At 34.2% G+C, this 115,343-nt stretch carries 106 protein-coding genes and 1 riboswitch (2 of these 107 only partly in view); of the genes, 44 read left to right on the top strand and 62 right to left on the bottom strand.

Annotated features, from left to right (window positions below; all coding sequences use genetic code 11):
* Positions 1–1,335 carry the 3' portion of an oxygen-independent coproporphyrinogen III oxidase gene (hemN, locus tag Q0893_RS12905; RefSeq protein WP_299276230.1) on the top strand. 30 nt of this gene lie to the left of the window's left edge, so 1,335 of the gene's 1,365 nt are visible here — the last part of the coding sequence; its start codon lies beyond the left edge, outside the window; its stop codon occupies positions 1,333–1,335.
* A gap of 72 nt (positions 1,336–1,407) precedes the next feature.
* Positions 1,408–2,229 (top strand): universal stress protein, encoded by an 822-nt coding sequence (locus Q0893_RS12900; protein ID WP_298903288.1) that lies wholly within the window; start codon positions 1,408–1,410, stop codon positions 2,227–2,229.
* 95 nt (positions 2,230–2,324) lie between these two features.
* Here Q0893_RS12900 and Q0893_RS12895 read toward each other — a convergent pair whose 3' ends face one another.
* The 13 genes from Q0893_RS12895 to Q0893_RS12835 form a co-directional block, all read right to left on the bottom strand.
* Positions 2,325–4,277 (bottom strand): alpha/beta fold hydrolase, encoded by a 1,953-nt coding sequence (locus Q0893_RS12895; protein ID WP_298903289.1) that lies wholly within the window; start codon positions 4,275–4,277, stop codon positions 2,325–2,327.
* A gap of 15 nt (positions 4,278–4,292) precedes the next feature.
* Entirely contained in the window at positions 4,293–7,496 is a 3,204-nt protein-coding gene (locus tag Q0893_RS12890) for a hypothetical protein (protein WP_299276225.1), read from the bottom strand.
* A 114-nt stretch (positions 7,497–7,610) separates the two neighbouring features.
* On the bottom strand, positions 7,611–8,312 hold the full coding sequence (deoD, locus tag Q0893_RS12885; protein WP_298903293.1) for a purine-nucleoside phosphorylase: 702 nt from the start codon (positions 8,310–8,312) through the stop codon (positions 7,611–7,613).
* Positions 8,313–8,409: 97 nt separating this feature from the next.
* Positions 8,410–8,829: a CBS domain-containing protein gene (locus Q0893_RS12880; RefSeq protein WP_298903294.1), complete on the bottom strand. Its 420-nt coding sequence runs from the start codon at positions 8,827–8,829 to the stop codon at positions 8,410–8,412.
* Positions 8,830–8,921: 92 nt separating this feature from the next.
* On the bottom strand, positions 8,922–10,364 hold the full coding sequence (locus tag Q0893_RS12875; RefSeq protein WP_299276220.1) for an aspartate aminotransferase family protein: 1,443 nt from the start codon (positions 10,362–10,364) through the stop codon (positions 8,922–8,924).
* Positions 10,365–10,384: 20 nt separating this feature from the next.
* Positions 10,385–11,086 (bottom strand): sulfite exporter TauE/SafE family protein, encoded by a 702-nt coding sequence (locus Q0893_RS12870; protein ID WP_299276217.1) that lies wholly within the window; start codon positions 11,084–11,086, stop codon positions 10,385–10,387.
* 10 nt (positions 11,087–11,096) lie between these two features.
* Positions 11,097–11,543 carry a FixH family protein gene (locus Q0893_RS12865; RefSeq protein ID WP_298903297.1) on the bottom strand — a complete coding sequence of 149 codons (447 nt, stop codon included), beginning with the start codon at positions 11,541–11,543 and terminating at the stop codon, positions 11,097–11,099.
* 11 nt (positions 11,544–11,554) lie between these two features.
* Positions 11,555–12,979: a cytochrome c oxidase accessory protein CcoG gene (ccoG, locus tag Q0893_RS12860; RefSeq protein ID WP_298903298.1), complete on the bottom strand. Its 1,425-nt coding sequence runs from the start codon at positions 12,977–12,979 to the stop codon at positions 11,555–11,557.
* Between the two features lie 2 nt (positions 12,980–12,981).
* On the bottom strand, positions 12,982–13,938 hold the full coding sequence (locus Q0893_RS12855; RefSeq protein WP_299276212.1) for a cbb3-type cytochrome c oxidase N-terminal domain-containing protein: 957 nt from the start codon (positions 13,936–13,938) through the stop codon (positions 12,982–12,984).
* Complete coding sequence (locus Q0893_RS12850) at positions 13,935–14,120, bottom strand: CcoQ/FixQ family Cbb3-type cytochrome c oxidase assembly chaperone (protein ID WP_298903300.1); 186 nt, start codon at positions 14,118–14,120, stop codon at positions 13,935–13,937. Before Q0893_RS12850 ends, Q0893_RS12855 begins: the two co-directional genes overlap by 4 nt.
* 3 nt (positions 14,121–14,123) lie before the next feature.
* Positions 14,124–16,328, bottom strand: a complete 2,205-nt coding sequence (gene ccoN, locus Q0893_RS12845; RefSeq protein ID WP_298903301.1) for a cytochrome-c oxidase, cbb3-type subunit I — start codon at positions 16,326–16,328, stop codon at positions 14,124–14,126.
* A gap of 10 nt (positions 16,329–16,338) precedes the next feature.
* Positions 16,339–16,524, bottom strand: a complete 186-nt coding sequence (gene ccoS, locus Q0893_RS12840) for a cbb3-type cytochrome oxidase assembly protein CcoS (protein ID WP_298903302.1) — start codon at positions 16,522–16,524, stop codon at positions 16,339–16,341.
* An 87-nt stretch (positions 16,525–16,611) separates the two neighbouring features.
* Entirely contained in the window at positions 16,612–19,011 is a 2,400-nt protein-coding gene (locus tag Q0893_RS12835; protein ID WP_299276207.1) for a heavy metal translocating P-type ATPase metal-binding domain-containing protein, read from the bottom strand.
* A gap of 106 nt (positions 19,012–19,117) precedes the next feature.
* Here Q0893_RS12835 and Q0893_RS12830 point away from each other — a divergent pair, with 106 nt between their 5' ends.
* The 3 genes from Q0893_RS12830 to Q0893_RS12820 are packed head-to-tail and all read left to right on the top strand — an operon-like array spanning position 19,118 to position 22,449.
* The gene (locus Q0893_RS12830; protein WP_298903304.1) at positions 19,118–19,795 is read left to right on the top strand and encodes a Crp/Fnr family transcriptional regulator; all 678 of its coding nucleotides are present in this window, start codon (positions 19,118–19,120) and stop codon (positions 19,793–19,795) included.
* Between the two features lie 54 nt (positions 19,796–19,849).
* On the top strand, positions 19,850–20,977 hold the full coding sequence (locus tag Q0893_RS12825) for a VWA domain-containing protein (RefSeq protein WP_298903306.1): 1,128 nt from the start codon (positions 19,850–19,852) through the stop codon (positions 20,975–20,977).
* Between the two features lie 5 nt (positions 20,978–20,982).
* Positions 20,983–22,449, top strand: a complete 1,467-nt coding sequence (locus Q0893_RS12820; RefSeq protein WP_299276202.1) for a sigma 54-interacting transcriptional regulator — start codon at positions 20,983–20,985, stop codon at positions 22,447–22,449.
* Here Q0893_RS12820 and Q0893_RS12815 read toward each other — a convergent pair whose 3' ends face one another.
* Positions 22,450–23,013: a YdeI family protein gene (locus tag Q0893_RS12815; protein ID WP_298903309.1), complete on the bottom strand. Its 564-nt coding sequence runs from the start codon at positions 23,011–23,013 to the stop codon at positions 22,450–22,452.
* Positions 23,014–23,581: 568 nt separating this feature from the next.
* On the opposite strand from Q0893_RS12815, the gene Q0893_RS12810 reads away from it, so the two are divergent.
* Positions 23,582–27,796: a LamG-like jellyroll fold domain-containing protein gene (locus Q0893_RS12810; RefSeq protein WP_299276198.1), complete on the top strand. Its 4,215-nt coding sequence runs from the start codon at positions 23,582–23,584 to the stop codon at positions 27,794–27,796.
* Between the two features lie 502 nt (positions 27,797–28,298).
* Entirely contained in the window at positions 28,299–29,096 is a 798-nt protein-coding gene (locus Q0893_RS12805; protein WP_298903313.1) for a T9SS type A sorting domain-containing protein, read from the top strand.
* A 77-nt stretch (positions 29,097–29,173) separates the two neighbouring features.
* On the opposite strand, the gene Q0893_RS12800 is transcribed toward Q0893_RS12805, so the two are convergent.
* From Q0893_RS12800 to Q0893_RS12790, 3 genes are all read right to left on the bottom strand, one after another.
* On the bottom strand, positions 29,174–30,541 hold the full coding sequence (locus Q0893_RS12800) for a M28 family metallopeptidase (RefSeq protein ID WP_299276194.1): 1,368 nt from the start codon (positions 30,539–30,541) through the stop codon (positions 29,174–29,176).
* Positions 30,542–30,565: 24 nt separating this feature from the next.
* On the bottom strand, positions 30,566–31,060 hold the full coding sequence (locus Q0893_RS12795) for a DUF6265 family protein (protein ID WP_298903316.1): 495 nt from the start codon (positions 31,058–31,060) through the stop codon (positions 30,566–30,568).
* A gap of 90 nt (positions 31,061–31,150) precedes the next feature.
* Positions 31,151–32,434, bottom strand: a complete 1,284-nt coding sequence (locus Q0893_RS12790) for a nuclear transport factor 2 family protein (protein WP_299276190.1) — start codon at positions 32,432–32,434, stop codon at positions 31,151–31,153.
* Positions 32,435–32,537: 103 nt separating this feature from the next.
* Between Q0893_RS12790 and Q0893_RS12785 the strand changes: the two genes are divergently transcribed.
* Positions 32,538–32,921 carry a BlaI/MecI/CopY family transcriptional regulator gene (locus Q0893_RS12785; protein WP_298903318.1) on the top strand — a complete coding sequence of 128 codons (384 nt, stop codon included), beginning with the start codon at positions 32,538–32,540 and terminating at the stop codon, positions 32,919–32,921.
* On the top strand, positions 32,918–34,330 hold the full coding sequence (locus Q0893_RS12780; protein WP_299276187.1) for a M56/M15 family metallopeptidase: 1,413 nt from the start codon (positions 32,918–32,920) through the stop codon (positions 34,328–34,330). Before Q0893_RS12785 ends, Q0893_RS12780 begins: the two co-directional genes overlap by 4 nt.
* A 274-nt stretch (positions 34,331–34,604) precedes the next feature.
* Here the strand turns inward: Q0893_RS12780 and Q0893_RS12775 are convergent, their stop codons facing one another.
* The 13 genes from Q0893_RS12775 to Q0893_RS12715 form a co-directional block, all read right to left on the bottom strand.
* Positions 34,605–36,407, bottom strand: a complete 1,803-nt coding sequence (locus Q0893_RS12775) for an acyl-CoA dehydrogenase family protein (protein WP_299276183.1) — start codon at positions 36,405–36,407, stop codon at positions 34,605–34,607.
* 24 nt (positions 36,408–36,431) lie between these two features.
* Positions 36,432–37,622 carry an acetyl-CoA C-acyltransferase gene (locus Q0893_RS12770; RefSeq protein WP_298903321.1) on the bottom strand — a complete coding sequence of 397 codons (1,191 nt, stop codon included), beginning with the start codon at positions 37,620–37,622 and terminating at the stop codon, positions 36,432–36,434.
* A 4-nt stretch (positions 37,623–37,626) separates the two neighbouring features.
* Entirely contained in the window at positions 37,627–40,035 is a 2,409-nt protein-coding gene (locus Q0893_RS12765; protein WP_299276179.1) for a 3-hydroxyacyl-CoA dehydrogenase/enoyl-CoA hydratase family protein, read from the bottom strand.
* 1 nt (position 40,036) lies between these two features.
* A complete protein-coding gene (locus Q0893_RS12760) occupies positions 40,037–40,492 on the bottom strand; it encodes a MarR family transcriptional regulator (RefSeq protein ID WP_298903323.1) in 456 nt (151 codons plus the stop codon).
* Positions 40,493–40,625: 133 nt separating this feature from the next.
* Positions 40,626–41,018 carry a hypothetical protein gene (locus Q0893_RS12755; RefSeq protein WP_298903324.1) on the bottom strand — a complete coding sequence of 131 codons (393 nt, stop codon included), beginning with the start codon at positions 41,016–41,018 and terminating at the stop codon, positions 40,626–40,628.
* 134 nt (positions 41,019–41,152) lie between these two features.
* Positions 41,153–42,184, bottom strand: a complete 1,032-nt coding sequence (locus tag Q0893_RS12750) for a helix-turn-helix transcriptional regulator (protein ID WP_298903325.1) — start codon at positions 42,182–42,184, stop codon at positions 41,153–41,155.
* Positions 42,185–42,204: 20 nt separating this feature from the next.
* Positions 42,205–42,627, bottom strand: coding sequence for a hypothetical protein (locus Q0893_RS12745; protein ID WP_298903327.1), 423 nt, complete (start codon positions 42,625–42,627; stop codon positions 42,205–42,207).
* A 137-nt stretch (positions 42,628–42,764) separates the two neighbouring features.
* A complete protein-coding gene (locus tag Q0893_RS12740) occupies positions 42,765–44,537 on the bottom strand; it encodes a long-chain fatty acid--CoA ligase (RefSeq protein WP_298903328.1) in 1,773 nt (590 codons plus the stop codon).
* A 250-nt stretch (positions 44,538–44,787) separates the two neighbouring features.
* Positions 44,788–45,591, bottom strand: a complete 804-nt coding sequence (locus Q0893_RS12735; protein ID WP_298903329.1) for an AraC family transcriptional regulator — start codon at positions 45,589–45,591, stop codon at positions 44,788–44,790.
* A 104-nt stretch (positions 45,592–45,695) separates the two neighbouring features.
* Complete coding sequence (locus Q0893_RS12730; protein ID WP_298903330.1) at positions 45,696–46,451, bottom strand: LytTR family DNA-binding domain-containing protein; 756 nt, start codon at positions 46,449–46,451, stop codon at positions 45,696–45,698.
* Positions 46,452–46,456: 5 nt separating this feature from the next.
* A complete protein-coding gene (locus Q0893_RS12725; protein ID WP_299276170.1) occupies positions 46,457–48,301 on the bottom strand; it encodes a sensor histidine kinase in 1,845 nt (614 codons plus the stop codon).
* 4 nt (positions 48,302–48,305) lie between these two features.
* Positions 48,306–49,502, bottom strand: coding sequence for a histidine kinase (locus Q0893_RS12720; RefSeq protein WP_298903332.1), 1,197 nt, complete (start codon positions 49,500–49,502; stop codon positions 48,306–48,308).
* A gap of 127 nt (positions 49,503–49,629) precedes the next feature.
* Positions 49,630–50,661: a hypothetical protein gene (locus Q0893_RS12715; RefSeq protein ID WP_299276166.1), complete on the bottom strand. Its 1,032-nt coding sequence runs from the start codon at positions 50,659–50,661 to the stop codon at positions 49,630–49,632.
* A 250-nt stretch (positions 50,662–50,911) separates the two neighbouring features.
* Between Q0893_RS12715 and Q0893_RS12710 the strand changes: the two genes are divergently transcribed.
* From Q0893_RS12710 to Q0893_RS12700, 3 genes are all read left to right on the top strand, one after another.
* The gene (locus tag Q0893_RS12710) at positions 50,912–51,406 is read left to right on the top strand and encodes a T9SS type A sorting domain-containing protein (RefSeq protein WP_299276163.1); all 495 of its coding nucleotides are present in this window, start codon (positions 50,912–50,914) and stop codon (positions 51,404–51,406) included.
* Positions 51,407–51,410: 4 nt separating this feature from the next.
* The gene (locus Q0893_RS12705; RefSeq protein ID WP_299276160.1) at positions 51,411–53,453 is read left to right on the top strand and encodes a tail fiber domain-containing protein; all 2,043 of its coding nucleotides are present in this window, start codon (positions 51,411–51,413) and stop codon (positions 53,451–53,453) included.
* Between the two features lie 75 nt (positions 53,454–53,528).
* A complete protein-coding gene (locus Q0893_RS12700; protein ID WP_299276157.1) occupies positions 53,529–54,077 on the top strand; it encodes a GNAT family protein in 549 nt (182 codons plus the stop codon).
* A 210-nt stretch (positions 54,078–54,287) separates the two neighbouring features.
* On the opposite strand, the gene purL is transcribed toward Q0893_RS12700, so the two are convergent.
* Positions 54,288–57,950, bottom strand: coding sequence for a phosphoribosylformylglycinamidine synthase (gene purL, locus Q0893_RS12695; protein WP_299276154.1), 3,663 nt, complete (start codon positions 57,948–57,950; stop codon positions 54,288–54,290).
* A gap of 168 nt (positions 57,951–58,118) precedes the next feature.
* On the opposite strand from purL, the gene Q0893_RS12690 reads away from it, so the two are divergent.
* Complete coding sequence (locus Q0893_RS12690; protein ID WP_299276151.1) at positions 58,119–59,222, top strand: bestrophin family protein; 1,104 nt, start codon at positions 58,119–58,121, stop codon at positions 59,220–59,222.
* A gap of 52 nt (positions 59,223–59,274) precedes the next feature.
* Here Q0893_RS12690 and Q0893_RS12685 read toward each other — a convergent pair whose 3' ends face one another.
* Both Q0893_RS12685 and Q0893_RS12680 read right to left on the bottom strand, forming a co-directional pair.
* Entirely contained in the window at positions 59,275–60,366 is a 1,092-nt protein-coding gene (locus Q0893_RS12685; RefSeq protein ID WP_298903340.1) for an endonuclease, read from the bottom strand.
* An 11-nt stretch (positions 60,367–60,377) separates the two neighbouring features.
* Positions 60,378–61,595 carry a methyltransferase domain-containing protein gene (locus tag Q0893_RS12680; RefSeq protein ID WP_298903341.1) on the bottom strand — a complete coding sequence of 406 codons (1,218 nt, stop codon included), beginning with the start codon at positions 61,593–61,595 and terminating at the stop codon, positions 60,378–60,380.
* Positions 61,596–61,745: 150 nt separating this feature from the next.
* Here Q0893_RS12680 and Q0893_RS12675 point away from each other — a divergent pair, with 150 nt between their 5' ends.
* The 4 genes from Q0893_RS12675 (at position 61,746) to Q0893_RS12660 (ending at position 64,413) form a co-directional block, all read left to right on the top strand.
* Positions 61,746–62,324: an RNA polymerase sigma factor gene (locus Q0893_RS12675; protein WP_298903342.1), complete on the top strand. Its 579-nt coding sequence runs from the start codon at positions 61,746–61,748 to the stop codon at positions 62,322–62,324.
* A 39-nt stretch (positions 62,325–62,363) separates the two neighbouring features.
* Positions 62,364–62,684: a hypothetical protein gene (locus tag Q0893_RS12670; RefSeq protein WP_299276145.1), complete on the top strand. Its 321-nt coding sequence runs from the start codon at positions 62,364–62,366 to the stop codon at positions 62,682–62,684.
* Between the two features lie 4 nt (positions 62,685–62,688).
* Entirely contained in the window at positions 62,689–63,144 is a 456-nt protein-coding gene (locus tag Q0893_RS12665) for a hypothetical protein (RefSeq protein ID WP_298903344.1), read from the top strand.
* A 135-nt stretch (positions 63,145–63,279) separates the two neighbouring features.
* Complete coding sequence (locus tag Q0893_RS12660; RefSeq protein WP_299276141.1) at positions 63,280–64,413, top strand: oxidoreductase; 1,134 nt, start codon at positions 63,280–63,282, stop codon at positions 64,411–64,413.
* A gap of 29 nt (positions 64,414–64,442) precedes the next feature.
* Here Q0893_RS12660 and Q0893_RS12655 read toward each other — a convergent pair whose 3' ends face one another.
* From Q0893_RS12655 to Q0893_RS12625, 7 genes are all read right to left on the bottom strand, one after another.
* Positions 64,443–64,892, bottom strand: coding sequence for a hypothetical protein (locus tag Q0893_RS12655; RefSeq protein ID WP_298903347.1), 450 nt, complete (start codon positions 64,890–64,892; stop codon positions 64,443–64,445).
* Positions 64,893–64,897: 5 nt separating this feature from the next.
* Positions 64,898–65,398: a hypothetical protein gene (locus Q0893_RS12650; protein ID WP_299276137.1), complete on the bottom strand. Its 501-nt coding sequence runs from the start codon at positions 65,396–65,398 to the stop codon at positions 64,898–64,900.
* A 30-nt stretch (positions 65,399–65,428) separates the two neighbouring features.
* Positions 65,429–65,971 (bottom strand): RNA polymerase sigma factor, encoded by a 543-nt coding sequence (locus tag Q0893_RS12645; protein ID WP_299276133.1) that lies wholly within the window; start codon positions 65,969–65,971, stop codon positions 65,429–65,431.
* Positions 65,972–66,263: 292 nt separating this feature from the next.
* A complete protein-coding gene (locus Q0893_RS12640) occupies positions 66,264–68,102 on the bottom strand; it encodes an ABC transporter ATP-binding protein (protein ID WP_299276130.1) in 1,839 nt (612 codons plus the stop codon).
* Complete coding sequence (locus Q0893_RS12635; protein WP_299276127.1) at positions 68,102–69,832, bottom strand: phospho-sugar mutase; 1,731 nt, start codon at positions 69,830–69,832, stop codon at positions 68,102–68,104. Before Q0893_RS12635 ends, Q0893_RS12640 begins: the two co-directional genes overlap by 1 nt.
* A gap of 76 nt (positions 69,833–69,908) precedes the next feature.
* On the bottom strand, positions 69,909–70,856 hold the full coding sequence (locus Q0893_RS12630; protein ID WP_298903353.1) for a glycosyltransferase family 2 protein: 948 nt from the start codon (positions 70,854–70,856) through the stop codon (positions 69,909–69,911).
* A gap of 43 nt (positions 70,857–70,899) precedes the next feature.
* Positions 70,900–71,433: a DUF4199 domain-containing protein gene (locus tag Q0893_RS12625; protein ID WP_298903354.1), complete on the bottom strand. Its 534-nt coding sequence runs from the start codon at positions 71,431–71,433 to the stop codon at positions 70,900–70,902.
* Between the two features lie 160 nt (positions 71,434–71,593).
* On the opposite strand from Q0893_RS12625, the gene Q0893_RS12620 reads away from it, so the two are divergent.
* The 4 genes from Q0893_RS12620 to Q0893_RS12605 all read left to right on the top strand — a co-directional run bounded on the left by Q0893_RS12620 (position 71,594) and on the right by Q0893_RS12605 (position 74,412).
* On the top strand, positions 71,594–71,845 hold the full coding sequence (locus Q0893_RS12620) for a type B 50S ribosomal protein L31 (RefSeq protein WP_230936273.1): 252 nt from the start codon (positions 71,594–71,596) through the stop codon (positions 71,843–71,845).
* Positions 71,846–71,943: 98 nt separating this feature from the next.
* Positions 71,944–73,119, top strand: a complete 1,176-nt coding sequence (locus Q0893_RS12615) for a GlmU family protein (RefSeq protein ID WP_299276122.1) — start codon at positions 71,944–71,946, stop codon at positions 73,117–73,119.
* A 17-nt stretch (positions 73,120–73,136) separates the two neighbouring features.
* Positions 73,137–74,036: a hypothetical protein gene (locus Q0893_RS12610; RefSeq protein ID WP_298903357.1), complete on the top strand. Its 900-nt coding sequence runs from the start codon at positions 73,137–73,139 to the stop codon at positions 74,034–74,036.
* 43 nt (positions 74,037–74,079) lie between these two features.
* Positions 74,080–74,412, top strand: a complete 333-nt coding sequence (locus tag Q0893_RS12605; RefSeq protein ID WP_298903358.1) for a hypothetical protein — start codon at positions 74,080–74,082, stop codon at positions 74,410–74,412.
* A 5-nt stretch (positions 74,413–74,417) separates the two neighbouring features.
* Here the strand turns inward: Q0893_RS12605 and Q0893_RS12600 are convergent, their stop codons facing one another.
* On the bottom strand, positions 74,418–76,043 hold the full coding sequence (locus Q0893_RS12600; RefSeq protein ID WP_298903502.1) for an ABC transporter substrate-binding protein: 1,626 nt from the start codon (positions 76,041–76,043) through the stop codon (positions 74,418–74,420).
* A gap of 92 nt (positions 76,044–76,135) precedes the next feature.
* Between Q0893_RS12600 and mtaB the strand changes: the two genes are divergently transcribed.
* Positions 76,136–77,464, top strand: a complete 1,329-nt coding sequence (gene mtaB / locus Q0893_RS12595; protein WP_299276117.1) for a tRNA (N(6)-L-threonylcarbamoyladenosine(37)-C(2))-methylthiotransferase MtaB — start codon at positions 76,136–76,138, stop codon at positions 77,462–77,464.
* Here mtaB and Q0893_RS12590 read toward each other — a convergent pair.
* Both Q0893_RS12590 and Q0893_RS12585 read right to left on the bottom strand, forming a co-directional pair.
* On the bottom strand, positions 77,450–78,175 hold the full coding sequence (locus tag Q0893_RS12590; protein ID WP_299276114.1) for a hypothetical protein: 726 nt from the start codon (positions 78,173–78,175) through the stop codon (positions 77,450–77,452). The genes mtaB and Q0893_RS12590 overlap by 15 nt on opposite strands.
* Positions 78,176–78,377: 202 nt before the next feature.
* Positions 78,378–78,674: an N-acetyltransferase gene (locus Q0893_RS12585; RefSeq protein ID WP_298903364.1), complete on the bottom strand. Its 297-nt coding sequence runs from the start codon at positions 78,672–78,674 to the stop codon at positions 78,378–78,380.
* Positions 78,675–78,790: 116 nt separating this feature from the next.
* On the opposite strand from Q0893_RS12585, the gene Q0893_RS12580 reads away from it, so the two are divergent.
* Both Q0893_RS12580 and Q0893_RS12575 read left to right on the top strand, forming a co-directional pair.
* On the top strand, positions 78,791–79,453 hold the full coding sequence (locus tag Q0893_RS12580; RefSeq protein WP_298903365.1) for an alpha/beta hydrolase: 663 nt from the start codon (positions 78,791–78,793) through the stop codon (positions 79,451–79,453).
* A 74-nt stretch (positions 79,454–79,527) separates the two neighbouring features.
* On the top strand, positions 79,528–80,469 hold the full coding sequence (locus Q0893_RS12575) for a lytic transglycosylase domain-containing protein (protein ID WP_298903366.1): 942 nt from the start codon (positions 79,528–79,530) through the stop codon (positions 80,467–80,469).
* 6 nt (positions 80,470–80,475) lie between these two features.
* Here the strand turns inward: Q0893_RS12575 and Q0893_RS12570 are convergent, their stop codons facing one another.
* From Q0893_RS12570 to Q0893_RS12560, 3 genes are all read right to left on the bottom strand, one after another.
* Entirely contained in the window at positions 80,476–81,093 is a 618-nt protein-coding gene (locus Q0893_RS12570; protein WP_298903367.1) for a hypothetical protein, read from the bottom strand.
* A gap of 214 nt (positions 81,094–81,307) precedes the next feature.
* Entirely contained in the window at positions 81,308–81,868 is a 561-nt protein-coding gene (locus Q0893_RS12565; protein WP_298903368.1) for a DUF2892 domain-containing protein, read from the bottom strand.
* Complete coding sequence (locus Q0893_RS12560) at positions 81,858–82,757, bottom strand: DUF6263 family protein (protein WP_299276107.1); 900 nt, start codon at positions 82,755–82,757, stop codon at positions 81,858–81,860. The genes Q0893_RS12565 and Q0893_RS12560 overlap by 11 nt, the downstream gene beginning before the upstream one ends.
* Before the next feature lie 198 nt (positions 82,758–82,955).
* On the opposite strand from Q0893_RS12560, the gene rpmH reads away from it, so the two are divergent.
* From rpmH to Q0893_RS12530, 6 genes are all read left to right on the top strand, one after another.
* On the top strand, positions 82,956–83,117 hold the full coding sequence (gene rpmH, locus Q0893_RS12555; RefSeq protein WP_298903370.1) for a 50S ribosomal protein L34: 162 nt from the start codon (positions 82,956–82,958) through the stop codon (positions 83,115–83,117).
* Positions 83,118–83,215: 98 nt separating this feature from the next.
* Positions 83,216–86,068 carry a carbamoyl-phosphate synthase large subunit gene (gene carB, locus Q0893_RS12550; protein ID WP_299276103.1) on the top strand — a complete coding sequence of 951 codons (2,853 nt, stop codon included), beginning with the start codon at positions 83,216–83,218 and terminating at the stop codon, positions 86,066–86,068.
* Between the two features lie 111 nt (positions 86,069–86,179).
* Positions 86,180–86,677, top strand: coding sequence for an ankyrin repeat domain-containing protein (locus Q0893_RS12545; protein WP_298903372.1), 498 nt, complete (start codon positions 86,180–86,182; stop codon positions 86,675–86,677).
* A 1-nt stretch (position 86,678) separates the two neighbouring features.
* The gene (locus Q0893_RS12540) at positions 86,679–87,479 is read left to right on the top strand and encodes a T9SS type A sorting domain-containing protein (RefSeq protein ID WP_298903374.1); all 801 of its coding nucleotides are present in this window, start codon (positions 86,679–86,681) and stop codon (positions 87,477–87,479) included.
* A 135-nt stretch (positions 87,480–87,614) separates the two neighbouring features.
* On the top strand, positions 87,615–88,487 hold the full coding sequence (locus Q0893_RS12535) for a T9SS type A sorting domain-containing protein (RefSeq protein ID WP_298903376.1): 873 nt from the start codon (positions 87,615–87,617) through the stop codon (positions 88,485–88,487).
* Between the two features lie 131 nt (positions 88,488–88,618).
* Positions 88,619–89,392: a T9SS type A sorting domain-containing protein gene (locus Q0893_RS12530; RefSeq protein ID WP_298903377.1), complete on the top strand. Its 774-nt coding sequence runs from the start codon at positions 88,619–88,621 to the stop codon at positions 89,390–89,392.
* Between the two features lie 52 nt (positions 89,393–89,444).
* On the opposite strand, the gene Q0893_RS12525 is transcribed toward Q0893_RS12530, so the two are convergent.
* From Q0893_RS12525 to Q0893_RS12500, 6 genes are all read right to left on the bottom strand, one after another.
* The gene (locus tag Q0893_RS12525; protein WP_299276096.1) at positions 89,445–89,981 is read right to left on the bottom strand and encodes a YceI family protein; all 537 of its coding nucleotides are present in this window, start codon (positions 89,979–89,981) and stop codon (positions 89,445–89,447) included.
* Positions 89,982–89,995: 14 nt separating this feature from the next.
* Entirely contained in the window at positions 89,996–90,358 is a 363-nt protein-coding gene (locus Q0893_RS12520) for a hypothetical protein (protein ID WP_298903379.1), read from the bottom strand.
* A 47-nt stretch (positions 90,359–90,405) separates the two neighbouring features.
* Positions 90,406–91,254: a DUF5777 family beta-barrel protein gene (locus tag Q0893_RS12515; protein WP_298903380.1), complete on the bottom strand. Its 849-nt coding sequence runs from the start codon at positions 91,252–91,254 to the stop codon at positions 90,406–90,408.
* Positions 91,255–91,315: 61 nt separating this feature from the next.
* Complete coding sequence (locus Q0893_RS12510; RefSeq protein ID WP_299276092.1) at positions 91,316–92,083, bottom strand: T9SS type A sorting domain-containing protein; 768 nt, start codon at positions 92,081–92,083, stop codon at positions 91,316–91,318.
* A gap of 24 nt (positions 92,084–92,107) precedes the next feature.
* On the bottom strand, positions 92,108–92,488 hold the full coding sequence (locus Q0893_RS12505) for a hypothetical protein (RefSeq protein WP_299276089.1): 381 nt from the start codon (positions 92,486–92,488) through the stop codon (positions 92,108–92,110).
* A 131-nt stretch (positions 92,489–92,619) separates the two neighbouring features.
* Entirely contained in the window at positions 92,620–93,693 is a 1,074-nt protein-coding gene (locus tag Q0893_RS12500) for a hypothetical protein (protein ID WP_299276086.1), read from the bottom strand.
* A gap of 115 nt (positions 93,694–93,808) precedes the next feature.
* Here Q0893_RS12500 and Q0893_RS12495 point away from each other — a divergent pair, with 115 nt between their 5' ends.
* Genes Q0893_RS12495 through Q0893_RS12485 form a run of 3 tightly spaced genes read left to right on the top strand, consistent with a single transcriptional unit; the run spans position 93,809 to position 97,570 of the window.
* Positions 93,809–94,333 carry a sigma-70 family RNA polymerase sigma factor gene (locus Q0893_RS12495; protein ID WP_298903384.1) on the top strand — a complete coding sequence of 175 codons (525 nt, stop codon included), beginning with the start codon at positions 93,809–93,811 and terminating at the stop codon, positions 94,331–94,333.
* A 47-nt stretch (positions 94,334–94,380) separates the two neighbouring features.
* The gene (locus Q0893_RS12490; protein ID WP_299276083.1) at positions 94,381–95,295 is read left to right on the top strand and encodes a FecR family protein; all 915 of its coding nucleotides are present in this window, start codon (positions 94,381–94,383) and stop codon (positions 95,293–95,295) included.
* Entirely contained in the window at positions 95,279–97,570 is a 2,292-nt protein-coding gene (locus Q0893_RS12485; protein ID WP_299276080.1) for a TonB-dependent siderophore receptor, read from the top strand. Before Q0893_RS12490 ends, Q0893_RS12485 begins: the two co-directional genes overlap by 17 nt.
* Here the strand turns inward: Q0893_RS12485 and Q0893_RS12480 are convergent.
* Positions 97,567–98,118 (bottom strand): acyl-CoA thioesterase, encoded by a 552-nt coding sequence (locus tag Q0893_RS12480; RefSeq protein WP_298903387.1) that lies wholly within the window; start codon positions 98,116–98,118, stop codon positions 97,567–97,569. The two genes, Q0893_RS12485 and Q0893_RS12480, sit on opposite strands and share 4 nt — an antisense overlap.
* A 7-nt stretch (positions 98,119–98,125) precedes the next feature.
* Positions 98,126–99,445: a DNA recombination protein RmuC gene (rmuC, locus tag Q0893_RS12475; RefSeq protein WP_298903503.1), complete on the bottom strand. Its 1,320-nt coding sequence runs from the start codon at positions 99,443–99,445 to the stop codon at positions 98,126–98,128.
* 91 nt (positions 99,446–99,536) lie between these two features.
* On the opposite strand from rmuC, the gene Q0893_RS12470 reads away from it, so the two are divergent.
* Both Q0893_RS12470 and Q0893_RS12465 read left to right on the top strand, forming a co-directional pair.
* Positions 99,537–99,896, top strand: coding sequence for a hypothetical protein (locus Q0893_RS12470; protein WP_298903389.1), 360 nt, complete (start codon positions 99,537–99,539; stop codon positions 99,894–99,896).
* A 141-nt stretch (positions 99,897–100,037) separates the two neighbouring features.
* Positions 100,038–100,688, top strand: a complete 651-nt coding sequence (locus Q0893_RS12465) for a hypothetical protein (protein WP_298903391.1) — start codon at positions 100,038–100,040, stop codon at positions 100,686–100,688.
* 29 nt (positions 100,689–100,717) lie between these two features.
* Here Q0893_RS12465 and Q0893_RS12460 read toward each other — a convergent pair whose 3' ends face one another.
* Genes Q0893_RS12460 through Q0893_RS12445 form a run of 4 tightly spaced genes read right to left on the bottom strand, consistent with a single transcriptional unit; the run spans position 100,718 to position 104,084 of the window.
* Positions 100,718–101,512 carry an ABC transporter ATP-binding protein gene (locus Q0893_RS12460; protein WP_298903504.1) on the bottom strand — a complete coding sequence of 265 codons (795 nt, stop codon included), beginning with the start codon at positions 101,510–101,512 and terminating at the stop codon, positions 100,718–100,720.
* A complete protein-coding gene (locus Q0893_RS12455; RefSeq protein ID WP_298903392.1) occupies positions 101,512–101,907 on the bottom strand; it encodes a VOC family protein in 396 nt (131 codons plus the stop codon). The genes Q0893_RS12460 and Q0893_RS12455 overlap by 1 nt, the downstream gene beginning before the upstream one ends.
* 2 nt (positions 101,908–101,909) lie before the next feature.
* On the bottom strand, positions 101,910–102,932 hold the full coding sequence (locus Q0893_RS12450) for an iron ABC transporter permease (RefSeq protein WP_298903393.1): 1,023 nt from the start codon (positions 102,930–102,932) through the stop codon (positions 101,910–101,912).
* On the bottom strand, positions 102,933–104,084 hold the full coding sequence (locus Q0893_RS12445; protein ID WP_299276073.1) for an ABC transporter substrate-binding protein: 1,152 nt from the start codon (positions 104,082–104,084) through the stop codon (positions 102,933–102,935).
* A 69-nt stretch (positions 104,085–104,153) separates the two neighbouring features.
* A riboswitch (cobalamin riboswitch) is annotated at positions 104,154–104,367 on the top strand.
* A 64-nt stretch (positions 104,368–104,431) separates the two neighbouring features.
* Here Q0893_RS12445 and Q0893_RS12440 point away from each other — a divergent pair.
* Together Q0893_RS12440 and Q0893_RS12435 are read left to right on the top strand one after the other, a co-directional pair.
* Positions 104,432–106,363, top strand: coding sequence for a TonB-dependent siderophore receptor (locus Q0893_RS12440; protein WP_299276070.1), 1,932 nt, complete (start codon positions 104,432–104,434; stop codon positions 106,361–106,363).
* A gap of 82 nt (positions 106,364–106,445) precedes the next feature.
* Positions 106,446–107,012 carry a PAS domain-containing protein gene (locus Q0893_RS12435; RefSeq protein WP_298903397.1) on the top strand — a complete coding sequence of 189 codons (567 nt, stop codon included), beginning with the start codon at positions 106,446–106,448 and terminating at the stop codon, positions 107,010–107,012.
* 62 nt (positions 107,013–107,074) lie between these two features.
* Here the strand turns inward: Q0893_RS12435 and Q0893_RS12430 are convergent, their stop codons facing one another.
* A complete protein-coding gene (locus Q0893_RS12430; protein ID WP_299276066.1) occupies positions 107,075–108,514 on the bottom strand; it encodes a S41 family peptidase in 1,440 nt (479 codons plus the stop codon).
* Between the two features lie 171 nt (positions 108,515–108,685).
* On the opposite strand from Q0893_RS12430, the gene Q0893_RS12425 reads away from it, so the two are divergent.
* From Q0893_RS12425 to Q0893_RS12410, 4 genes are read left to right on the top strand one after another with little or no spacing between them, the layout of a single operon-like run.
* A complete protein-coding gene (locus tag Q0893_RS12425) occupies positions 108,686–109,195 on the top strand; it encodes an RNA polymerase sigma factor (protein ID WP_298903399.1) in 510 nt (169 codons plus the stop codon).
* Complete coding sequence (locus Q0893_RS12420) at positions 109,182–109,706, top strand: hypothetical protein (RefSeq protein WP_298903400.1); 525 nt, start codon at positions 109,182–109,184, stop codon at positions 109,704–109,706. Before Q0893_RS12425 ends, Q0893_RS12420 begins: the two co-directional genes overlap by 14 nt.
* Before the next feature lie 5 nt (positions 109,707–109,711).
* Positions 109,712–110,281 carry a DUF4252 domain-containing protein gene (locus Q0893_RS12415; RefSeq protein WP_298903401.1) on the top strand — a complete coding sequence of 190 codons (570 nt, stop codon included), beginning with the start codon at positions 109,712–109,714 and terminating at the stop codon, positions 110,279–110,281.
* Between the two features lie 5 nt (positions 110,282–110,286).
* Positions 110,287–110,835 carry a DUF4252 domain-containing protein gene (locus Q0893_RS12410; RefSeq protein ID WP_298903402.1) on the top strand — a complete coding sequence of 183 codons (549 nt, stop codon included), beginning with the start codon at positions 110,287–110,289 and terminating at the stop codon, positions 110,833–110,835.
* A 44-nt stretch (positions 110,836–110,879) separates the two neighbouring features.
* Here the strand turns inward: Q0893_RS12410 and Q0893_RS12405 are convergent, their stop codons facing one another.
* A complete protein-coding gene (locus Q0893_RS12405) occupies positions 110,880–111,071 on the bottom strand; it encodes a hypothetical protein (RefSeq protein ID WP_298903403.1) in 192 nt (63 codons plus the stop codon).
* Between the two features lie 13 nt (positions 111,072–111,084).
* The gene (gene purB, locus Q0893_RS12400; RefSeq protein WP_299276059.1) at positions 111,085–112,428 is read right to left on the bottom strand and encodes an adenylosuccinate lyase; all 1,344 of its coding nucleotides are present in this window, start codon (positions 112,426–112,428) and stop codon (positions 111,085–111,087) included.
* Between the two features lie 133 nt (positions 112,429–112,561).
* Between purB and Q0893_RS12395 the strand changes: the two genes are divergently transcribed.
* Complete coding sequence (locus Q0893_RS12395) at positions 112,562–113,497, top strand: DUF1028 domain-containing protein (RefSeq protein ID WP_299276056.1); 936 nt, start codon at positions 112,562–112,564, stop codon at positions 113,495–113,497.
* Here the strand turns inward: Q0893_RS12395 and Q0893_RS12390 are convergent.
* Positions 113,494–114,060, bottom strand: coding sequence for an adenylosuccinate lyase (locus tag Q0893_RS12390; protein ID WP_298903406.1), 567 nt, complete (start codon positions 114,058–114,060; stop codon positions 113,494–113,496). The two genes, Q0893_RS12395 and Q0893_RS12390, sit on opposite strands and share 4 nt — an antisense overlap.
* 38 nt (positions 114,061–114,098) lie before the next feature.
* Between Q0893_RS12390 and Q0893_RS12385 the strand changes: the two genes are divergently transcribed.
* Both Q0893_RS12385 and Q0893_RS12380 read left to right on the top strand, forming a co-directional pair.
* Complete coding sequence (locus Q0893_RS12385; RefSeq protein WP_298903407.1) at positions 114,099–114,569, top strand: heme-binding domain-containing protein; 471 nt, start codon at positions 114,099–114,101, stop codon at positions 114,567–114,569.
* A gap of 14 nt (positions 114,570–114,583) precedes the next feature.
* On the top strand, positions 114,584–115,343 hold the 5' portion of the coding sequence (locus Q0893_RS12380; RefSeq protein ID WP_299276051.1) for a glycosyltransferase family 4 protein. 470 nt of this gene lie beyond the right edge of the window; the window shows 760 of its 1,230 coding nt (coding positions 1–760); the start codon lies at positions 114,584–114,586; the stop codon falls past the right edge of the window.

The following is a 115,343-nucleotide window of genomic DNA, read 5'->3' as shown; positions in this document are numbered from 1 at the left end:
GTGGCAGGTCCACGTTATACGAGTTATCCAACAGTTCCGTATTGGGACAATCAATCGTTTTCATTAAAACAATGGAAATCGTCTTTATCTGTATCTTTTGATGAGAGTAACAATTCAGAAGGTATTAGTCTTTATATTCATTTACCTTATTGTGAGAGTATGTGTACGTTTTGTGGCTGTAATAAGCGCATTACAAAGCAGCATGATGTTGAGTTACCTTACATAAAAACGGTTTTGAAAGAATGGAGTCTATATTGCGAGCTTTTAAATGGTCGCCCAAAGATTAAGGAACTTCACCTAGGAGGTGGGACACCTACATTTTTTTCTCCTGAAAATTTAAGTGTATTGATAAAAGGGATCCTACGAAAGGCAGCGCTTGCCGAGCATTTTGAATTTAGTTTCGAAGGTCATCCCAATAATACAACGCATCAGCACCTTCAAACATTATTCGATTTAGGATTTTCCCGTGTGAGTTTCGGTGTTCAGGATTATAACGAGACAGTTCAAAAGGCTATTCATCGCGTGCAACCTTTCGAAAATGTGAAACAAGCAACGCGTTCAGCAAGAGCCATAGGTTATACATCTATTGGTCATGATATTATTTTTGGTCTCCCATTTCAGAATGAAGAGCATGTTGCTAAAACAATTGAACTCACAAAAGAACTGATGCCAGATCGCATAGCGTTTTATAGCTATGCTCACGTACCTTGGCTTAAAGGAAATGGGCAACGAGGTTTTAAGGAAGACGACTTGCCTTCGGGAACCTCTAAGCGTAAACAGTACGAATTAGGCAAAAGGTTGTTGAGTGAAGCGGGTTATCATGAAATTGGAATGGACCATTTTGCGTTAAAAACCGATTCATTATTTAAAGCCATGCAAGAACAGAAATTACATCGAAATTTTATGGGATATACGGCTTCTAAGACACAAGCCATGATAGGTTTAGGTGTGTCTTCTATAAGCGATAGTTGGTATGGTTTTTCTCAAAACGTAAAAGGCATTGAAGCGTACTGTCATTTAGTAGACCAAAATATTATTCCAGTATATAGAGGCCATATTTTAAATGATGAAGACCTTGTTGTACGACAGCATATACTCAATCTCATGTGTAATTTTGAAACAAGTTGGACAGAAAACACAGGGCATTTAGAAATGCTAAAAGACAGTGTATTCAAATTACGGGAAATGGAGGTTGACGGACTTGTAGAACTCCATAATAATAGCATTAAAGTGACACCCAAAGGGAGACCTTATGTTAGAAACATATGCATGGCGTTTGACGTATTACTCCAAAGAAAACAACCCGAAACTAGGTTGTTCTCAATGACTATTTAAATAAAGGTAAACTTATTCAAACGGTTTGAATAGGTTAAAAAAAATATAGATATAAACAAAAAAATGTATCAAATGGATAAGATAATTGTACCCATAGATTTTTCTGAGTATTCTGAGTATGCTTTAGAAACAGCAGCTATTCTTGCAAAGCGAAATAATGCTGAAATTTTAGCATTGCATATGCTTGAAATAGAACGTGGTCGTGTAACCGATTCTAATAATGAACACAATGAAAAAATGGTGTTCTTTTTGAAATTAGCCGAGCAAAAATTCGACGAGTTTTTAGCTAAGGAATTCCTTGATGGTGTAAATGTCACACCTATTGTAAAACACTTTAAAGTATTTAGTGAGGTTGCTGAAGTTGCTGAAGATCACAGTGCAGATATGATTGTAATGGGATCTCATGGAGCCAGCGGTTTGTCTGAAATATTTGTAGGTTCAAACACTGAAAAAGTAGTACGTCACTCTGAAATTCCAGTATTGGTCGTTAAGCAAAAACCGTCAAAATTAAACTTTGATACTGTCACATTTGCCAGTGATTTTTCTACAGAAATGGTAGAGCCTTATGTGAAAGCACGTCAATTGTTTAACAATCTCAAATTGATACATGTTAATGTGCCAGGTGAAGGGTTTAGTAGTTCAATGGAAATGGAGTCTAAGGTGGCCGATTTTCTTCAAAAGGCCGATGGAAATTTAGATAAATTAAATGATGTGCATTACACTTCAGATTATACAGTAGAGAAAGGGATTTTAAATGCTTCAAATCTATTGGGAGCCGATTTAATAGCTGTTCCAACGCATGGAAGAAAAGGTTTGGCTCATTTTTTTACAGGCAGCGTTTCTGAAGATGTTGCCAATCATGCATCACTTCCAGTAATCACTTTTAAAATTTAGTTTTAGTTCGTTTTAGTTAGTTATTAGAGCATTTACTAAAACAAAAAAAGCTTGAGCAATTTGCTCAAGCTTTTGATTTTTTATCTTCAACTACATTAGTTAGCGTCTTCAACTTCAATTTCGGTACTTTCAGTATCACCATCAACTGGCGCTTTATCGTTTTTAAGATGTTTATCTAAAAACTTTAAAATTCTACTGTAAGATTCTATCTGGTTTTCTTTCTTTACAAAACCATGACCTTCATCTTCAAATAAAACATACTCAACAGGTACATTATTCTTTCTCACACCTGCCACAATTTCATCAGATTCTACCTGTAATACTCTTGGGTCTTGTGCACCTTGCAGTACAATTAAAGGTTTTGTTACTTTATCTGTATGAAACAATGGAGAAATACGCTTTAAACGAACAGAATCTGCAGAGAAAGGGTCTCCTAATTCTTTGTATAAAGATTCTCTAAATGATTCCCAATATGGAGGAATACTTTTTAATGTACGTATCCAATTAGTTACGCCAAATAGGTTCACACCAACATCAAATTCTTCTGGTGTATAAGTTAAAGCAGCCATAGTCATATAACCACCATATGAACCTCCAATGATACCAATTTTATCGCCATCAATCTCAGATTGTCTAGCTAGCCAATTTTTACCTTCTACACAATCTTGTAGATCTTTTTCACCATGGTTTAAATCATCCATTTGAAAGAATGTTTTTCCATAACCACTGCTTCCACGATTATTAACAGCTAACACGGCATAGCCATGATTAACCATATATTGAATTAAAGAACTAAAACCTTGACGTGTTTGCCCTCCAGGTCCACCGTGAACCCATACCATAGCTGGTACTTTGTTCTCTGATGATGCCTGATGCGGTAAATAGTAAATTGCAGGAATAACAGTACCATCAAAGGACTTAAATCGAATCACTTTAGCGGTTACTAGATCTTCGGCATTAATTTCATCATTTAATACATTAGTGAGTTTGTGTTGTTCTTTCGTATTAAAGTTGTAGGTGTATAAATCGGATGGTGCGTTAGACCCTCCAACATACATGCGCATCCATTGCTCATCATCACTAAAACTAACGCTTGTAATACTTTTATCACCAAAGTCTGGCAAGTCTATCGGCATGGAGGTTTCTGTATCAATAATTTCTATGGCATTTTTTCCATCTTCATTAACATAAACTACCATATACGATCCATCAGATGTGAAACCACTTCCCATAATATCCCAAGATTTTTCAATGACTTTTTTCTTTTCTTTTGTGTTTAAGTCATAGGACATTAAATAAGAGAATTCTGCACCATCGTCTGTTGTATAGTAAAACACCGAATTGTCTTTTGAGAAATCTTGTGCTGAGTTTCCACTTAGATTATCATTAATTTTAGTCATTTCTTTAGTTGTAGCATCGTAAATAAATAAATCACTATCATTCGTGTTTACCGTTTTCGACAGGGCAAAATAATTTTCATCATCTGACATACCACTAAAATTAAGACCGTCATTATTTTGATAGATCATTTCAGAAGTATAACCATCAATGGACATTTTGTATACATCAAAGAACCTCGGATCTCTTTTATTAGAACCAAAATAGAGATGTTTGTCATCTTTAGACCAACCATAGAAGCTAGATTTGGCTCCTTTTTCGGGAGTAATATCTTTTATGGTACCATCTAATTCTCTCACAAAAAGGTGGTCTATTTCATCCCCATTTCCGTCGGCACGAAGTAACATTCTGTTATCATCAGGAAAGTAGGATTGTGCTACTATTGATGTGCTATCCGATTGTGTGATTGGAGTCATTTCTCCACCTTTAGATGGAATTGTATATACGTTGTAAATTCCTGAGCGATTACTCGAAACAAGTAAATTGCTATTGTCTGTAGAAAAACTTCCGCCACCAACGGCTTCGTTATCCATAAATTGCTCAATGGTGTATTGCGGAATTTCGCGTTCGGCAATGGTCTTGTCTTTGGCATCCTCTTTACATGAAAAGAGAAGTACTATTAGACATAATCCTAAGAGTTTTGTTTGCATAGTGATTGATTTTAGTTAATCTAATTTGAATGTTTTTAAGTCTTTAAAAGGGTTGGTTTTTACTTGTTCCATCTTTTCGCGGTAAGGCGCCCATTTGTCATTAAAGAATGTATTTACCTCTTCTATGACATTTTCTAAGGCAACTTTTGCGTTTTTGATTAATGTGGTCTCGGTTGTTGTTATCCCATTTTGTCTAGAACCTACGTAGCTTCTGGCAAGATTTAAGCGCTGCATAACAGTTACTTCTGGATTTCTTGTAATGCCTTGTCTGCTATCATCTTTACCTAAAAATGTATCAACAATACTATCGATACTTTTCATCACATTTTTAGAGGCTTTTATGTCTTCTTTGTACTTGTCTTTATCTAATTTACTAAGCACAGATTGATACTCTTTTGCAATGTTTTTACTCTCAACTAGTTGTTTTACTGCATCTGCCGCGGTTTGCTGCATTTGCTCTAAACGTTTATAGGTGTCATAAACTTCATTAATATCGGATATTGATGCGTTGATTCTAGGATCTAACTTTACATTAATCATTTCTTCTGATGACTGATCTCCAAAATGCATGACTGCTTTATAAGTGCCTGGTTTTACAGAGACACCTCCAGGTTCATTATTTCGTTTTCTAATGCGCTTTGATGGATAGTCTACTCCGGCTTCATTCATGAACCATGTCCATTTATACAGTCCTGTTGAATCTGGTGCTTTACGTTTTAATGATCTAATTAAACGATCACCATCATAAATTTTGAGATGTATAGAATCCCATTTTACTTTGGTTTTGGTTTCTTCCGAAGCCATGTCCTTAGTTTCTTCTTTTTTATTGCCAGCTTCTTTTTTCATGTCGTCGATTTTTATGAAATAAGATAGTATGGCTCCATAACCTCTATTTTCTCCACTGTATAATGCGTCACCACCAAAACGGCTACCAGTTGGTTGCTGATAGGCGGCTTGATAAGCCGTTGGAGGCGTAAAAAGTTCTAATTTTTGGTTAAGGACTTGCTTGTTTTTTGCTAGTGTTCGCAACGGGCGAATATCATCTAAAATCCAAGCCGCTCGCCCAAAAGTTCCAATAATTAAATCATGCTCACGAGGATGAATAACTAAGTCTTTTACAGAAACTGTTGGAAAACCATTAGTCCACTTAGTCCAAGTATCACCAGCATTAAAAGAGATATATAGTCCATCGTCGGTACCTAAAAACATTAAGTTTTTTTCTATAGGATCTTCAACAATAGATAGTGCATAACTTTCTACATCATTAGCATCGACAATACGTTGCCAAGTTTTTCCGTAGTCTTTAGTTCGGTAAGCGTAAGGTGTATAATTAAAGCGTCTATAATCGTTTGCAATGAGTAAGGCTTCTCCTTTGTTTTTATTAGAGGCTTTTATTTGTGCAATCCAACTTCCAGCAGGTAAGCCTTTGATGTTTTTAGAGACGTCATTCCAAGAATCACCACCATTGGTGGTGTAATGAACTTTTCCGTCGTCTGTTCCTACCCATAGCATGTTACGTTCAACAGGTGATGGCTCAATGACTAAAATGGTGGTATGATTTTCTGCTCCTGTAGCATCCATAGTAAGACCTCCACTTTCAGATTGTTTTTGTTTTTCAGGGTCATTTGTGGTTAAATCTGGAGAAATGACGGTCCATGTATCTCCCTTATCTGTAGATTTATGGACAAACTGACTTCCGAAGTAAAGTGTACTATTATTAAAAGGATCAATACTAATTGCAGCGTTCCAATTAAAACGTAGTCTTACTTCAGGATCTGGATGTGTTGGACGCACAGAATAGTTGTTTCCTGTTTGCCAGTCATAGCGACTTACAAACCCTTGTTGGCTCATAGACCATCCATATCTAGAATCGTCTTTATCTGGAACAACGTCAAAACCGTCTCCAAAGCTAATTTCTTGCCAATAACTATTACGAATACCTTGAGATCTCCATACGTATGCAGGACCTCTCCAAGATCCATTGTCTTGCATACCTCCATAGACGTTATATGGCGTTTCATTATCTACGTTGATGTGGTAAAATTGTGCGACAGGGAGGTTTCCAATAAATCGCCATGATTTTCCACCATCTTTGGTGATATTCATTCCTCCATCGTTACCATCTATCATAAAATTGCCATTTTCGGGATGAATCCACCAGGCGTGATGATCTGGATGAACACCGTTACTAACACCATAGGCAGGCATAAGTTGTGTAAAACTTTTACCGCCATCTTCAGATACATTTACATAGGTATATATTGAATAGACGCGATTTTCATTTTGAGGGTCTACATAGATTTCAGAATAATAAAAAGGTCTGTTACCAATATCATTTTTATTATTAATCATTCTCCAGTTAAATCCACCATCTTCACTTTTATATAGTGCATTTTTCTTGGCTTCAACTAAGGCATAAATCACATTGGGTTTGTTCGGGGCAATGGCTACACCAATACGTCCTAAATTCCCTTTTGGAAACCCTTCTTTGTCAGTAATTTTTTTCCAAGTTTTACCGCCATCATGTGTGATGTGTAAACCAGAACCTTCTCCGCCAGAATTGAAGAACCAAGGCTCGCGTTTGTGTTCCCAAAGTGCTGCAATTAATTTGTTAGGGTTTTTTGGGTCCATGACTAAATCTGCTGCTCCTGTTTTATTATTTGCAAACAAGATTTTAGTCCAAGTTTTACCACCATCTGTCGTTTTAAAAACGCCGCGTTCAGGATGCTCTCCCCAAGGCGAGCCTATTGCCGCAACGTAAACTATATCAGGATTTGTAGGGTCTATGATGACACGATGGATATGACGTGTTTTTTCGAGTCCCATGGGTTTCCAACTTTGACCACCATCTAAAGACTTAAAAATGCCATAACCTCCATTTAAACTGTTTCTTGGGTTACCTTCACCAGTTCCGGCCCAAATAACACTTGGGTTTGATTGTTGGATGGCTATAGCTCCAATAGATGCTGTAACTTGCTTGTCGAATATTGGGGTCCATGTAATTCCTCCAGATTCACTTTTCCAAAGACCACCAGAGGCAGTACCAACATACATGATGTCTGGATTAGAATGCACAGCGTCAATAGCTGTAACGCGTCCAGACATTCCACCAGGACCAATATTTCGTGGTGTCATGTTTTTTAATAGATCGAGAGAAACATCTTGAGCAAAGAGAGAAAGTGATGCTATAAAAAGCATCAGGAACGTTGTTTTTTTCATTTTTATCTTGATTAGTTGCTTTAAAGATACTAAAACATACTATTGATGATAAGTTAAAAAAGTTAAAACAACATCACAAATTGATTGAGGTTTGAGTTTTAAAAGGGAGAAACCTTAATTGAGTGTACTTAAAGCAATTTCTATCATTGTATTAAAAGTAGAGGCTCTTTCGTTGGCAGAAGTGTGTTGGTCGGTTACTAAAGAGTCTGAAATGGTTAATATTGAAAGCGCTTTTACATTATGTTTAGCCGCAATAGTGTATAGCCCAGCTGTTTCCATTTCAACACAGAGTACGCCGAATTCAGCCCACTTTTTAAAAGCATTTATGTCATCTTGATAGAATACATCAGAAGATAAAACATTACCAGCTTTTATATTAATACTATGGTTTTTTGCATATTCAGCGGCCTTCATAAAGAGTTCGAAATTTGCTGTTGGTGCATAATCTGCGTTTATAAATCTGGAATTGTTAATACCAGAATTAGAGGAGGCAGCCATGGCAATAACGATATCTCTAATCTTAATGCCTTCTTGGTACGAACCAGCCGAACCCACACGTATTAAATTCTTTACACCATAATCGTTAATGAGCTCATGACAATAAATTAAACATGAAGGTATTCCCATTCCTGTGCCTTGTACAGACACTCTTTTTCCTTTGTAATGTCCAGTATAGCCTAACATGCCTCTTACGTCATTATAAAGGCTTGGGTCTTCTAAAAAGGTTTCGGCAATCCACTTTGCTCTCATTGGATCTCCTGGAAGTAATACAGTTTCCGCGATATCTCCAAAAGCTGCTTCAATATGTGTACTCATTCGTTTGGTTTATTAGTTTCTATTATGAAATTACAAAATAAATCCTGAAAGATTACTTAATGAACCTTTCAGGATTTAAGGTTTTAATGATGACACATTAAAACTGATCAATCAAGAAATTTATTAAATCTGTAGTAGTAACAATACCAACCAACTTATTATTATCTACTACGGGTAAAGCATGAAATTCTCTTTTAGCCAATATCTCGGCCACTTCTTTTATGGTAGAGTGGGAGTTAACACTAACCAAATTTTTAGCCATTACTTGTTCTAAGGTAAACATGTTATAGACTACGGTGTCTACATCTTGTTCTTCTGCGTCTATTGCATCTGCAAAACTGATTCTTAATAAATCTGTATAACTAAGCATTCCTATAATTTGTTCGCCACTTATTACTGGGATGTGTCGGATATTATTTTTTTTAAACAATGATTCGGCGGTTTCCAGATTATCGCTGAGATTTAAGGCGATAATATCTTTGGTCATAATTGTTGAAATGGGTGTTCTTTTTTTCATAATCTTAGGTTTTTAATTCTATATTAAAGTTACCATAAGATGGACTGAAATTATATGATAAATATCAGTTTGAATGAAATAATTCTTAAGATTTAAACCAAAAGATCCTTTGCAAAAGACTCACATAAGGTTAAGGTTTCTTTGACATCCTTAAGTGTTGTTCTTGGGTTTATTAAACACATTCTCAAAACAATTTGACCTTGTAAAACAGTTGTTACCAAAAGTGCTTCTCTAGAGGCTAATACTTTTTGAGATATTTCCTGATTAATCTGATCTAATTTTTTTTCTGAAAACGACTTTTTAATAGAGTTATATCTAAAATTTATTACAGCTAATGTAGCTGGAGATATCACTTCCCAATTAGGGCTTTTTCTTAAGTGACTCTCAGTGAGTTCGGCTAAATTAATTGAATAAGTTATTGCATTTCTAAAGGCATCAAGACCAAATGTTTTCATTGACATATAGAATTTCAATGCCCTAAATCGTCTTGTTAGTTGAATACCATGGTCATAAAAATTTATTTCGGAAGTATTACCTTCAACATCTCTAAGGTATTCAGGTTTTTCGCTAAACGTATTGCTAAGCCATTTGTGATTACGTATGAGGAGGCAACCCATTTCATAAGGCTGAAACAACCATTTGTGAGGATCAATGGTGAGTGAGTTTGCTTTTTCTATGCCTTTTAATGCTTGCTTTCCTTTTTGAGATAACATAGCCGCACCACCGTAAGCGCCATCAATATGAAACCATAGTTTTTCGGTTTTGCAAATGGCTGCTATAGCGTCTAATGGATCAATACTTCCTGTATTAGTTGTTCCGGCCGAAGCAATAATACAGAAAGGTTGAAATCCTTCTAGTCTGTCTTTTGCAATGGCGTTTTTTAATTTATTAATTGCCATTTTAAATTCTAAATCTGTCGGAATAATTCTAACCTGTTCTTTTTTAAAACCAAGTACTCTTATTGCTTTTATATTAGAAGAATGCGCCTGATCGGACATATAAATAACGGCCTTAGAAAAATCGTCTCCACAATGTTGTCTTCTAGCGGTTACCAGAGCTGTTAAATTAGCCATTGAACCACCACTTGTAAATATACCACCACCCTTTTTAGTTGGAAATTTAAATAATTTTAGTAGCCAATTCATGGTGATTATTTCAATTTCTGCAGCTGCAGGAGAAGCTACCCATCCTCCCGAAAAAATATTGAACCCTGTTGCGAGTGTATCGGCCATTACACTAACGAAGTTACTAGGCCCAGGTACAAAAGAATATGATTTAGGATGAGATACAATATTACTGTTAGGCAAAATTTTTGTGGTCACAATATCTAAGATATCCTGATAATGTGTTTCTTTTTCTGGGATGTCACTATTAAAAAGTAGGTCCATTTCTTTTCTAGATGCATAGGCTACTGGTTTTTTTAAATGTTCTGTATCAAAATGTTCCACGATGGCATCAATAACTTGATAACCATAACGTTTCATATCATCTTTGGATAATTGTAATGTATTGGTTTTAACCTGAGATTTAGACATAGTTTGTTTTTAAAGTAATCTTAATGGCAATCTATGGCACTAGAGGCCATTTCAACAATAGGAGCCGGAGATAGAAAAGGAATTCCTAATCCCATACCGCGAACAATAAACAATAATCCCATAAAGATAACAAAAATTGGAACGGCTTTTTGAATGCGTTGTTTGACTGTCGAGTTAAGGAATTTACCAATATAAATAGCACTTGTCATTAGAGGTATTGTCCCTAATCCAAATAATACCATATAGAAACTACTATGTAAGGCATTCTGAGTTGAAAGAGAAGCTATAACGGCCATGTAGACTAATCCACAAGGTAGAAACCCATTTAAAAACCCAATTGTAAGAAAGGTGTCTGGTGTTTTTTTCTTTAAGGCTTGACCTAGAGACGATTTGACTTTTGAGATTAATAGAAATATAGGTTTGGAAGCATTATATCTATTAAAGGTTCTTGCAGGAATAAGCACGATAACAATCATTAATGCTCCAATTAGTATTGATAATTGTTGTTGTATGCCGAAAAGGTATAAACCTTTTCCAACAAGTCCAAAAGCCAAACCAATAAGACTGTAAGCAAGAAGTCTTCCAAAATGATAGATAAGAATTTGAAGTGCCTTTTTTGCAGAATTGCTTCTGTCTACTGGTAACATAAAGGCAATAGGGCCGCACATACCTATACAGTGGAAACTACCTAAAAGACCAAATATGACTGCAGACCAAAGCATAATTTATATGTTAGTAAACGATCTCTTTTTTGTAGAGATATGATTTTCCTCTATATTGCCAATCTACTTTAATGTTCCAGCGACCATCTAACAAACGTTTGTCAGGTATGAGCAAATTGTGATTAGACAATGAAATTGCAGTTTCAAAGTCTACATGTTCATTAGATGGTCTATATAGGAACACTTTTCCAGTGATTTGATTAATATCCATAGATTTTGGAAAACAAATTTCTAATCCTTGTTCTGTTCGTTTCCAAAAGATGTTTGTTTCTAAATTTTTGGCATTAGTCTCTTTGTCAATATCATTTTGATATTCTAGTTCTGCTTTGTAGTAATCCTCGGTTACTAGTGAGGTATTATACTTTTTAGATGTATTCATATTAATTACAAAATACATGATGAAGCTAATAAAGCCAATGAAGGCTAATACGATTCCTGTTCCCCAATTTAATTTCATAATACTAAGTTTTAGTTATAAGTTCTTGGACCTGAAAAACTAACAGTTGTGGTTTCTATAATTTGATTTTCACTATACACTTCAATCATAATTTTAATCGTTTCATCGGTGAGTTCACGCTTATTAATTTCTATAAATAATGTGCCTTCAGCCAGTCCTTGTGCAGGAATTTCGAACGTTTCAGATGTTGAAACTGGTTTTATTTCGCCTATATGCTTACGCAATTTAAACCTCACATTACGTATTGTGTCTGTTGTTTTATTTATTAATTTATAGGTGTATACATTGCTAACAATTTGATTTTCTTTTAATTGATAGGTTTGTCCTGGGAGCTTCAAAATTTTGGCTTCAACTTCATTTCTCAATAGAAGTAATCCAGAGAGAATTCCAATTAAAATAATAAGGACGGCAGTATAACCTTTAAGGCGAGGCGTGAACTTGAAAGTTTTTTTCTTTTCAATATTATCTTCGCTGGCGTATCTAATTAAACCTTTAGGTAAATTGATACTGTCCATTATATGGTCGCATTCGTCAATACAAGCAGTACAGTTAACACATTCTAGTTGTGTGCCATTTCTGATATCAATTCCTGTTGGACATACATGCACGCATTGTAAACAGTCGATGCAGTCGCCATGACCTAGTTCTTGCCTATTTTCATTCTTCCTAAATTTCTTACGACCACTTTCACCTTCACCGCGTTTATGATCGTAGGCAACAACTATAGATTTATTATCAAGCAGAACACCTTGCAATCTGCCATACGGACAAGCGATAATGCAAACTTGTTCTCTAAACCAAGCGAAGACAAAATAGAATACTCCTGTGAAAATAATTAATGGAAATAAGGTACTCAAGTGTTCAAATGGCCCATCTACTACGTATCTAATAAGTTTATCGCTACCTATAACATAGGCTAGGAATACATTGGCGATTAGGAATGAAATAATCAAAAAAACCAACCATTTGATTAGACGTTTTTTGATTTTTTCGGTATTCCATTTTTGTCTATCCAACTTTCGTTGTTTATTTCTGTCACCTTCAATCCAATATTCTATTCTACGGAAAACCATTTCCATAAAAATGGTCTGCGGGCAAACCCACCCGCAAAAAATTCGCCCAAACCCAACGGTAAATAGTGTTACAAATACAACACCAATAAGCATTGAAATTACAAATAAATAAAAGTCTTGAGGCCAAAACGGAAAACCAAAAATATTAAATCGACGCTCTAAAACGTTAAACAGTAAGAATTGATTACCATTAACTTTTATGAAAGGTGCTGCGAACAAAAAAGCTAAAAGTAGATAGCTAACGATCTTCCGTTTTTCGTAATAGCGTCCGCTTGGTTTTTTTGGATACACCCAAGCACGTTTCCCCTCATCGGTAACAGTACCAATAGAATCTCTAAATGTCTCGTTTTCGGGTGTTTCCATAACTATTGTTCTATTGTACTAATAGAATCTGTTTCTTTTTCAATTATTTTGGTTTCTAGGTTTGATTCTTCTTCGGAAGATGTTTCATTATCCCATATTTCACCATCTGGAGCTTTTGGCTCAGCAGGAGTTGTCCCTTGGAATTGAAGAAGATAACTAGATACTTGAGCAATTTCCGCAGGACTTAAACTTTGGTTCCATGCAATCATACCTTTACCATCACGACCGCCTTCAGAAACAGTTTTAAATACATTGTTGATGCCGCCACCTAGTATCCAATATTTGTCGGTTAGGTTTGGGCCAATTCCACCGCCACCATCTGCTGCGTGACAGGCTACACAGTTGGTTTCAAAAATTTTCTTTCCGTTTGCCAAATCTGACGCTTCTGTCAATACTGTTACAGTATTAAAATCAACCAAGTTTTTTGCGTTCTTTTTGTATTCTTCGAGTTCAATCTTTGCTTGTGCAATATTAGCTTCAAGTTCTTGATATTGATCGGCACCATTAAAGATGTGATACTTTGCCATATATACAAATCCGAAAATAATGGATGCATAAAAGCCATAGAGCCACCAAGGTGGTAAATCGTTATCTAATTCTTTAATACCATCATAGTTGTGATCTAATATGATATCATGTTCTTCTTCAATTGGTTTTTGTCCTAAGGATTTTTTATAGAGTTTTTTAATCCAAGCAATAAATTTCGGTGGAGCAGATCTCTTAGCGTCATATCTTAATTTGGCTTCTGCATCCAAGCTCTGATATAAAACATTGTCTAAAGAACTCACAATACCTTCTATAGCGACTAACACAAGTAAAACCAATACTAAGAAGAGTGATATTAATGGTTCGGCTATAAAGGCCGGTTCATCGCCAGAATCTATGACATATTCTGTAAGTGCAAAAATGGTAAAAAATACAACTGGTATTCTTATCCAAGAAGGGATGTGATGTCTCATAGTTCTGATGGGTTTTGGTTATCTAACGGAATGTTACTCACTCTTGTGATATAGTCTTTTTTTGCAGTAATTACCCACCAAAATAAGATGACAAAAAAACTGAAAAATATGACTAAGGAGATCAAAGGATAGATTTCTATTCCAGTGATGCTTTCCATATGGTTTTTTACAAATTTTAGCATGATCTATTTGTTTTCTGTAGTTTTTGATTCGTCTAAGTCGGAAACCTTTATATCTGTTCCTAATCGTTGCAGATAGGCGATAACAGCAATAATTTCACGGTTTTTCATTTCAATATAAGTTTCACCTTTGGCTAATGCTTCTTTTTTACCTTCAATAAATGATGAGGCTAAATCTGGATCTTCTTTGAGGTTTTCAACAATTCCTTCGGCTTGAGTTTCCATATGCTGTAAGGCATTATTAATCTCTTCATCTGTATATGGCACTCCTAATTTCACCATAGCTTTCATTTTAGATTCCGTTAAAGATTTATCCAATCCGTTTCTTATGAGCCATTGGTATGCTGGCATAATAGAACCTGGAGAAATATCCTGCGGATCATACATGTGTTTAAAGTGCCATGAGTCTGTATACTTTTTACCGATACGATGAAGATCAGGTCCAGTACGTTTACTTCCCCAAAGGAAAGGATGATCATAAACGAACTCTCCTGCTTTCGAGTATTCTCCATAACGAGCAACTTCATTTCTAAATGGTCTTACCATTTGTGAGTGACAACCAACACAACCTTCTCTAATGTAAATGTCTCTACCTTCGAGTTCTAAAGGTGTATATGGTTTTACGCTGGTTATTGTTGGAATGTTGGACTTAACCAATAAGGTTGGAACGATTTGTACGATACCACCAATTAAGATAGCGATTGTAGCAAAAATGGTAAGTTTTATAGGTTTACGTTCTAACCATGTATGCCATCCTTCTCCAGCTACACGCTTTTTAGAAACACGTTTGAGTGCAGCTGCTTCTGCCAATTCATCATTTACTTTACTACCATTTTTTATAGTGATTACAACATTTACAATCATGATGATCATTCCAGTTATAAACAATGTGCCTCCAATAGCTCGCATCCAATACATTGGCATAATTGCCGTAACAGTTTCTAAGAAATTACCATACTCTAATCGGCCGTCTGGACTAAATTGTTTCCACATGGCCCATTGCTGAAAACCAGCTACGTACATAGGTAGAGCGTAGAAAATTATACCTAGAGTGCCTATCCAAAAATGTAAATTAGCTAATGCTAACGAATGAAGTTTTGTTTTAAATAGCTTCGGAACTAAAAAGTAAATCATTCCAAAGGTTAGAAACCCATTCCATGCTAGAGCGCCAACGTGAACGTGTGCAATAATCCAATCCGTAAAGTGTGCCATAGCATTCATACTTTTAAGGGATAGCATTGGACCTTCAAATGTTGCCATACCATAGCCTGTAATAGCAACAACCATAAATTTCAACACAGGATCAGTTCGCACTTTATCCCAAGCACCACGAAGTGTTAGGAGCCCATTAATCATCCCTCCCCACGATGGCATTAATAGCATTACTGAAAATGCTACACCGAGATTTTGAGCCCATCCAGGAAGTGAGGTATATAGTAAGTGGTGAGGTCCAGCCCAAATGTAAATAAAGATAAGTGACCAGAAATGGACTATTGATAATCGATAGGAATATATTGGTCTATTAGCAGCTTTAGGTACAAAATAATACATCAACCCTAAAAATGGAGTTGTTAAGAAAAAAGCAACTGCATTATGACCATACCACCATTGTACTAAAGCATCTTGAACACCAGCGTAAACCGAGTAACTTTTAAGTCCGCTCACTGGTAATTCTAAACTATTAAATATATGAAGTACGGCAACGGTAACAAATGTAGCGAGGTAAAACCAAATGGCTACATATAGATGGCGCTGTCTTCTTTTAAGAATGGTACCAATTAAGTTCCAACCAAAAACGACCCAAATAACAGCAATAGCAATATCAAAAGGCCATTCTAATTCGGCATATTCTTTGGAAGTTGTATAGCCTAAGGGCAATGTGATTGCTGCGCCAACAATGATGAGTTGCCAGCCCCAAAAATTAATTTTACTCAAGGTGTCGTTAAACATTCTTGCTTTTAATAAACGCTGTGTTGAATAATAAACACCAGCAAAAATGGCGTTTCCAACAAAAGCAAAAATCACAGCATTTGTATGTAATGGCCTTAATCTTCCAAAACTTAACCAAGAAATACCGTCGGTCATATTTGGGAATAGAAACATAAATGCTAATAGTAATCCTATTAACATTCCTACAACTCCCCAAAGCATGGTTGCGTAGAGGAAATTTTTAACGATTTTGTTATCGTAATGAAACTGTTGAACTTCCATAATAATTTAATTAGTCTTTTTTTGTTTTAACAGATGGTTTTGGTTGCTCTTTTATAAGTTCGTCTTCAAAAAGCATTCTAACGGAAGGCGTATAGCTGTCATCAAACTGTCCTTTTTTTACTGCAGTTATAAATGCAATAAAAAACACAAGAGCAACAACAATGCTGATACTTAGCAAAATATATATAACACTCATACCTATTAGAAGTTATGGTTCAAAATTACATTCGAATGGAGTCTTAAAACATGACTTATATCATGTTTGAGAAATAATTTTCCGTTTTTATTTATGCTCATTGTTTTTGTTGTTTTTCTTTATTTTTTGCCCCAAGATATTGGTTGCGATTGTTGTAAATATCACGATGCTGATAGAGCTTAATGGCATTAAGATTGCCGCTATCACAGGTGCCAATTGTCCAGTTACGGCAAAATAAAGCCCTATAATATTGTATATAAATGAGAGCGCAAAGCTCCATTTGATAATTGTTATAGCACTTTTTGATGCGTTGATAAATGCATGCAGTTTATTAAATTTCGAGGCATCTAAAATAGCGTCGCATGCAGGAGAGAAAACGTTTACGTTTTCTGATAGCGCAATACCAACGTTACTTTGAGCTAAGGCTCCTGCATCGTTCAGACCGTCGCCAACCATTAGCACTTTTGCACCTTCAGATTGATGGTATTTAATATATTCTAGTTTGTTGTCAGGGTTTTGATTAAAAATTAATTTGGTATTTGATGGTAATAGCTTTTTAAGGTTTTCTAGTTCACCTGCATTATCGCCAGAAAGAATAACTAGGTCATACTGCTTTTTAAGACTGTTAAATAGTTTAGATAGTCCTTTCCTATAGCTGTTGAAAAATGTAAATTTCCCCTTATAATGATTGTTTGTGCTCACATGTACAGTTGTGTTTAAAAGAGGAGTTTCCTTAGTGCCAACAAAACTTGCCGATCCTATTTTTATATGATTTTTATCGTAGGTAGCTTCAATACCTTTACCTAGATGTTCTTCAAAATGATTAAGTGAAATAATACTGTGTTCATCTAAGATGTCGTAGAGGGTTCTACTCAAGGGATGATTAGAGCCGCGAAGTGTATTTTTTAATAATTGTTCTTCGGAAAAAGAAAGTACTTCACCATCATAATTTGCGGTACTTTTTTTATGAGAGGTAATCGTGCCAGTCTTATCAAAAATGATGGTATTTATATGTGCAAGTTGCTCAATAACGGATGCGTTTTTGACGTAAAATTTCAGCTTACCGAAAATGCGTAGCAAATTTCCGAAAGTAAAAGGAGCAGATAGAGCAATAGCACACGGGCAAGCAATAATCAAGACTGCCGTGAATACATTCATGGCTTTAGATGCATCTGTTATAAGCCAAAACAGAGTTGCGATTATGGCAATACTAAGTACAGCTATAGTAAATCGCTTACTTATGGCATTGGTTAGCGTTGTAAAGCCGTCTTCCTTATTTTTGTTAAATACATCATTGCTCCATAATTGGGTAAGGTAGCTTTGCTCAACCGATTTTAAAGCTTCCATTTCAATAACACCAGAGGTTTGTTTACCACCCGCAAAGAGTTTATCGCCAGATAATTTACTAACCGTTTCAGACTCACCTGTAACGAAACTATAATCAATTCTTGCTTTCCCATTAATGAGAATGCCATCAACAGGAATGAGTTCTTCATTTCTTATAAGCAGACGGTCTCCTTTTTTTATGTCATAGACTTGAATAGGGGATTCGTTGCCATTTGAGTGCAATTTGGTAATAGCAATTGGAAAATAAGATTTATAATCACGTTCAAATGATAAGAATGTGTAAGTTTTTTGCTGGAAGAATTTTCCAAGTAGTAAAAAGAACACAAGACCAGTAAGACTATCAAAAAAACCAGACCCCAAATCAAATATAACTTCTGCTGTGCTTCTAATAAACAAAACGGCAATTCCCAAAGCTATTGGGACATCAATATTTAAAAGTTTAGAACGTAAACCTTTATAGGCTGATATAAAATAGTCACTACCAGCATAAAAAACCACAGGTATTGAAAAGACCAACATAAGCCAACGAAATAAATGTTTGTACTGCTCTAACCAGAATTCACCTACTTCAAAGTATTCTGGAAAGGATAAGAACATCACATTTCCGAAGGCAAACCCTGCAATACCTAACTTGTATATGAGACTTCTATTGACATTTTGTTGACCCGTTTTGAAGTCATCAAGAGAAATGTAAGGCTCGTAGCCAATTGTAGCCAGAAGTAAAACAATAGCTTTAAGAGTTACTTTTTTAAGATTATAAGTCACTCTCACCGTTTTCTTCCCAAAATTGACTTGAGAAGACGTAACATTCTCATTTAATTTGTTGAGGTTTTCTAAAATCCAGATACAAGAACTGCAGTGAATATGTGGGATGTAAAGCGTTACAATTTGTATGTTATCATCATTAAACTCTGTAAGTTTTTCTATTATATTTTCTTGAGATAGAAAGTCATATTTACCTTGTATATCTATTGAAGGACTACCAGGAGCGTTTTGCAAATCATAATAACATGTAAGGTCGTTCTCCGAGAAAATCTCGTAAACAGTTTTACATCCATTGCAACAGAAGTTTTTTTTGTTGAAAGAAATAACAGATGAATCACAATCATCACCACAGTGGAAACAAGATAACTTGTCCATAATATTTGCTCATTTATACCTGGTACAAAGGTTGAAAATGAAAGACGTTTAAAATATGATATTTGTCATGTTTTGATTAATTTTACAATCCGATTAAAAATCGATTATGAGTAAGTGTGAACAATGCATCATTAGACAATTTAATTCGCTTAAGGCGTTAACAAGAGAAGAGTTAGTGCGTATATCTGGATGTAAAACTTCTAAAACGATAAAGAAAGGGGAGATTATTTTTGAGGAAGGCGATACCGTTAATGGCGTGTTTTGTGTTAAAGATGGTGTTTGTAAGTTGTCTAAGCTGAGCTCTAACGGAAAGGACCAAATTGTAAAATTGGTCGTTAAGGGAGACTTGTTAGGTCAACGATCTTTAATAGGAGAGGAGTCGGCAAATTTGAGCGCTGTGGCGCTTAATGATATGGAAGTGTGTTTTATTCCGAAGCGTGAAATCATGAACGATCTTTTAAAAAATCCTAAGTTTTCTATGGATATGTTGCAGCAAATGGCTCACGATTTAAAAGATTCTGATAATGTGATTGTTGATATGGCTCAAAAATCTGTTAAGAATAGATTAGCCGATGTCCTAATATATTTAAACGACCATTTTGGAGTTGATGACAATGGCTTTTTAGCGATTAATTTATCGAGAGAGGATTATGCCAACATTGTTGGAACAGCAACAGAATCTGCTATTCGAATTTTATCTCAATTCAAAAAAGAAGGTTTTATTTCTACTCAAGGAAAACAAATTAAAATCGAAAATCTTCAAAAACTAAAACACGTCGAGTAGTTTTATAAAAACTTTATTACAATTACACCGTAATAGTTGTATTTTTATACTGCTATGAAACAGGGAACTCATTTCAAAAAAGGCTTCGTTTTTAAATCTTATGAAGCACCAAACCAGTCTCCATTTGAAAAACTTTTTGAAATTTTCAAAGAGTTAATTACGCACACATCAGGAGATTTTGATGAGGCTATTTCATGGCTTCGCGAATTGGACAAGGAATATGAACTAACAACTGCGGCATATACAATTGACGATTTTATTGAAGACCTAAAGAAGAAAGGTTATATCAAAGAAGATATCGATCCAGATGGTAATGGAGGTATCGCTATTACCGCCAAAACCGAGCGTGCTATTAGGCAGCAGGCCTTAGATCATATTTTTGGAAAAATAAAACGTAGCGGACAAGGAAATCATAAGAGTAAAAGCCCTGGTATTGGAGATGAACATACTGGTGATTTTAGAAGTTATCAATTCGGTGATGCCTTAGATAAAGTGTCAATGACAGAAAGTTTACGAAATGCTCAAATTAATCATGGGATTGGTAATTTCAGTATCACAGAAGATGATCTTATTGTAGAAGAAACACTTCATAAATCTCAAATGAGTACAGTCTTAATGATAGATATTAGTCATAGTATGATTCTATATGGTGAAGATCGCATTACACCTGCAAAGCGCGTAGCTATGGCTCTGGCAGAGCTGATTACTACACGTTATCCCAAGGATACTCTAGATATTTTAGTTTTTGGAAATGATGCATGGCAAATAGAGATAAAAGATTTGCCATATCTTAAAGTTGGACCTTATCATACTAATACAGTTGCAGGCCTTCAACTTGCCATGGATTTGTTGAGACGGAAACGAAATACCAACAAACAAATTTTTATGATTACCGATGGAAAACCAAGTTGTTTGAGGCTTCCAGATGGACAATATTACAAAGATAGTAACGGGCTTAACCCTTATATAACCAATAAATGCTATGCTATGGCGCAACAGGCTAGAAAGTTGCACATTCCAATAACTACTTTTATGATTGCTCAAGACCGTTACTTAATGCAGTTTGTTCAAGAATTCACAAGAGCTAATCAAGGAAAAGCATTTTATACAGGATTGAAAGGCTTGGGAGAGATGATTTTTGAAGACTATGAAACAAATCGAAAGAAAAGAATAAGAGGATAGAATTTATGAAAATTGAAGCGATAAAAACTTTAGGAGAATTAAAAAAAGCAGGTTACAAGGCAAAATCAATAAAGGATGAATTACGAAATAATTTAATTGATAAAATTAAAAGTAATGAGACTGTCTTTGATGGAGTACATGGCTATGAAAACACAGTAGTGCCAGAGTTAGAACGTGCTATTTTATCGAGACACAATATTAATTTGTTAGGTCTTCGTGGGCAAGCAAAAACACGTTTAGCTCGTTTGATGCTCAACCTGTTAGATGAATACATTCCCTATGTAGACGGTTCTGAAATCAATGATGATCCTTTTCATCCTATTTCGCGTTTTGCCATTGAGTTGATTTCTGAAAAAGGAGATAATACACCAATTGCATGGTTGCACAGAAGTGATCGTTTTGCAGAAAAATTAGCAACACCAGATGTAACTGTAGCAGATATTATTGGGGATGTAGACCCTATAAAAGCAGCAAATTTAAAATTGAGCTATGCTGATGATCGGGTTATTCATTATGGTATGATTCCAAGAGCTAACCGTTGCATTTTTGTTATTAATGAATTACCCGATTTACAGGCTAGAATTCAAGTGGCTTTATTTAATATTTTGCAAGAAGGAGATATTCAAATAAGAGGGTTTAAATTAAGATTACCTCTTGATGTTCAATTTGTATTTACTGCTAACCCAGAAGATTATACTAATAGAGGTAGTATTGTAACGCCTTTGAAGGACCGAATTGGGAGTCAGATTCTCACACATTATCCAATGGACATAGAGACTGCACGATTAATTACAGAGCAGGAAGCTAAGTTAGTTGAAAGTCAAAAAAATGCTGTTATGGTTCCAGATTTGGCAAGAGATTTACTTGAGCAGATTGTATTTGAAGCGAGGGAAAGTGAATATATCGATGCTAAAAGTGGTGTGAGTGCGCGTTTGAGTATTACAGCTCTTGAGAATTTACTGAGCACTGCAGAACGTCGTGCTCTTAAAGCTGGAGATCGCACAACAATGTTACGTCTTAGTGATTTTGTTGGTATTATTCCGTCAATAACTGGTAAAGTCGAATTGGTATACGAAGGAGAGCAAGAAGGTGCGGCTATGGTGGCCTATAATCTCATTGGAGAAGCTGTAAAACGTTTATTTTCGGAGTTTTTTCCGAAGATAGAAAAACTAAAAAAAGAAGATGAAGAGACACCTTATGATACCATTGTATCATGGTTTTTTAATCAGCAAGATGGATTTGAAATTTTAGATGATCTTAGAGACAAAGAATATAGAGCCTTGTTGGATGGGATTTCTCCTTTAGATGATTTACTTGGACAGTATCAACCTAAACTAAGAAAAGAAGACAGTTACTTTGTTAAAGAATTTGTGCTTTGGGCTTTAGTAGAGTTTAAATTACTGAGTAAATATCGTTTTACTGAAGGTATCCAATTTAAGGATCCTTATGGGAGCTATATTAGGGGGATATAATTACCATGTATCCCTACTTTTAATATTGGCTTCACATAGTTTTATGATTTCGGCAATTCGCTTTTGTCTGGTGGCTTCACGTTTGGCCTGATTTAGCCAGTATAGATAGCCTTTTTTGTATGAACGTGCAAAGTTTTGATAGTTTTCAAAAGCCTTAGGATGTTTATCGAATGCCAATTGTAATTCCTGAGGAATAATGCCTTGCTCAACAGCATCAAGGGCTGTCCAGCTTCCATTTTTTTTAGCTTTTTCTATAACATTCCATCCGCTTTGATGTATGAGATTATTTGCAGAGAGTTCTATAATGTATTTTTTGTTTAACCCACTCCAAACACTTTTTGGTTTTCTCGGACAAAAATATTGTTTACGTTTACCATTACCAAGACTCTTCACTGTGGAGTCTATCCAACCATAACATAAAGCAACTTTAACAGCCTCTTCCCATCGCATCGATTTTTGTGCGTTTTCAACCTTGTAAAATATCAAATAAATACCATCTTCAATATGATGATTTTTGTGGAGCCAATGTCTCCATTCTATGTCGGTTTTAAAGTAATATTCCATAAAAAGCACTGTTTAACGGTAAAATAATCCGATTAAATGATGTAAAATACTGGTTTTATACGATTTACAACTTTTTTTTTTTTAAATAAAGCCAGTATTTAAGCGGTTTTTTTAACATTTTAGTGTATTTCGTCGAATTTTGCATACACTTAATCGATTTTTTGTTTATGTTTGTATCTTGTAAGTATACATTTACAACGTTATTGAAATTGTAATCATATTGCAACTAAATATTTGGCCCCAAGCCTATGAAACAAAAATACCTATTTACAGCAGTTAATTCTGCAACGTTATGTTCTTTTCTTTCCAAATCTGTTAAACAGATAATTTCAGGATAGTTCAATTCGTAAACGTAATACCTAAATTGGTAATACACTTTCATAATATTTTTTCAATATCAAATTAATCCAAAATACTTTTCATAATAGAAAGTATCCTCCCTCAATGTGTTATTGCTAAACTTTGTTTAGTAGTTAATACGACATATGAACATTTAATTTAATTTACACAAAAGTAAGGGAGATTTTGCTTAACCAAATGATGCGACACATCATTAAAAACTATTATTATGAAAGCTATTAAGAATTTTGGAAGACCTACTATTGCAAAATTATGTATTCTGATTATTGTCTTTTTGTTCAATACTATTGCTGTATTTGGACAAGAAGTAGGACAACAAGTGTATGAGGCTCCAGAAGCATCTACTGTTGTTGCAGCATCTCCGGGAAATGTAAGTACACAATTACAATTATGGATGAAGGCAGATGCCTCAACCAGTACGACAACAAACAATCAACGTGTAGATACTTGGGGTGACAACTCAGGAAACACATTTAGTGTAACCAAAGGTTCTACTTACGGTCCTAGGTATATTACAGATGCTATTAATTTTAATCCTGCACTTAAGTTTACAAGAAGTGGAGGAGAATATATGAAAATTGCCAACGCTTCGGTTTTAGGTTCAGGTTTGGATATTACGCCTTCGCCTGATGCCGGAATTACAAACCCTTCGAGCATGTCAATTTTTGCTGCATTTTTAACAGATCAAAGTGGTGCAGGAACAATTCTATCTAGAGCTACTAGTAGTAGTAGAAGTTATCAACTTTGGTTAGGAGATAGAGATCGTGTAGTACATTATACTTTGGCTAGGACTTCGGGTACTGGGCAAGGTGATCCAAATAGTGGAATTAACTACGGAATTACCCATGCCAGAAACGATCCAAAGATTTCGTCATTAGTTGTTGACATCAATGGAGCTTCGTTAGCAAATGATCCCAATGAAGCAACTGGAAAAATAAAAAGATTTGTAAATGGTTATCAAGATCCATTAACTACTTATACAGATGGAGATGCTGGTTTTGGTACTGGTGAAACGACCAACATGGATGTTCTTATTGGAGCAAGAAGAAATACAAGTAATACTAATGTTGGTAATTTACTACAAGGAAATGTTGCCGAAATTATTGTTTACGATAGGGCATTAACAGCGGCAGAGCGACAAAAAGTTGAAACCTATATGGCTATTAAGTATGGTATTACTTTAGGTTATAATGATGAGTATTACAGATGGGAAAACTCACCTAACCACACGACTACTTTTGGGTATTCTGGAACAAGTAATGATTATGTGCTTTCTAATGGATCGTACGCTTGGACAGGATCTGATAATACAGGATTTGGTTATAATGTTTTCGGTATCGCAAGAGATGATAACTCTGGATTATTACAATTAAAATCTAAAAGTGTTCACGTTGCAGAAATTACTAAGGAAACTTCAGTGTTAACAATGGAAGACGAATCAGGTTCTATTGCTAACGATAGAGATTATTTATTAGTTGGAAATAATGGCGTTGAGGTTAAATTACAATCTTCTGTTGTGCCAGAACGTGTAAGCAGTACAATTGGAAGAACATGGGTTGCAAGAGAAAGTTCTAATGATGTTGGAACTGTAAAATTGGATTTTGATTTAAGTCAGTGGAGTATTTCTGGTAGTTCAGATTTAGAATTAATTATTTCAAAAAGTAGTGATTTAACTAACTATAAAAATATTACAGGGACCTATAACTCTTCAACAAAAACGGTGACGTTTACAGGATTAAATTTAGAGGATGGAGATTATTTTACCTTAGCTAAATTAGTTGAGATGAATGACTCTTACCATTTCAACTTTGATGGATCTTCTAACTATGTTGATTTAGGAGATAATTACGATTTAAATGCTGGAGGCTTTACTGTCTCTGCATGGATTAATAGAACAAGTGGAACCAGCAGATCAATTGTTTCTAAAAGAAATAATAACAACTCTCGCGGATTTGATTTAAGAATTAATGGTAGTAATAGACTGCAATTAACATGGAAAACGGCCGACTACACATCTCAATCTATAACTTCAACGGTAGCAATTCCAACAGGTGAATGGCATCATGTAGCTGTGACTTTCAACGGTTCTAAAGCAACTCTATATTTAGATGGTGTTGCTAATATATCTGCAACAAAAACAGCACCTGGAACATCAACATCACCTTTTTTAATTGGAGCTTCTGGAGATACACCTGGAAGATTTTTTAATGGTGACATTGATGAGGTTAGAATTTGGGATATAGAATTATCGCAAGACCAATTGCGCTATATCATGAATCAAGAGATAGAAGAGACAAGTAATTTGGTAAGTGGTTCATATTTTAAAACGAAAAATATAACACCTACAAAGAACGATATTTCTACATTACCATGGAATAACTTAAAAGGCTATTTTCCGTTTTCGCACTTGAGAGGAAATTGCTTATTTAATAAGTCTAATCAAACTAGTATAAATGGAAGATTGTACAATGTACCTAATAGTTCTATTGATACACAAACGGCACCATTACCTTATAAGTCAACGCAAAATGGAAGTTGGGAGTCAAACTCATCATGGGTTAATGGTTCTGTACAAGCGATACCAGGAGCAAAATCAATTTCTCATGCGTCAATTTCTATAGATTGGAATATTGTAGAGACATCACATAATCTAACTATGAATAATAGTTCTATTACGTCAAAAAACAGATCGTTATTAGGTTTGATTGTTAATTCAAATAAGATTACAGTAGAAGGAAATAATACATCTAAAACGGGATATGGTTTAACCGTAACACACTATTTGAGATTAAATGGTGATATAGATTTAGAAGGAGAATCTCAGTTAATTCAATCAGATGATAGTGATTTAGAAATTTCAAGTTCTGGGTCATTGGAAAAAGATCAACAAGGTACAAGAGATATGTTTACTTATAACTATTGGTCATCACCAGTAGGTGTATCAAGCACATCAGCTAATAATACAAACTATTCATTAAGTAGTGTATTTAGAGATGGAACAAGTTCTTCATCTCCTCAAAATATAAATTTTATTACAAACTCATATGATGGTACTTCTGGTTCGCCAATTGGTATTGCAGATTACTGGGTTTGGAAATTTGCTAATCAGCCAGATGATGATTATTCGGCATGGCAGCATGTAAGAAGCACAGGAACATTAAAAGCTGGAGAAGGCTTTACAATGAAGGGTGTTGCAAATACATCTGGAAATGTATCTCAAGAACAAAACTATGTTGTAAACGGAAAGCCTAATAATGGTGACATTACATTACCTATTACTGCTGGAAATGATTACCTCGTAGGAAACCCATATGCTTCTGCTATAGATTCTCACCAATTTATTCAGGATAATGCGCCTACGATTGAAGGTGCTGGTAATACAACTGGTACCATTTATTACTGGGAACATTGGGGTGGAGGATCTCATGTTCTATCTGAATATCAAGGAGGATATGCAACCTACAATTTGGCCGGAGCTGTTCCAGCTGCAGCCTATGGTGTGGCAGATGAAGATGTAGATCAAAGTGATTTTGTGGGTAACAAACTACCTGGACGATATATTCCGGTTGGTCAAGGATTCTTTGTTATTGGAGAAAATACAGGAACAATTAGATTTAATAATGGTCAAAGAGTATTTATGACCGAAGCTACTAGTGCTTCTACATTTATGCGTAATGCTGGGGCTGCTAATAGTTCCGAAGATGACGACGAAACCGAACTGCCAGAAGTTGAGGCAGATTTAAGAATGAAAATTGGCTTGAAGTTTAATTCGTCAAGCACTTATACGAGAAAAATCTTAGTGACTGCAGATGAAAATGCATCAATGGAATATGACTGGGGGTACGATGCCGAGTTGTATGACAGTCAGGCCGATGATATGTATTGGCTAATTGATGAAGGGAAATATGTAATTCAAGGAATTAATACAATTTCGGTTGAAACAGTACTTCCGCTCGGAATGCATGTTAATGAAACTGGATCTAATGTTATTTCAATTGATAAATTAGAAAATATACCAGATGATATGGATATCTTTTTAAACGATAAAGAACTCGGTATTTATCACAATTTAAAAGAAGGTGAATACAATGTGAGTTTATCTTCGGGTATTCATTTAAGCCGATTTGAAATTGTATTTAGTAATCAAGATTCTCTTGGTGTAGAAAATAGTGATATTGAAGAGTCAATTTTACAAGTCTTATTTGACGGTGAAGCTGAAGCTATTACAATACTAAACCCTAAAAATCTTGCAATTGATAATATAGAAATATTTACTATTCTTGGTCAGTCTGTTTATAATTCAGATGATCTTACAACCGAGAGTGAAATTAAAATAGAAACAAGTACGTTAAGCGCTGGCGCTTATATTGTAAAAGTTGAAACCGAAACAGGAGGGTTCTCAACAAAAATTGTAGTTAATTAGTTAGTTTTTTAATTTTTATGTCAACTTAAAGGCTGCCAAATTTGGTAGCCTTTTTGGTTTGTATTAGTGTTATTCTAAATACAGCAGTAAAATAATAGGTTTTTATGGTTGTTTTCACTGGTAATCAGTGGTTTGTGAAGCTGTTGTAATGAAGTATTTAATCGGTAATTTTTGCAATTTTCATCATTATAACGAGTAAATAATTCATCTAAACGAGAATATAATAACAACTCATTTTGCGCTTTTATATTTGAAGTGTTATTGAAATTGTGTGTATAACATACAATTAAATATTTGGCCCCAAGCCTATGAAATAAAATACCTATTTGACTTTCATAATATTTCTTCAATTACAAATTAATCTAAAATACTTTTCGTAATAGCGAAGTATTCTCCCTCAATGTGCAAATACTAAATGGTATTTAAAGCACAGCATTTAATAAATAAAAAAGAGAATTTAACTAAGCAAATGATGTAAAACATCATTAAAAATTTAACTATTATGAAAACAATTACAAATTTTCAGATTTCAAAAACAGCAAGCGTATCAACTTTACTTTTTTGTATCGCTTTAATGTGTTCAAATTTTGTATTTGCCAATACACCTAATGATCCAGATTTAAGAAAAAAGATTGGATTGAAGTTAAACTCTGCAGGTTCTTATGAAAGAGAGATTTTAGTTGTGGAAGATGAGAATGCTACAGAAGGCTATGACTCAGATTTTGATATGTCAATTGATAATGTACAATCTGATGACATGTATTGGTTAATAGGAAATGGAAAATATATCAATCAAGGAATTGATAGTATTAATGAAGAGACTGTAATGCCTATTGGTATTAACACAAATACGAGTGGAGTTAACATGATTTCCATTCATAAATTAGAAAATATTCCTAACGCTATGAAAATTTTTGTTCATGATGTTGAATTAGGTGTTTTTCATAGTATCAAAGATGGACCATACGAAGTTGAACTTCCAGCTGGTTTATATTTAAATCGTTTCGAAATTGTATTTATGCAACCAGAGACTTTAGGAACGACAGATTTTGAAGCAAATAAAGCATTAGATATATTATTTGACACGAATTCAGATCAAATCAAAATATTAAATAATTCAAATTTAAAAATAGATACTGTTGAAGTATATTCAATTCTAGGTCAGTCTGTACATAGATCAAATGCTTCAAATACTTATAGTGAGTTAAACATTAATACAAATACAATGAGTACAGGTGCTTATGTTGTAATTGTAAAAGCCGAAAACGGTATTAACTCAAAAAAGATTTTAGTTAATTAGTTAGTTTTTTTATTTTATGTCAACAAAAAGACTGTCCAATGGATGGTCTTTTTGCATTATAAAAAACCAATAAGGTATCAGTTTTGTATTCTACCATTTGGAAATACTACGATACTTTCAAAACCATCTTTGCCAACAGCAGATACGCCAAAATAATAATTGTCGATAACAATACCTTTGAGTGTAAATTCGGTAACATTTCCAACATATCTACTGTGATCCCAAGTTGGAGATGTAGTATCTCTCCAATATATTTTATAACCTTTGGCGCCATCAACGGAATTCCATTTTAGTTTTGCAGAAGGCTCTACAATTCCACCTATTTCTACAACTGTTGGTGCCTGGGGAGCCCAAGCCAAGCTGGCCATATTAATAGCATTTACTGCCGTAAGTTTTTTAGCATAACCAAAATTGACATGCTCAAAGGTGTCACCATAAGCAATGCCATTTTCAGTCCGAATATTTTGATGTTGCTGTGTGTAATTTTCGTGAGCCTCCATAATTCTAATTCCAGGAAAACCTAAATCATTAAAAGGTCTATGATGACCACCTCTACCAAACCTATCCAATCGATATACCATTATTGGATTCATTTCTGGCATATAGGTTTTTACACTGTTATGAACATATCTAGCTAATTGACGAGAGGTTCCATCTACTTCACCACCAAAAAAACGACGACCTCTAGCTTGGCGTGCAAGTACTTCGGGATCTTTTTCTGCAGTAGTTATAGGTTCAGAGAAAATTCTGAATGATCTATTATCAATAACACCATCAACACCTTCAATGTTTCCAATCATGTCGTTATTCAAAACTCCTATAATGTCCCAACCTTGTTCTTTAGCATATTTGGCTAGTCCTGCACCACCAAAGAGACCTTGTTCTTCTCCAGATAAGCCAACATAAACAACGCTGCTTTCAAATTTGTATTTAGAGAGTACCCTTGCGGCTTCTATGGCTCCAGCCATGCCAGAAGCGTTATCATTAGCGCCAGGAGCATCTGTAGTGAAATCCATAGTATTACTCGCTCTAGAGTCAATATCACCACTCATAATAATATAACGATTTGGATATTTTGTGCCTTTTTGAACGGCAACTACATTAACTACCCAAGCATCATGGGGAACACGTCGATTACCTTCTTTCGTAACAAAATCCTTTTGATAAAACACATCAAGGCAATTGTTACAATTCTTAGAAATGGTTTCAAATTCCTTTTTAATCCATCTTCTTGCGGCTCCAATACCCCGAGTATTACTAAGCGTATCGCTAAATGTGTTTCTGGTACCAAATTCGGTTAAGGTTTTAACATCTTGTCTTAAGCGATCTTCAGAAACTGCATCTATAATATCGTAAATCTGTTGACTGGTTTGAGCATTGGATAGGCTAACAGTAAATAATAACATTACTGAAAGACATAATTTTAGTGAATACTGTTGTGTCATAGCTATATGTATTGGTAAACTTTATTACTCTTTAGTCGCTTTTTTGTAATTAAATTTCACAATGTCTACTTCGCCCTTTTCATTTTTAATATCAACAAAAACATTCATTTCGTTAGCGCTCACTTTTTCAAAGGACATCCCTTCAAAAATGACTTGGGTTGGGGTAATTTTTATTAGCGGAAAATCAACGGTTTCATTTTTGGTTTCCCAGCCTTTTAGGTCGTTATCAAAATGTTTAAGTTGAAGTACAAGCGAATTTTCAATTTCTCGAATAATTTCAATTTCATAAAAAGACACTCTACCGTCGTTAATAAGTTTGAAGGTGGCCATCATTGAACCACCCGATGGTTCGCTCCAATTTTCTTCGACCTGACCTCCAAAAGCCTCGCCTTTCCAATTCCCCGATATCCATTTGATATTCTCAAGTTTAGGAGCTAAGGAATCTTTTGTTTCTGTGGTTGCAGTCTGAGCTGTAACGCAGAAACTCATGCCAAAAAGAAGTATAAATAAGTATTTCATTATTGTATTTTTATAGGGTTGTTTATGATGATAACGTTTGTAACCTACAACCCATGGACATTTTTTTTGTTAATCTACTTAAAATTAGATCTATTGTATGAATGTTACCTTAGTTATCTTTCCATTTTCAACTTCATAAATAGCTACAGCATTAAAAATTTGACCATTTGCTGTAACCTGCTCTTCATCTATAACTTTATTCCCAATAACAATACGTTTCTTTATAAATGCTCTCAAATCTTTAACACGATCAAACCAGTCTTTATAACTTTTACGCATAGCATCTTTCCCTTCAGTTTGAAGCGTATTAGGGTAAGCGTATAATTTTACATCGTCTGCGTAATCTTTCATAAAGGCGTCAATATCACGTGCATTGTATGCCTCCAGGTTTCTTTGTACAATAGCCTCTACTTTAGATGGCTCTGTTGTGCTTTCAGAGTTAGATTCTTCAGATTCGCTTGTTTCAGTTTTTGTATCGTCTGTTGTAGTTTCAGTACTACCAGATGTTGCGTTAATATCTCCTGCAATTAACAGCTTTGTCCCTTCTGGATTGGTTGCCAACCGCGTTATTTTCGAAATACTGTTAGCTTCTAAATTAGCCACTTTCTTCCAGTTATTATCTTTTCGTAAGGTGAGTTTGTATAATACATTGTCTTTTCCAGAGAGTATTGTTTTGTCGTCTAACCAGCAAATATCTTCTACGCCTTCCATAGTGTTAGCGATGACCTTAGTCGCTCCAGTTTTTGGATTCAGAGATTTTATTTGCCACTGATTTTCATTTTCTTTGGAAATAAAACTTACCAAATTTGAATTAGGAATTTTATGAAATGAGCGTCCAACCTTGCTTTGATACTTTCTACTTGTGCCTTCTTCCAGATTGGTTACAAACAAATTTAGATTGTCACCTTCAATAACGGCAGCCACAGTTGTGTTTTCGTCATACCAAGTATAATAAGCCACAACCAGATCTTGTATAAGCTCATTAGATTCTCCATTGCTCATATTATAGGCATAAAGACGTTGTTTGCCATCTTTGTCTAAACGAACAGCAGACACTTCATTTCTATTAGGGATTTTTAGTGGTGTATATTCGCCACCATCACTAAAATTTAACCACGATTTTGAATCGTAACGCATGTCGTATTTCGAAATATCTGTTTGACCATTTCTGGTAGAAGCAAACAAAATATAGCGATCGTTTAAAAATGAAGGTTGATTATCGTAACCTTCATTATTAGAAATATTTATACCATTTTTTACTTGTATTTGCGAACCGTTAGCTTCCAAATCGAAGAGAAAAACCTCGGTATTGGATTGAGAATTACCAACATAAATTGTTGCGAATACTGCGAGTAGTGTAAACTTCAATTTCATAAGAGATGATTTATGATAAAGATATAAAAGTTTTAATACGCATTTTGTAAAAATTTGCTCAATTAAAATTTATTACTACATTTGTAGTATTAAAACTATAATTGTGGATATAAAACAGCTAAATAAATCTGAATTGCAAATCATGAAATATTTATGGATTCTAAAAAAAGGGTTTATGAAAGATATTGTTGAACAGTTTCCAGAGCCAAGACCTGCTTACACTACAATTTCAACACTTTTGAAACGAATGTGTGATAAAGACTATATAAGTTTTGAACGACTAGGAAGAGATAAACAGTACTATCCTATTTTAAAAAAGAACGACTATTTTTCTAAGCAAGTTAACGGGATGATTAGACATTTTTTTAATGACTCTAAGTCGCAATTTGCGTCGTTTTTTACTAAAAATGCAGATTTGTCGGTAGAAGAATTAGAAGAACTTCAAGAATTGCTTCGACATAAAATTAACCAAAAAAACAGTAAATGATTAATTACATGTTTTATACCTTGGTAAGTTTGGGATGTTCGTTTTTGGTATATTCCTGCTTTCTGAAACGTCAAAAGACATTTCAGTTTAATCGAGTATTTCTTTTAGCAACATTAGTACTTTGTATGGCGTCGCCGCTTATGAAAGTTGAGTTATTTGATGCCGTACCTAGTATCACACAAATATCATTACACACAGACCAAGACATCCCAGTTGTTCATGAAAACTTGGAAGGTGTTACGGTTTTAGAAGTTGAAAAACCCAGTTATTCAATGACTACAGCAGTTTGGTATGCCTACATTTTAATATCCTTATGTTTTTCTTTCAGGTTTGTTAAGAATTTAATTGACATTCTTAAACGTTCTAAACGCCATTATGATAGTTTTGGTCCTTTTAAATTGATTGAGACCGACACAAAAAATGCTTCGAGCTTTTTTAACTATCTATTTGTCAATTCTGAAAGTTTAAATGATGAGCACTATGTAAGATCAATGATACAACATGAGCTTGTGCATTATAAACAGGGGCATACTATTGATGTTTTGCTCATGGAAGCCTTGCTATGCCTATTTTGGTTTAATCCTTTAATCTGGTTATACAGAAGGGCAGTGGTACAAAATCATGAATTTATTGCAGATAATTACACCATAAAATCAGGAATAGACCTTGAAGATTATGCTCATCTCATTATTAATTCGGGTCGCATGGAACACCGCGTTCCATTAACTAGCGGATTCAATTTCATTCAAATCAAAAACAGAATTATTATGTTACATCAATCAAAATCATCAATTTTAAAACGAACATTAACTACCACAACAGCTTTACTTTTATTTTCAGGAATATTTATGCTGAGCTCTTTCAAAGATTCAAAAAAACCACTAGTTGTTATTGTAGATGCCGCCCACGGAGGAGTAGATTCGGGGCATTTAAATGAAAAAGACATTGTATTGAAAATATCAAATGAATTAATGAAATTTAGTGACAACACCGTTAAACTAATTACGCTAAGGTCTGAAGACAAGTTTTTCTCTTTAAATGAAAGAGTGAAATTCATTAATGCTCAAAATCCAGATCTTATGATTAGCTTACATTGTAATTCGGCACCAGATGCTGCCGCAAAGGGATTAGAAGTGTTTTATTATGATAATGAAAAGACCAATAAGGAATCCTTAAAATATGGAATGTCGTTAATTAATCAGCAACTTCCTAAGAATTTTGATAATGCAAAAATGAAAACTGCAGGTTTCAAAATATTAAAGGATATTAAATGTCCAGGAGTTTTACTAGAATTGGGGTTTTTATCTAATCCTGAAGATAAAGCCAAATTGAATAACCATCAATTTCAGCAAGAGATAGCCAAAGCATTATATGAAGGTTTGGCTAAAGCGAGTAAGATAAAATTATGATTTTCCTTATCATATGTTAGTTAAAAAAGCCAATTCAATTTGAATTGGCTTTTTTTTAGAGAAATCACTGTAGTTGGAAGGACTTGAGCTTTAAAAGAATGTTTTTCAGGTCATAATTAGGACAAAGATATTTTATAATACAGTAGAACATGTTACAAATAAAAAAGCCAATCCCACTAGTGGATTGACTTTCCATGTTTAGAAAATTTGAATTAGTCTAAATCTTAAAAACAAACTTTGCCTCATTGAGGCAACTCAACTAAATAAAAAATCTTTAAAAGCAGTACTTGTTTTCTGCTTTAACTTTTTCAGCAATTTCATTGCGAAGATCTACTATATCTGGATAGTTTTGGTACTTCGTAAAACGTTTAAGTCCCATTAACATCATGCGCTGTTCATCACCTTCAGCAAAAGAAATAATACTTTCTTTTCCTTTTCCTTCAACAATACTTACAGCATTGTATAAATATAATTTTGACATGGCGATTTGAACCTTTTGGGCTTCTTCTCCAAAGCGTTTTGCATTTTTCTCAGTTCTTAAAACTGTAGATTCTGCCATGTAAATTTCAATTAAGATGTCGGCAGCTGCAATAAGCAATTGTTGATGCTCTTCTAGGTCTGGTCCAAATTTTTGAACAGCTGCACCAGCTACCATTAAAAAGACTTTCTTAAGTTTCGCAATCATGGCTTTCTCCTCAGAAAATAATTCAGAATAATCAGGTGTGTCGAAAGACGGAATACCCATAAGTTCTTCTTGTACTTTCATTGCAGGACCTAATAAATCAACATGACCACGCATCGCTTTTTTAACTAACATTCCAACCGACAGCATACGGTTAATTTCGTTAGTACCTTCATAAATACGAGCAATACGAGCATCTCTCCAAGCTGCTTCCATAGGTGTTTCTTCAGAGAACCCCATTCCGCCAAAAATTTGAATACCTTCATCTGCACAATTCTGTACGTCTTCTGAAACAGCCACCTTTAAGATAGAACATTCAATAGCATATTCTTCAACACCTTTAAGTTCTGCTTCTTGGTGCGTGTTTCCAGAGGCTTCACGAATAGCGATACGATCTTCTATGTTTTTTGCTGCTCTGTATGTTGCAGATTCTCCAGCATAAGCACTAGTTGCCATTTGAGCTAGTTTTGTTTTGATAGCTCCAAAATCTGAAATAGGTGTTTTAAACTGTTTACGCTCATTAGCGTATTGAACGCCTAAAGACATGATACGTCTTTGTGAATCTAAACACGCAGCAGCAAGTTTAATTCGACCTACATTTAAAGCATTCATTGCAATTTTAAAGCCGTTACCTCTTTCAGATAACATGTTTTCTACAGGAACAACGGTATCGTTAAAGAATACTTGACGTGTAGAACTCGCACGAATACCTAATTTATGCTCTTCTTCACCAAGCGTAATACCATTTGAGGGATCATTTTCAACAATAAATCCAGTAATATTTTTGTCATTTTCAATACGAGCAAAAACGATAAATATTTTGCAGAAGCCTGCATTAGATATCCACATTTTTTGCCCATTAATTTTATAGGTTTTGCCATCGGCAGAAAGCTCCGCTGTAGTTTTACCAGAATTGGCATCAGATCCTGCACCAGGCTCTGTTAAACAGTAAGCGCCAAACCATTCGCCAGTAGCTAATTTTGGTACATATTTTTGTTTTTGCTCTTCGGTTCCGTATAGTGTAATTGGCATTGTTCCAATTCCAGTATGAGCACCAAATGCTGTACTAAAAGAACCTGTACCACTTGATATATAATCACAGGTTAAACATGTAGATACAAAACCCATTCCTAATCCGCCATAGGCTTCAGGAACTGCTACACCCAAGAAACCAAGCTCTCCGGCTTTACGCATACATTCTTCGGTAAGCGCATAATCTTTAGCTTCGAAGCGCGCTTTATGAGGAATGATCTCACGGTCGTTAAATTCCATAACCGCTTCCTTCATCATTTTTTGTTCTTCTGAAAAATCTTCAGGAGTAAATACGTCTTCGCATTTCGTTTCTTTTACTAAGAATTGCCCACCTCTTAAGATATCTTTTTCTGTTGTTTCCATTGCTATATTTTGTTTTGTTCTTTGTTAGTTTAAAAATTCGAATATTCCACAGGCACCTTGACCAGTTCCAACGCACATTGTAACGGCTCCATATTTACCTTTCATATCACGTTTCCGCATTTCGTCAAATAACTGTACAGACAATTTTGCTCCAGTACATCCTAAGGGATGACCTAAGGCAATGGCACCACCATTAACGTTAATAATGTCGGGGTTTAAATCGAGCTCTCTAATCACTGCTAGGGATTGCGATGCAAACGCTTCATTAAGCTCTATTAATTCTAAATCAGATTGTTTTAAGCCTGCTTGCTTTAATGCTTTTGGAATTGCTTTTACAGGACCAATTCCCATAATACGAGGTTCAACACCAGCCGCCGCATAGTTAACCAAACGTGCGATAGGCTCAATGTTTAATTCTTTAACCATATCCTCACTCATTACCATTACGAAAGCTGCACCATCACTCATTTGGGATGAATTTCCAGCGGTAACACTTCCGCCTTGAGCGAATACAGCGCGCAACTTAGCTAAGGCTTCTTTGTTTGTTCCTTTTCTTGGACCTTCATCTTTGGTTACTGTATAAGATCTGGTCGCTTTTTTACCATTATCATCGATATAAGTTTGGTCTACTGTGATAGGAACAATTTGATCCTGAAAACGATTTTCGGCTTGCGCTCTGAGTGCTTTCATATGGGAATTATAGGCAAACTCGTCTTGATCTTCTCTTGATACATTAAACTGGTTGGCAACAGCTTCGGCAGTATTTCCCATACCCCAATAATACTCTTCATGTCCAGCTTTTACTGTATCATAATTTAGTTCTGGTTTAAATCCGGTCATTGGCACAGAACTCATGCTTTCAGAACCACCTGCAATGATGCAATCTGCCATTCCTGCTTGAATTTTTGCGGTAGCAATACCGATGGTTTCAATTCCAGATGAACAAAAGCGATTTACGGTTACTCCAGGAACATCAACACTATTTAATCCTATCAAAGAAATAAATCGAGCCATGTTTAGGCCTTGAGATCCTTCAGGCATTGCATTTCCAACGATAACATCATCAATTCTTGAGACGTCAAGGTTTGGTAATTCTTTCATCATATGCTGAATGGTTTCAGCTCCTAATTCATCGGCTCTTTTAAATCTAAACACCCCTTTTGGTGCTTTGCCAACTGCAGTTCTATATGCTTTAACTATATATGCTTGTTTCATTGTTTTAGTTTCTTAAAGGTTTTCCAGTTTTTAACATGTGCTGAATACGTTCTAAAGTTTTGCGTTCAGTACATAACGATAAGAAGGCTTCACGTTCGAGGTCTAATAAGTATTGTTCACTTACTAAAGTGGGCTCTGATAAATCACCTCCAGCCATTACATAGGCCAATTTATTGGCAATTTTTTGGTCGTGCTCACTAATGTAATGACTCGCTTCCATAGCATCTGTACCTACCAAAAACATACCCAGTGCTTGTTTACCAAGTACTTTTATGTCTTTTCGTTTAACAGGTTGTGTATAGCCAGCATCCGCCAATAGTTTTGCATGTGCTTTTGCAGTAGCGATTTGCCTATCTTTATTGACAACAACGATATCCTTACCTTTTTGAAGAACACCTAAATCGAAGGCTTCATAGGCAGATGTAGCTACTTTTGCCATACCAATAGTTAAGAAATATTCCTGTAACACATTTAGTTCTACATCTCCTTTTCTAAATGTATCTTGAGCCCTTAAAGCCATTTCTTTAGAGCCTCCACCACCTGGAATCACACCAACGCCAAACTCAACCAACCCAATGTAAGTTTCAGCTGCTGCAACTACTTTATCTGCGTGCATAGATAATTCGCATCCGCCACCTAATGTCATACCATGAGGGGCAGAAATTGTTGGAATCGAAGAGTAACGCATACGCATCATTGTGTCTTGGAAATATTTTATGGCCATGTTCAGCTCATCATATTCTTGCTCGGCAGCCATCATAAAAATCATTCCAATATTGGCACCTACAGAGAAGTTAGCGCCTTGGTTTCCAACCACTAATCCTGAAAAATCTTTTTCGGCTAAGTCGATTGCTTTATTTAATCCAGCAAGAACATCGCCACCAATAGTGTTCATTTTAGATTGAAATTCTACATTAAGAATGCCATCTCCTAAATCTTCAACAACAACACCTGAATTTTTAAACACTTCGTTGGATTTTCTGATGTTATCTAGAATGATAAAACTGTCTTGACCAGGAATTTTTTCTTGAGACTTTTTAGGAATATCGTACGCATAGGTTGCGCCATCTTTTACAGTATAAAAAGAAGAACTTCCCGAAGCTATCATGTCATTAACCCACGTATTAGGTTCTAAGCCTTCTGCTTTCATCATTTCAATTCCGTTTTCTACACCAATGGCATCCCAAATTTGAAAAGGTCCGTGTTCCCAACCAAACCCAGCTTTCATGGCATCATCAATCTTGTATAGGTCGTCTGTGATTTCAGGGATACGATTAGATACATAAGCAAATAAGGCTGCAAAACTCTTACGGTAAAATGCACCAGCTTTATCTTTTCCGTTTACTAAAACTTTAAAACGATCCACAACTTTATCAATGGTTTTGGTAAGCTCTAAAGTTGCAAATTTGGCACGTTGTTTTTGTCTATAATCAAGAGTGTTAAGATCTAAGGAAAGAATTTCTTTTTTGCCTTCGTTCGAAACTGTTTTTTTATAAAACCCTTGTCCAGTTTTACTTCCTAGCCATTTGTTTTCCATCATTGTATTGATGAAATCTGGTAATTGAAATAGCGCATGACGCTCATCGTTTGGACAATTTTCTCTAATACCGTTAGCAACATGAACTAAGGTATCTAACCCAACGACATCAACAGTTCTAAAAGTTGCCGACTTTGGACGTCCTATAACAGGTCCAGATAACTTATCTACTTCTTCAATAGTTAAATCTAAATCCTTAACAGCATGAAACAAGCTCATAATACTAAAAATACCTATTCTATTTCCTATAAAGGCAGGTGTGTCTTTAGCAATTACAGAAGTTTTTCCAAGAAATTGTTCGCCATAACCATTTAAAAAGTCTAAAACAGAAGAGTCTGTTTTTGGGCCTGGTATGATTTCAAATAATTTCAGGTATCTAGCAGGATTAAAAAAATGCGTACCACAGAAATGTTTCTGGAAGTCGTCACTTCTTCCTTCACTCATAAATTTTATAGGAATACCAGATGTGTTTGATGTTATCAAAGTACCAGGAGTTCTATGCTGTTCTAGCTTTTCAAAGACTTGTTGTTTAATGTCTAGGCGTTCAACAACAACTTCCATAATCCAATCTACATCTTTTACTTTTGAAATATCATCTTCAAGGTTTCCTGTCGTGATTCGATTTTTAAAAGAAGGATGATAGAGTGGGGCAGGTTTCGATTTTATAGAGGCTGTTAATGCATCATTAACTAGTCTATTTCTAACAGCTTTGTCTTCTAAGGTTAAACCTTTGGCCTTTTCCTTATCATTTAATTCTCTCGGAATGATGTCTAATAATAAAACATCAACACCAATATTAGCAAAGTGACAAGCGATACCGCTTCCCATAATACCTGATCCAATAATGGCAATCTTTTTAATTCTACGTTTACTCATCTTATTTTAAAATGTGTTCTTTTTGGTTGTATATCTGTTTATTTGAAATCATATTATTAATGACTTCAGCTACTTTGTAGAAATTTGCTAACTCTTCTTCAGAAACGTTATCTCTTATCGTTTCGTTGAAGGTGAGTACTTTTTCTCTAGAATACGCTCTTTTTTCTCGTCCAAATTCGGTTAAGTGAATAAGCACACCTCTACCATCTTCAGGATTTGGTTTTCTAGTAATTAATCCCTTTTCTTCCATGGTTTTGAGCGTACGTGATAAACTTGTTGCCTCCATTCCCATTTTTGGGCCAAGAGATGTAGAAGGTGTTCCGTTTTCAGGATCTATACTTAGGAGGGCAAAGCCTGTAGCCATTGTTGTACCAAATTGAGATGCTTCTTCGTTATACATCTTATTGACAGCTAACCAAGTGGTTCTAAGTACATAGTCAATAGTTTTATCCTTCATAATTTGAATTTTGGAATCCAAATATACTAAAAAATACTATGCATGCATAATAAATTATTTAAATTTTATGATTTTAAAATTAAAAAAGCGTCTCATAAGAAACGCTTTAAAAAATATGTGTGTATTTGTAGGGCTAACTTGTTTTTCCGTTGATTAAACCAACGACAGCACCAACTACTGCAGCCATAATTATAGAGATTAACAACTCTAAACCATATCTTTGATAGTCTATTTCAATTTGGTTCGCCATATTGAAGAGTACAGTAATTAGCCCCATAAAAAGGCCAATAATGGCACCAGCTTTGGCACCTGTCATCAATGTTGTAATTTGAGCCCATTTGTTAAAAATGTAGGAGATAAAAAATCCAAACACTAAACAGCCTAGCGTAATAAAGAGCATGGCATTGGTGCCTTCTTGAGGTTGTGGGAATGTGTCGGCAAAAATAATCCCGTAAAATAACCAGCCGAGTAACCAGTCAACCACACCTCCTATGAGACCTGCGAGTACAAAACTTTTTGTTTTCATAAAAAAATAATATTAGTTAGCGCGTCAAAGATATTATAATTTCATTAAACGGATGTTAAAATTACGAATATCGTAAGTTTTATGTTAAAAGATAAAGTATAATACTCTTATTGTTGCGATTTAATAAAGTGAGCTTAAATATTAATATCAAGTATTTCTTTACGTGATTTGACGCCTAGTTTTGAATAAATTTTACTTGCATGTGATTTGACAGTGCTTAATCCAATGCTTAATTCATCTGAAATTTCTTTATTAGACTTTCCATCTTTTAGAAGAGTAAATATTTTACGTTCCTGAACACTTAGAGATTTTAATTGGTTGTTGTTTTTTTTACGGTTTTTATTAAAAAAATAATTGATAATAAAGCCTAGCATAAAGAAGAGAATACCAATCCCTATAAACCAAAATGTTGCTGTGTTTTCTTCTTTCGGAAATTTAACTCTTAATTCTTTAAAATAGGTAGAATTATCGTTCTCCCATTTCCTTAAATAGTTCTTATAAAATGATTGATTTTCTAGAAAAGTAGATTCGAATTTACTGTGATTAAGAGCGTAAAGGGATACGATTGGATGTGAAGATGTATCGGCAATATGTCTTAATTGCTGGTTTAAAGTTTTGTTTACAAATTCCTTTTTTATAGATCCGTATTTGCTATTGTCATGATCTCCTTGATAAATAAGATGTGTTATTATTTTAAGGTCTTTATTCGGGCTATATCCTGTAATGCTATATGGGCTAAATAGACTATCGTTGGCCGTATTGCTTATGCTGATATTCGAATGTTGATTGGCTATAAAAAAAATATGATTCTCTTCTTTGCCACCAATAATTAATGAGGCCGCTGGCGCTTCCTTTTTTGATAAATGAATGCGGTAAAGATTATCTGCACTAGGCAGGGCTTTTGATGAAAAATGAAAATACCCGTTGCTGTCGATTTTTGTTTCTGCAATAATCATTTCGTTAGACATGGTATACATGTCTTTAAATGTGGGTATATGTGATAGGTAAACCACAGGTTCCCAAATGGAATCTAACTGTAGTTTACCTTTTATGGACTGTACGTTTTTTGATGTAGATTGTGAATAGCAATTGAAACTGGCTAATGCAAAAATCAACTGCAAAACAACAAGTCTTTTGAAATATTTAAGTCTATTGTCTTTTTGCATTTGGTTAGATTAGATTAGTGTTACATCATAGATGTACAGATGGACACATCTCCGGCGACATTATTAGGAATGAGTTTAATTACCCAATTTCCTTGTATCGGATCGTCAATATGTTTTTGCATTTGACCACAAACCAATTCTTTTTTCTTATTGCTAGATTTAACCTGACTTTCAATAGAAAAATTACCTTTTTTGTTGCCTTTTGGGTCGTAAACTTCAACGGTTAAGTACCCAGATTTTATGGTACTATTAATACTGACATATAACTTTTTTGCTGAGTCGGCTACTTCTACCTTTATTTCTTCGGTATCAGAACTGCCATCAAATTGTATGCTTCTGTTAAGAGTAATGGCGTCGCAATGTTTTTGATTATTTTGCTGAGCCTGGATAGATAATGATAATAACAAGAATAAACATGTTACTAGTTTAATTGATTTTTTCATGATTGATAAAATTTTAAGATTATGTATCAAAGTTATTTATATCAACATCGAATCAAACATTTTTTAGGTTTGAAAAAAGAACGAAAAAAGGTCTAATAAAGTATTAGAAGCCTTTATATGTCATAAAAACCATCTACTTATCGATAAATCTTATCATAAAGGTCTTGATAAATGCCTTTAATAATATCGCGTTTCATCTTCATTGTGGGTGTTAATTGACCACCATCTATTGACCATACATCAGGAGTGAGTTCAAATCGTTTAATCTGTTCCCACTTTCCGAAGTTCTTGTTGTATTTGTCGATTTCTTTTTGAATTCGTTTAATAACAATTTCTGAAGATGCAATGTCTTCATTTGAAGTTCCTATATTCAGTTCTTTATGATCTATCCAATCTCTTATAAAGTCAAAATTAGGTTGTATTATTGCTGCTGGCATTTTTTCGCTTTCACCAACCACCATAATTTGTTCAATAAAAAGTGATTGTTTCATGTCGTTTTCGAGAAGGGGAGGAATAACATACTTTCCACCTGAGGTCTTAAACATTTCTTTTTTACGTCCTGTGATTTTTAAAAAGCCTTCAGAATCAATTTCACCTTTGTCTCCCGTATGAAAATAATCATCGGTCATTACACTTGCCGTTTTTTCAGGATCCTTAAAGTAACCTTTCATTACATTTGGTCCTTTTATAAGGATTTCTCCATCGTCGGCAATTTTAACCTCTACATTTCTTATGGGTTGACCAACCGTTCCTATTTTAAATAAGTTGTTAGCATACATTTCTACGGAAACTACAGGAGATGTTTCAGTTAATCCATAACCTTGCATAACTTTCATTCCGGCAGCGGAAAATATTCGTGACAATCTCGGTTGAAGAGGAGCGCTCCCCGACACCATAGTTGTAAGCTCACCACCCAAGGCTTCTCGCCATTTACTAAAGATTAAAGCACTAGCAATTTTAAGTTTAAATTCATACCAAGCCCCATTTGCTCTATAAGGTTGCCATTGTTCTCCTAATTTTACGGCCCAAAAGAAAAGTGCTTTTTTAATACCAGAGAGGTCTTCTCCTTTCAGCATGATCTTGTCGAATACTTTTTCAAGTAATCTCGGAACCACACTCATTAAATTAGGTTTTATTTCTTTTGCATTATCCCCAATTTTGTCAATACCTTCTGCAAAATATATGGTGGTTCCAGCAAATTGATAGATGTAAATTAATACGCGTTCAAAAATATGGCAAATAGGAAGGAAGCTCAGTACCCTAGTTTCATTGCCGTCCATTAAAGGTAATCTTTCAGAGGCATCTAAGGCATTACTTGTAATATTATGATGTGTGAGCATTACACCTTTTGGTCTTCCGGTTGTTCCTGAGGTGTATATAATTGTTGCCAAATCTTGAGGGTCAACATTATCTTTTCTAGCTTCTACTTCTGGTTGAGTGCTTGTGTCTTTACCTAGCTCAAAGAGTTCAGAGTAATGTTTGCAACCTTCAATATGATTAAAGGAATACACTTCTTTTACCTTAGTATTTCCTTGGACTTTTCTTACTTTTTCTAAAACTTCAATGTCAGAAACGAAACAATATATAGCTTCACTATGGTTAAGAACATATTCATAATCTTCGGCACAAATTGTTGGATAAATGGGAATGTTCTGAGCGCCTGTTTGCAGAATACCTATATCCATAATATTCCACTCAGTTCTATTAGTGGATGAGATGACCGCAATTTTGTCGTTTTTTTGAACTCCTAGTTTTAACAAAGCACGACTCACGGCATTAGCTTTATCTAAGTAATCTTTGGTTGAGGTTTTTACCCATTCGCCATCATATTTTGTTACTAAAGCTGCATCTAAATTATGAACCTCTAATTGATAATATGGAAAATCAAAAAGTCTTGTTATTTCTGTCATTGCGTCTGATAGGATTGTAGTATTGCAAAATATGAAATTAAAAGTGAATTTCAAATGTGTATTTAAAAAAAGGAGTTGCAATGACACAACTCCTTAATTCTTTGAATTTTAACTAAAATGAAATGGTCAAGTCTTTTACTACAAATAACTAAAAATTAATAAACCCTATATATTAATTTTATAAAATGACAATCATTTCAGATTGTAAATGTAAAACATAAAAACAGTATAACGGTGTAAAAAATCGTAACTATTGGTTTCTGAAAACGGCCTTTAATAAAGGGTAGTCTTTCTTGAAATACGATTTAGGAGTTTCGTTCATGAAGAGCCTAAAATCCTTAGAAAAATGGGATCTGTCGTAATAGCCAAACATGAACATAAGGTCTTTAATTGTGGTTTCTTGACTCTCATATTTTCTCATTAGTTGTAAAAATCTGAAGAGCCTAATGTATTTTCCAGGTGTAAGACCAACAATTTTTTTAAATTGTGTTTCTAATGTTTTTTGAGAGATATTAATTTGTTCAAGAATATCGCTAATGGTTATGAGACCATTGCTATCTTTTATTAAATTTATGGCGATATCAATATGTTTTGTGTTATTGTTTATTGTGAGGTTTAGGTTAGAGAAAAAGTGATCAAATTGCTTTGCTTGATGCTCTCCGCTTCGAAAGTCTTCAAATACAGATTTGATTTTTGCGAATAATTTTGGGTGAAATGATGATAACAGCACGTGTTTGTCTTGAAGCGCAGAAATATCTGTATTTAATATTTTGAACAAGGCGGTTGGATGAAAACTAATACCAAATGACATGGCTTCTGAAGTAGAATAGAATTGATATGACCTAAAAAATTGCCCGCTAACAATGGTATTTGTAATAGGCATTTCTTTATGTTCTACGATAGCTTTTTGATCTCCATAAAAAATATGAGTTAAATGGGTAAGGCCTATTGGTAACACTGTCGATTGAAAAGGAACCTCATCCTCAGTAAAAGTTAATTGATAGTATTCCTCAATGAGATGAGGTACTTTATTATCATAATAATTGAGCGTCATTGATTAGGATTAATTGTAGGTAAATTAATACAAAAAAATGGTATGTCAAATTTTAAAAGGACTAATTATTTTTACATTTTAGTTGCTCGGGCTATAGACCAAATCTATGTGAGTAGTTGCATTAGTTTAATAAAGTCTTCTTTTCGTGATCTTGAAATGCTTACGGTATCATTGTTTTTCATAATTATATATCCGCCATCGGCTTTGACATATTTTTTTACTTCTTTCAAATTAATTAAATAGCTGTTATGGACACGCATAAAATCTTGTTCTAATAACAAGTTTTCATATTCTTTAAGGTGTTTACTTACTAGTAATTTTTCAGAATTATTTAGAATAAATGCGGTATAGGAGCCTTCGGCTTTACAATAAAGAATGTCGTTCACTTCAATAAATTCAATGCCATCAGAAGTTGCTAAACATATCTTATTTAATTGAGGTTTTCGTTGTTTTAAATTTAACATTAACGTCTCTAGTTGTTTTTTATAGATGTCTTGATTTTTTTTGGTCTGTGCTTTACTAACTGCATTTTGAAGCTCTTCTAGGTCTATAGGTTTTAATAAATAATCCAATGAACTGAATTTTACAGCTTTAATAGCGTATTGTTCAAAGGCAGTTGTGAAAATCACCTCAAAATTAAGATGTGGAACTTGTTGTAAAACATCAAAACCTGTTCCTGTTTGCAGTTCTATATCTAAGAAAATAACGTCGGGTTTTGTGGTTTTGATTGTTTCAACGGCGTCATCTACGCTTCCAGCCATACCAACAACCTTGATGTCTATGCAAAACTCTTCTAATAGATTTTTTAAAGTTTCTCTACTATGTTTTTCGTCTTCAACTATAACGGCTTTTAAACTCATAACTTCTATTTTAAAGGGATTTTTACAATAATGGTGGTTCCTAAGGATGCACCATTTTTATCTTTTTTATCTATTATATCGAGTGTGTTGATGTCGGTTTTTAAGGCATCCAAACGTTGTTTTGTAACTTCCAATCCTCTCGATTTTTTATCTCTTTTGTGGATGTGTTGTTTGTTATTTGAGGCTGTTCTGCCAACACCGCTGTCGTCGACTTCGCAAATAAGAAGATTATCTTGCGCTCTAAACGTTATGTCTATATTTTTTGGACCTTGATGTTTTGGTAGGAGTCCATGAATTATAGCATTTTCCACAAATGGTTGTAATATCATAAAAGGAATTTCAATGGCATTCGCATCAATGGTATCGTCGCAAGAAATAGTATATGTAAATGCATTGTCAAATCTTAGAGACTCTAATTCTAAATAATCTTGAAGCATTTTAATTTCGTCACTTAGAAGTGCGTTAGTTTCAATTGAGCTTTCTAAAATGTTGCGGGTGAGACGACTAAATTTTGAAAGGTATTTTAATGTCGAAACTTTATCATTTTTAATGACTAAATGTTGGATAGAGCTTAAAGAGTTAAATATGAAATGTGGATTTATTTGAGCTCTTAGGGCTTTAGTTTTATTAAGAAAAGCCTCTTCTTGAAACTGTAAACGCTCTTTGTTTTCTTGTTGAAGTTTATAAGTGAGACCAGCAGCAAAAATTAAAATCTCTAGGCTTGCCCCAGTTATCATATAGATGCGCTCTTGCAAAAACAACATGCCTAATGCACCTATCATATATAAAAAAGAACCAATTACAATAAAATATGCAAGTTTGCTTTTTGCTTTAATAAGTAAATATATCATTCCACCCAGACCAAATAAAGACATTATAAGTCGTTCAATATCTAGTAAATATATATGCATGCTAAAACTTTTAGTAGCAAAACATAAGGCGTCTAGAATGATAATACCTACGAGCATTGTAGCAATTATTTTGAGTGCAACATGCAACTTTGGATATTCTACTTTTGTGTTTAAATAGTAGATGATATACAAAATGTAACATAAGTTTATAATAACTTGAGAGATTTGAAAAAAGGCATAGCTAAAGAGATTCATGCCTCCAAAAAAAGTGTCATACAATCTAAAAATATCTGGAGTTAGATATAAAAAGAGAAATAATATGTATAGGGCGTAAAACAAAAATTCGGTGCGCTTAGAATAGAAATAGTACATGATGGTTAGTAGAAACATCACTAGACAAATACCAGTAAACAAGTAAATTGGAATTAATCGATTTAAATCGCGATGAGAATAAAAATTTTGAATGAGATCTATTTTCAGTTTATTATAATAATAAAACCTCCAATTTGAAACATTGTCAAAAAATGCAACCCTACGTATCTTTAAATAAATATACTTGTCATTAAAAATGTACGATTCATTAAAAGGAATACCTTGAGAATATAATATAGAGTTACGTTCGGGCTGGTTTTCAAATCGGCCTATTTTTTTTTCTTTAACACTATTATTTTCAGAATAGAATATTGATGTGTAACCATATTGCCTGAAACGCAAATACCATGTGCTGTCTGTGGAAATGGTATTTAGCTCTTTTGTGAGATCTATTTGAATCCAATAAATACTTGAAGGCTTCGTTTTTTCTGTTATCGTGCTTGGTGATTTAAAAGCACTTACATCAACAAGAAGTTGTTCTAGTGTGACATTTTCGTCACTAGTTTTTAATACTTTATAAGGAAGAATTTGACCAACTTTTGATAATATTTTATCATGTTGTCCAAATGCGATAAAGCACTGTAATAGAGCAACGAACCCGAGCGTTTTTTTGAAATTTTTAGCCATATAGTCAAGATAAATTTGGAAGAATTAAAGTAATGTCTCCCCCTTGTTGTGTATCGTTGTTTACAAAAGTTATATGTTTCTCAATATTGTAATCTTTAACTTTATTAAGCAATCTAATTTGATCTTGCCATGAGATAATATTGTCTCTATATTCTGGTTTATAATTACTATCTTTTTTTAAGGTATCATGCCTGTACTTTATGTTCAAAGTTACGTTTGTATCTGTAACTTCAAAATGCACGAAAAGCACTTGGTTTTTATGCTGATTATAAACGGCATGTTCAATAATGTTTTCGAATAAAGTTTGAATGATAAAAGACGGAATTACCGCATAATAGGGGCGCTTTATTTCTTCAATTTTGAATTCAAATTGTTGATCATAGCGCAATTTTTGAAGCTTTAGATACCAATTTAACATGCTCATTTCGTCCTTAAAACTTACAGTGTCATTTTCAAAATTCTTAAGGTAAAACCTTATAAGTTTACTAAAGATTGACAAGTATTCTAGGGCTAATTTTTTATTTCCAGAGCTTACAAAATACTGTATAGCGTTTAATGCATTAAACACAAAATGAGGATTCATTTGAGCACTTAAGGCCTTTAGTTTTAGATCTACTAGTTGTGTCTGAATTTCAATTGAGCGCTCCTGCTGTTGGATGTATTTTTTTTGAGCTCTTACCCCTTTTATTTTAATGGCACAAATAGATGAAATGGTAAGTAACATGTGCAAATGGTGCTCTGAGAAAAAATGTTTGTCGGGATGTTCACAATCTATGATACCAATTACTTTTCCATCAATTATTATTGGAACACAAACTTCTGAAAGTCTAAATTCATCGTCCATTTTATAGCGTTCATCCTTTGAGGTATCATGTAATAGTTCTGCAATTCCAGTCTGGGCCACATAACCAACAATTCCTGTGCCAACTGGGCGTTCTACAGGTTCGTAAATTTCAAAATCTTTAGGGTTTTTAGGACCATAGGCGGCCTTCTGGACCATAACATTTCTTATATCATCAAGGAGGTAAACCACACAGTCTACAAATCCTAATTTGGAAATACAATTTTTTGCTAAGTCCCAAAGAATCTCTTCTTCATCATCAATACCTAAGAGTGATTCTGAAAAATACATTAAAACATCAGAGAACTTTGTATCTGTTGTTTCTGGGTATCGTTCAGAATTTTTTGTAATCTTAACCATGATGTCTTAACGGCTTAAAAGAAGTTGAATTTAGGTATTATTTTTTAAGAATTATAATTCGGTTTTTGAATAGCTAAAAATGATCACTGCAATAGTTTGTATTGCAGTGGTCAAAGCGTTAATGTTTTTATTGCGTGATATACATGTCCATGGTCATGTAGACTTCGCTGTTATTTATAACTTCGTAGTATGTTACTTTAAAAAGAGCGATTCTGTTATCGTCGGTCTTCATAGCATATAACTTGTCTTGACCAATGTTTTTCATTTTCTCTTGATGCTCATTAAAAGAAGCATTATTGTAAAGCGACTCGATTTCAAAAGTGTCATAGATATTTAATGTGTTGAAATTTGTAGTCTCATCGTTGATTTCCTTAAATTTTGTATTAGACTTATTTTGTATGTCATCAACAATGTCTGTATTACCAACGGCACTCGCTGATGATATGTAAATGCCATCAACTTCATTTACACTAATTACAGCAGCAATTTTATCGTTTATTTGTTCGTTAATGACTCTATTTAAGTTAACACCACCAACTTCTAGACCATCTACTTGCATAAATTGAGCGATACTCATATTATCTGGTTGAGCTGGTAAGCGCGTTTCCATAAAGATAGTCTCTACATATTGCATAGCGTCTTTTACTTCGGCTTCTGCAAAATCTAATGTTTCTACATTATTGTTTGAATCGATAACTTCTGCAATAAAATAAAGGTCTTTGTCAATATCAATTTCTGTGAAAATATAGCTTAAGTTGTGTGTATAAGTGTTACTGCCATCTACATAATTTGGACTGTTTATGTCAAAGCTAATGTAAGAAGACTGGACACCATCAACCACCTTATAGATATTCAATGCTACAAAACCTTCAGGAGCAGTGGCTTTTACTGTATGTTGTAAACTTCCGAACCCTGGAGCTCCAACCACACCTTTAAATAAATCTTCACTACCACTTACTAAAGTTAATGATGGTAAAATATCTGGATTAACAACAGCCTCTTCTTCTGGCGTAATTGGAGAATCGTCTTTACTGCAACTTGTTAGCGTACTAAATGCAAGTAGCATGTAAATGATTACCGTTGTAGACAATGAATAAAACTTAACTTTTTTTATAGCTGTATTTGCGATACTTCTATTTGTTTTAACTAATGATTTCATAATAAAATGTTTTTAAATGTTTTTTGATGAAGCAAACTTACGGTGATGTCAGGTTTGATTTTTACGTGAATTGATAAATGGTGTTTTAGACTTGATATTTGGTAATTCTGCTTTTTTAGGCACTTTAATACGTTCTTTTTTTTAAGAGTATAGCAATCCATCAATTGAAAAACGCCGTTTATCAATTTCGAAAAGAAATGGGTGATGTTTACCTATAGATTTGTTCCAGAAATTAAAAAACAACAACATTATGCGAACACAATTACTTATGTTTTTTTTATTGCTCATATCGTTAACAACTTCTGCTCAAAGTATTTCTAAGCAAGTTATTGGAAGCACTGGAAGTCTCATAGTAAATGAAACTTATTCAATCAACTTCACAACAGGAGAGTCCGTTGTAGGATTGGTGCAAAATAATGCGACAATCCATCAAGGATTTTGGGCATTTTTAATTAACGACGAAACTTTAAGTGTAGCAACCGCTTCAGCACTAATTAACGAGATAACATATTATCCAAATCCAGTGATAGATCAATTGACTATCAATTTTACTAATGACATATCAGGCCAGTACTATATTGCTTTCTACGATATTTTAGGTAAGAAAATATTAAGTAGAAATTTAGATACAAATGTTAGGCAACATATAATAAATATGAGTTCACTTTCTAAGGGAGTATATCTCATGCGTATTTCATCAATAACGAACAGCTTCAATAAAACAACAAAAATCATAAAAAACTAAAATCATGAACTTTTTAAAGAAAAATAGCAAACGTCATGGTATCTATAATAATACTGTGAATAGAGAACAATTATTTAACATCAAACTTGTAGTATCTCTTCTAGTTTTACTTGTAAGTACAATTGGCTTTGCTCAGCAAGGAGTCAATTATCAAGGTGTTGCCCGTGATGCCGAAGGTCAACTTTTATCTAATACGGAGATTGATTTGAAATTTAATATAAAAATTAATGCGCCTGACGGCGACGCTGTATATAGTGAAACGTTTACTGTTATGACCGATATTAATGGTGTGTTTTCAACTGTTATTGGTGAAGGAACGCCGGTGCTTAATTTAATTGAAAATGTAAATTGGGCTGAAGACAGACATTTCCTGAATGTTTGGCTCAATAATGAAGAAATTGGCACTACCGAGTTTATGGCAACACCATATGCTAATGCCATGGGAAAATGGCAGGCTCATGTAAATGGAGTAACGCCTAAAGGAACTGGAGGTTCAATATACATTGGAGATGATGCTGGAGAAGAAGATGAACTCGTAGATAATCACAATATTGGATTAGGTGAAAATGCATTAAATGAAAATACTGAAGGTAAGAATAATGTTGCTTTAGGATTTGAGGCATTAAAAATAAATAGAGGCGGAAATCATAATGTTGCCATAGGAAAACAATCCCTTGACAATAATATTACTGGTAATAGCAATATTGCATTAGGAGGGCAATCAATGGGAGCTAATACCGTTGGAAGCCATAACATTGCATTTGGATGGCAATCATTACTAGTTAACACTGAAGGGAATAATAATATCGCTTTTGGCGAGCATGCAATGGTATCTAATACTATTGGTAATAATAATTTTGCAGGAGGATATAGGTCATTATTTAGTAATACTGAAGGTGTTGATAATATAGCATTAGGTTATCGCGCCTTAAGAGATAATACCTTAGGAAGTGATAATATTGCTTTTGGACATGAAACTTTGTTTAGTAATACAGACGGCGTAAGAAATATTGCTTTTGGTCCAGGTGCTTTATATTCTAATCAAACTGGAGGAAACAACTTTGCGTCTGGATATAATACGTTACACGAAAATACTTCCGGAGGTGGAAACATTGGGATTGGACTATTTGCCATGCACGAAAATATTAGTGGGAACCATAACGTTGCTTTAGGAGGATTTTCATTACGAGATCATATTTCAGGAGATAATAATGTGAGTGTTGGATATAGAACGATGTGGAATAATGAAACAGGTGAGGGCAATATTGCTCTTGGAGAGGAAGCACTTATTTTGAATACGATTGGGGATTTTAATACTGTTATTGGAACTGAAGCAGGGCACGATGCCTTGGGAGATAGAAATGTTTTTATAGGCTATCGCGCTGGTTATCATGAAGAAGGTAGTAATAAGTTATATATTGATAACTCTTCTGTGACCACACCTTTAATTTATGGCGATTTTGAAACAAATCAAATTGGTCTATTTTCAAAAGTTGGAATAAATATGCATCATTCTAATGTACCACTAAACATTGTTGGTGGATTCGATGTGACATTAGACAACCCATCTGGTCAATTGGTTTTAGGCTTGGAAACAGGTTCAAATTTAGCTTTGGATAATAATGAAATTCAAGCAAGAAATAATGAGACAGCGTCCGATTTGTACTTACAAAATGAAGGTGGTAATGTTAGAGTAGGAGGGGCCATTGTACATGCTTCCGATAGACGTTTGAAAAGGGATATAGATAATATTTCCTATGGATTAAATGATATTTTAAAATTACGTCCAACTGAGTATTTCTGGAAAGGTAAAAATCAAGAATACAAGTCTTTAGGGTTAATCGCTCAAGAAGTAGAAAGTGTTATTGAAAATGTAGTGACGTATGATAAAGAAGAAGACAAATATGGAGTTAGTTATACAGAATTAATTCCAGTACTAATTAAAGCCTTGCAAGAGCAACAAGATATTATTAATAAACAGAACAAAACTATTGAAAGTTTTGAAAATAGATTATCAGCTTTAGAAAGGGACTTGAGCAATAAATAATAGTTTTTGTTTATTTTTAATGGAGGCTGTTAATGTTATTTCAACCTCCTTTCTTTTCTTATTATATTTAAAGCTATGAGTAATAATAGATTTCATGTTAGAGAGATGACTATTGATGACCTCGAACATTTTATTAATTATTGGTTGGAAGCTACGCCCGAGTTTTTAAGCAAAATGGGAGTAGATGTCGATAAAAGACCGCAAAGAGATGCACTCTTTAAATTGGTTGTAGATCAATTTAAAGTGCCATTAGAACTCAGGAAAAACTACTTTCTTTTTTGGCTCTTAGATGACAAACCAGTAGGTTATTCTAATATTAATCAAATTGAGTTTAGTAAACAGGCATTTATGCATTTACATTTATGGCAACCAGAAAATAGACAAAGAGGATTAGGAATGACATTCATTAAAAAATCGCTGCCTTTTTATTTTGAAAACTTTAAATTAAAATCACTCCTTTGCGAACCATATGCTCTAAACCCAGCACCAAATAGAGTCGTTGAAAAAATTGGCTTTCAATTTGTAAAAACCTATAGAACCATTCCAGGCGCATCAAATTTTGAACAATTTGTGAGTCAATGGAAGTTGTCTAGGGCAGCTTTTGAGAAAATTATAGAGTCCTAATGAGGTAGTAGATTTGCGTAATGTTATCTATCAAATGAAAACAACCATCTATCAATTAAAGGCGTAGTGTAGTTTACAAATGTTATAAGTTTGAAGAGCTATTAATAAAGACCGTTAAATCGGTAGTATTAAGTTTGTCACTTAATTAGGGGGCTTTTTAAGTACATAAAAGTAAAGGCGTTATTTGTAATGAATAACGCCTTTATAATTTTATTTGGTTTCAATCCATTGCCTAGCATTCACGAAGGCTTCGATCCATGGAGAAACTTGATCTTTTCTGCCTTCAGGGTAGTTGGCCCAATTCCACTGAAATGTTGAACGTTCAATATGCGGCATCATAACAAGGTGGCGTCCCGATGAATCACATAACATCGCTGTATTGAAATCGGATCCATTAGGATTAGACGGATAAGCATCATAAGCATATTTGGCTACAATGTTATAATCGCTTTCCTTCTTTGGAAGGTTAAATTTCCCTTCACCATGACTTATCCAAACGCCTAAAGTCGTGTCTTTTAGAGTTGATAACATCACCGAGTTATTGTCTTGAACCGTTACCGATGTAAACGCGCTTTCATGCTTTTGAGAATCATTATGTAGCATCTTACCATGTTGGTCATGCTCAGGATTAATTAATTCTAACTCCATGAACAATTGGCAACCATTACAAATCCCTACCGATAGTGTGTCTTCTCTTTCAAAGAAGTTTTTAATGGCTCTATTAGCATTTGCATTGTATTTAATTGCACCTGCCCATCCTTTAGCAGATCCTAATACATCACTATTAGAAAAACCACCAACGGCACCAAGAAATTGAATGTCTTCTAAGGTTTCACGACCAGAAATGAGGTCGGTCATATGAACATCTTTAACGTCAAAACCTGCTAAATACATGGCATTGGCCATTTCACGTTCAGAATTACTTCCTTTTTCACGCAAGATAGCGGCCTTTGGTCTTGGTTGTGTTGCGTCAATTGCAGGTAATTGCCCTGTAAATGTCTTCGGAAATTTATAAGCTAAAGGTTGTTTGTGATAATTTTTAAAACGTGCTTCAGCCAAATTATTTGCTGTTTGTTTTTGATCAAGAAGGAATGAGGTTTTATACCACATATCTCTAAGTCTAGACACTGTCATGGTATAAACTTCATTGTTGTTTATAATCCCTAAAGTATCTGTATTAGTTACCTTTCCAATATTGAAAAATTCAATGTTCGCATCAGACAGTATTGTTTCTATGGCCTCGTTTTTAGATTGAAATACAATTCCAGAGTTTTCAGCAAACAATAATTTAAGAGAGTCTTTTTCATTTAAAGCTGTTAAATCTAATTCTGCTCCTAAATTTGTATCGGCAAAACACAATTCTAATAAGGTTGTAATTAAACCACCAGAAGCAACATCATGTCCCGCTACAATATGATCATCGTTAATGAGTTGCTGCATCGTATTAAATACATTTTTTACGTAAGAAGCACTTTCTACATTAGGAACTTCGTTTCCAATTTTATTTAAAACCTGCGCAAAAGAACTTCCGCCTAGTTTAAAGTTATCTTGAGATAAGTTTATATAGTAGATGTCTCCAGCATTATGCTTTAGTACAGGTTCGACAACATTTTTAATAGCATTGCAATTTGCAGCAGCCGAAATGATAACTGTTCCTGGAGAAATAACGTCTTCGTTTGGATACTTTTGTTTCATCGACAATGAATCCTTTCCTGTAGGAACATTAATTCCTAGGTCTATTGAGAATTCTGAGATGGCTTTTACCGCCTCATAAAGTCGGGCGTCTTCACCTTCATTTTTACAAGGCCACATCCAGTTCGCAGATAAGGAAACACTTTTTAATCCATCTTTTAAAGGTGCCCAAATAATATTGGTCAGAGCTTCGGTAATACTATTTCTACTTCCAGCCTCTGGATCTATTAAGCCAGAAATTGGTGAGTGGCCAATTGATGTGGCGATTCCTTCTTTTCCATTGTAATCTAAAGCCATTACGCCAACATTGTTTAATGGCAATTGTAAAGGACCAACACATTGCTGTTTTGCAACTTTTCCGCCTACACAACGATCTACTTTATTTGTTAACCAATCTTTACAAGCCACAGCTTCTAGTTGTAAAACTTGATCTAGATAATTATAAAATTCATTTGGATTATACACAACATTGCTATATGTTCTATTTAAAGAGGTGTCCGTCATAATTGTTTTTGGCGAACTACCAAACATATCTTCAAGTGCCAAATCCATTGGAGTATTGCCCTTGGTTTCAGATCTAAAGCAAAAATGTTTGTCGTCGGTAACATGCCCAACAGTATATAATGGTGAGCGCTCACGTTCAGCAATTTTACTAATATGATCAAGGTGTTTTTCAGCGATTAATAATCCCATTCGTTCTTGAGATTCATTACCAATAATTTCCTTGTCAGATAGCGTTGGATCTCCAACAGGCAATTTATCAAGGTCAATGCATCCTCCAGTATCTTCAATAAGCTCACTTAAACAATTAAGGTGACCACCTGCACCATGATCATGAATAGAAATGATATGATTATCATCACTTTCTACCATGCCTCGAACCACATTGGCCGCACGTTTTTGCATTTCAGGATTTGACCTTTGTACCGCATTAAGCTCAATTCCTGTTGAAAACTCACCAGTGTCTGCACTCGAAACGGCAGCACCTCCCATTCCTATACGATAGTTTTCTCCACCTAACACAACAATCTTATCACCAAATTCGGGTACAGCTTTTATGGCTTGATCTAATTTTCCATATCCAATACCTCCAGCTTGCATAATCACTTTGTCAAAGCCCAGTTTTCGAGCGTCTTCCTCATGTTCAAACGTTAATACAGAACCACATATAAGCGGTTGACCAAATTTATTTCCAAAATCTGAAGCCCCATTACTCGCTTTGATTAAGATATCCATTGGTGTTTGATACAACCAAGGTCGAGCGTCTAATTTTTGCTCCCAAGGTCTGTTCGCTTCTAAACGAGAATAAGAGGTCATATATACAGCAGTTCCTGCTAACGGCAAGGACCCTTTTCCGCCTGCAAGACGGTCACGAATTTCACCTCCAGAACCAGTTGCTGCTCCGTTAAAAGGTTCAACTGTTGTTGGGAAATTATGCGTCTCTGCTTTGAGAGAGATTACAGAATCAAACTCTTTTTTGTCATAAAAATCAGGAACATCGGCACGTTTGGGTGCAAATTGTTCAACCCTTGGGCCTTTTATAAAAGCGACATTATCTTTATATGCTGAAACAATGTCGTTAGGATTTTGTTTAGATGTCTCTTTAATCAATTTAAATAAAGACGTAGGTTGCTCTTTTCCGTCGATAACAAAAGTACCATTGAAAATTTTATGTCTACAGTGTTCACTATTCACCTGTGAAAAACCAAAAACTTCGGAGTCGGTTAGTGGTCGTCCAATTTTCTTTGAGACACTTTCTAAGTATTCTATTTCTTCGTCATTCAGAGCTAAACCTTCTTGTTGGTTATAGGCCGCAATGTCTTCAACGTTTAAAATGTTATCAGGTTGGATGTCAATAGTAAACGATTCTTGATGTAATCCATTATATTTTTCGGATATCATTGGGTCGTAGTCATTGAAACCTTCTTTACAAGATTCAAATTCTTCGATACGAATAATGCCTTCAATTCCCATATTTTGCGTAATCTCTACGGCGTTGGTACTCCAAGGTGTTATCATGGCAGCACGTGGCCCAACAAAAAAAGCATCGAGAGATGCTTGTTCTAATTTAGGTTGGTCGCCAAATAACCATGTCAATTTAGCGATGGTTTCGGTTGATAATTCTTTTGTTGCTTGAACAGCAAATACCTTACTGTTTTGGTTTCCGAAGAAATGAATCATTATTTCGTATTTTGTGTTGTTTTTTGAAAGCACAAATTTACACTTTTTCAGTATAACTTATTTAGATTATGACCTTGAAAATTTTTAGTTATTCACGAATTAATTCACAATCGTTAATGCTTCAATTAATCTTAAATTATTTACTTTTAGTTAACTTAAACCAATACTATGTATACAAGACGAATATTTCCTATTAAAGGTGTTATTAAATGGACACGACGACATATTTTTTTCTTTTTAATTCTATCCACTATTCCAGTTGTTTTGTTTGACGTTGTCGGACTTAAATGGTTGCATGTGCCTTGGTTGCCATTAGGTGTTATGGGTACCGCTGTTGCCTTTATAGTGAGTTTTAAAAATAATGCCTCTTATGATCGTCTTTGGGAAGCGCGTAAAATTTGGGGAGGTATTGTAAACGCTTCGCGCTCTTGGACAATAATGGTCAAAGATTTTATTAATAATGATCATACAAAGGAACAATTCTCTAATGATCAATTGCATGGTATTCATAAGGAATTGGTGCATAGACATGTGGCGTGGTTAACGGCTTTACGTTATCAATTGAGAGCAGATAAACCTTGGGAACAACATTTAAAAGCTGGAAAATCGAATCGAGAATTTAGAGAAAGTCAATTTCTAGTTTGTGAGGATACGATTCCGATAGAAGAGGCGATTAAGGGGTACATTTCTGAAGATGAGTATAAAGAGGTTTTTGCTAAAGGTAATAGAGCATCTCAGTTGTTGGGTGTTCAATCTAAACGATTAAAAGAATTAAAACAACAAGATTTAATTGAAGATTTCAGGCATATGGAATTGTCTAATATGCTTGTTGAATTCTATACGCTTCAAGGAAAGAGCGAACGTATTAAAAACTTCCCGTATCCTAGACAGTTTGCAACACTAAATTATATGTTTGTTTGGATATTTATTATTTTGTTGCCTTTTGGAATTATGGAAGGATTTGAAGAAATAGGCGAGCACATTTTTACTGATTTGGCTGGTCATGAGTCGCATTCTTCGGCGTTACATAAAGCTCAGGAATTTATTGCTAAACATTTTGTGTGGTTTTCCATTCCTTTTAGTACGCTTTTAGCTTGGGTTTTTCATACTATGGAAGCCATTGGTGAGAACACGGAAAACCCTTTTGAAGGAGGACCTAATGACGTGCCAATAACAAATATGAGTCGAGGTATTGAAATTGATATCAGGCAACTTATTGATGACACTGATATTCCTGAACCTTATACATGGAAAAATGATATCATAATGTAATAAAAAAAGCGACTCTTAGAGTCGCTTTTTTTATTATGTTCAGTTATTCTAATTACTGCTTAATCAATTTTTTAGTAACACTACCGTTTTGAGAATTTAATTTCACTAAATAAACGCCTTTAGATAATCCAGAAATATTTAATCTTTTTTGGTTTGAAGTGATATTTTGGCTTTTAACTTTCTTTCCTAAAATATTATAAACTTCTACTGAAATATCAAAATTAGAATCAATAGTAACCTCATTTCCGTTAGCTGGATTAGGAAACATTTTGATTTGTTCTTGTTGAAATTCTGGAACAGATAAACTTGCCCATCTGTTTTGAGCATCTGGTCCGCCCCAAATAACAGTTGCTAAATATGGGTTATCTATAAACGGATTCCTATTTCCTTGGGCATATGTATTCGCCGCGTTTCCATGATAGTTGTTTCTTACATCTTCGATTCCTCCTTCTTCTACAGGATCTTCAGCATTCCACTGTAAGAATAGATCGATCATGTCATCTGGAGTAGAAACGTTACTGCCAATGCCTACTGCAGAAGGTAAACAACGGTCACCATAGCGTAAATACATGTACATTATTATTCGAGCACAATCACCTTTCCATTCGTCACCTGGATACCAACCTCCGTTTGCATTTCCAGACTCTCCATTTGGATATTGTCCTATGCTTTTTTCGGCAAATAGTCGATTGCCACGTTGACCATTACGTTGAACATCACTTGGCCTCAACATTTGAGCATCAGAACCTGGTCCTGAAGAACCTAAATCTGGATCTCCTAATGACCTTGGGTAAACATGTTCTCTATTCCAGTCACCAACATTTCCACCGTTATCAAATTTCCCTCTTGTTCTATCAGTAGTTACATTGCCATCAAAAGGAGGGTCGTCGTAACCATAGATTAGTAATACATTACTTGAATTATTTGGGTCTTCATCTGTAATTCTTGAAGCATCCCAAACCTGACTATATGTTAAGAAATTAGTGTGATTATTAATGGTTAATGTAATTAAATCACCCTTTAACGTTAAACCAGTAGACGTAATTTGATTGCCATAATAAGATTGCAATTCTGCTGGTGGTGTTAATTGAGCAAAAGCAAATGTGGTTGCAAAAGCTAATAATAAAGTGTAAAATTGTTTCATTTATTTGGGTATTATTTTTTCTTTTTTTCTAATAGAGCCATGTAAAATCCATCATAGCCAGATTTATGCGATAGCACGCTTTTATCTTTTACAAAGATAAAGTCTTTTCCTTGATCTGATGTTAAAAACGTATCAACTTGTTTTTTGTTTTCAGAAGGAAGTATAGAACATGTTGCGTATACCAGCTTTCCTCCATCTTTTACAATTCGAGAGTATTGTTGCAATATGTCTTGCTGCGTTGTTTTAATATTCTCAATAAACTCAGGTTGTAATTTCCATTTAGCATCTGGGTTTCGTTTTAAAACCCCAAGCCCTGAACAAGGAGCATCAATTAAAACGCGATCTGCTTTATCGTACAGTTTTTTAACAACTTTGGTCGACTCAATAGCTCTAGTTTCTATATTAAAGGCGCCATTTCGTTTAGCTCTTCGCTTTAATTCATGTAGCTTGTTTGCATAGATGTCTAAAGCAATAACTTGTCCTTTGTTTTCCATTAAAGATGCAAGATGTAGTGCTTTACCACCTGCGCCTGCACAAGCGTCTACAACACGCATTCCTGGTTTTACATCCAAAAACTCTGCCACTAATTGCGACGAGGCATCTTGAACTTCAAAAAAACCATTTTTAAAGGATTCGGTTTGAAATACGTTTGCTCTTTCTCTTAGTTTGAGTGCATTGGGATAACCTTTAATGCTTTCTGTTTCAATGTTGTCATCGAACAAAAGAGATTGTAATTTTTCTTTAGTTGTTTTTAAGGTATTAACTCTTAAAATAACATCGGCTTGCTCATTTAGTGCAGCAATTTCTTTTGTCCATATAGATTCACCTAGTTCTTTAACACCCAGTTCATCTAGCCAATCTGGAATAGCCTCCTTAAATTTTCGAGTTTGGGATAATTCATCAAAACGCCCTTTTATTTTACGTTGAGGTGTGTTTTCAAAATATTTCCAATCGGGTAATTTTATACCTCTTAACGTTGCCCAAACGGCAAAAATTCGCCATAAATTATCTCTGTCGAAAGGAGCCTTTACCTCGGCAATTTCGGCATATAAACGTTTCCAACGTACAATATCATAAGTGGTTTCAGCAACAAAAGCGCGATCACGACTTCCCCAACGTTTGTCACGTTTTAAGAGCTGTTGTATTACTTTGTCTGCATATTTGCCTTCATTAAAGATAAGTGTTAATCCATCGATAACAGCAAAGCATAAGTTTCTGTGTAAACGCATTATAAAAATTTAAGCATGCAAAGGTACATTAAAAGTTTATAAGTTGAAGCCTTTATTGTAAAGTGTTATCTTTTCAAAAATAATGAGCGTGCAAGTTTTTAAGAGAGACTGCATCTAAACTAGTTAATAATATAAGGAAGCATCATTTTTTTGACAGAAACTGAATTTATACAGCAATTAAAAAGTGGCAGTAGATTTGCATATAGTAGGTTGTTAGATGATTTTCAACACAAAGTATTTGCCACTTGTTTGTCTTTTGTTCCTAATAAGGAAGATGCTGAAGATATTGCTCAAGACGTTTTTTTGGAAGTTTTTAATTCGATTTCTAAATTTAAGGGACAGTCGAAATTATCCACATGGATTTATAGAATTACTACAAATAAATGTTTAGAGTTTATAAGAAAACGAAATACCAAGAAACGTTTTGCTTTTTTGCAACCTTTGTTAGGAGAGGGTTTTGAAATTGATAGAACTAACTATTTTACAGAAATTAATCACCCAGGAATCATTTTAGAACATAAGGAAGCGGGCGAACACATATTTAAAGCCATACATAATTTACCAGATGCACAAAAAGTTGTTTTTACGCTGCATAAAATTGATGGAAAAAGTTACAAAGAAATTTGTGACATTACAGAAAAGAGTCTTTCATCTATAGAGTCTTTAATGTTTAGAGCAAAAAAGAACTTACAGAAATCATTACAGAATTTTTACCAAAATGACAATTAGCGCAAGTTTTTTAATGTAATAACATCTAAATGAATGATAATGAATACAAAGAAGGATATACAAGATAAGATAGACAATACTTTAAATAGTATTAGTAAACGTAACGATTTAAAAGCATCTCCGTTTTTTAAGGATAAGACGATGTTACTTTTGTTTTCGGAAAAAAAGAAAGAGCATGTTTTTCTAGCTTGGTTCACACCAAAATTTCAACTGGCTACATTATTATGTTTTATTGTGCTAAACCTTGTTGCATTTACACAAATGAATACTTCTTCAACGACCCAAAATATTTTGGATTTTGCTGAAACACATGGGTTAATGGAAAGTGAAGATATAGAAACGGTGTACGTAATAGAATAAAATTATGAAGAATAACAAGATACTTTATATCCTTATTGGTTTTTTAATTGTGGTAAATCTTTTTTTTCTGTTCAATTATCTAGGACATACCAATGGTAAGAAAAAGGAACATAAGCGTGATTTTATAACAAAGGAATTGAAATTTGATAACGATCAAATGGAGCGCTTTAAAGTGTTGAGAGACCAGCATTATTTGGAAGTGAGAACACTTTCAGATAGTATAGGGAATGTAAAAGAAGTTTTATATAAACATATTTCTGAAGCACCTATATCTAAACCAGACGTAGACTCAATTATTGCGGTGATTGGGAACTTAGAAGAAAAGAAGGATGTTGAACGTTTCTATTACTTTAAGGCCATTCATGACATTTGTAATGATGATCAGAAAGTTCGTTTTAAAGCATTAATAAAGAATGCGATTCACAAGAAAAGAGAAAAATCCTATAAGAGTAAAAGATAAAATATTAGAACTTAGCCATATAAACCACTATAAAGGTTAGGTTTTAATAATTTTGATTGATTAGATTGATGTCTATTTGAAAAGCTTTGCGATTATGTCGTAGAGCTTTTCTATTTTTATAGAAATTTGATTCTCATGAAAAAAATACTACGTTTTATTATAGTTCCAATTTTAGTTCTAGCACTGTTTGGTTTTACATTAACCAATGCTGGCGAGAAGACGTCTATAGCGTTTAAAAAACAATTTACCAAGGTTGAGATAGAAACTGTTCTTCAAGATTCTTTGTTAAATATTAGAGCCATTGAATTGGTTAAAGGTTTAGATGGGATCGCTTTTTTAACCTCTAGAGGTGAGTTTGGAGCGATTGGCCCTAAAGATGCTTTTGAAGCTGTGCGTAGTGTTGGGTTAGATCAGTCTGAAAATTATGATATCGTTTTTCCAATTGCATTGAAATATGACTCTATCACACCTAATTTTAGAGCATTGTCTGCGAATAAAAAACATGGATATGGCATTAGTATTGGTTCACCAGCATTAATTTATAAGTTAAATATTGATGAAGAGAAAATTAAAATTGTTTATAAAGAAGAGCATCCAAAGGCATTTTATGACTCGATGGAGTTTTGGAATGATGATGAAGGGATTGCCATTGGAGATCCAACAGAAGATTGTATGAGTATTATTATAACTCGCGATGGAGGGAATACCTGGTCAAAATTATCTTGTGACGACTTACCAAAGGCTAAAGAAGGCGAAGCAGCATTTGCAGCTAGTGATACAAATATTGCTATTGTTGGAGATCAGACATGGGTAGCTACTGGCGGAAAGTCTAGTCGCATTTTATATTCTGCCGATAAAGGAAAAACTTGGAGCGTTTTTGAGACACCTATTGTTCAAGGCTTGGAAACTACAGGGATGTATTCGGTAGATTTTTATGATGAAAATCATGGTTTTGCAATTGGAGGAGATTATACAAAACCAGCCGATAGTAGTGCGAATAAAGTAAGAACAAAAGATGGCGGAAAAACATGGGAATTAGTAGCCGAAAATCAGTCACCTGGATATAGAAGCTGTGTGAAGTATGTGCCTAATGGAGCAGGGAAGAAGTTAGTGGCAATTGGTTTTAAAGGGATTGATTATTCTGGCGATTCTGGTGATTCATGGACCCATTTAAGTGATGAGGGCTTTTATACCATTAGATTTTTAAACGATAGTATTGCCTATGCTGCAGGGCGTGGACGCATATCAAAATTGACATTTAAAGAATAAAAAAAAGAAGCCATTTGGGCTTCTTTTTTTTATGGTCTATTTTTTTTGAATTTTTCTCTTCGTTTTTTCATTTCCTCCAACATACGTTTATTGAAGGCGGTCTCGGCAAAGCGTAGCTTTAATATTTTTTTTGCAGGAATAGCCGTTAACAAGTTCTCGGTCAACTCGGCCTTTAGAGCGTGCATTTCTTTTTCAAAAGCAACTAAATCTTTTAAGGCTTTTTTTGCTTCATTTTCGGTAAGTGATTCAATGTTTAACTTACGTCGTTTTTCACGCCCATTTATACGTAGCATTTCCATTTCCTTGTCATGTGCATTATAAATAGGCCAGAACTTCTGAGCCTCTGCTTCAGTAAGATCCAATTGATCTGTAATAAATGCAATTTTTAAGGATCTAATCTTATCCTTTTGCTGTTTTTTTTGTCCAAATGCACTCAGGGTTAATGCAATAAATAGTAGGGTTATAAGTGTTTTTTTCATAATAATTATTCTATAATGAGGTCTTCAAGTTCAGCATTATCTAGGAGATAGTCTTCAATAGAAGTTTCAGGTATTTCGTTGTCTATAAAATTGTCGTTATCTAATTCGTCATCCGTTAATAGCGATGCTAATTCGTTAGATGTATAATCTTCATATTCTAAGTAGTTTTCTATGGAAACGATTTCAAGATCGTCCCAAGTTACATGATCTGAAGACTTAAAAAAGAGACTAAACATCAAAATTAACACAGCTGCCACTGCTGTTGAATACATGATTTTTTTCCATGGAAATAACCTAACTACTTTAGTATCGCTTTCCGAGGCAACGGTATCTAGTATTGCACTTTCAACAGTATCAAAATAAGACTCAGGAACGTCAAAACCAGATTGATCAACCTTATCTACAATCTTAACTTCATTGAGAATTTGCTCTTCTACTTGAGAAAAGTAATCCTTAGGTGTTTTAAAACCTGAAGTCTTGATTGCATTTAATTTATTTTGTTTCATAACTGTAAGACTCTTTTGTCTTTATTTGGTTTAATCTTGAGTTAAATATGCCTCTATCTTTTTTACGGCAATATGATAAGATGCTTTTAAAGCGCCTTCGCTGGTGTCTAAAATTTCAGACATCTCCTTGTATTTAATATCTTGAAAATACTTCATGTTAAAAACCAATTGTTGCTTTTCGGGTAAAGTAACTATGGCTTGCTGCAATTTATATTGAATGTCATCACCTTCAAAATAAACATCAGCTTTTATATTATTTACTAACTGTCGATGTGTCTCTTCATTAGATAGATTTAAATGTTTTGCGTTTTTTTTGATATGAGTAAGAGATTCATTGGTGGCAATACGATACATCCAAGAATACAACTTACTATCTCCTTTAAAGTTATGGATATTTTTATAGATTTTAATAAAGGTGTTTTGTAGCACATCATCTGCGTCATTATGAGTTTTTACAATATGACGAATATGCCAATAGAGGCGCTCCTTATAAAGTTTTAACAGTTCTCTAAAGGCGGCTTCTTTTGTTGATGAGGCTGATAACAGCTGTATGAAATCTTGTTCGTTATCCAATAAAAGGTTTTTTTATTTAGACAATTCAATTTACAGAAAGTTTAATGAAAAAAAATAAAATTATTAAAAATTTGATTATCAATATGTTAAGTATAAAAACATCGATAAAGTGTAAATAAATAACGTTGAAATGCATTTTTTTCTTGCATACTACGTTTATTTAATTTATGTTTGTCTCAGCCTAACCTACTTAAATATTGCCATTGTCCCCAAATATGGTAATAGAAACGAAAAGGATGCAACATATGTTGCATCCTTTTCTGTTTTATGTCTTTGTTTTCTGAAATTTTAATTAATCGAAACTCTGCATGTTTACTAATTTTTTGTAAACACCATTCTTAGCCATGAGTTCGTCATGCGTACCTTGCTCGGCAATTTCACCTTTGTTCATAACAATAATTTCATCGGCATTTTGAATGGTAGATAACCTATGTGCTATGACGATAGATGTTCTGTTTTTCATCATATTCTCTAGAGCGATTTGAACCAAACGTTCACTTTCGGTATCTAAAGCAGAGGTAGCCTCATCTAAAATCATGATTGGCGGATTTTTTAGAACAGCTCTTGCAATACTTAAGCGTTGTTTTTGTCCTCCAGAAACTTTAGTTCCTGCATCACCAATATTAAAGTCTAGCCCTCCTTTTAAATCTTTAACAAATTCCCATGCATTGGCAATTTTCAGGGCGTTAATAACCTCTTCGTCAGTTGCATCTTCTTTTCCTAAGAGGATGTTGTTTCTTACAGTATCATTAAACAATATAGAGTCTTGCGTTACCAGTCCCATTAAACCTCTTAGAGAATGTTTTGTGAGTTGTCTTATGTCTGTACCGTCTATAGAGATGTTACCATCTGTAACGTCATAAAAACGTGTAACTAAATTGGCGATGGTAGATTTTCCGCTTCCAGATTGTCCAACTAATGCAACACTCTTTCCTAAAGGAACTTTAATAGAAAAGTTTTTAAGTACTAAATCCTCTTCATATTTAAATGAGATGTTGTTTAATGCAATTTCTGAAGTAAAGTCTTTCTTAACAATAGCATTTGGTTGATCCTCAAGAGTTGAGGTTGTATTTAAGATTTCTAAAACACGCTCAGCCGCTGCATTTCCTTTTTTAACACTATAGCTGGCCTTACTAATAGCCTTTGCTGGCGTAAGAATATTATAGGCTAATCCCATATAGGCAATAAAAGAGCTGCCATCGAGTGTTCCGTCAATGAGTACCATTCTGCCTCCATACCACAGCAAAATTGCAATGACTGTAATACCTAAAAATTCACTTGTAGGCGAAGCGAAGTTTTGGCGATTTAATAGCTTATTAGAAAAGTGGTAGAACCTCGTTGTTGAGGCTTTAAATTTATTGGAAAAGGAGGTTTCACCATTAAATCCTTTAATGACTTTTAATCCTCCTAAGGTTTCCTCTATAATGGAGAGAAAATTCCCTTGCTCTTTTTGCACGCGATCGGATTTCTTTTTTAAAGATTTTCCAATTCTAGATATAATAAACCCTGATATAGGAATAAAGATAAATACAAAGAGTGTTAGTTTAGCACTAATCAATAACATCATTACTATTGTAAATATGATTGTTAGCGGTTCTCTAACTATGAGTTCTAAGATGGAAAGAAAGGATCCTTGAATTTCTTGCACATCGTTTGATATTCTTGCCATGGTATCTCCTTTTCGTTTTTCTGAAAAGAAGGCAATGGGTAAATGAGTGATTTTATCAAAAATAGCATTCCTTAAATCTTTTAAAACACCATTTCTTAAAAATGTAATAAAATACATGGCTAAATAATTAAAGATGTTTTTTAAGAAAAAAAGTAAAATGACCAAAGAAATAACCAAAAGAAGGGCTTTTGAAGGATCATCTTGAGCAAAGCCATCAACTCTGTATGCCATAAAATCTTTAAAATAGTCCATGGTGTTAGAAATACCAGTCCACACAGGCTTTACTATAGCTTCTTGCTCTTCGCAAGGCTGATCTGTAGGAAAGAGTACATCTAACATTGGAATTAATGCAATAAATGACAATGCGCTAAATAAGGCATAAAAAATATTACACATAATATTTAGAGCGGCAAATCTCTTATAAGGTCTTGCAAAACCTAATATTTGTTTGAAATAATTCATTAATTGAGTTTCATATCGTTTAAGATGGCATCAATACGAGCTTCCAATTTTTGTTCCGTTGCTTTAAACTCTGACACATTGTCTAGTGTTGTATTTACACTGATATAGAATTTTATTTTTGGCTCTGTACCACTTGGTCTTAACGCAATTTTACTTCCATCTTCGGTATAATAAATCAACACATTCGATTTAGGAACGTCTATAGGTGTTTCTTCTCCTGTAGTTGCGTTTTTTACAATTGATAATTGATAATCTTCGATTCTAGCAACTTGGGATCCATTAACTTCTTTCAATGGGTTTTTGCGAGCGTCAATCATCATTTGTTTGATTTCTTGAGCACCTTCAATCCCTTTTTTTGTAAAGGATACTAAGCGTTCTTTATAAAAGCCATGTTCGATGTATAAATCTATGAGTTCTTTATACATACTAATTCCTTTTGCTTTTGCTTGAGCCGCTATTTCACAAGCCAAAAGGGTAGAGGTTACAGCATCCTTATCTCTTACAAAATCGCCAACCATAAACCCAAAACTTTCTTCGCCTCCTCCAATGAAATCTAAATGAGGAAAGTCTTTAATCATTTTTGCAATCCATTTAAAACCAGTAAGACCTATTTTGCATTCTACATCATAAGCATTAGTTAAAACAGACATCATAGGTGTAGATACAATGGTAGATCCTACAAACTGGTTACCATTAATTCTATTGCCATTTTTCCATTGTTTTAATAAGAAATTCGTCATCAATATCATGGTTTGGTTTCCGTTAAGGATTACCAATTCACCTTCAAGATTTCTTACGACTACGCCCAAACGATCACAATCTGGATCTGTTCCTATAACAATATCACCATCTACTTTATTTGCCAGTTCAACAGCCATTTTTAGAGCTTCTGGTTCTTCAGGGTTTGGAGATTTGACAGTAGGGAAGCCTCCGTTTGGTTCACGTTGTTCTTCAACAATGTTAACATTGGTATAGCCAGCACGCTTTAAGGTTTCGGGAATGGCAGTAATCGACGTTCCATGCAAAGAAGTGAATACAATATTTAAATTTTCTCTGGCTACTTTAGATGTGTTGAAACTTCCATTTTTTACACTGTTGTCAATAAAAACGTCATCAACGGTTTGCCCAATATATTCTATAAGAGATGCTTTAGCTTCAAACTTGATTTCAGAATATTCTAGACGAGAAATTTCAGCAATAATTTCCCCATCTTGAGGCGGAACTAGTTGACCACCATCTTGCCAGTACACTTTGTAACCGTTATACTCTGGCGGATTGTGTGAAGCGGTTAAAACAATACCACAGTGACAACCTAAATGCTTTAGGGCAAACGATAGTTCTGGTGTTGGTCTTAAATCTTCAAAAAGATATACCTGTATTCCGTTGGCAGAAAACACATCGGCTACAACTTTTGCCAATGATTTGCTATTATGTCGGCAATCATAGGCAATGGCTACTTTTAAATCTTCAGAAGGGAATTGTGTTTTTAAATAGTTGCTTAGTCCTTGTGTGTTTTTCCCAAGGGTAAATTTATTAATACGATTGGTACCAATTCCCATGATACCTCGCATTCCTCCGGTTCCAAATTCAAGGTCTTTATAGAAACTTTCTTGAAGTTCGGTTGGATTATTGGCGATTAAATCTTTTATATAATTTTGAGTCTCTAGATCAAAAGCTGGTGTTAACCATGTGTTGACACGCTCTAATAGTTGCGGTTCAATATGTATCATAAGTAATAATTATGCTGCAAAAGTACGTAATTCAATAATTTTGAATGAATAAGGTCTTGTTAATTTGAAGTGGCTTTTAAAAATTAAGTTCTTGTTTAATTAAATAGCGACTTCTATCTCTTTTAGAACGTAATATTAGTTCGCCTAAGAAACCAGCAACAAAAAATTGGGAGCCTAGAATCATTGTAGTGAGTGCTATATAAAATTGAGGACGATCTGTAATTAATCTACCAGTAGGGTTTAGCAAAAGTTTGTCAATACCTAAATAGAAGGCGAATATAAATCCAATACCGAACATAAGAACGCCTAGGGCTCCAAATAGGTGCATTGGACGTTTGCCAAATCGAGATAAGAACCAAATCGTAATAAGATCTAGAAAACCATTTACAAAGCGATCCATACCAAATTTTGTTTCGCCATATTTTCGAGCCTGATGCTGTACAACTTTCTCTCCAATTTTTACAAACCCTGCGTTTTTGGCTAAAACAGGAATGTAGCGGTGCATTTCACCGTTGACATCGATATTTTTTATAACATTTTTATTGTAAGCTTTAAGTCCGCAATTAAAATCATTTAGTTTAACGCCAGAGGTACGTCTTGCGGCCCAATTGAATAATTTCGAAGGGAGATTTTTAGCAATTACCGAATCATATCGTTTCTTTTTCCATCCAGAGACTAAATCAAACTTTTGAACCATAATCATAGTGTACAATTCTGGGATTTCCTCAGGATTATCTTGTAGGTCGGCATCCATAGTAATCACAACATCGCCTTCGGCTTTTGCAAATCCTGCGTGTAGTGCTTGCGATTTTCCAAAGTTTTTCAAAAAACGTATACCTTTAACACTAGGGTTTTGTTGAGATAACTTCATGATGGTAGACCAAGACTCATCTGTACTTCCATCATCTATAAAAATGATTTCATACGAAAAACGATTGGATTGCATGACTTTTGCAATCCAATCGTGTAATTCTGTTAATGACTCTTGTTCGTTAAGTAGTGGTATGACTACTGATATATTCATTTAGTTATTTTGAATGTTTAAAGTTCAAAAATACTGAAATTATTTAAGCTGCGTTCGGATCTTTTTTCTTCATGATTAGACCAACGATTAAGCCAATTACTATAAAAAAGATAAAACTTTGAGCTAAAGATCTCAACTGCGTACCAATAGCAAATGTATCTTGCTCTTGCATTGTAGCAATACTTTTATCAATTTCACTTTGTGGTGCTCCAACGCTTTCCATAAATGCCTGTGATTTTGAAATCACTAATTCTTTAAGATAGTCGGCCGAATCAGGATCAACAAAATTGAAAATGACGATAGCCACAATAGTATTGAGAATTAATCCTATTGCTACAGGAATTAAATACGCCGTAAATGCATTCTTGAAATTAATGAATCCACCTGATAAACTTTTGGCTTTGGCACTAGACACAACTCCAAAGGCAATAATAATAACCGGAAGAAGTAATAGAGTTAGCCAAAAATTAACTAGTAATTCAATTTTAAAGGCATATGCTAAAACTGTAAAAAGTACTAAAATTAATGACAAATAAATGCCATAATTAACCGCATGAGATTTTGATGATTTTTCCATAATTTGAGTTGATTATTTAGTGAATATGTTGGTTAGTATCTTTATGTGTAATTTTGTTACAATTATTGAAGAAATAAAAAAAGAAATAAATTATTGGTAATTTACAAAAATTACTTAAATTTGCACCTCCAAAATATTAAGGATTTTAAAGTTTAAAGAGATGAAAAAAGGAATACATCCAGAAAATTATAGATTAGTAGCATTTAAAGATATGTCTAACGATGACGTATTTTTAACTAAATCTACTGCTGAGACTAGTGAAACAATTGAAGTTGACGGTGTTGAGTATCCAGTAATTAAATTGGAAATTTCTAGAACATCTCATCCATACTATACTGGTAAGTCTAAATTAGTAGATACAGCAGGACGTATTGATAAGTTCAAAAACAAATACGCGAAGTTTAAGAAATAATCTTAAACAATATTATACACAGAGCCTTCAGGATTTTTCCCGAAGGCTTTTTTGTTTTATATAATTGATTTACTTTTAACAGCAAACTACACAGTAACATGAACTATATTCTTTTCGATGGTCCTTCTAGACATAACCTTTTGCCATTTACGTTTACAAGACCTGTGGCAGATATTAGAGTTGGTATACTCACTATAAGAGAAAAATGGGAAAAGCATTTAGGCTTTACAATTACAACGCTAACAGAAGAATATTTATCTGAAAAGTACCCAATGGTAGAGTTAGATGAAAATGTTATGATTAATGCATCCTATCTGCCAAATCAAGAATTGGTTGCTATTATTAGAGGTTTAGAAGAGAATCAAGCGATTTTTCAAGGAGAAGATGTGATTGCTTTTTTTTCAAAAGATACTCAAGATGAAATTGATTTTGAAACCTATGAAGCTATAGAATACAACGAAACTGTTTTGAAAATTGAGCACACATGGGATATTTTTGCCAATAACGGCGAAGCCATACAGGCCGATTTCGAATTGCTCACACGAGATAGACAATCCCAGCCTATTTCAAGTACCAACCAAATTCTAGGAGCGCAACATATTTTTATAGAAGAAGGAGCTCAGCTTGAATTTGTGACCTTAAACGCAAATTCTGGTCCTATTTATATTGGAAAGAACGCCGAGATAATGGAAGGTAGTGCTATTAGAGGCCCTTTTGCGTTATGCGAGCATGCTACTGTTAAAATGGGTGCCAAGATTTACGGACCAACAACTGTAGGACCACATAGTAAGGTTGGCGGAGAGGTAAATAACTCTGTCATTTTTGGATATTCTAATAAAGGCCACGATGGGTTTTTAGGAAACTCTGTCTTGGGTGAATGGTGTAATCTTGGAGCAGACACGAATAACTCAAACTTGAAAAATAACTATGCCGAAGTGAGACTATGGGATTATCAAACCGAAGGTTTCGCTAGAACTGGATTGCAATTTTGTGGCCTTATGATGGGAGATCATAGTAAATGCGGTATTAATACCATGTTTAACACTGGTACAGTTGTTGGTGTAAGTGCTAATATCTTTGGAAGTGGATTTCCAAGAAATTTTGTGCCAAGTTTTTCTTGGGGCGGACATTCTGGATTTACTACCTATGTTACTAAGAAAGCATTTGAAGTAGCTGAGGTTGTTATGAAACGTCGTAACATAACGTTTTCTGAACAAGATAAAGCGATTTTAGAGCAGGTGTTCGAGGACACCAAGAAATGGAGAAAAAGCTAATATTAAATTACAATATCATGAAGTTTATTTGCAGTATCATTTTAATATTGACAATTAATTTCGGGTTTGCCCAAACCTACAAGATTAAAAACCTCAAAATTAATGACGATAAAAGTCAATATGGTGTTATCTTCCATAAAGGCGATAAAGTTTTTTATACATCTTACATGCTCGACAATAGAAATAGAGCAAGACGGGATCATGACAAGCGACTTATATTTACCATGTTTGAAGGTCAAAAAACGAAAGATGGTGAAATCATAAACTCGAAACAGTTTATTAAATCTGAAGATTTCGTGTTTAACACATCTAGCGCTGGGTTTAGTCCTGATGGAAAGTACATGTACATCACAACTAATTTTATGAAGCGCGGTAAATCTTATAAAAGGAAATTAAAATCCATAAATTTAAATATTCAAAGAGGTGAATATATTGAAGGACGTGGTTGGACAAATTTTGAACCTTTACCATTTTGTGAGCCCAAATATAATTATGGACATGCTGTTTTGAGTCCAGATGGATCCACAATGTATTTTACTTCGAATGCTCATGGCGCTCATGGACAAACAGATTTGTTCAAGGTGAAAATATTAGGTGATGGTAAATATGGTGAAGTTGAAAATCTAGGAAAAAAAATTAACTCACCACGAAGAGATATGTTTCCTTATGTGAGTAACGACAACATATTGTATTTTGCCTCAGATCGCGTTGGAGGTGTGGGAGGTTTAGATATTTACAGCTATGACCTAAAGGGGAATCCAGAAACAGAAGAACCTAAGTTGTTACCAAAGCCTATAAATAGTAGGAGTGATGATTTCTGTTATATTATTAATGCCGATAAAACAGAAGGTTATTTTTCATCAAGACGTCCTAGAGGAAAGGGTGAAGACGATATTTATTATTTTACTTTGAAATAGAATTGTATATTACAATGGAATAAATGAAAACAACTAAAAGCCAATGATAGAAATTGTAATATTAGTGTTAATAGGAAGAAGTTTTTTTAAACTGGCAGACGAACATAATCAGAATAAGTGGGTTTTTGCTATTCTTGGTGTTGTTACATATTATGCATCTGCTTTTGTTTTTGGTCTAATCTTGGGAATAGCTGATGAGGTTTTTAATTTAGGTTTTGCTTGGGATAATGCCTTGTTGTTAACATTTATAGCCATGCCAATTGGATTAGGAGCAGTTTATCTTTTATATTCGGCTTTAAAGAGAAATTGGAAAAAAAATGTAACTATTGATAAAAGTGAGATTCATGATATTGGTAGACATCCCGATGAGATATAAATCCACTATTTATCTTTTTTAACGCGTTTTAAATCTAATAAATTGATTGGATTTATACCTAACCCACTTACATTTTTTCTGGTAAACCGAACCACTTCATCATAAAATAACGGAACCACTGGTGTAGAGGCCATGACCAAACTGTCCATTTTAGTATAAAGATTTTCACGGGCTTTAGGGTTGGTAATTGTGAAAGCATCTTGGTACCATTCGTCAAATTGCTCATTTTTGAAATGTGTGTAGTTTGGACCATTCGGCGCAAAATTCTTACTAGAATAAAGCGATAAATAATTTTCGGCGTCAGGATAATCAGCAACCCAGCTTGCTCTAAACATATCTAGCTTTCCATTGGCCTTTGCGTCTTTTAAAGTCGCAGCAGGAACTACATCTACATTAACTGAAATACCAATTTTTTGAAGTTCACGTTGAATATATTCGCAAAAACTTAAATAGTTGCTTGTTGTTGTAATTGTTATTTCAGGATTAGAAATTCCTGAAGCTGTTTTAAATTCCTGAACCAGTTGTTTCGCTTTTTCGGGTTGATAGGTGAATCCGATAGATTCGTCATAACCAGGTAAGCCTTTTGGAATAAAACCACCATGAGCAGGAATACCAATACCATTACGTAAATAGGTCATCATTTTTTCCTTGTCAAAACCATAATTAATTGCACGACGGAGCGTTTTTGATTGCAATTCAGGAATCTTAGAATCCATGAAAAAAGCCAAGTATTCAGTGTTTAAATAAGGGCCTCGAATCATATTAACTTCAGATGTGTATTGATCCCGTAATTGACCACTTGCGGTTAAAATTTCATCTTTATAAGAAGCATCTAAACCAGAAACAAAGTCGATATTTCCTTGAGCAAATTGCAAAAACTCACTCTGTTTATCTGGAAGAAAGGTAATCGCTACAGCGTCTAGATAGGGTAATTTATGTCCAGCTTGATCTGTTTCGAAATAGTCCTGATTTTTTCGGAAAACGAGCTTAAGGTTTTCTTCCCAGCGTTTAAACTTAAAAGGACCTGTTCCAATAGGGTTTGCTCTAAAGTCGCTCTTGTAGTAGTTTACAATTTCTTTTGGAACCACCGAACAATATTTCATGGTAAGTTTTCCAATAAATGAAGGGTCTGGAGATTTTAAAGTAATTTTCAATGAGTCGTTTACAGCTTCAATATCCCAAAGGTTATTAACAACCCAACTACCAGGTGAAGCTGTTTTACTATCACACAGTCTAAACAAGCTATATTCAAAGTCATTTGCTGTAACATATCTAGTAGAGTCTTTACCAAATAATTGATGCGGGTGAAACTTAACATCATCGCGAAGCGCAAAAGTATAAACGAGTGCATCTTCGGAAATCGTCCAATTTTTTGCGATGCAAGGCTGAACATTTAAATGTTCATCCATTTGCACTAATCCATTAAATAATTGATTAATGGCCCAAATATCGGCATTATCCTTAGCAAAAGCCGGATCTAAAGACCCAATGTTTTTATGCTCATTATATCTAAAAACAAGATGATCTTTTGCGGAGTTGGTATCATTTCCGCAAGAAAAAAGCAAAAAAAGAACTAAAATGCTCAATATTAGCCTTGAATATAAATATTTGCGATGTACTCGTTTTAGCATTTTGCTCATTAATTGTAACTTTGCGCACTCTAAATTTAGAAACAAGTAAATATAAATAGATTTCTGAGCTAACAGAAATACTTAGGCATTATATGAATAAAAAAGTCGCATTTTATACCTTAGGTTGCAAACTTAACTTTTCTGAAACTTCTACAATTGCCAGAAATTTTTCTTCGGAAGGTTTTGAGCGCGTGGATTTTAAAGAGAAGGCAGACATCTATGTTATAAATACATGCTCTGTAACCGAAAATGCAGATAAGCGTTTTAAATCTATTGTGAAGCAGGCTCAGAAAATTAATCCAGATGCTTTTGTAGCAGCAGTTGGTTGCTATGCCCAATTAAAGCCACAAGAACTTGCTGATGTGGATGGTGTGGATTTGGTATTGGGAGCTACAGAAAAATTTAAGATTACCGATTATCTTAATGACTTGTCTAAAAATGACATGGGAGAGGTACATAGCTGTGAAATACAAGAGGCAGATTTCTATGTAGGGAGTTATTCGTTTGGTGACCGAACAAGAGCCTTTTTAAAAGTGCAAGACGGCTGTGATTATAAATGTACGTATTGTACAATTCCATTGGCTCGTGGTATTTCTAGAAGTGATACCTTGGAAAATGTCCTTCAAAATGCCAAGGAGATTTCAGCAAAAAATATTAAAGAAATTGTGCTTACAGGTGTTAATATTGGCGACTATGGAAAAGGAGAGTTTGGTAATAAAAAGCACGAGCATACCTTTTACGAACTGGTTAAGGCTTTAGATGATGTTGAAGGCATAGAACGTTTAAGAATTTCGTCTATTGAACCAAATTTACTTAAAAATGAAACGATAGAATTTGTATCAACAAGTAAAACCTTTGTACCACATTTTCATGTGCCATTGCAAAGTGGAAGTAATGAACTTCTTAAATTGATGCGTCGACGTTACATGAAAGAATTGTATATCGATCGTGTTGCAAAGATTAAGGAAACAATGCCTCATGCTTGCATTGGTGTTGATGTTATTGTAGGTTTTCCAGGTGAAACCAACGAATTGTTCTTAGAAACCTACAATTTTTTAAATGAACTCGATATCTCATATCTCCATGTCTTTACGTATTCAGAGCGAGATAATACTGTTGCGGCGTCTTTAGATGGGATTGTACCTAAAAAGGTGAGGGCAAAGCGAAGTAAAATGTTAAGAGGGCTTTCGGCAAAAAAGAGAAGAGCTTTTTATGAAGGCCAAATAGGGAGTTCTCGTACTGTACTTTTTGAAGGAGAGAATAAGGAAGGCTATATTCATGGATTCACTGAAAACTACGTTAAGGTCAAAGCACCATGGAATCCAGATTTGGTAAATACGTTACAGGCCGTACGGCTTACTGAAATTGATGAGGATGGTTTAGTAAGGTTTGAGTTTACTAAGCAATTAATAACCTCCTAGAGTTTGTGAATTTAAGAGTTGTATTAAAGACGCTCCAGGGTACATTTCTGTTACGGGAAGTGCTGCGGGTATATTTGTAATACTAAAGCTGGCTGGCATCATTTCTAGATTATATTGAATACTACCAGGATTAAATTCAAAGGTACAACCAGGATTTAATGCATTGCTAATAATAGAGCCAGAAAACAAATAAGTTTGAGCTGCAAAAAGTGCTATTTTATCATTTGGTTGCATAACAACAACACCTTGAGGTCTAGAAGTGAATGCGCAAAAAGGCGCATATACTCCATTGATTTTTGCCGCTAAGCCCGCGGTTACATTGCTAGCGCCAGCGGGTCTCGCATCAGATAGAGATATAGCGCCAGCAGAACCACCAGGTTTTATAGAAAATGTTCCATCAGCATTGAATGTCAAAATAGTGCCTAAAGGCACTTCTGCCGATAATGCTTGCATGTGTATAGTGATATTTGTACCTATATAGTCTTGATTGTATACATAAACCTTGTATTGTGGTTGATAATCTATCTGTGTTCGCCCAAACATACTCATATAAGGTATTGTAAACCATACAGGTAAGCCTGTTGTTATCTGATTAGGACCGGAAGCTCCTTTAAATCCAAATAATGTATAGTTACCTGCTTGTAATTGACGAAGCAGTAATTGTTGCTCTTGTGATGTGAAATCGAAATTAATGTTGTAGATAGTTGCCATAATCTATGTAATGTTTAGATACTCAATATAACTGGAGTTACAATTTAATGTGAGCGCAAATTATCCTGCTTACGAATTAGGGTATTTATACGTGTTATAGAACAGATGTTATATGGCTAGAACAATTAATATGAATGGCTTAATTGATTATACGAGATAAGGAAACAAAAAAGCCGAAGTTTAAACTTCGGCTTTTTATGTGTTATATTCTGATACCTACAGGTAACATTTTTTTATATTTTCGGTGTCGTCTTATAAACTTTGCTATTTCAGGGCTTGTTGGAACAACACTAATATTGCGTTCTGCAATATTCTCAAAAACAAGTGTTAGAAATTCTTCTTCAAATTCGTCATTTGAGATTCCATCTGGAATGATAAGTTTTGTTAAAAAGATTTTTCGATCTTGTAAAGAATACTCAATCTTGGCAAGTGTACCGTCTACTTTTAATTCGAATTGGCGTAAAAAGTCATTGTCTGTTAATTCAGCAGCATCAATCATAATATTTTGTATTTAATTCAATGGTCGGTAGGGTGGAACTATACTTTTGTCTAGTTTTGTAGTGCAAATTTACGAAAAATATCACAGATATTAAAGAGCCGTTATTTTAAAGACTTATGCAACAAGAAATTATACATGTGTACCTCATGCCTGGAATGGCAGCTAACCCAACAATATTCGAACATATCAAACTTCCAGAGGAACAATTTGAAATACATTGGTTAGAATGGATGATTCCTTATAAAAAAGAATCTCTCGAGTCTTACGCAAAACGCATGATTGCTCACATTGAACATGATAATATTGTGTTGTTAGGTGTGTCTTTTGGCGGAATTTTGGTTCAGGAGATGAGTAAATATATGACATTACGTAAGTTGTTTGTGGTTTCAAGTGTAAAGTCGAAACATGAGTTGCCAAAACGAATGAAGCTCATGAAATATACCAAGGCTTATAAATTACTACCTACTCAATTGGTTAGTAATATTGATTTTTTGGCGAAATACGCCTTTGGAGAAACCATTACAAAGCGCATCGAGCTTTATAAGAAATACCTGTCTGTAAGTGATAAGCAATATTTAGATTGGGCTATAGAGAATGTCATTGAGTGGAATCAAGAGAAGCCAAATGATAATGCCATTTATATTCATGGGGATAATGACATGGTTTTTCCGCATTCGTGCGGAGGCAACTGCATTGTCCTCAAAGGAGGGTCACATATCATGGTAATTAATAAATATAAATGGTTTAACGAAAATTTACCAAAACTAATTCTGGAGTAGCTTGAAACCAAAGATTTTATTTTATACATTTGACTTGCAGTCGATTAAATGCCTGCTCCCTAAATAAAACTATTATGACAATTATTAAAAATATTTTAGCAGCTATTGGTCTTGTATGCGTGTCTGGGCTATTTATTTTTGCAGTTCAATCTGAAAAAGCACCATCTGATACAGAGGTCGTACAACCTACTAAGGTTGTAAATGATTATAACGTTTATGCCTTATCTGTTCCTGATGATCTAAATTTTGCTGGTGAGCAGATGCCATTAGAAGATCCAGATATTTTAGAGCGCATGGATAGGGAGTTGTTGGTGAACACGTACTGGCAATCTAATGGTTTACTAATGTTTAAACGCGCCGAAAAGTATTTTCCAATCATAGAACCTATCTTAAAAAAGAATGGTATTCCTGAGGATTTTAAATATTTAGCGGTTATTGAGAGCGGATTAACTAATGCTGTCTCTCCTGCTGGAGCTAGAGGTGTATGGCAAATCATGAAAACCACTGGACGAGAGAATGGATTAGAGATAAATAGTAATGTAGATGAACGTTACCATTTAGAAAAAGCAACAGAAGTTGCTTGTAAATACTTATTGAGGTCTAAAAAGAAATTAGGATCATGGACTTTGGCAGCTGCTGCATACAATGCAGGTAATGCGGGAGTTTCAAGACGATTAAAAGATCAGGGTGTCTCTAATTATTATGACCTCTTATTAGGAGAAGAAACAGGACGTTATCTGTTTAGAATCGTAGCTTTAAAAGAAATACTTAAGCACCCAAAAAAATACGGTTTTAATTTTACAACGGATGACCTTTATAAGACAATCCCAACCTATAAAGTTGAAGTAGATACAGTGGTTACAGACTTCACAAAGTTTGCACAACGTTTTGGAATTAATTATAAAATCTTAAAAATTCACAACCCTTGGCTTAGAGAACCAAAACTTAATAATGCCTCTAGAAAGAAGTATTTCATAGAGATTCCTGAAGAAGGTTATTATAAGGTGAAGCCTTAATTAAATTTAATTAACAGTCGTTATAATGCCTTTATTTGTTTTCTCGCCGTCAAATAGCATTAATTTTATTTGATGATGTGTACTATTTAAAGAGATATCAACCGAGCCGTTTGAACTAAGGATGAATTTTCTATCAATCTTCATAAGTTGTTTTGATTCTGAAATGAAAAAACAAGCAGGCGCTCCAAAAGAATGCTTAAAGAGTTTTATGATATGGTTAGATTGATTCTCACGCTCGTCTACATAGGTGACGATGACATTAGAATCATAGTCTTTCGATAAGGCTTTCGCACTTAATCTTGAATCCCAAAACAAAATAATAATGTCTATTTGATTTTTGTACATTTTTGAAAGCCTATTAATTTCTTCAATTTCCTCCTCATTAATGAGCTCCCAAGGTGATTTAGTAACTAGTAAAAAGGGTTTATCTATTAACGACGTTTTATATGTTCCACCTTTAATTTTTTTAAGAGCGATATCACGAATATGACTGTTTTTTAAGTGATTATTAAAAAGTGAATCAAACAACGACTTAGCGTAATCTCTATCACCTTTTTGCATAGCGAGATCCGACTTATTTTTATAAGTTTTTAGATGCTTGGCGATTTGTACATCAAAGTACATTTTTTGCTGTTGAGGAAACGCAACACACGCACACATAAACATAAGTAAAAACACATACACTCTCATTACTAATCTTTTGTAAGTTAATGGGTTACAAATGTATTAGCGATTTTATTATGTTGTGTAAAAAAGTCGTTAAAAGGTCTAAATTATGGAGAAATGAATTGTTTTTGAACAATACATCGATAAAGTGTATAACGGTCTTTCTAAACTCCTAACGGCGTCTCATATTTCGGTTACCATAGTGTTGCTTTGGACCTTGAGACTTTTTCATTCCATCTTTCATCATTTTAATTTGATCGGTTAGAATGCCACGTTTGTCAAGTTTTTGAGCTTCATTAAGTAATTGTTTGGCTTCAATAGGTCGACGCTTGCTAAAGGCAATTCCTGCTAGATTCAATTTAGCCATAGCCACATCATGATCCATTGATAAACCTAAGCCAAGTGCTTTTTTAAAGTATTTTTCGGCTTCATTCATATTGGTTTGAGATACCATTACACCATGGAGATAGTTGTAATAACCTTCTTGTTTTTTTACTAAAGCACTCGAAGGGTTTTTAATTTTATTGAGCCAATTTTTGGCACCTTCAAAATCTTGCTTTCGTAGTTTTAAAAAAGCCAATAATATAAATTCATTTTTAAAGTATAAGAAAATGAAAATAAGCGATAATAAGATGTACATAATACCATTACCAATATAACCTTCGGTAAATTGATATACAGCGTAAGCTATGATTAATCCTGCAATGACAAGTTTTATATTTTTATTGAACATGTTTTTCTATTTTGTAAGTGATATTCGTGGTAATTGATGTTGGTAATTTAATACCATTCATTTTATGCATTGTAGAATGCCCTGAAGCAACAGATTTACTTGACATTGACTTTACGAATCCAGTCTCCATAGAAGTCGTAATCTGACTTGTCATATCTCCGGCTAAATCCATTTCTACTTCCTCATCTTTATTTTTAAATGTGATGCTACTATTTCCGCTAATCATAATATCATCGTTTTTGATATCATCAAGTGTCCATGTGTTATTGGCAGATAAATCTCCTTCAAAAGTGTTCATCCAAGAATCTCCAATTTTGGTTTCCGAAGAAGGATAAATGTAAGTCATCTGCTCAAAACTCTTGGCCAAACTCTCGTTACTAAACTCACCTCGCATGGCTTCTCTCATAATTTCTTTGGTAAAGTCATCCAAATCTCCAACAGCATTAACCATTTTGTCAATTAAGGCTTCAGAACCTTTTATAGACTTAATCTTTCCATTTTTATACATTTTCATAGAAAGATCTGTTTCAACCAGTTGAGCAAATATTTTTCCTTCAATGTCATCATCGGCTACAACATCATTGGTATTAATAGACATGAGTTCACCAGCAAGATTTGATTTTGACAACATTTTAAAACGGTCAAACCTAAACTTTATAGTATAAAGACTATCGTTTACGCCATCAACAATAAATGTAAAATCACCTTCAATGAGGTTGGTCATTTCATGTTTTTGCTCATTCATTTCTTGAACAATATCCTGATTAGCAATTTGTTGTACTTTAAATTGGTCACCAACTTTAAGGTTGTAAGCCAATTGTGTTTGAGCAGTAGAAAAGTTAATAATCACTAAAAATGCGATAAAAAACTTTAGTATATCTAACTTCATTTTATCCGTGTTTTTTCAATTTACAAAGAAACTAATTTTTTGTCAATTTGTTGCTAGAATATAACTTGATATAAATAACTAAAAATAATTTTATATTTAGGTTTGCCAAAGTCAAAACTCTTTGTATATTTGCACGCAGTTTTGAGAACAGCTCGAAGCAACCAAAAAAAGATAAAAGTTTTTTAAAGATATAAGACAATGAGCAAAAGAACGTTTCAACCGTCAAAAAGAAAAAGAAGAAACAAACACGGTTTTAGAGAAAGAATGGCTTCTGTAAACGGAAGAAAAGTTTTAGCACGTAGAAGAGCTAAAGGAAGAAAGAAATTGTCTGTATCATCTGAAACAAGACATAAGAAATAATGATTAACAATTGTTAATATTTTAAGGGTGTTACTTAGGTGTGACACCTTTTTTTGTACCTATATGTTACCTATTTTTGAACACTTAAAAAACCAAAAATGCCAAAGAACGAAAAATTAAAGTCTATTCTAATTATAGGTTCAGGTCCTATAATTATTGGTCAAGCGTGTGAATTTGATTATTCAGGAACACAAGCTTTACGCTCACTACGTGAAGATGGAATTGAAACCATACTTATCAATTCCAATCCAGCAACAATTATGACAGATCCAACCATGGCCGACCATGTTTATCTGTTGCCTTTAACTACAAAATCTATTGTAAAAGTATTAAAAGAACATCCGCAAATTGATGCTGTATTACCAACAATGGGCGGGCAAACAGCCTTAAATCTTTGTATTGAAGCAGATGAAAAGGGAATATGGTCAGATTTTGATGTCGATATTATAGGTGTTGATATTGATGCAATTAATATTACCGAAGATAGAGAACAGTTTAGAGAACTTATGCTAAAAATAGGTATTGGTATGGCGCCGCAAGCAACAGCTAATTCTTATTTAAAAGGTAAAGAAATTGCCCAAGACTTTGGTTTCCCTCTTGTAATTAGAGCATCTTATACCTTAGGTGGAGCAGGCGCTTCATTCGTATATAAAGAAGAAGACTTTGATAAACTACTAACCCGCGGATTAGAAGTATCGCCAATTCATGAAGTTATGATTGACAAGGCATTAATTGGTTGGAAAGAGTATGAGTTAGAGCTTCTAAGAGATAAAAATGATAATGTAGTTATTATTTGTACCATTGAAAATATGGATCCTATGGGGATTCATACTGGAGATTCAATTACTGTTGCTCCAGCAATGACACTTTCTGATAAAACATTCCAAAAAATGCGTGATATGGCAATTCATATGATGCGCAGTATTGGTGATTTCGCTGGTGGTTGTAATGTGCAGTTTGCTGTAAGCCCAGATGAAAATGAAGAGATTATTGCTATTGAAATCAATCCTCGAGTATCGCGTTCTTCGGCATTAGCAAGTAAGGCCACAGGATATCCAATCGCAAAAATTGCAGCAAAACTAGCCATTGGTTATACATTAGATGAATTAAGTAATCAAATAACAGGATCAACTTCGGCATTATTTGAACCAACATTAGATTATGTGGTGGTTAAGATTCCACGTTGGAACTTTGATAAGTTTGAAGGTTCAGATAGACAACTAGGTCTTCAAATGAAGGCTGTTGGAGAAGTAATGGCTATAGGACGTTCGTTTCAGGAGGCTTTACATAAAGCAACCCAATCTTTAGAAATTAAACGGAATGGGTTAGGTGCAGATGGAAAAGGATACAAAGATTATCAACAAATTATTGATAAGTTAACCTACGCAAGTTGGGATCGTGTATTTGCTATTTATGATGCTATTCAAATGGGAATTCCTTTAAGTAGAATTCATGAAATTACTAAAATTGATATGTGGTTCTTAAAACAATACGAAGAACTTTATCATTTGGAGAAAGAAATTTCAACTTATACTATTGATACTATTGAACGCGATTTGTTACTAGAAGCTAAGCAAAAAGGCTATGGAGACAGACAAATTGCTCATATGCTTAAATGTCTTGAAAGTCAAGTCTACAACAAAAGAGATGCGTTTAAAATAAATCGTGTTTACAAACTCGTTGATACGTGTGCAGCCGAATTTAAGGCGCAAACACCGTATTATTATTCTACCTTCGAAAATGAAGTAGAAACAGCTAATGGTGAGAAGTTTTCAGCAAATGAAAGCGTCGTTTCAGATAAAAAGAAAATTATCGTTCTAGGATCTGGTCCAAATCGAATCGGACAAGGAATTGAGTTCGATTATTGCTGCGTTCATGGTGTGTTGGCAAGTGCAGAGTGTGGTTATGAAACCATCATGATTAATTGTAATCCTGAAACAGTATCAACAGATTTTGACATTGCCGATAAACTGTATTTTGAACCTGTATTTTGGGAACACATTTACGATATTATTCGTCATGAAAAACCAGAAGGTGTTATTGTACAATTAGGTGGTCAAACCGCATTAAAATTGGCAGAAAAGCTAGATAGATATGGTATTAAAATTATTGGTACAACCTATCAGTCTCTAGATTTAGCAGAAGACAGAGGGAGTTTTTCTACTTTACTTAAAGAGAACAATATTCCTTATCCAGAATTTGATACGGCATCAACAGCAGATGAAGCACTTGCTGTTGCCGATAAATTAGACTTCCCAATCTTAGTAAGACCATCTTACGTGCTTGGTGGACAAGGAATGAAAATAGTAATTAATAGAAAAGAATTAGAAGAGCACGTTGTCGATTTACTTCGAAAAATGCCTGATAATAAACTACTTTTAGATCACTATCTCGATGGCGCTATAGAAGCTGAAGCCGATGCCATTTGCGATGGTGAGAATGTATATATCATTGGTATTATGGAGCATATAGAACCATGTGGTATTCACTCTGGAGATAGTAACGCAACATTACCACCTTTTAATTTAGGTGAATTTGTAATGCAACAAATAAAAGATCATACCAAAAAGATTGCTTTAGCTCTTAACACCGTTGGATTAATTAATATTCAGTTTGCTGTAAAAGATGATATGGTTTACATTATTGAAGCTAATCCTAGAGCATCGAGAACTGTTCCTTTTATTGCAAAAGCCTATGGAGAGCCTTACGTTAATTATGCGACAAAAGTAATGCTTGGAGAGAAGAAAGTTACCGATTTTAAGTTTGAACCAAGGCTTGAAGGATATGCCATTAAGCAACCAGTGTTCTCATTCAATAAGTTTCCTAATGTGAATAAAAAATTAGGACCAGAGATGAAAAGTACAGGCGAAAGTATTCTGTTTATTGATAGTCTAAAGGATGATGAGTTTTATAATTTATACTCAAGACGTAAAATGTATTTGAGCAAATAGACTATTTTTTCGATAAACGACTTGTAATAATCAGCTTTTAATTGCTATTTTAGCCTAGAATTTCTCAAATTTATTGTTTTGAATGTTAAAACACTTTGTTTAATTAGTTGTTTGTTTTTTTCTGTTTTCCATGGATTGGCACAACGTGATATTTTCGATGTGGCTCGTTCTGGAACGATTACAGACGTTAAAGCCTTGATGGCTATTAATGCTGATACGATAAACGCTTTTGATAGCAATGGATATTGTCCATTAACTCTAGCTTGCTATAAGGGAAATGAAGACGTTGCCTTGTTTTTAGCCGCTAAAGTAAAAGATATAGATGGTAACAGTAATTATGGTACGCCATTAATGGCTGCTGTTTATAAGAACAGGCCTGTAATTGTTGAACGCTTACTTGAGTTAAAAGCAAATCCAGATTCGGCTGATGCTAATGGAACAACACCTCTGCATTATGCTATAATTTTTCGTAATGAGAAAATAATAAAGTTACTGATGGATGCTGATGCCGATATAAATTTCAAGGATAAAAGAGGAAAGAACGCAAAAGATTATGCAATGATGACTCAGAATGATACGATCATTAAGCTTATAAAAAAAGAAAAATAATATGAAAAAAATTACAATTGCTTTAATTACCCTATTTTGTTTTAGTTCTGGATTTAGCCAGACGTATTCAACAGGCCTGGTAAATCTTTCTAATACAGCTGGTTTAGAGTATTCGGTTCAAATTGATGTAACATCTACTATTGTTACCTTAACGATGATAGGACCTGATAATAGATGGTTAGGTCTAGGGTTTGGAGTTCAAGGAATGACTGCAGGAGACGATGTCGTTATTTATGATGGCTCGAGACTTACAGATAGATATTTTGGGTTTGATGGACAAACACCTGGAGATGACGCTACCGGAATTATTCCTACCGAAGATTTAGAAGGGGAAAGAGATTGGTCTATAACATCTAATACCGTAAATTCTGGAGTAAGAACAATAATCGCTACAAGAGCAACCAATACAGGTAATAATAACGATTATGTGTTCTCAGCTTCGGCAACGTCTATAGAATTGGCTTGGGCAAGAGCTCGTTTTGAAGGCTATAGTTTAGAATGGCATGGCACCGAAAATAGAGGAATTACTATGCAATCTTTGACTTTAAGTGAAGAAAGTCAGGAAGTTAATAATTTCGAAATTTCACCAAATCCTGCTAAGACTAGCTTTAAGATAGAATTACCAACATATACCGATGATACTAAAATTGAGGTTTATAATGTTTTAGGGAAAAAAGTGCTCTCTAAAAAATTAAACTCTTTATCATCAGTGATTGACGTTTCTAACTGGAGTACTGGTATATATGTAATAAAGGTTACAACCAAGAACACTTCAAAAATGAAACGTTTTGTAAAGCAATAAAGACCATTTATTTTATATCAAAAGCCATTAATTTAATTAGTGGCTTTTTTGTTTTTATATGATTGGCTTCATTTTTGATACCTATTAGTTTAAATATAAATTGTTTTATATTTGAAGTGCTGAAAAAGATAAACTATGAAAACAAAACTACTTTTTTTATCATTACTGCTAACATCTTCAATTGCTTTGTCTCAAGTTATGGCAGGGCAAGTTGATGATTTTGAAGATGGTACAACACAAAATTGGATTATTGGAAGCCCTGGAGATGCCGTGTCTCCTCCTGCCAACGAGCCTAGTGGTGGACCAGATGGGATTGATGATAATTATTTGACTTATACGTCAACCCCGCCTGAATCAGGTGGAGCTGGGAGTAAAATGATCATCTTTAGTGCTATGAATCAATGGTCATCTAATTTTACTAGTGAAGGTATAGTAGCAATTAAAATGGACGTTAGGGTATTAACCACAGATTTAAATTTAAGAGTCGCGTTCCAAGGACCAGGAGGAAAACGAATTTGTACAACAAATGCAGTTAATGTAGTTGCGGGCTCTGGATGGCAATCGATTACAATTCCAATTTCTGCTTCTGATTTTACTGCTGTTGGTGGTTCTGGTTCTGTATCTATTGCAGATGCGCTTGAAGCTGTAAGTACAATGCGAATTATGAGTAGCGCAGCGCCTACATGGACAGGTGCAGATACTATTATATCAACTATAAACTTGGATAATATCACAGCATCTACAACATTGAGTACTCAAGAATTACAAACTCAAAATGATTTTGAGATTTCTCCAAATCCTGCATCGTCTAAATTGAATATCAAATTGTCTAATGCTTTAGATAATGCAAATGTCACAGTTTACAATGTTTTGGGTAAAAAAGTGCATGCTAAAAACTTAAACGCAATAGAATCATCAATAGATGTATCTAACTGGAAAACAGGAGTGTATCTTGTTAGAATTTCTACCAATAAACAAACCATTACCAAGCGTTTTGTAAAGCAATAATTGGCATATTATAAAACTTATAAAAGCCCATCAATTTCAAATTGATGGGCTTTTAATTTTGTTAATTTTTGTAAAACAATCAAAATATTTCACTAAATTGTATAGCACTCAAATCTAAAAACCGAAATATTATGAGAAAAAAATACACGTTTTATCTATTATTTGCACTTTTCTGTTTTGGGTTTTCTGTTCAGAAATCAAATGCTCAATTTAGGATTGTTGAGGTAGATCCTTCTACTGAACGCGTGAAAATTAAAAACTTTGGAACTACCACAGAAGATATTTCTGCCTATAGATTATGTGCTAGGTTTTCTTATAATGCTTTGAGCAGTATGACACTACTGAGCGGGGATCTTGTGAATTTTGCACCAGATGCAGAAGTTGAAGTGACCGTATCCTTTTCTAATGGTAATGTTCTTACAGATGCCTCATCAGATTTAGGACTTTATCTTCCTACAGGAAATTTTGGTGTTGCTGCTAATATGATTGATTTTATGCAATGGGGAGCAGGAGGTATTGGTAGAGAAGCTCAAGCCGTAACCAATGGATTTTGGACAGCAGGAACATTTATTAATGTTACAGCACCTTATGAATTTACTGGCGGAACTTCAGATTTTGGTGTAACTTTTTGGGATACACTTCTTGGTGTCGATGATATTGGAGATGTTTCAAAATTCTCAATTTCACCTAATCCAGCATCCTTACACCTTAATATTGAAATCCCTGGAAGTGTTGAAAATGCAACGCTCAAAGTATTTGATCTTCTAGGAAAAAAAGTTATTGAAAAAGAAATAAGCGGTATTCAGGCACTATCAATAGATGTTAGTAAATGGAACACTGGTGTTTATATTGTTAGAGTTACCAGTGATGATGTAACTCAAACCAAACGATTTATCAAACAATAAAGGTCAACCAACTAAAAAATGTTTGTAGAGACCATCCAGATGTGGATGGTCTTTATTTTTTATGCAGCTCAAACTGAAATGAAACCTTTACATCTTCTGCAATTTTATTACTAACAAGTTTTGGGATTTCAATGTTATAATCTGAAGCACTAGCTACAAAATCACCGCTTATCATGATTTTATTTTCTTCTGTCTTTACAGTAATTGCAATATCTTTTAGAGTCTTTGTTTGCCCATGAAATGTAAGACTTCCATTAATAGTATAAGTCGCTAGTGCCTTTTTAAGGTCAAAGTCTTCTATGGTTCCTTTAAATGTTGCTTTCGGAAATTGGTCAGACTCCGCATAATTCTCATTAAAATGCTCTTCCATGAGTGCATTTTTAAATCGAAACCCCTTAACTAAAGCTAGGGCTGCAAATTCTCCGTTTTCGGCATTAATAATAGCTGTGACCGAGTTGTTTATTGCAGCAACTTCCTCAAAAGACGCTACTGATGCTTCAAAATTAATTGTTCCGGTTTTAGTGATAAACTTGTTTTGAGCTGTTACGTTTAAGCTCATAAATATGAATGCAAATAGAATAGTTTTCATTGTTTTAAATTTAATTAGTTTTCTAGTAGACCATCTGCTTCCCACTGTATAACAAGGTCTATTAAGTTTTGTGGTAGTCGTGGCCCACCAAATGGCATTAAAAACCCTTGATCAGTAGATGAAATTCTATCAATCAAACCGTTGTTTTCAACAGCATTTTTGACATTGTCATAAGTAATTAAAGAAATTGGAGCACCATTTATTGGAGGATTGCTATGACAACCAATACAATTATTATCAATAATGGGTTTTATATTGTCCACATACGTTACCAGTGTTAAAATTGGTGTGGCGTCTATTAAATCTTCTTCGCTGGTGTTACTACAATTAAATAGTAGTAGCAGGCTTATAAGATATAGATTGTATTTAGTTTTCATTATTCTAAAATTCGTTTAAAGGTGTTATTTTATGTTGTAGATTTTAATTAAAAAACGCGACTTAGGTTAAACCCGAAATAGATGTTACCATCACTCCAATCTCCAGTAGCTTGTCCCAAGAAACCATTAGTATTCATGGCTTGTGCATTAGAGAAATGCATTTGAAATACATGTCCTCCTGTTTCTAAATCAATACCTATAGATAATGGGTTTTTAAATGGAGAATTATCTGCTCTGTTGAGGTGCCAACCATAATCTGCATTAATAGACCAACGCTTAGAGAGCTTATGACGTGCACCTAAACCCAGAGCAAATTGCGAATTATCTTGGTTGTTTTGCTGTACATAATTATCATGGAAAAAAGTGGGCACCATTTCAAAAGAAAAGTTGGTGTTTACCTTTCGAGATATAATTATTTGTGTTGTATAGCCAAGGCGATCTATAAATTCTAACTTTGGCAAATTGTTTTTGTCTAGTGCTGTATTAATTAAAACAGCATTAAACCCAACGATGGTAAAAGGAAAGCCGTTGTCCTGCTGTCTTACAAGTCTATATTTAGCTGAAGCCTGATATATTTTTTGAAAAGAACTTCTAGAAATACCAATATTAAAACCATCGGAAATGCCATATACGAAATTCAATCTAGTCACTGCATCATCCAACCCAAAAAAACTATCAAACCCGTTTTCAATACTACCAAACCGATGTGAAACTATAAAAGTTAATTCGTCTTTTGCAACTAACTTTGTAGATTCAAAATTCACGATTTTAAGACCTTTAAATGCGGCTGTAGCGTATTGATTATCTGTGCTTTCTGTGTCAATTTCATTTAGTAAATCATCTTGAGCTACCGTTAAAATTGGGATAAGAGCTACCAGTATGAATATTTTTTTCATAGTTAATAGATTAAAAAATAAGCCAAACCTTAACCTTTAATAAAGATTTGGCTTTATGTTGTTATTGTTTAATGAAACGCTTTGTTTCGGTTTTATCTCCATTAGAAATTTTAATGAGATACAAGCCGCTATTCCAGTTTGATACGTCAATTTGAGATAAGCGTTCAGACTCTAAATTTTTAGAAATGATTTGCTTTCCTAGAATATCAAAAACTTGATACGTTAGGCCTGCTTCACTCGATGTAATTTCTATATTTAATAGTGCATTCGTAGGGTTAGGGTAAACGGTAAAACTTGATGTCGTTTCAATATCATCAACACTTAATAAGGTGTCCCAGAAAGTAACTCCTGTATCTACAGCACTTCCTGTAAATGAATATGGAGGAGCCACATTTACAAAAGTTCCTGCAGTCCAAATACCTTTTGCAACAGCAACATTTTCTCGACCTTGGCCACCTGCTCCCCATTGCATAAAGTCTACCATACTTGATGCTGTTCCGAAATTACCCGTAGGAAAGTAAAGCCCTAAATCGGCCGCAGTTGTACTTAAACTCAAATAGTTTTCAGCAAAGATTGTTACTTCTGCATCTGGACCAAGATTTAACGAACCATCTACAACAGTTGTTTGGGTAGATAAAGTTTTATATGAGAATAAAGAGCATAGTCTATATGACGCAATATTTACAGTTGCTCCTCCAAAATTTTTAATAGTAACTGTATCTCCAGCAGGATCGACATTTAAGATTCTAATTTGAGCATTCATATTAGAATTTAGTGCAATAGTAAAAACTAATGCTAGAATGGTTTTAAAAAAGTAATTTGTTTTCATAGTAATTTATATTTAGTGATTGTATTAATTTGCAATAATGCATTGGTCTAACTTAACTTGTTCCAGCAAGTCGTCATAACCAATAACCCTCCCTTTAACTTTTAACTGAGAGTTTGGTTTTATTGTGTTTTGAATGGCATTAGTAAACTGGCAAAAGACTTTGTCATCTAATGTAATTGAGTGACTATCACTTTCTGAAATTTTACCAGCCACTTCAATGGTAGTATTGAGATACTTGGCTTCAGATTCTGAGATGTTTTCTGAAAAACTTAAAGCAATATCAGATGTAGTCATCTTGTATTTAGCATTTTCACTTTCTATATCTCGATGATCTTGATAGATATAGTTATAGCCTATAATTAAGCCAATAGCTAGAACAATAAGGATGATAATTCGTTTTCGCATCGTTGTTAATGTTTTGGTTAAAACTGCTCTAACTTTATTTTAGCTAAAGCAGTTTAATACAATTTGGAACACAAACAACTAATTCAAAAATAGGATCCCTTATTTTTCTTTTTCAATGAATGTTGTGAATGCTAATTGCATGTATTTCTATAGCGCAATCGATCTACGTTACTTAATCTAAGGTCGATTTTGCTTAAACTGGTATTATTAATTTCCTGCAAGCTCCAATTGTTATTACATAAAGGAAGTGCTGGAATATTTATAAGTACAGATATATTATTCCCTGTGCCTGTTGTAAGCCAAGTTCCGTTGGCTGATGTTGCATTCCAATACACAGTGATCGTACCATTTTCAAAAAAGTTAAAATCATAACCATCGTATATATCGTGGTAATTAACATCATCTTTTTTGAGTCTATCGACGTACCAATCTTCACAACCTACAAGGAATTCTTCCAGTAATTCTGGAGTACAATGGTTACAGTCATCATCGTTATAATCGAAATCGTCGTCTTCATCACACGAATTTTGAACGTTAGAAATTGTAGATTCTAAGGTTGTTAAAGAATTAATAGCGAGTTGTGAACCATCGTATAGTACAACTGAAATTGGAAAATTTATACTTGTAATGTCTTCAGGAGTTAGCGAATCGATAAAATCATAAAGTTCTTTATCACCCGTTAAAATTTCCGTAGATATTAACTCATTGAGGGTATTAAATTTTGAAACCGTAAAAGGATAAACAAAATCCAGACATTCAATATCGTTGTCGGCCACATTCTCACCATTACAATTCATAGCAGTGGCATTTAATTCGCTTAGCGAGTTTATAGATATTTCAGTGAAATCCGAATTAATAATAGTAATTGGGAAGTTAATATCTAACTCATCAATATCATCGTCGTTATCATCAAAGATAGATTCTACTTCATAGTAGTCATCTTCATTGTTAATTTCAATAGTTGTAGAATTGACAGTAACGTCTATAGGCAGTTTGATATTGAAACAATTTGCAAAGTCTAAAATATTATCGTTAGAGCCGTCATTAGATGCTGTTCTTTGGATGAGATCGGCTACTACAGAATTTGCATGTAATATGTCTTCTGGTGGTGTCTCTATAAACTCTGTCTCCTCTTTTCTACAAGATGTCAATACCATCATTGAAGAAAAAAGAAAAACTAATGTGAATCTAAGTGTTGCTTTCATAATTTTGCATTTATATAATTTTAATGCAATTTAATATATAACAACTCAACTTTTAAAACTCCTGAAATTTTAAAGTAAATATTTATTTACCTTTAAATGCTAAAACAAAAAAGCCTTGCCACAAGACCTAAATGAAAACATATGCGAAGCCAGAATTTTTGAGTATGTGTATAATACGTATTCAAAAGATTTACATGACTTCTTGTATTATAAATATGGAGAGCAATTTAACCCAAGTGATAAAATGCAAGATGCTTTTATTAAACTTTGGGATAACTGTAAAAAGGTAACACTTAATAAAGCAAAGTCTTTTTTATTTACAGTAGCTAATAATATGGTGCTTAATGATATCAAACACCATAAAGTAGTTTTAAACCATCAAAAGAATACCCCTAAATCTCACACCAATGAAACACCAGAATTTATTTTAGAGGGAGAGCAATTTCTTCAGCGATATAAAGAAGTTTTAGAGGGTTTAAGTGAAGAGCAACGTGTTGCTTTCTTATTAAATAAAGTAGAAGGGAAGAAGCATAGTGAAATTGCCGAATTTTTGGGTGTGACCAAAAAAGTAGTAGAGTATCGTATTTATAGTGCTTTCAAAATATTAAAAACAGAATTGGAAGGCTTTAAAATAAAATAATCAGGAGAAATAGAATTAAAGTTGTTATATAAGTAGTAAATCGATTTATGAATACAGAAGACCACATCAAGAAATGGTTAAATGATGAGTTAACACCTGCCGAAAAAGAAGCGTTCGAGCAGGACGAAGATTTTGCATTATATCAAGCGATTATTGGTGGTGCTAAAAAATTTAAGGCTTCAGACTTTTCAGAACCTAAATCGTTTGAAGATTTTAAATCGGCTTATGAGGCGCAACATTCCGCAGGTAAAACTTCAAATTGGAGAAGCAAAATACTACGAATAGCTGGTATGGTTGTTATTGCTATTGGGATCTATTATGGTGTATTCTATAAAACGGTTGCTCATATAGAAACACTGGCAAGTGAACAAACTACGATTGAATTACCAGATCAATCTGAAGTCACATTAAATGCAGGTTCAGTTATTTTATATGATAAAAAAGATTGGGAGGATAATAGACGATTAACGCTTAGTGGCGAAGCTTATTTTAAAGTAGCAAAGGGTAAAACGTTTGATGTTATTACATCTCAAGCTACGGTTACAGTTGTAGGAACCGAATTTAATGTAAAGCAAAGAGAAAATTATTTTGAAGTACAATGCTTTGAAGGGATTGTACGTGTAACTTCGAGAGCAGGTAAAACGAAAGAACTTTTAGCAGGAGATACTTATCGCTTATTAGACGATGTATATACTTGGGGCAAAACAACGTTTGTAGAACCGCAATGGACCCAAAACAGAAGTACATTTAAAGCGGTGCCTTTTGAGGCCGTTATTGCTGAAATGGAACGACAATATGACATAAAAATTATAGTTGATAATGTAAATACCGAACGATTATTTACAGGAGGATTTATGCATGACGATATTGAGAAAGCCCTTTTATCTGTTACAGAACCAATGGATCTAACCTTTAAAATTAATGGATCAAACGACGTTGTAATTCATGGCAATAAAAAATAAGCTGTATTTTTTATGTTTTCTTTTTTTTATATTTTCTTTTGAAATTTGTGCTCAAGAGACTAGAGAAGTTTTGCCGTTAACGGAAGTCCTTACACGCTTACAACAGCAGTATAACGTTCAATTTAATTATGCCGAAGATAGCCTAGAAGGTATTAATGTAATTCCTCCTAAACGAGATCTTAGCTTGACTGAAGTCTTATCTTATTTGGAACATAATACCCAATTATCATTTCAAAATCTTGATGGCACATTTATTTTAGTTCGCCTTAAAGAAACTCCATTTGAGCTACAACAACTTTCTGAAGTTATTGTCTCCAAATATATTGTTAAGGGGATTAATAGATTGAGTGATGGGGCTTACGAAATTAATTTTTCGGAGTTTGATATTCTTCCAGGATTAACAGATACTGATGTTTTGCAAGCAGTACAGGCACTTCCAGGGATTCAAAGTATCAATGAAACTGTATCGAATATTAATATAAGAGGAGGAACACATGATCAGAATCTCATTTTATGGGATGGTATAAAAATGTATCAATCGGGACATTTTTTTGGGTTAATTTCAATGTTTAATCCTCAAATTACTCAACAAGTTAGTGTCCTAAAGAATGGTACTGAAACTGCACTTACCGATGGTGTATCAGGGACGATTTCAATGGAAACTAACACTAAAATTAATGATAAATTTAAGGGGAGTTTAGGCCTTAATTTTATAGATACCAATGGCTTCGCCGATATTCCCATCAATGAAAAGTCATCTTTGCAGGTTGCTGCACGTAAATCGATTAGCGATTTTACTGAAACGCCAACCTATGCGAATTTCTTTGATCGTATTGCTCAAGATACCGAAGTAGAAATGAATACTAATGATATTTTAAATTCTGACCAAGAGTTCGATTTTTATGATATGTCCTTTCGTTGGTTATATTCTATTTCTGAAAAAGACCGACTTCAGCTTAATTTTTTGAACGCAAGTAACGAATTAAGCTTTAACGAAAATTCAATCTTAGATGGATTCGAAACCTCACGTCAGAGTAGTTTGAGACAGAATAGCATTGCTGGGGGAATTCAATATAAAAGATCATGGAATGATATCTGGCAAACAACGTTTGAAATTTATGAAACCGATTATAAATTAAAGGCTATCAATGCCAATATTATTGACGCTCAACGATTTCAGCAAGAAAACGTGGTGTCTGAAACAAGCCTAAAACTTAAAGCTAATTATAAGATAAACGATAAGTTGCAATGGTTCAATGGCTACCATTTTGTTGAAACCGAAATCACTAATCTTGATGATGTTGATAATCCGCGTTTTCGTTCGTTGGTATCTGAAGTTGTAAGAACTCATGGTCTATTTTCTCAGCTAAATTATAGGTCTTCCAATAAGAAAACGAACTTAAATTTCGGATTAAGATATAATTATATTGATAAGTTTAAAAAGCATATTCTAGAACCAAGATTAGCCTTTAATCATAAGTTTTTAAGCCATTTTAATTTTGAGATTTTAGGAGAATTTAAACATCAAAATACATCACAAATTATCAATTTTCAAAATGACTTTTTAGGGATTGAAAAACGACGATGGCAATTATCAAACGATGCAGATATTCCTGTAATTAGAAGTAAACAGGTGTCTTTCGGTTTGAGTTATATTAAAAAAGGTTGGTTGCTTAGTGCAGATGGATATTACAAATATGTGAAGGGGATTACAACGCAAAGTCAAGGGTTTCAAAATCAATATGAATTTGTAAAAACCAACGGAAATTATGATGCTTTTGGTGCAGATTTCATTTTAAGAAAAGAAATTAAAGATTTTACTGCCTGGCTAAGTTATACCTATATGAATAGTAATTATACCTTTAATGGACTTCCAGAAAATTCGTTTCCAAATAATTTTGACATCAGTCACTCTGTTACGTTTGGAGCTGCTTATTCAATGGAACGTTTGAAGTTGTCTGCAGGACTCAATTGGCACTCTGGTAAACCGACGACACGACCAATACCTGGTAATGAAATTGTAAATGATGCGATTAATTTTGAAGGAACAAATTCGAGTCAATTAAATGATTATTTAAGAATTGATATCTCTGCGCTTTATGACTTAAACCTTTGGAAGGATACTAAAGCAGATTTAGGAATTTCCATTTGGAATGTGCTAGACAAAAACAATCAAATAAATAATTTTTACAGAATTATTAATGATGGTGTTAATGAAACCTTGCAAAGTTCTTTGGGCTTAACTCCAAATGCTGTATTGCGAGTGCACTTTTAATAGCTATCGGGAAGCTCTACTTTAACCTTGTACTTTTTTAAATCGTCTAAATAATCGGTAGGTGAGAAGTTTTCTCGATCAAACTCTATTTGTCTAGAACGTTTGGTTTCGATGCGTTTAATAGATTTTAAAAAACGTTTTACTTCAGTTTTGTCATTTACTATAAGACCAGGAACTTCTACAATGTTGCCTTGATCATCTTTAGCAACCATTGTGAAATAAGATGAGTTGCAGTGCTTTACTTCACCAGTTCTAATGTTTTCGGCTTCAACGCGAATACCAACAACCATTGAAGTACGACCAACATAATTAATAGACGCTTTCATCGTTACGAGCTCACCAATTTCTATTGGACTTAAAAAATCAACCGTATCTACCGACGCCGTTACACAATAGGTTTCAGAATGTTTGGAGGCACATGCAAATGCAATTTGATCCATAAGATTTAAAATGTAACCACCATGAATTTTACCACCAAAATTAGAATGTGATGGTTGCATTAATTCTGAAATACTAATTCGAGAAGAGTCTACTGTCTTGTATGCCATGATGCTCTTATTCGTTGTTTTTCGCTCTCTTAATTATAGTTTCAGGCAACGATTTCTTCGCTTTGGCTCCCATTTTCTTGAGTTTTTCTACACTCGTAATAAGATTACCACGACCTTCTACCAATTTATTCATGGCAGATGAGTAATCACGTTTGGCGTCATCAATCTTTTTACCTACACCAGTCAAATCTTTTACCAAGCCCTCAAATTTATCATAGAGCGCACCAGCTTGCCTAGCAATTTCGATGGCATTTCGTTGTTGCTTTTCATTATTCCACATCGTATCTATGGTTCGCAACGTTGCTAACAATGTTGAAGGAGTTACAATGACAATGTTTTTTTCAAAAGCCTTATTATACAATGAACTGTCTTCATTGATGGCAACAGCAAAGGCAGGTTCTATAGGAATAAATAACAATACAAAATCTGGTGATTCAATGTCGTACAAATCCTGATAGTTTTTGTCAGATAACTGATCTACATGTTTTTTTATAGAATTAATATGCGCTTTTAAATGAAAATTACGATCGTCATCATCGGCATTGACATAACGTTCATAGTCGGTTAGCGATACTTTACTATCGACTATCATTTTTTTGTTGTCTGGCAAATGTAATACCACATCGGGAAGTACTCTTGTGCCATCGGGTAGTGTGAAACTTTGCTGTACAAAATATTCTCGGTCTTTTTCTAAACCAGATTTTTCAAGGACACGCTCTAGTACCAATTCACCCCAATTTCCTTGCATTTTACTATCTCCTTTTAAAGCCTTAGTGAGATTGGTAGCCTCTTTTGTCATTTGTTGGTTGAGATCTTTTAAACCCAAAAGTTGTTCTTTTAAGGCCGAATGCATGCTAATGCTTTCTTTTTGTGTGTCTTCAACTTTTTTCTCAAATACTTGAATTTTTTCCTGTAACGGATTCAATATATTTTTAATGTTTTCTTTATTCTGAAGAGTGAACTTCTCAGATTTTTCATCTAGAATTTTCGTGGCCAATAATTCAAAGTCTTTGCGCAACTGTTCTTGACGTTCTTCTATTTCTTCGTCACGCTTTAAGTTTTGTTGCTGGAGATTTTCGTACTCTGTATTTTTACGAGCTAACTCTGTGTTTAGAAATTCTTTTTCTCGTCTAATCTCATCTCGCGTGTTCTCTAATTTGGATACATTTTGTTTTAAGTCTTCTATTGTAGACGTCATTTGGTGTTGGCGCTCTTCAAGTGTACTCTGGTCGCTTTTACTTTTCAGTTTTATAAAAAGCATGCCCAAATAAGCACCAATAGCCGCAGAGATAAGAATAGCTAAAATGAGAATAAGATTATCGTTCATAAAAGAGAATAGAAATTTACTCAAAGATAAGCGATTTGTTCACAAAAAGGAATGTATAAAATTATTTAAATTTGAGCTCAAGTATTTTGTAATGGCAGTTTCAGAACAGAAAAAATTAGTAATTTATTTTTACCTCATCTCGTTAGTGCTCAACGTTGTTTTACCTTATGTGATTTCTAAAGTTGTTATAGGTGATGAAACGGGAGAAATTCAAATACTTTATGTAGGCGTGATAGTATGGGGTGTGATTAGCCTATTAATTTATGGCATCTATTTTTTAATTCCTGAATTTCAGAGTAAGAGAGATAAAATTTCGGCGTTTATGCTACCATCTATGATTGCATTCGGCGCTTGTTTTATTTGGCTAGGTTTTTTTTATCTATTACTCTATACCCTTAGTATCAATCTTATGTTTGTTTGGATTTGGTATCGAAAATTTAGTTGGAGGTAAGATGATTAGCAGTTTAAAAATGCACATGGTATCAACTTTTAGGTAAAAACACCTGTTTTTATAATTACGTATTAGTCTTCGGAAAAGTGAAAAATTGTTCCTTTTTCTTTGTTTAGATATCTAAAATAAATAAAAGCTAAGATGGGACAAGAAGAGAGGTTTAAAGAGATTGTATTAATTGATGATCAAGAGACATCATTCCGAGAAGGAACGTTAGTTGAACTCCAAGTTCAAGAAGAACAAACATTAAATCATAAACAATCTCCTTTAATGAATGCCAAGGCAAGCGTTGGAGACGTTATTGAAGTTTCAAAATTTGTATGGGATATTATTAAGGACTCTAAAGCTTCTGCAGCAACTGCGGCTACAACATCCAGAATTTTATCTGTAAAGGACGACCGATGGGAGGATTATGAAAAAGCTCAAAATTTCAAATCGAAGGAAGTTACGTATAAATTAGATAATTTTGCGGGTGTTAATTGCTATAAGGTGAAATTTAAGGTTGCCGGAACATACCGCGCTGTAAATCCCGATTTTGGTGGGCAATGGATTCCAAATGTACACATAACATTTAGTGAATGTCATGCGAATTTTCCATGGATTATTAATGGCGAAGCCAAAATTGATGAAAAATATGTGTCTAATATGGGGACAAAGACTGATCCAATACCTCAGTTGGTGTTAAATGTTAAAATAAAGACAGAAGCCAAATTTGGTTTTACTGTAGAAAGTCATGAACGAACTTTTGAATTTACTTTAAACGCTCAAGATGGTGTTGACGTGATTAATTAAATTTATAATTTAAAGTTAGATGAAGTAAGTTATTTCTTCACCCTAAAACGTCCAGTGCTTTTGTCAAAATCGATAAGGTCTTCAGGAAATAATGTTTCAAAAATACCACGTTCAATAAGGTTACAAGGTGTATCAGAAATGACTTGGTCATTTGTCATAACAATCATGCTGTCGCATAATTGAATCGCTAAATCTATTTCATGCGATGAGAATAGAATTGTTTTATTGGTGTCTTTGGCTAGTCTTTGCAAAAGTTTTAAAATATAAGCCTTATGATACATGTCTAAATGCGTGGTTGGCTCATCTAGAATAATCAAATTGGTGTCTTGTGCCAATGCTCGAGCAATCATGACTTTTTGTAGTTGTCCGTCGCTTAGTTCAAAACACCTGCGATGTTTTAAATCTGAAAGATGTGTTTGATCAATCGATCTGTTTATAATAGTTATATCGTTTTCAGAGAGGTTACCTACCCAGTTCGTATAAGGTTGTCGACCAAGCGCTATAAGTTCAAAAACCGATAAATTTTTAGACATAAGTTGTTCGGTTAATACCAAACTCATTGTCTTTGCTAAGGCCATAGCACTATAGTTTTCAAGAGGCTCTTTTTTTAAGGCAATAGAACCATCTAAGGGGTGTTGGATGTTCGTAAGTGTTCTTAATAGTGTCGATTTTCCAATACCATTTGCTCCAACCAGTCCTACGAGTTCACCTTGATATAGTGCTATGTTGATATCGCTGGCAATAACAGATGTGGCTTTCTTAGATTGGTAGCCTATAGAAAGACCCTGAGTTTCGAGGATGATATGTTGCTTTTGTTCTGCCACTATTTCTTTTTCGGTTCTATTAAATCCCAAAGATTACCATACAAATCTGAGAAAACAAGTACTTTTCCATAGACTTCTTCCGAAGGTGGTCGTACAATAGCAATATTATGACGCAATAAGTTGTTATAATCTCTATTAAAGTCATCTGTATGTAAAAATAAAAATACGCGTCCACCAGTTTGATTGCCTATTCTAGTATTTTGCTCATCAGTTGCAGCTTTGGCTAATAACAAAGAACATCCATTTGTTCCTTTTGGTTTTACCACAACCCATCGTTTCGTTTCACTAAGTTTTGTGTCTTCTATTAAATCGAAATTTAATTGTTTGGTGTAAAAAGCGATGGCTTCGTCATAGTCGTCCACTACCAGAGCTATATGTACAAGTTCTTGCTTCATAATTAAAATATCATTTTACGTTTCCTTACTAGTAACCACACTACTACAGGAGCACCAATTAAAGAGGTAATGGCGTTAATAGGTAAGGTATAGTCACTTGTTGGTAATTGAGCAATGCTATCGCAAATAAGCATTATAATCGCTCCAAACAAAAATACAGCTGGTAATAGTATTTTGTGATTTGAAGTATGAAACAATTGACGCGTCATATGAGGAATTGCCAAACCAATAAAAGCAATCGGTCCGGCAAAAGCAGTTATTGTTCCTGCTAGTAAACTTGTTGCAATTATGATAATTAAGCGACTTTGTTTAATGTTTAATCCAAGGCTTTTAGCATAGTTTTCTCCAAGTAAGAGGGTGTTTAAAGCCTTAATTGATAATGAGGTTAGTATTAATCCTAAGAGGTAAATGCCGAAGAAAATAAAGAGTTCATTCCATGATAAATTACCTAAACTTCCAAAACCCCAAAAAATATACTGTTGTAATTGTTCTGCTGAACTGAAATAGGAGAGCACACTTACAACTGCAGCTGTGATACTACCAAACATTAAACCAATGATTAAAATAGCCATGGTATCTCTTACTTTTGAAGATACTAGTAAAACAGCCAATAGCACAAGAAAACTACCCAAACTTGCGGCAATAACAATACTCCACTTTGAAACCAATAAAGCAGAAAAAGCACCGCCGAATATACTGGCGCCCAATATAACGAGCGCAACACCCAAACTGGCTCCCGAACTAATTCCTAACACAAATGGTCCTGCTAGCGGATTTCTAAAAAGTGTTTGCATGAGCAATCCTGAGATACCTAAGCCAGAACCAACTAAAATAGCAGTAAATGCTTTAGGTAATCTGTAATCTCTAATAATATATTGCCAAGATTCATTGGTTGACGTTCCTAAAATACTCTGAAAAACTTCCTCTATTGGAATGCCTACAGAACCTAAACTAACATTCGCGAAAAAACATAGTACTAAAACTACTGATAAAGTTAAAAACGTATATGTATAGCGAGTTTTCAATTAATCTAGTGGCTTGAAAAATGTCGTTTTATAGTGTGGGAGCAACTCGGGATGGCAAATTTTTATCATGTCTTTGAGTACTAAATCGGGTCTTGCTGTACCTAATTCGTAGTATGTTACACCTCCCGTTTTGCCTGTGGTATTCGAAAAGGTAAAAATGTTTTTATTCTGAAATGCCTCAAATTGAGTATAATGGGAATTTGCTTTTTCTAAAGCGTGGTAACTTGTATAATATGAAGGGCTCAACCAGAATTTTGCGTCTTTAGCTTTGTCAAATACGGTTTCAAAACTAAGGGCGATACTCCCTGTTTCTTTTGTGTCGCTCCATAAATAATTAACGTTGGCATCATGTAAAAACTGCGCTTCAGAGCTCGTCCCATTTGGTAAATACCAAACGTCCTTGTACATCGCTCCGCATAAAACTGTTGGCTTCGATGTTGCTTTAGCAGCTATAGATTTTGCTTCGCTATAATCTTCTTCAATTTGGTTAAAGAGCGTTCTAGCTTCATTTTCTTTGTCGTATAAAGCACCAAAGAATTTAATCCATTCGGCTTTTGCTAATGGGGATTTTTCAACCCAGTCACCATTGTAAATCACTGTGATTCCGGCTTTTTCAATAGTTTCCATACTTTTATTCGTACCATCAACACCAAAAGCCACAACAACATCTGGACGTAATTCTAATAACACTTCAGTATTAATACCTTCATTTTTACCAAGTTCTCTAACACTTCCGTTATCAATTCTAGTTCTGGTTTTTTCAGAAGAAATATAATTAGTACCTGGAAACCCAATTAAAGTTTGCTCAACACCCAACAATTCTAAAGCCGGAATATGTGTTGTGGAGGTTACAACTATTGATTGTATAGGAACCGTTATAATAGCGTCAAATTCATCTTTATTAAGGGTTGTTTTGGCTGCGTTTTCCTTAGTGAGTAAAGCATATTTATAGGTCTTGTCTGCTTTAGGCCACGGATTCGTAATTTCTAAAAGATCAAGTGCTTTAAAATGACGAATTTCAAATCCATCTGCATGTTTTAGACCAGGTTTTTCAGTAGTACTTATCTCTAAGGTGCTTTTCTTTGAGCTAGAATCAAAATTACAAGAGTAGGAACAAACAATTAATAGAAGTACGAGAATTATCTTTTTCAAAATAGAGGTTTTTGTTCTTCAAAAGTAATATTATTTCAAGTTTTGAGTGAATCATTAAACAAAATGTTTAATTTCGCAGCGAATTTAGGTTCTGTTTGGTGCTTCCAAATAGATTAAAAGGGAATCTGGTGAGAACAAATATTTCAAGTCCAGAACTGTTCCCGCAACTGTAAGCTATTATGCTTGCTATTACCTTCAATGTCACTGTCTTATTAATTAAAAAGATGGGAAGACCAATAGCAAGACGCAAGTCAGGAGACCTGCCAATTTCGAACAAATAAGTCAAACTTTCGGGATAAAAGTTTTGGTGTGTTGAGTCATACTATTCCGAGTAATTAAACATTACAATGAACACAAAAACAAAGTTTTTTGGTATGCTAGCTATTGGCGCAGCGGCATGTGGTTTTGCGCAACAGCAAACCGACACTCTAGAAATAGAGCAATTAGATGAGGTTGTTATTACCGATTCTAAATTTAAATTGAAACGTGAAAATTCTGGTAAGGTTATTACCAAAATCACTCAAAAAGAACTGCAAAACTTGCAGGGGAAATCTATTGCAGAAATTATTAATGCTACAGCTGGCATTGAAATTAACGGAGCCAAAAGTAATGCTGGTCAGAATTTAAGTTATTTTATTCGTGGCGGACGAAATCGTCAGGTCCTAGTTCTTATTGATGGCGTTGCAATAACTGATGCTTCCCAAATTGCTAATGACTATGATTTACGTTTATTAAATGCAGATCAGGTAGAGAGTATTGAAATATTAAAAGGAGCTTCTAGTTCTCTCTATGGTACTGGAGCATCTACTGCTGTGATTAATATCACTTTGAAAAAAGCCTCAAGAGACGCCTTTGTATTAAACTTGAAAAGTACTTTAGGAACCAATCAGTCTCAGGATGATGATAATTATGCAGTTGAAAATTTTGTAAATAGTGTTTCTGTTAATGGAACCTTAGATAAGTTCAGTTATTTAGCCAGTTTTGGTCATCAGTTTACAGATGGATTATCAGCAATTGCTTCAGGTAGCGAATCGGATGCATACAATGCATACAATGGAAATGTAAAACTTGGATATCGATTTTCTAATGCGTTTAAGCTAAATGCCTATGCGAGTTTTGATTCATTCAAGGCAGATTTTGATGATGCCTTCGGATTTATAGATGCCGGTAATTTGTCAATTACAGATCAACATAGAGTAGGCGTATCATCTGAGTTTTCATATGATAAAGGGAGTATCACGTTAAATGCGGCCTATAATAATGTTGAACGAGAGGTAGAATCGAGCTTTCCAACGCTATTCAACGCAGAAAGTTTTATAGGAGATATCTATAATCGCTACAATTTTAATGATAAATTTTATACCGTTTTAGGTGTTAATGCACAACAAAATGAAATTGAGAGTTTCTCTATCCCATTTGGAGGGACAGCCTTTGCTCAAGACATTAGCCCAGAAAATGCAACCCACACTATTATTGATCCTTATGCCAATGTTGTCTTTGTTTCAGATTTCGGACTTAACGTTAACGCGGGTTTACGCCTAAATAACCATAGTGAATATGGCAGCCATTTGGTTTATAGTTTAAATCCGTCCTTTAAAAAGGAACTCAATTTTGGTTATATCAAAGGATTAGCAAGTTATAGCACATCCTTCATAGCGCCTTCTTTATATCAATTATTTGAACCTTCTTTCGGAAATATCGACTTAGAACCAGAAGAAAATACGACCATAGAAGTAGGAGCAGAGTTAAACATAAAAGACAAAGCAACCGTGAGCGTGGTGTATTTTAATCGCTCTGAAAAGAATTTTGTAGATTTCGTAGATCAAGGAAGTTTTATGTTTCAATATGTAAATACGAATAACGATTTTACGGCAAGTGGTATTGAACTTGTTGCAGATGTTACCATAACCGAAGCATTAAAATTGCGTGCAAACGGAACCTATACTAAGGTTGATGAAGATTTAAATCTTAGAATTCCAGAATTAAAAATAAATGCTGCGTTAAGTTATCAATGCAATGACCAAACGTTTATGAGTCTTAGCTATCAGTTTAATGATGATAGAGACGATGCCTTTTTTAATAGCGTCACTTTTGAAAGTGAAACTGTTAATTTGAAATCGTATAGTTTAATAGATTTTTATATAAGTCATAAAATTGCAAAAGATAGGGTAACAATTTTTGCAAACGTGAACAATATTTTAAACGAAGCGTATGAAGAGTTGTTTGGTTTCTCAACCAGAGGGCGAAATATTAATATAGGGTTTGCGCTAAGTTTATAACATAAAGAGCCATTTTTTAAGTGGCTCTTTTTATTTGACCCGCATGTAGTAGTGTCATAACTTAAATAAATAAGTTTGTATTATGAAGTATGGTTTGTCTAATATGATGGCTTTAGATTTGTACTTGTCATCGTTAAATGAAAATGAATACGCTCAGGTCTCTCAGAAACTAAACCAAAATAAAAAGGTTCAGTTACCTTTAATGAGTTGGGATATATTTAGTGAGACTCGAAGAAGAGAATTAGAAGAAGCGCAACGCTCACAAGATATTCTCAAAGTAAGGTCGCTAGCTAAAAGGTTTGGTTGGGAAAATGATATGAGTTCAATTTTTGAACAGCAACAGTTTGAAGCTATTCTTATAACAGATATTAATCAAAACATTATATGGGTGAATCAAGGTTTTACCACAATGACAGGTTACTCTAAAAATGAAGTACTGGATAAAACGCCACGTCTATTGCAAGGGATAGGTACTTCTAATACATCAAGAAATCACATAAGAACTAAACTTGATGAAGATGTTCATTTTACAGAGGTTATTGTTAACTATAGAAAAAATAAGACAGCTTATAGGTGTGAAGTCAAGATATTTCCGTTACGTAACAACAAGACAACACATTTTATAGCTTTAGAGCGTCAAGTGAGTTAACTGGCGAAACAGCGTTAAAAAAAGCCACAATTAATTAATTGTGGCTTTTTTTATCATATTTATTATTTAAACTCTAAACGATTTAAAGGAATTTCATTATCTATATACATGTTCTCTTCAATAGGCTTGATGTTTATATCTGTTCTTATAGGGTGAAAATCAATCTGAAAATTACCAAAACGACCTAAACCTTGAATGTCTGCAAGCGCTAAAGCTAACAGTGGCTCGTTAATGTCTCCTAAAATTCCAAAGTTTCTTGGAGATTCGATTAAAGCAATGTCTGGAGCTAAACCATCAGAAGGTACGGCTACATCATTTACATTTATAGAGTTTGCTACCAATGGTTGCATAGCATAGGTATGATTAGGGTTGATATCCACAGAAGTTAAATCTGGGGAGTCGTAAATGGTTATAGATGCTTGGGTTTTTCCAGTAGTAGCGTCACCAATTTGGACTACATCAATGTAAGCACTTAAACTATTAATTACCAATTCACTTGCCGAAGCAGAACGACTTGTTGTTAACACATAAACTTTATTGAGGTTTAAACTATTTATAGTATTTCCGTTAAAATTATTAACAAAGGTGAAATTGGTGTTTGAAGCCTGCTGATCACTATTAAATACTAATTTAGAGTAAATATCTCCATTAAACTGTCCTGTTATCATACTTCCCAATAGTGAAGCCGTGTTTACAGAACCTCCTGGATTGTATCTTAAATCCAATACTAAATGTTGCACATTATTGGCTGCAAACTCGGCAAAAGCATCATTTAATTGGGTATTAAAATTTGAGTTAAACCCATTGTATACCAAATAGCCCACATTCTCGCCATCTACATCAATAATATTCGTTTGATGTATTGGATTTTCTGTATAAACCTGTTTTGTGAGTTCAATACTATCATTAGAAGACACGATAGTGTCGTCTTCAATCATTTCTGTACCATTGTCATTATAGGTTGCAAAGTTTAACGTATAAGTATCTTGATTAAGAAGAGTGTTTAAGTTACTCGTTGATAGGGCAATGCCATCAACAGCGTCGAATATTTGTCCGCGTTCTAAACCTAATCCACTAGCAACACTGTTATTAAGTACAAGTCTAATGATACCAAATACTTCAGTGGCGCTACCAGGTTTTAAATAAAAATTAAACTCTAGGCCATTACTTTTGGATGTTCCCGCTAATAACTGCTCAAATTCAATATAATCTGGGATAATGATACTAAACCTATCTACAACTTCTCGTTCAAAAATTAAACTTTCAAATAAAGTTTCAGGTGCAGCAAAACTATTAAGATAATTGGCATAGTCTTCATTAGAAGAGAAGCGATCATTGGCCAAATCTGGAATATTGTCTTTGTATAAATAGACCGCATTCATTCCTTTCCAAACAAAGTCATTAATTTCACTTGCCGAAATAGAGTTGTCATCTCTATCTTCGAAACAACTTGTTACAGATGCAACAAGTAGCAACACAATGCATAATTTTAAAAATTTCATATCTTTTTCTTTTTCAATTTTATTAGCTAAACCAATAGTTTATTGGTCTAGTAAACTATAAATTTACTTACATTATTGTAAATTAAAAAATATCGTGTAACAAAATTGAAGCACGTTCGTCGTAATATCAAGAAGCAGAATAATCAACTGTTTTGAACTAACAAACCACAAATGACACAAACTGATTTTACAAAATTGGTATTACCTTTTAAGGATAAAGTCTTTCGTTTAGCAAAAAGACTTCTAGTTTCTACAGAAGAAGCTGAAGATGCAACGCAAGAGATTTTAATGAAATTGTGGCGCAATAGAGAGAAAATAGCTGAATATAAAAATGTAGAAGCGTTTTCAATGACAATGACAAAGAATTTTTGCTTAGATCGATTAAAATCAAAACAAGCGCAAAATTTAAAAATTGTTCACAGTAATTATCAAGACAATAACACGTCTTTACAAAAACAAGTAGAAAATAAAGATAGTGTTGATTGGGTATCAAAAATAATTGAAGAATTACCAGAACAACAAAAAATAATATTACAACTCAGAGATATAGAAGAGTATGACTTTGATGAAATAGCAAAAGTAGTAGACATGAATCCTACAGCCATTAGAGTCGCTTTATCAAGAGCAAGAAAAACAATAAGAGAAAAATTAACTAATACACATCGCTATGGTATTAAATAGTATAGAAAAATTACTGGAAAAGTATGACAATGGCGAAACAACGCTAAAAGAAGAGCAGCATTTAAAAGCTTATTTCGCTCAAGAAGAAGTTGCTCCACATTTAGAGTCGTACAAAATGATGTTTCAATACTTTAACAACACAAAACAAGAGCTTTATACGAAAGACGTTCCATTAAAACCTAGAAAAAGCTATATCTATCAATGGATTTCTGTCGCAGCAGTTGCGGTTCTTATGTTAGGAATTATGGTTCCTAAAGTTTTGGGAGGTGAAGAACTAGTTGACCCGCTTGCAGGTTTAACTGATGAAGAACGTAAAGTTTACACCGAAACCAAAGAAGCGTTATCAATGTTATCATCAAATTTTAATGATGCAGCAAGTAGCGTAAATACACTGAGTCTTGTATCTACCAGTTTTAATAAAGGTGCAGAAAAAGCGAGCCACGTGAGTGAGTTTAGCAAAACAACAGACAAATTAATTAAGAAGAAAAAAACAAGTAAAAACAAAAACTAGAAATCATGAAGAAATTAATATTAATACTTACAATTGCTTTATCGTCAAATATAATGTTTGCTCAAAGTGCTTTTGATAAATATGAAGATAAAGAAGGTGTAATGACAGTTGTACTTACACAGCGAATGTTTAAAATGTTAGCTACAGTAGGTATAGATACCGACGATCCAGAAATGAAAGCCTATGTAGATATGGCAAAAAAGATTACAGGACTTAAAGTATTTACTACTGGAGATGAAAAAATCTCTGCCGATATGAATGCTACTGTAAATGGGTATTTAAAATCATCAAAATTAGATGAATTAATGCGTATCAAAGATGGAGACCAAACGGTGAAGTTTTATGTAAAAGAAGGTAAAGATGAAAACCACGTGAAAGAATTATTAATGTTCATTAACGGTTTGAAAGAATTTACTAACGGTAAGGATATTACTATAAACGGGAAGAAAAGAGAAGTAGAAACTGTGTTGTTAACGCTTACGGGAGATATAGATTTAAGACAAATCTCTAAGTTAACAAGCCAGATGAACATGCCAGGCGGAGACCAATTAAAGAAGGCAAGTAAAAAGAACTAAAGATTATGAATACATCAATCAAAACAATAATCAAAATGTTAATCTTGGTTGTGACTATACAAAGTTGCAACCAGGATTTAACATTGCAAACCTATTATGTAGATAGTGAGTTGGCACCAGGTTTCACAAGTTTAGACGTACCAACAAGTATGCTTAAAATTGATGAAAGCACGTTAACCGAAGCACAGAAAGATGCTTATGAGTCTATAGACAAGTTAAGTCTTTTAGCTTTTGTTGCAGACGATAGCAACAAAGCAGAAATGGATACAGAAATTGCTAAAATAAAAACCATCTTAAAAGACAGCAAGTATGAAGAGCTCATGAGAGGTGGAAATTCTACCGATGGAAAATTCGTTGTAAAATGTATTGGTGGTGAAGGTGATAATGTTGATGAGTTTATCCTTTTCGGAAATTCTAACGATAACGGATTTGTTGTTGTGAGAATTCTTGGTGACGATATGAACTTTAATAAAATAATGGAACTGGCATCTGTTTTTGATGAAAATAGTATTGAGGAAACTCAGTTCAAAGACATCGCCAAATTTTTTAAATAGATCTTAATATTTAAAATGTTAATAGAAAGCCACTTTAAGTCTGACTACTTAAGGTGGTTTTTGTTTTCAGAGTCTTTGAGAACAATAAGTATTAAGTGAACAGCCAAGAAAGCAAATGCCGAGAATAAAATAGCTTTTACAATAAAGTAATCTAAAATGTCTAAAACGCCTGATACAAAGAATCCAGCGAAAATCAATCCTGAAAACACTAGCGTTATTGTATTTTTATGAGGCATTTGTAGTAGTAGATTAAATTCCTGTATAATTACTTGGGTTGATAGCTTTTAATTCCGTTTTTATGGCTTCGGAAACCTCTAAGGTATCAATAAATTCTGAAATAGAGCTTTCATTAATCGTTTCATTAGTTCTCGTCAAGCCTTTTAAGGCTTCATACGGATTAGGATAAGCCTCTCGCCTTAGGATGGTTTGAATGGCTTCTGCAACCACAGCCCAATTGTTTTCTAAATCTTGAGCAAACTTATCTTCGTTTAGTAATAATTTATTTAAACCCTTTAAAGTCGACTTGAAACCAATCAAGGTATGACCAAATGGAACACCAACGTTTCTAAGTACTGTGCTATCTGTTAAATCACGTTGCAATCTCGAAATAGGTAACTTTGCTGATAAATGCTCAAAAATAGCATTAGCGATTCCTAAATTTCCTTCAGAGTTTTCAAAATCTATGGGATTCACTTTATGTGGCATAGCGCTACTTCCAACTTCACCTTTCTTAATTTTTTGCTTAAAGTAATCCATAGACACGTATGTCCAAATATCACGATCTAAATCAATAACAATAGTATTGATACGTTTTAAAGCATCAAACAAGGCTGCCATATGATCGTAATGTTCAATCTGCGTGGTAGGAAACGAATGCTGCAAACCTAATTTTTCTTGAACAAAACTGGTACCAAAAGCTTTCCAATCCATATTTGGATAAGCTACTTTGTGTGCATTAAAGTTTCCGGTTGCACCTCCAAATTTGGCAGCACTAGGCACATCATTTAACAAATTAAATTGTTCTTCCAGTCGCGTCACAAAAACTTGTATTTCTTTTCCTAAACGTGTTGGCGATGCAGGTTGACCATGTGTTCTGGCTAACATCGGAATAGCTTGCCATTCACTTGCTAATTCTTTTAGTTTTTTAAGAACTTCTAAGTATTCAGGAACATAAACATCATTCATAGCATCTTTTATGCTTAATGGAATGGCTGTGTTATTGATGTCTTGAGACGTTAATCCAAAATGGATAAACTCTTTGTGTTTTGATAAATTAAGCGTGTCAAACTGTTCTTTAATAAAGTATTCAACAGCTTTAACATCATGATTGGTAATGGCCTCAATGTCTTTAATAGCCTGAGCATCTTCCGAAGAAAATGTCCTATAAATTGCTCTAAGATCATCAAAAACCGAAGTATCAATATCTGAAAGTTGTGGAAGTTCGGCTTCGCAAAGTGCTATAAAATATTCTATTTCTACTAAAACGCGATATTTAATGAGTGCTTCTTCAGAAAAATAGGGTGCTAACTTATCTACTTTATTCCTGTAGCGACCATCTATTGGTGAGATGGCGTTGAGAGATGATATTGACATTAGTTGTGTGTTTAGGGCAGCAAAGATAGAAAAATCGAACGTTAAATTGAAGATAAATTAGTTATCTTAGGGCATAAATTTTACTATCATGCAGAAGCTCTTTCTATTCATTTTTATTTTAAGTTTTCAAACCATGTCTTCACAAGTTTATAAAAAATCTGAACCCTTTACGCATACCTATTCTATTGTTGCCAGAGATTCTGTTACAGGAGATATTGGTGTTGCTGTACAATCCCATTGGTTTAGTGTTGGTTCTGTAGTGACTTATGGTGAAGCTGGCGTTGGTGTTGTGGCAACTCAGTCTTTAGTAAATCCTGCTTATGGACCAAAAGGATTGGCTTTGATGGCCGAAGGAATAAGTCCTAATGATGCTTTAAAGACATTAATAGGTGAAGATGAGGGAGAAATGTATCGTCAAGTGGCTTTTTTAAATGTAAAAGGAGATGTGGCTACACATACTGGTAGTTTATGCATTGCAGAAGCTGGACATCGACAAGGCAAGAATTTTTCGGTACAAGCAAATATGATGCTTAGCAATACCGTTTGGGATGCCATGGCGAAAGCCTTCGAAACTACCAAAGGTGATTTAAGTATGCGAATTCTTGCCGCACTAAAAGCTGCCGAAGGTGAAAAAGGAGATATTAGAGGTCAACAGTCTGCTGCAATTTTAATTGTAAAAGGAACAGCAACAGGTAACTCGTGGGAAGATACTATAATGGATTTGCGGGTGGAAGATCATGAAAAACCCATTGACGAATTAGAACGATTGATTAAAGTTCAAAAGGCTTACGACTTTATGAATAAAGGCGATTTGGCGATGGAAGCTGGTGATTCTGAAAAGGCGGAATCATTATATCTTAGCGCACAAAAATTATTTCCAGATAACCTTGAAATGCAGTACTGGTACGCTATTAACTTATTAAATAATAAAGAGTTTGACAAAGCGCATCCTGTGTTGAAATCTATTTTTGAAAAAGACAATAACTGGCGGATTTTAACTGGACGCTTGGTTAAAAGTAAGTTGTTAGTTATTTCCGAAAATGAACTAGCAAAAGTTATGGCGCTTTAATTCTTTTTAACCTTCTTTAAAATATGACGAGCTCTGGCCTTAAAACCAGAACTTTGCATTTGATAGTCGCGTTCTAAAATCATAACCAATTCTGGATGAATCCAATCTTCATCTTGTCCTAAAAGGTATAGTGAATTCATGGCATAAGCCTTAGGGGCAATTTTCTCGTCGTTAATCATCCAATCAAAACAGGCTTCAATAATTTTCTCTTTATGCTTAGGGGTTAGCGCAGTTTTTATTTTGTTATCGTGTTTTGAATAATAAGCTGTTACTAAATATTCACAAACTTTGGCAACAGGTCTTACGGCGGAATCTAAATGTACTTTGTGTATGTTCTCGGTAAATTCGTCCAAATATGGAAGACTAGCTTCTAAACGCTCACCACACATAAATTCAAACACCCATGCAGCACGACAGGATATTTTATCATCCACCATAAAAAGAATGTTTAATAGCTTCGGAATTAAATCTGGATTATTAATGACCAAGTTGGCATAATAGAGGCGTTTTTCACGAGAGTGATTCACATAATTTAATTCTTGATAAAGTTGATCTGTAGTCACCTTGATTTTGTATTTTTAGATCACTAAAATTATATAAAATGAAAATCATAAAAAAGATACTTGTTGTTTTATTAATTGCTTTCATAATTATGCAATTTTTCGGACCAGACAAAAACGAGGGTGATTTAACCTCTATAAATGCTTTTATAGCAGATACAAATCCGCCTAACGATGTACATGAAATTTTAAAAAATGCTTGTTTTGATTGTCATAGTGATGTGACAAGATATCCATGGTATAATAAAATCACACCTATAAATTATTGGATGGCAGATCATATAGATCATGGAAAAGGCCATTTTGATGTATCGTCTTGGGAAGGGTATTCTCTAAAAAAGAAAGATCACAAAATGGATGAGCTTATCGAAATGGTTGAGGCTAAAGAGATGCCGCTTCCGTCGTATACATGGACTCATGGTGATGCTAAACTTTCTGAAGCACAAATTAAAGCTATTGTCGATTGGGGCAAAGCAGTTAGAGCTAAGTATAGCGAGCAGATGCAACCATAATAACTCCGTGTCATTTGAATAAAAAACTGCTTATTATTGGTTTTGTTTGGCCAGAGCCTAAGAGCTCGGCGGCAGGAAGCCGAATGATGCAACTCATTGCATTTTTTCAGTCTGAAGGTTATAGCGTCAGTTTTGCGAGCGCCTGTGCTAAGAGTGATAATGCATTTGACCTCTCTACGATTGGAGTAGATAGAATCACTATTAAACTCAACCATTCAAGTTTTGATGATTTTGCATTACAGCTAAATCCAGATGTTGTGCTTTTTGATCGGTTTATGACCGAAGAGCAGTTTGGTTGGCGAATTACTGAGCAATGCCCAGAGGCTATCAAAATTTTAGATACAGAAGATTTACATTTCTTGAGACGAGCACGACTGCAGGCATTTAAAGATGAGAAAGCCGTCTCTAACGATTATATTTTTAATGACACGACAAAACGAGAAATCGCTAGTATTTATCGTTGTGATTTGAGTTTAATTATTTCAAAAGCCGAAATGCAACTACTAGAGCAGATGTTTAAAATTGATTCATCGCTATTGCTTTATCTTCCATTTCTTATCGATCCTATTTCCGAAGAACAACAACAAACATGTTCTACTTTTGAAGAACGCCAGCATTTTATATCTATAGGAAATTTTCTTCATGAGCCCAATTATAACGCACTGTTGTATTTAAAAGAAACCATTTGGAAAGGGATTAGACAACGACTACCTAAAGCCCAATTGCACAATTATGGCGCCTACGCTTCTCAGAAAGTAGATCAGTTACATAACG

It is taken from the genome of uncultured Psychroserpens sp., from assembly GCF_947494225.1.
In the GTDB taxonomy this organism is placed as follows: domain Bacteria; phylum Bacteroidota; class Bacteroidia; order Flavobacteriales; family Flavobacteriaceae; genus Psychroserpens.
Note: the sequence above shows the minus strand (reverse complement) of the source record. Positions and strands in the feature narration are given on the sequence as shown.

Excerpts from the sequence above, each read along its gene's own strand:
- Q0893_RS12900 (WP_298903288.1), top strand. The coding sequence starts at position 1,408 with ATGGATAAGATAATTGTACCCATAGATTTTTCTGAGTATTCTGAGTAT.
- Q0893_RS12895 (WP_298903289.1), bottom strand. The coding sequence starts at position 4,277 with ATGCAAACAAAACTCTTAGGATTATGTCTAATAGTACTTCTCTTTTCA.
- Q0893_RS12890 (WP_299276225.1), bottom strand. The coding sequence starts at position 7,496 with ATGAAAAAAACAACGTTCCTGATGCTTTTTATAGCATCACTTTCTCTC.
- deoD (WP_298903293.1), bottom strand. The coding sequence starts at position 8,312 with ATGAGTACACATATTGAAGCAGCTTTTGGAGATATCGCGGAAACTGTA.
- Q0893_RS12880 (WP_298903294.1), bottom strand. The coding sequence starts at position 8,829 with ATGAAAAAAAGAACACCCATTTCAACAATTATGACCAAAGATATTATC.
- Q0893_RS12875 (WP_299276220.1), bottom strand. The coding sequence starts at position 10,364 with ATGTCTAAATCTCAGGTTAAAACCAATACATTACAATTATCCAAAGAT.
- Q0893_RS12870 (WP_299276217.1), bottom strand. The coding sequence starts at position 11,086 with ATGCTTTGGTCTGCAGTCATATTTGGTCTTTTAGGTAGTTTCCACTGT.
- Q0893_RS12865 (WP_298903297.1), bottom strand. The coding sequence starts at position 11,543 with ATGAAATTAAATTGGGGAACAGGAATCGTATTAGCCTTCATTGGCTTT.
- ccoG (WP_298903298.1), bottom strand. The coding sequence starts at position 12,979 with ATGGAAACACCCGAAAACGAGACATTTAGAGATTCTATTGGTACTGTT.
- Q0893_RS12855 (WP_299276212.1), bottom strand. The coding sequence starts at position 13,938 with ATGAGACATCACATCCCTTCTTGGATAAGAATACCAGTTGTATTTTTT.
- Q0893_RS12850 (WP_298903300.1), bottom strand. The coding sequence starts at position 14,120 with ATGCTAAAATTTGTAAAAAACCATATGGAAAGCATCACTGGAATAGAA.
- ccoN (WP_298903301.1), bottom strand. The coding sequence starts at position 16,328 with ATGGAAGTTCAACAGTTTCATTACGATAACAAAATCGTTAAAAATTTC.
- ccoS (WP_298903302.1), bottom strand. The coding sequence starts at position 16,524 with ATGAGTGTTATATATATTTTGCTAAGTATCAGCATTGTTGTTGCTCTT.
- Q0893_RS12835 (WP_299276207.1), bottom strand. The coding sequence starts at position 19,011 with ATGGACAAGTTATCTTGTTTCCACTGTGGTGATGATTGTGATTCATCT.
- Q0893_RS12830 (WP_298903304.1), top strand. The coding sequence starts at position 19,118 with ATGAGTAAGTGTGAACAATGCATCATTAGACAATTTAATTCGCTTAAG.
- Q0893_RS12825 (WP_298903306.1), top strand. The coding sequence starts at position 19,850 with ATGAAACAGGGAACTCATTTCAAAAAAGGCTTCGTTTTTAAATCTTAT.
- Q0893_RS12820 (WP_299276202.1), top strand. The coding sequence starts at position 20,983 with ATGAAAATTGAAGCGATAAAAACTTTAGGAGAATTAAAAAAAGCAGGT.
- Q0893_RS12815 (WP_298903309.1), bottom strand. The coding sequence starts at position 23,013 with ATGGAATATTACTTTAAAACCGACATAGAATGGAGACATTGGCTCCAC.
- Q0893_RS12810 (WP_299276198.1), top strand. The coding sequence starts at position 23,582 with ATGAAAGCTATTAAGAATTTTGGAAGACCTACTATTGCAAAATTATGT.
- Q0893_RS12805 (WP_298903313.1), top strand. The coding sequence starts at position 28,299 with ATGAAAACAATTACAAATTTTCAGATTTCAAAAACAGCAAGCGTATCA.
- Q0893_RS12800 (WP_299276194.1), bottom strand. The coding sequence starts at position 30,541 with ATGACACAACAGTATTCACTAAAATTATGTCTTTCAGTAATGTTATTA.
- Q0893_RS12795 (WP_298903316.1), bottom strand. The coding sequence starts at position 31,060 with ATGAAATACTTATTTATACTTCTTTTTGGCATGAGTTTCTGCGTTACA.
- Q0893_RS12790 (WP_299276190.1), bottom strand. The coding sequence starts at position 32,434 with ATGAAATTGAAGTTTACACTACTCGCAGTATTCGCAACAATTTATGTT.
- Q0893_RS12780 (WP_299276187.1), top strand. The coding sequence starts at position 32,918 with ATGATTAATTACATGTTTTATACCTTGGTAAGTTTGGGATGTTCGTTT.
- Q0893_RS12775 (WP_299276183.1), bottom strand. The coding sequence starts at position 36,407 with ATGGAAACAACAGAAAAAGATATCTTAAGAGGTGGGCAATTCTTAGTA.
- Q0893_RS12770 (WP_298903321.1), bottom strand. The coding sequence starts at position 37,622 with ATGAAACAAGCATATATAGTTAAAGCATATAGAACTGCAGTTGGCAAA.
- Q0893_RS12765 (WP_299276179.1), bottom strand. The coding sequence starts at position 40,035 with ATGAGTAAACGTAGAATTAAAAAGATTGCCATTATTGGATCAGGTATT.
- Q0893_RS12760 (WP_298903323.1), bottom strand. The coding sequence starts at position 40,492 with ATGAAGGATAAAACTATTGACTATGTACTTAGAACCACTTGGTTAGCT.
- Q0893_RS12755 (WP_298903324.1), bottom strand. The coding sequence starts at position 41,018 with ATGAAAACAAAAAGTTTTGTACTCGCAGGTCTCATAGGAGGTGTGGTT.
- Q0893_RS12750 (WP_298903325.1), bottom strand. The coding sequence starts at position 42,184 with ATGCAAAAAGACAATAGACTTAAATATTTCAAAAGACTTGTTGTTTTG.
- Q0893_RS12745 (WP_298903327.1), bottom strand. The coding sequence starts at position 42,627 with ATGAAAAAATCAATTAAACTAGTAACATGTTTATTCTTGTTATTATCA.
- Q0893_RS12740 (WP_298903328.1), bottom strand. The coding sequence starts at position 44,537 with ATGACAGAAATAACAAGACTTTTTGATTTTCCATATTATCAATTAGAG.
- Q0893_RS12735 (WP_298903329.1), bottom strand. The coding sequence starts at position 45,591 with ATGACGCTCAATTATTATGATAATAAAGTACCTCATCTCATTGAGGAA.
- Q0893_RS12730 (WP_298903330.1), bottom strand. The coding sequence starts at position 46,451 with ATGAGTTTAAAAGCCGTTATAGTTGAAGACGAAAAACATAGTAGAGAA.
- Q0893_RS12725 (WP_299276170.1), bottom strand. The coding sequence starts at position 48,301 with ATGGCTAAAAATTTCAAAAAAACGCTCGGGTTCGTTGCTCTATTACAG.
- Q0893_RS12720 (WP_298903332.1), bottom strand. The coding sequence starts at position 49,502 with ATGGTTAAGATTACAAAAAATTCTGAACGATACCCAGAAACAACAGAT.
- Q0893_RS12715 (WP_299276166.1), bottom strand. The coding sequence starts at position 50,661 with ATGAAATCATTAGTTAAAACAAATAGAAGTATCGCAAATACAGCTATA.
- Q0893_RS12710 (WP_299276163.1), top strand. The coding sequence starts at position 50,912 with ATGCGAACACAATTACTTATGTTTTTTTTATTGCTCATATCGTTAACA.
- Q0893_RS12705 (WP_299276160.1), top strand. The coding sequence starts at position 51,411 with ATGAACTTTTTAAAGAAAAATAGCAAACGTCATGGTATCTATAATAAT.
- Q0893_RS12700 (WP_299276157.1), top strand. The coding sequence starts at position 53,529 with ATGAGTAATAATAGATTTCATGTTAGAGAGATGACTATTGATGACCTC.
- purL (WP_299276154.1), bottom strand. The coding sequence starts at position 57,950 with ATGATTCATTTCTTCGGAAACCAAAACAGTAAGGTATTTGCTGTTCAA.
- Q0893_RS12690 (WP_299276151.1), top strand. The coding sequence starts at position 58,119 with ATGTATACAAGACGAATATTTCCTATTAAAGGTGTTATTAAATGGACA.
- Q0893_RS12685 (WP_298903340.1), bottom strand. The coding sequence starts at position 60,366 with ATGAAACAATTTTACACTTTATTATTAGCTTTTGCAACCACATTTGCT.
- Q0893_RS12680 (WP_298903341.1), bottom strand. The coding sequence starts at position 61,595 with ATGCGTTTACACAGAAACTTATGCTTTGCTGTTATCGATGGATTAACA.
- Q0893_RS12670 (WP_299276145.1), top strand. The coding sequence starts at position 62,364 with ATGAATACAAAGAAGGATATACAAGATAAGATAGACAATACTTTAAAT.
- Q0893_RS12665 (WP_298903344.1), top strand. The coding sequence starts at position 62,689 with ATGAAGAATAACAAGATACTTTATATCCTTATTGGTTTTTTAATTGTG.
- Q0893_RS12660 (WP_299276141.1), top strand. The coding sequence starts at position 63,280 with ATGAAAAAAATACTACGTTTTATTATAGTTCCAATTTTAGTTCTAGCA.
- Q0893_RS12655 (WP_298903347.1), bottom strand. The coding sequence starts at position 64,892 with ATGAAAAAAACACTTATAACCCTACTATTTATTGCATTAACCCTGAGT.
- Q0893_RS12650 (WP_299276137.1), bottom strand. The coding sequence starts at position 65,398 with ATGAAACAAAATAAATTAAATGCAATCAAGACTTCAGGTTTTAAAACA.
- Q0893_RS12640 (WP_299276130.1), bottom strand. The coding sequence starts at position 68,102 with ATGAATTATTTCAAACAAATATTAGGTTTTGCAAGACCTTATAAGAGA.
- Q0893_RS12635 (WP_299276127.1), bottom strand. The coding sequence starts at position 69,832 with ATGATACATATTGAACCGCAACTATTAGAGCGTGTCAACACATGGTTA.
- Q0893_RS12630 (WP_298903353.1), bottom strand. The coding sequence starts at position 70,856 with ATGAATATATCAGTAGTCATACCACTACTTAACGAACAAGAGTCATTA.
- Q0893_RS12625 (WP_298903354.1), bottom strand. The coding sequence starts at position 71,433 with ATGGAAAAATCATCAAAATCTCATGCGGTTAATTATGGCATTTATTTG.
- Q0893_RS12620 (WP_230936273.1), top strand. The coding sequence starts at position 71,594 with ATGAAAAAAGGAATACATCCAGAAAATTATAGATTAGTAGCATTTAAA.
- Q0893_RS12615 (WP_299276122.1), top strand. The coding sequence starts at position 71,944 with ATGAACTATATTCTTTTCGATGGTCCTTCTAGACATAACCTTTTGCCA.
- Q0893_RS12610 (WP_298903357.1), top strand. The coding sequence starts at position 73,137 with ATGAAGTTTATTTGCAGTATCATTTTAATATTGACAATTAATTTCGGG.
- Q0893_RS12605 (WP_298903358.1), top strand. The coding sequence starts at position 74,080 with ATGATAGAAATTGTAATATTAGTGTTAATAGGAAGAAGTTTTTTTAAA.
- Q0893_RS12600 (WP_298903502.1), bottom strand. The coding sequence starts at position 76,043 with ATGCTAAAACGAGTACATCGCAAATATTTATATTCAAGGCTAATATTG.
- mtaB (WP_299276117.1), top strand. The coding sequence starts at position 76,136 with ATGAATAAAAAAGTCGCATTTTATACCTTAGGTTGCAAACTTAACTTT.
- Q0893_RS12590 (WP_299276114.1), bottom strand. The coding sequence starts at position 78,175 with ATGGCAACTATCTACAACATTAATTTCGATTTCACATCACAAGAGCAA.
- Q0893_RS12585 (WP_298903364.1), bottom strand. The coding sequence starts at position 78,674 with ATGATTGATGCTGCTGAATTAACAGACAATGACTTTTTACGCCAATTC.
- Q0893_RS12580 (WP_298903365.1), top strand. The coding sequence starts at position 78,791 with ATGCAACAAGAAATTATACATGTGTACCTCATGCCTGGAATGGCAGCT.
- Q0893_RS12575 (WP_298903366.1), top strand. The coding sequence starts at position 79,528 with ATGACAATTATTAAAAATATTTTAGCAGCTATTGGTCTTGTATGCGTG.
- Q0893_RS12570 (WP_298903367.1), bottom strand. The coding sequence starts at position 81,093 with ATGTACTTTGATGTACAAATCGCCAAGCATCTAAAAACTTATAAAAAT.
- Q0893_RS12565 (WP_298903368.1), bottom strand. The coding sequence starts at position 81,868 with ATGTTCAATAAAAATATAAAACTTGTCATTGCAGGATTAATCATAGCT.
- Q0893_RS12560 (WP_299276107.1), bottom strand. The coding sequence starts at position 82,757 with ATGAAGTTAGATATACTAAAGTTTTTTATCGCATTTTTAGTGATTATT.
- rpmH (WP_298903370.1), top strand. The coding sequence starts at position 82,956 with ATGAGCAAAAGAACGTTTCAACCGTCAAAAAGAAAAAGAAGAAACAAA.
- carB (WP_299276103.1), top strand. The coding sequence starts at position 83,216 with ATGCCAAAGAACGAAAAATTAAAGTCTATTCTAATTATAGGTTCAGGT.
- Q0893_RS12540 (WP_298903374.1), top strand. The coding sequence starts at position 86,679 with ATGAAAAAAATTACAATTGCTTTAATTACCCTATTTTGTTTTAGTTCT.
- Q0893_RS12535 (WP_298903376.1), top strand. The coding sequence starts at position 87,615 with ATGAAAACAAAACTACTTTTTTTATCATTACTGCTAACATCTTCAATT.
- Q0893_RS12530 (WP_298903377.1), top strand. The coding sequence starts at position 88,619 with ATGAGAAAAAAATACACGTTTTATCTATTATTTGCACTTTTCTGTTTT.
- Q0893_RS12525 (WP_299276096.1), bottom strand. The coding sequence starts at position 89,981 with ATGAAAACTATTCTATTTGCATTCATATTTATGAGCTTAAACGTAACA.
- Q0893_RS12520 (WP_298903379.1), bottom strand. The coding sequence starts at position 90,358 with ATGAAAACTAAATACAATCTATATCTTATAAGCCTGCTACTACTATTT.
- Q0893_RS12515 (WP_298903380.1), bottom strand. The coding sequence starts at position 91,254 with ATGAAAAAAATATTCATACTGGTAGCTCTTATCCCAATTTTAACGGTA.
- Q0893_RS12510 (WP_299276092.1), bottom strand. The coding sequence starts at position 92,083 with ATGAAAACAAATTACTTTTTTAAAACCATTCTAGCATTAGTTTTTACT.
- Q0893_RS12505 (WP_299276089.1), bottom strand. The coding sequence starts at position 92,488 with ATGCGAAAACGAATTATCATCCTTATTGTTCTAGCTATTGGCTTAATT.
- Q0893_RS12500 (WP_299276086.1), bottom strand. The coding sequence starts at position 93,693 with ATGAAAGCAACACTTAGATTCACATTAGTTTTTCTTTTTTCTTCAATG.
- Q0893_RS12490 (WP_299276083.1), top strand. The coding sequence starts at position 94,381 with ATGAATACAGAAGACCACATCAAGAAATGGTTAAATGATGAGTTAACA.
- Q0893_RS12485 (WP_299276080.1), top strand. The coding sequence starts at position 95,279 with ATGGCAATAAAAAATAAGCTGTATTTTTTATGTTTTCTTTTTTTTATA.
- Q0893_RS12480 (WP_298903387.1), bottom strand. The coding sequence starts at position 98,118 with ATGGCATACAAGACAGTAGACTCTTCTCGAATTAGTATTTCAGAATTA.
- rmuC (WP_298903503.1), bottom strand. The coding sequence starts at position 99,445 with ATGAACGATAATCTTATTCTCATTTTAGCTATTCTTATCTCTGCGGCT.
- Q0893_RS12470 (WP_298903389.1), top strand. The coding sequence starts at position 99,537 with ATGGCAGTTTCAGAACAGAAAAAATTAGTAATTTATTTTTACCTCATC.
- Q0893_RS12465 (WP_298903391.1), top strand. The coding sequence starts at position 100,038 with ATGGGACAAGAAGAGAGGTTTAAAGAGATTGTATTAATTGATGATCAA.
- Q0893_RS12455 (WP_298903392.1), bottom strand. The coding sequence starts at position 101,907 with ATGAAGCAAGAACTTGTACATATAGCTCTGGTAGTGGACGACTATGAC.
- Q0893_RS12440 (WP_299276070.1), top strand. The coding sequence starts at position 104,432 with ATGAACACAAAAACAAAGTTTTTTGGTATGCTAGCTATTGGCGCAGCG.
- Q0893_RS12435 (WP_298903397.1), top strand. The coding sequence starts at position 106,446 with ATGAAGTATGGTTTGTCTAATATGATGGCTTTAGATTTGTACTTGTCA.
- Q0893_RS12430 (WP_299276066.1), bottom strand. The coding sequence starts at position 108,514 with ATGAAATTTTTAAAATTATGCATTGTGTTGCTACTTGTTGCATCTGTA.
- Q0893_RS12425 (WP_298903399.1), top strand. The coding sequence starts at position 108,686 with ATGACACAAACTGATTTTACAAAATTGGTATTACCTTTTAAGGATAAA.
- Q0893_RS12420 (WP_298903400.1), top strand. The coding sequence starts at position 109,182 with ATGGTATTAAATAGTATAGAAAAATTACTGGAAAAGTATGACAATGGC.
- Q0893_RS12415 (WP_298903401.1), top strand. The coding sequence starts at position 109,712 with ATGAAGAAATTAATATTAATACTTACAATTGCTTTATCGTCAAATATA.
- Q0893_RS12410 (WP_298903402.1), top strand. The coding sequence starts at position 110,287 with ATGAATACATCAATCAAAACAATAATCAAAATGTTAATCTTGGTTGTG.
- Q0893_RS12405 (WP_298903403.1), bottom strand. The coding sequence starts at position 111,071 with ATGCCTCATAAAAATACAATAACGCTAGTGTTTTCAGGATTGATTTTC.
- purB (WP_299276059.1), bottom strand. The coding sequence starts at position 112,428 with ATGTCAATATCATCTCTCAACGCCATCTCACCAATAGATGGTCGCTAC.
- Q0893_RS12395 (WP_299276056.1), top strand. The coding sequence starts at position 112,562 with ATGTCTTCACAAGTTTATAAAAAATCTGAACCCTTTACGCATACCTAT.
- Q0893_RS12385 (WP_298903407.1), top strand. The coding sequence starts at position 114,099 with ATGAAAATCATAAAAAAGATACTTGTTGTTTTATTAATTGCTTTCATA.